Below are 115,343 nucleotides of genomic sequence, written 5' to 3' on the forward strand. Positions count from 1 at the left end.
CTGCTGGCGTTCCAGCGTCACGCCAAGGGTTTGCCCCGTTGCCGGATCGCGAGCACTGTAGGCCGCACGCGGCAGGAGTTGCAGGCAGAGCTTGCCACCCAAGAGGTGCTGAATCAGAGGGCCAGGCATGTGAAATTTCCTGATAGATCGAGCCAAGGCAACACGCAACACTCGCTTGCACAGAAACCAGTCATCAACAGGAGCACAGCATGCGCACCATCGGCCTTATTGGCGGCATGAGCTGGGAGTCCAGCGCCGAATACTACCGCCTCATCAACCAGCAGGTTCGTGACCGTCTCGGGCCTCTGCGTTCGGCGAAGTTACTAATGTACAGCGTCGACTTCGGCCCTGTCGAACAGGCCCAGCATGCCGGGCGCTGGGACGATGCGGCGCTGATTCTGATAGACGCCGCCCGCAGGCTTGAGGCCGGTGGCGCCGAGTGTGTAGTGCTGTGTACCAACACCATGCATAAAGTGGCCGAGCAGATTCAGGCAGCGATTTCAGTGCCGTTTCTGCACATTGCCGACCCGGCAGGTCAAGCCGCGGTGGACGCCGATGCGATGACCGTCGGCTTGCTGGGAACGGCCTTCACCATGGAACAGGACTTCCTCAAGGATCGGCTCAAGGCCATGGGACTGACCGTACTGATCCCCGAGGCTGCTGAACGGCAGGCGTTACACCGGATCATCTACGACGAACTCTGCGTCGGGGTGATCAGCGACGTATCACGCCAGGTGTACCAGCAGGTGATTCAAGCGTTGGCCGCACGCGGCGCCCAGGCGATTATCCTCGGCTGCACGGAAATCACCCTGCTGATCAAACCCGAGCACTGCGAACTGCCGCTGTTCGACACCACTGAGCTGCATGCCCGTGCCGCCGTGGCCTTCGCCCTCGGCGACTGACTCAGGACACCTTGAGCGTACGGCGCAAGCGCGCCATGCTCAGGGTATCCACCAGCACGCCATCGCGCACCGCATACTCGCGAAACAGCCCTTCCGTGTCGAAGCCAAACTTGCGGTACAGCGCAATCGCGGCTTCGTTATCCGCGTACACCGTCAGTTCGACCCGTTGCACATTCATCCAGTTATCAGCGAGGTCGAGCACCGCCGCGAGCAGCCGGGAACCAACGCCCTTGCCTTGCCAGGCGACAGCCACGCCCATACCGATGTTGGCGCAATGGCTACGACGGATTCGCGAAAACTGCTCCAGGCCGATGTTGCCGATGACCTGGCCCTGGTGCAGCGCCACCAGTTGCACCACCCGCTCGTTCTCCGGCGCCAGGCGCTTGCGCCAGACTTCAGTGGACTGAAACGGCATTTGCAGCACCTGGCGAGCGACCGCAGGATCGTTGTACAACGCGGTAATGCCCTCGATATGGGCTTCGCTGAAACGCTCAATGGTGATGATGGGATCGGTGGCATGCATGGTGATTCGTCCTTGACAGTAGCGTGGCCAGTGAGTCTAAACGGATCATCAACCCGGTGACGACAGCATATCGCCCTGGACCGTCTGCGCGACATTTTGCAGCAAGTCTGTTGAGGTCTATCGGTCTGCCTCTTTTACTGCCAATTGGCTGTTGGCCGCTACCAGACACAGGCCTATCCTGCACATGCGTTATCCCAGCACGAGCGAGACCCGTCCGGCTTGATACAGGAGCGTGTGCGATGTCCAACGAAATGATCAATACGGTCCAGGTACAGGCCGCAGCTGGCTGCTCGGACGAACTGGGCAAGCAATTGCAGAAGATCGTCGATACCTTGCGTGAGCTCCCAGGCTGCGACTCCTACATGGTCGATCGCTGTCCGGAGGACGACAATCGATGGACGGTCAGCGCCCACTGGCAGTCCGAAGCCGCTATGCGATCGCACTTCGACTGCCCGCAAGCACAAGGATTCATCAGCTTGATCGACAGCCGACTGGCCAGTAGCGTTGACTTCAACAGTTTTCCATTCGTTTAAAGCGTCAACAAGATGAAATCCTGACGCTATTAAAAAGTTAATACCCGCGCCCCAGCCATAAGTAACAGGGCCTGAGTTTTATATAACGAGATAGTTGCCGACATCAATGAGCAACAGAACATTAAAATTCGCGCCCTGCAAAAATTTGACCAGTCGCTCAGCAACTTACTGACCGAATCGCCAGATAAACAGCTAACTTCACGCTCTCTTCCAGGCCTGAACACACAGCCAAACAGAACTGTCTACTGTCAACTCTGACAGTAGACAGTGATTGATCCTTCCTTCTCTAATCCACCTCGACAGACAGGCAACGGGCCAATGGCCTTTCGTCCGGTCTTTAGTGGTTTCATTGAATGGAGTATCGATGCGATGTCCTCAAAAAGCGAACACTTCTCTGGGAATGATCTGAAGGAAATTGAGAGCAAGAAGGGGGCGCACACCAGGCATGGCAGGATTACTACGCCAAAATCCCGCGCGCAGTTCCTTCTTGATGAAGGCAAGCTGAATCCTGGCCAAGCCAATGAGCTTGAGGGCGGAAAACTGTTTCCTCAGACCCAAGGTGGATTGACTGACCCGGATGCTCCAGACGACGTAGTAAACACTGCGCCCCCCGTTGACGGGATGATTGCCAGCGGAGGGCATGGCGATGAACGCGCCCTGCTCAACGCACCTGGCTCCCACTGGAAAAAACATGACGTTACGTCGAACCAGAACCTGGCGATCATCTGGGAATACTCACAAACCCATAAAACCCGCCGATGGAAATACCTGATCACCAAAGCGGACTGGAACACTGATGAACCGCTGGCAAGGAAGCACTTTGAGGAAGCCCCGATCAAGACATACCTCAACACGTACCGGCCGTATTGGGGACCTGAGGCCGAGAAGGAACTGATCCCTCCTATCATTCAACGACACGAAGTGACATTGCCTTCACGCAAGGGATATCACGTCCTTCTCGCTATCTGGGACGTAGCCGATACGCGAAACGCCTTCTATCAAGTGATTGACCTGAAGTTCCCCGACTGACCGGCAATGCTCACCGGCCACAACGAAAAAAGCCCCGTCTCTCTCGAGACGGGGCTTTTTATTCAGCGCCTGATGATCAGGCAACAGGCTCCAGTTCGGCGCTTGCAGTCGTCGTGACAGGCACCACTGCTTGCCCGCTCAACGCCAGGTCCAGCAGTTCGCGGTTGGCCACTGCGTACATGGCGTAGTCGGTGCCGCTGGCGGCACGGATGTCCACCAGCATGGCGCGCCAGCGCTCGACCATGGTCTGGTACTGGTCCATCCACAAGGCCAGACGCGCTTCCACGTCCTGCTCGCCCTCGCCCATTTGCAGGACCGAGATGGTGATCGCCCGTTGCTGCCAGTCGATGTCATCACGGAACGCTTCACGGGCCAGCGCTTGCCAGTTGTTTTCCACCGGCAGAGCACTGATCTGTTGCAGGTACCAGGTCAGGTCCAGCGCGCTGCCCACGGCGAAGTAGGCCTTGGCCACGTCCGCTGCGTTCTGACCGGTCACGTCCGCCGCTTCGATGATCGGCAGCAAGGTGTACAGGTGACTAGTGCCTGCAACCATGCGCGCCAGCAACTCAGGTACGCCAGCGGCGACGTAAGCCTGATAACGGGTCTGCCAGCCTTCGCGGGTCGGGCCTTCCAGCAGTTCGTCGAGCTTGAGGCCCAGCGCTGCCAGATGTGGACCGAAGTGCGCGACGTCACGGGCAGCATTCTGCTCGTTGCGACGGCTGCGCAGGAACCAGCGAGTGGCACGACGCCCCAGACGCATCAGCTCATCCATCAGCTCCAGCTGTACATCGGCCGAAACCTGGTAATCCAATGCTTCGATCTGACGGAACCAGTGCGGGAGGTGGAAGATGTCACGCACGATCACGTAAGCACCGGCCACGTTCGCCGGGCTCATGCCGGTCGACTCTTTGAGTCGTTGAACGAAGGTGATGCCCATGTGGTTGACCAGGTCGTTGGCGATCTGGGTGCTGACGATCTCACGCTTCAGACGGTGACGACGCATGGCCTCGGAAAACTTGCTCACCAGCATCGGCGGGAAAGCGGTTTCCATGTCGCGGGTCAGGTAGTCGTCGTCCGGTACCAGGGAGTTGAGCAACTGCTCCTTGAGGTCGATCTTGCTGTAGGAGATCAGCACCGAGAGCTCGGCACGGGTCAGGCCATGGCCTGCCGCAACGCGCTCGCTGAGTTGATCTTCCGACGGCAGGAACTCGATGGCACGGTCCAGCTTGCCACGGCCTTCCAGATCGTTCATCAGACGCTTGTACTCGGCAATCCGCACAAAGGCACGGCGGGCTGCCAGGGACAGGGCCTGAGTCTGCTTGTAGTTGTTGCCGAGCACCAGGCCGCCGACTTCGTCAGTCATACTGCCGAGCAACTGGTTACGTTGCTTCTCGGTCATGTCACCGGCGTGCACGACTTCGTTGAGCAGGATCTTGATGTTTACTTCGTGGTCGGAGCAGTCCACGCCACCGGCGTTGTCGATGAAGTCGGTGTTGGAGCCGCCGCCATTGAGGTTGAATTCGACACGACCCAGTTGGGTCATACCGAGGTTACCGCCCTCGCCCACGACTTTGCAGCGCAGTTCGTTACCGTTCACGCGCAGTGCATCGTTGGCCTTGTCGCCGACATCGGCGTGGCTTTCGGTGCTGGCTTTGACATACGTACCGATACCGCCGTTCCACAGCAGATCCACCGGAGCCTTGAGCAAGGCATTCAGCAATTCGGTCGGGGTCAGCTTGTCGGCCTGAATGTCGAAGCGCTCTTTCATCTGCGGGGAAATCGCGATGCTTTTCGCGCTACGGGAGAAGATCCCGCCGCCTTCAGACATGATGCTGGTGTCGTAATCCGACCAAGCCGAACGCGGCAGGTCGAACAGACGCTGACGCTCAGCGAAGCTGTTGGCAGGCTGTGGGTTCGGGTCGATGAAGATGTGCAGGTGGTTGAATGCCGCTACCAGTTGCAGCTTGTCGGACATCAGCAAGCCGTTACCGAACACGTCACCGGCCATGTCGCCGACGCCCACGACAGTGATGCTGTCTTCCTGGACGTTGATCCCGCGCTCGCGGAAGTGACGTTGAACGCCAACCCACGCGCCTTTGGCGGTGATGCCCATTTTCTTGTGGTCGTAACCGGCCGAGCCACCCGACGCGAACGCGTCACCGAGCCAGAAGCCGTAGTCGATCGCAATACCGTTGGCGATGTCGGAGAAGGTCGCAGTGCCCTTGTCCGCCGCCACCACCAGGTACGGGTCATCGTCGTCATGACGCACGACGTTGGCCGGAGGCACCAGGCTGCCCTCTTTCAGGTTGTCGGTGATGTCCAACAGACCGGAAATGAAGATGCGGTAGCAGGCGATGCCTTCTGCTGCGATTTCGTCACGGCTGCCACCCAGCGGCAGACGACGCGGCAGGAAGCCACCTTTGGCGCCTACCGGCACGATGACCGAGTTCTTCACTTGCTGGGCTTTTACCAGGCCCAGGACTTCGGTACGGAAGTCTTCTTCACGGTCGGACCAGCGCAGACCACCGCGAGCAACGTTGTCGAAGCGCAGGTGCACGCCTTCAACGCGTGGCGAGTAAACGAAGATTTCGAACTTCGGTACTGGTTTCGGAAGCTCTGGAATGGCGTGCGGGTTGAACTTGAAGCTGAAGTAGGACTTGTTCTGACCGTTGGCGTCAGTCTGATAGAAGTTGGTCCGCAGGGTTGCCTTGATCAGGTCCAGGTAGCGACGCAGGATGCGGTCTTCGTTCAACACCTGAACGTCGTCCAGAGCGGACAAAATTGCGTGTTCCAGGCGCTGTTGCTTGTCGTCGAGGTCGTCGCTGGTCAGCTTGCGGGCCAGGTAGAAACGGGTCTTGAACAACCGGGTCAACTCGCGAGCGATGTCGGTGTGGTTGTTCAGGGTGCTGGCGATGTAGCCCAGGTCGAAGCCCAGACGAATCTGCTTCAGGTAACGGGCATAAGCACGCAGCAGCGCCACGTCGCGCCATGGCAGGCCGGCGGTCAGTACCAGACGGTTGAATCCATCGTTCTCGGCATCGCCACGCACGATGTGGACGAAAGCGTCCTGCAACGTGTCGTTGAGTTGCTGGATGTCGAGGTTCAGGCCTTCAGCGGCGGTGAACGCGAAGTCGTGAATCCAGAACTCGCGACCATTGTTGTGACGCAGGCGATACGGGAACTCGCCAAGCACGCGCAGGCCGAGGTTTTCCAGGATCGGCAGCACGTCGGACAACGCCAGCGGAGTATCGGCGTGATACAGCTTGCAGTGCAGCAATTGCTGGCCGGTGGACTGGGCCAGTGGCTGATAGAAGCTCATGACCAGTGGATTTTTTTCGCTCAGGCTCAGCAGGTGCTGCATGTCGACCACCGCCGAATGCGCAGCGAAGCGCTCGCGATAGCCGGCCGGGAAGCCTTTCGGGAAGTCTGCCAGCACATTGGTGCCCTGGGCTTCGCCGAAGCTCTCGACCACCAGGCTTGCGTAGTCGTCCTGCCAGCTGCGGCACGCCTGAACCACTTCTTTTTCCAGCAACAGCGGGTCGATGTCCAGACGATTCTTCGGGTCGACCCGCAGAATCAGTTGTACACGGGCCAGCACGGACTCGGAGAAGAAGGTCCAGAACTCGCAATCGGTGGCTTTCAGGCGATCCATCAGCACTTGCTGGATCTTCTGACGCACTTCGGTGGAATAGATGTCGCGTGGCACGTAGGCCAGGCAGTAGCAGAAGCGACCGTACGGATCTTTGCGCAGGAATACGCGAATCTTGTTGCGTTCCTGGATCTGCACAATCGACATCACGGTGCTGAACAGCTCGTCTACCGGGGTCTGGAACAGATCGTCACGCGGCAGTACTTCAAGTACCTGGGCCAGTTCCTTGCCCAGGTGCGCCTTGGCCTGGAAGCCGGAACGCTGTTCGATGACGTCGACCTTGCGACGGATGTACGGAATGACCCGCACGCTTTCGCCATACACCGAAGAGGTGTACAGGCCCATGAAGCGGCATTCCTTGATGACTTTGCCGCTGGCATCGATCTGGCGGATCGACACGTAATCCGGGTAAGCCGGACGGTGCACACGGCTCGGGTGCGCAGCCTTGGCGAACGACAGCGGAGTCGGTTCGCGCAGGTAGTTCACCGCGTAGTCTTCGATACGCAGGTCTTCGGCCGTCAGGCCGGCACGCAGCAATCGGGTCAGGCCCAGGAACGAGTTCTGGTCGTACTCGATATAGCCGCCATCCTTGTCGTCACGAACCACGAACTCTTCGTAACCCAGGAACGTGAAGTGGTTGCCCACCAGCCACTCGAGGAAACCTTTGATCTCGCTCTTTTCTTCGGCATCAACGGCAAATTTGCTTTTGTCGATGCCGTCGATCAGCTCCTGGACCTTGGCTTTCATCGGTTCGAAATCGGCGACCGCAACGCGGACTTCACCGAGAACCTGCTCCAGCTCCTTGCTCAATACATTGAGTTCGGCGGTATGCGCGCAACGGTCGATCTCAAGGTACATCAGCGATTCTTGCTGAATGCCGTCGCCGTGGGTGCCTTTAGGCAGGATTTCCAGCAACTCGCCTTTGGCGCCGCGACGCACGCTCAGCACGGTGGTTTGCAAGGTATGGATGCTGTAACCGCGACGGTTCAGTTCGGTGCGCACCGAGTCCACGAGAAATGGCAGGTCGTGGTGCAGCACTTCGACCGCGGTGTGGGTCGACTGCCAGCCGTGGCGTTCGTAATCGGGGTTGTAAACGCGCACTTGTGGTTGCGCGTGGTCAAAGCGCTCAAGCAGGCGCCAGGCAGAAAGAGTGCAGCCGGCGAGGTCGGACAACCGGCGCTGGGTCAGTTCATCCAGGGAAATAATGCCGAAAAATTGTTCAGCGAACAGCGCCACTTGTGGCAGTGCCTGTTCACTGATGTGCTGCGCCAGTGCCGCTTGCAGTTGGTGCTGGAAGTCGGCTTTGCTGGCTGCGGTGAAGAACGCCATCTGTGGTACTCCGCTTGGGCTTGTTATTGATGGAAGCGTCGCGTGCAAAACCCCTTTCGGGGCGATCCGTCACCCTGTTCCTGAATCTCGGGCAGAGGTTATCAGGGTGACAGATGGGTGAAGCTGGACGAGACACTCAGGTCACATTCACCTTCCATGAATGGGCATCTGCAAAAACGACTGCGCGATCGATTGCGCACTGTCTTTACGGGTATCCATTGGTTGCGCAGCTTATCGGGTGCGACAACCTGCCTGCTTGCGATGCTGCGACATATTCGGTCATCGGTACGTAACTCATCGGCAGCGCATCGAACAACACTAGCAGCCGTGTGAGAAAAAGACGGTTTTATGCCCGCTTTTACGGCACATCCGTACCAGAAATGACCAGCAACACCCGGGATGTTCACGACACATCCTCTGACAGTCAGGCGAGCAGAAATTCCCTCGGGCTGGCAGAATTGCCTTTTGTGGCCTTCACCACGCTCGCCGAGCCAGGAATTTCCCATGCAAATGACCACCGCCCACCTGATCGCCAACCCGTGCGACGACGAAGAAGACAACATGGCCATGCTCTGCTGCCACAGCAATCAGGGCGACATGTTTTTGATGACCCGTTACCCGGACGAGGACGAGCTGGAGATTACCCTCGATGGCGAGCCGTCGACCCTCGATGGTGTGAAAGTCACCCTCAGCCCTACCCGCCTGCTGATCGAAATCGCCGCCGCTGATGCCGATGCGCTGAATGGCGATGATCATCTGGAAATCATTCACAACACCGCAGCGGCCGACCTGGCCGAAGTCGAAGAAACCCTGCAGAACATCCTCAAAGGCACTGGCACTTATGTAAGCCAGCTCGCCTGAGTCACCGTAGGAGCTGCCGCAGGCTGCGATCTTGCAAGCGTCAAGATCAAAGATCGCAGCCTGCGGCAGCTCCTACGTCTGTAACCTTGCGCCCCAAAAACCTGAAAAATCCCCAAACAAGCCCACAAAACCCAAAAAATCCCTGATCGCCGTTAGTCGCCACCCCCTGCGATGGATTAAAGTAACGCCCCCAGCCCTGGCGTTGTTCGAACGCCTTGGCTCACCCTCTCCAGGAACAGTCATCGATGGAACATCGTGAAGCGCTGCTTGCGCTGCGAACCTTTCTCTCAACGCAGATTCTCGGCCAGGAAAAGCTCATCGATCGGTTGCTCATCGCCCTGCTCGCTGACGGCCACATGCTGGTCGAGGGCGCCCCCGGCCTGGCCAAGACCAAGGCCATCAAAGAGCTTGCCGAAGGTATCGAAGCACAGTTCCATCGCATCCAGTTCACCCCCGACCTACTGCCCGCCGACATCACCGGCACCGAGATCTATCGCCCGGAAACCGGCAGTTTCGTGTTCCAGCAGGGACCTATCTTTCACAACCTGGTGCTGGCCGACGAAATCAACCGGGCGCCGGCCAAGGTCCAGTCGGCCTTGCTCGAAGCCATGGGTGAGCGGCAGGTCAGCGTCGGGCGCAGCACTTACGAGCTGTCGCCGCTGTTTCTGGTCATGGCCACCCAGAACCCGATCGAGCAGGAAGGCACCTATCCCCTGCCCGAAGCCCAGCTCGACCGCTTCCTGATGCACGTCAAAATCGGCTTCCCGGATGCGGCCGTCGAGCGGCGCATTCTGCAACAGGCCCGTGGTGAAGCGCTGAACGGCGAGACCAAGCCCGAGCGCCGAGTCAGCCAGCAAGCGATTTTTGCCGCACGCAAGGAAATTCTCGGTTTGTACATGGCCGACGCCGTGGAGGAATACCTGGTGCAGTTGGTCATGGCAAGCCGCACGCCGGGCAAGTTCGACCCGGAAATGGCCGAGTGGATTGCCTACGGCGCCAGCCCGCGTGGCTCCATTGCCCTTGATCGCTGCGCCCGCGCCCACGCCTGGCTGGCCGGACGCGACTTCGTCAGCCCCGAAGACATTCAAGCGGTGCTGTTCGACGTATTGCGCCATCGCATCATTCTTTCCTTCGAAGCCGAAGCCGCGGGCATTGACCAGGATCGCGTGGTCCAGCGGATTCTCGACGTCGTAGCTGTCGCTTGACCCTCATGAGCACACCGCTTGCGCCCGAACCGGGTATCCGCGTCAGTCTCTCCGAGCTGATCAAGATGCGCCATCGCGTGCGCGAAGTGCAGTTGTTTTCCACACCAAGCCAGCGCAGCCCGTTGATTGGTCTGCACCACTCCAAGCTGCGCGGGCGTGGCGTGGACTTTGATCAGGTGCGGGTCTATCAGGCTGGCGACGATGTGCGGACCATCGACTGGCGCGTCACCGCACGCACCCAGGAGCCGCACACCAAGCTGTTTCACGAAGAGCGCGAGCGGCCGATCTTCATCATGGTCGAGCAAAGTCGCCGCTTGTTTTTCGGCTCGGGGCTGATGTTTAAATCTGTGTTGGCTGCGCAAGCCGCGAGCCTGATTGGCTGGGCCGCGCTGGGGCATAACGACCGCGTTGGCGGGCTGGTGTACGGTGACAACGAGCACTACGAAATCAAACCACGGCGCAGCAAACAAAGCCTGCTGCAATTGCTCAACCGTTTGGTCCGCGTCAACCAGACCCTCACCACCGAAAGCGAGCCGGATCGCGATGATTTGGGCATGGCCCTGCGCCGCGCTCGCGAAGTGCTGCGCCCTGGGAGTCTGGTGATCGTGATCTGCGACGAGCGCGCCTTATCCGAGGGCGCCGAGCAGCAACTTAGCCTGCTGTCGCGGCACTGCGACTTGCTGTTGCTACCACTTTCCGACCCCTTGGACCACGCCCTGCCCGCTGCCGGTTTGCTGCGTTTCGCCCAGCGTGGCGCACAACTGGAACTCGATACGCTGAACTTTGATCTGCGCCAAAGCTATCGCGCCCAGGCCGAAGCCCGCATCGCCCGCTGGGAATTGCTGGCGCAGAAACTGCGCATCCTGTTAATGCCCCTGAGCACTCAAAGCGAGATGGTCGAACAATTGCGTGAATACTTGAACCCGCAACGTCCGGGTAAAAGCAAATGAGCAGCCTCGATCAACTGCAACCACTTATGACTCCACCGCCCATCGAGTTCTGGCCGCCGGCACCGGGCTGGTGGTTGCTGCTGGCGCTGTTGCCATTGATCGGTTTCGGTCTGTGGCAGCTGCGTCGCTTTATTCCCGTCAAGCGCTCCACTGTGCGCGCCGAACAGCCGCTGGACCCGGTCCGATTGGCGGCGCTGGCAGAACTGGCGCAAATGCCCAAGCCGTATGACGGCGCACCGGCCGGCGCCTGGTTGCAGCAACTCAACGGGTTGCTCAAGCGCCTGTGCCGCAACCATTACCCCTACAGCCAGAGCCACACACTTAACGGCCGTAAATGGCTGGCGTTTCTCGACAACCGTTGCCCGGCTGCCGGCCTGACCCGCTGGATGATATTGGTTGAAGGTGCCTACAAGCCGGAATGCAAACTCGACGACAAGGCCATCGCAGGTCTGACACAAGCCGTCGACACCTGGATTCGCAAGCATGTTTGAGTTCGCCTGGCCGTGGATCTTCGCCCTGCTGCCGCTGCCTTGGCTGATGCGCATCGTGCTGCCGGTGGCCGACAGCGGCGAGCCGGCGCTCAAGGTCAGTTTCCTGACTGATCTGGAAAGTCTGGCCCGACGTCGAGCCCGCGCCAACCTGCCGGCCTGGCGTCAGCAAGCACCGTTGATTCTGCTCTGGCTGCTGTTGTTGATCGCCGCCGCACGTCCGCAATGGCTCGGCGAACCGCTGCCGATTGCCGCCAGCGGGCGCGATCTGCTGGTGGCCGTCGACGTTTCAGGTTCCATGGACTTCCCTGACATGCAGTGGCAGGACGAGGACGTCAGCCGCCTGACGCTGGTCAAACATTTGCTGGGGGATTTCCTCGAAAAACGCGAGGGTGATCGGGTTGGCCTGATCCTGTTTGGCAGCCAGGCTTATCTGCAAGCCCCGCTGACCTTCGACCGACGTACCGTGCGTATCTGGCTCGATGAAGCGCGGGTCGGCATCGCCGGCGAGAACACCGCGATTGGCGACGCCATCGGCCTGGCCCTCAAGCGGCTGCGCCAACGCCCGGCACAAAGTCGAATACTGATTCTGGTGACCGACGGCGCCAACAATGGCGGTGAAATCGACCCGCTGACCGCCGCGCGACTGGCCGCCGAGGAAGGTGTAAAGATCTATCCGATCGGCATTGGTGCCGATCCGGAGAAAGGCGGTCCTCTGGCTTTTCTGGCCGGCAACCCGACCATGGACCTCGATGAACCTGCCTTGAAAGCCATCGCCGAGGCCACCGGTGGACGTTACTTCCGTGCCCGCGATGGCGCGGAACTGCAAGCAATCAAGGAAACCCTCGATCAACTGGAACCTGTAACCCAGCAACCGACCCAGGCTCGCCCGGCGCAAGCGCTGTACAGTTGGCCGCTGGCTGCCGCGTTGCTGATGAGCCTGTTGCTGGTGATCCGTGCGCGCTGGCCAGACAACCCGCTGCAACGCCTTTTCAGCCAGGCGCATTTCCTGCAACAGCACCCTGACTGGCGCCAGCGACTTAAACGCTTGCGTCTGCGGAGGCGCCGATGATCGCGCTCTGGCCGCATTGGTTCCGCCCCTGGTGGCTGCTGTTGTTGCCGCTATTGGGCTGGTTGCTGTGGCAACTCTGGCACCGGCAAAAACGCGCTGGGCGCTGGCAGATGATCCTGCCGCCGGCCTTCCATGCCGCCCTGCTCAGCGGTGGCAACGGGCGTGAAAGCAAGTTGCCATGGATCGCTCTCGGCCTGGCCTGGATCCTGGCCGTATTGGCCCTGCTCGGTCCCGGCTGGGAACGGGTTGAACAGTCCGCGCAGAAACCCGCTGACCCGTTGGTGGTCCTGCTTGAACTGACCCCGGAAATGCTCGCCACCGACGTGCTGCCGACTCGCCTTGAGCAGGCCCGCCGCAAGCTGCTCGATCTGTTGCAAGCCCGCAGCGATGCGCAAACCGCCATCGTGGTCTATGCCGGCAGCGCGCATACGCTGGTACCGCTCTCGGACGACCTGTCCACCAGCCGTAACCTGCTGGAGGCGCTGAAACCGTCGATCATGCCGCAGGCAGGTCATCGCGCCGATCTGGCCGTGACCAAGGCGCTGACATTGCTCAACCGCGGCGCCCTCGGCCAAGGGCGGATTCTGCTGATCGGCTCGTCCCTCAGTGAACAAGAACGCCAGGGCATTCGTCAGGCTCTGCGCGGTCAGGCACCGGAGTGGTTGATGCTCGGCATCGGCACCCCGCAAGGCGCCCCGGTCCCTGACCAACACGGCAGTTTCCTCAAGGATGCGCAGGGTGCGATTCTCGTCCCGCGTCTCGACGGGCCAAGCCTGAAAGCCTTTGCCAGCGACATGGACGGACGTTACCGACAAGTACGACTGGACGACAGCGACCTGCGCGGCCTCGGGCTACTCGACAGCCCGCATGGTGTGCGTAAGGATGGCCAGACCCTGCGCCTGGATACCTGGGCCGATCAGGGCTACTGGCTGTTGCTGCCGCTGTTGCTGCTGACGGCCTGCGCGGGACGCCGAGGCTGGCTGCTCTGCCTGCCATTGCTGTTCATGCTGCCGCAACCGAGTTACGCCTTCGACTTCAGCGATCTTTGGCTGCGCCCGGACCAACAAGGTCAGCAGTTGCTCAAGCAACAGCAACCCGCCGAAGCCGCGCAGCATTTTCAGGACCGGCAGTGGCAAGGTGTCGCGCTTTATGAGGCCGGTGAGTACGCCGCTGCCGCCGAGCGCTTCGCCGAAGGCAGCGACGCCGGCGCACACTACAATCGTGGCAACGCCCTGGCTAAAAGCGGTGAACTGGAAGCCGCCGTCGACGCCTATGAACAAGCCCTTGAGCTGCAACCTGATTTACGCCCGGCGCTGACCAACAAAGCGCTGGTAGAAGCGCTGATCAAACAGAAGGCCCCCACGCCGCCCAGCGAACCGGAAAAGACCGACGGCGAAGAGAACCCGCAGACTCAGCAAACCTCACCACCGGGTGCGGTGACACAGCCCTCGACCAGCGACGAGCAGAAGACCGACACGCAAACCGCGCAATCGAGCAACGAAGCCAACAGCGAAAGCAATGCCGACAGCCCGCCACAACCGGGCAATAATGAAGTGCCGGGCAGTGAGTTGGGTGACGAACAACGCACCACGCCGCCGCTGCGCAGCGCCGACGCCAACTTCGACGGCGAGCAGCGCCAGGCCCTGGAGCAATGGCTGCGTAAAATCCCGGATGAGCCGGGCGAACTGCTTAGACGCAAGTTCTGGTACGAACAGCAACAACATCAGGATCAGGGAAAAACTCGATGACCCGCTTCACCGCCTTATTGCTCAGCCTTTTTCTCTGGACCGTTGGTGCCCAGGCTGAAGGGTTGGTTGCCAGCGTCGATCGCAGCCGCGTGAACTCCGGCGAGACGGTCGAGCTGACTATCGAATCCAGCGATGTCACACAGTTCGGCAAACCGGACCTGAGCGCACTTGATCCGCTGTTCGAGGTTCGCGGCACCCGCCAGGTCAACCAGCTCACGACCCTGGGCGGCGACAACCGCGCCACCACCCGCTGGATCATCACCCTGCTGCCCCGCCAGAACGGCACGATCGTCATCCCGCCCTTGCAGCTCGGTGATTACAAAAGCCAGCCGATCAGCCTGCAAGTGGTCGAAAGCGCTACTCAAAACAGCCCGAACACATTAGCGCCCGTGTTCATCGAGTCCAGTCTCGATCAGGACACGGTGTACGTACAAGCCCAGGCATTGCTGACCTTGCGCATCTATCACTCGGTGTCGCTGTATGACGACAGCAACGTCTCGCCGCTGCAAATCCCCGATGCGCGCGTCGAACAGCTGGGCGAACCACGCACGTACGAGAAGGTCATCAATGGTCTGCGTCACGGCGTGATCGAGCTGCGATATGCAATCTACCCGCAACACAGCGGCGTGCTGACGATCCCCGCGCAGGTGTTCAGCGCCACGCTGGTAGACACACAACCCACGCCGGCACCCGCGCCCCAAGGCCCGAAACAGGGCAAGCTGATGCGCGTGAGTTCCGTCGAAATGACCCTGACGGTCAATGCCAAACCGGCCGACTACCCGGCCGACATTCCCTGGCTACCCGCGCGCAGCCTGAGCCTCAGTGAAAACTGGAGCCCGGAGCCGGACCGGGTTCAGGTCGGCGACTCTCTGACCCGTAGCCTGACCCTGAAAGCCGAAGGCCTGGCCAGTTCACAACTGCCCCCCCTACCCATCACAGACGCCAACGGCCTGCGCCGTTACCCTGACCAGCCGCAACTGAGCAATCAGCACAGCGAACGCGGGCTGATCGGTATCCGTGAAGACCGTGAGGCACTGGTGCCGACCCGCATCGGGCAAATCGAATTACCCCCCGTGGAAGTGATCTGGTGGAACACCCATGAAGATCATCTGGAACGCAGCAGTCTGCCGGCCAGAACCCTGCACGTGGTCAACAACCCAAGCCTGGTGGTCGACACTCCCGCCGGCAACTCGCCGGCCACGGTAGCGGCCAGCAACGAAGAACTCTGGTACTGGAAACTCAGCACCTTGATCCTGGCCTGCACCACCCTGCTCGGCTTCGGCCTGTGGTGGCGCGCACGTTGGCAGCCAGCACTTCTGCGCGCCGCGCAAACCGGCCCGAGCCCGCGCACCCTGCTTGACGACCTCAAGCGTGCCAGCCAGGCCAACGACCCTCAAGCCACCCGCCAGGCACTCGACGCCTGGGCTCGCCAACAACCGGAAACCCTGGCCGACATGGCCGCCCGCTTCGTGCCGCTGTCCGATGCGCTGGACGGATTGAACGGCGCGCTTTACAGCGAAACCGGGCAGTCCTGGCAAGGCGAAGAACTCTGGCGCGCGATCCGCGCCATCCCGATCGCCGAACGGGTCCACGACCCGGTCGGCGACAGTGGTTTGCCGCCGCTTTATCCCAAGTAACCGCAAAAGATCGCAGCCTTCGGCAGCTCCTACGGGGGAATGGTGTACATCCCGTAGGAGCTGCCGAAGGCTGCGATCTTTTCTGCCTTTCTGCATTCCCGACCTTTTGCCAGTAAACTCTCTGCCCTTTCGCCGCGATCATTTTTCCCGCGGCCATCACCTCATTTTTCGCGGAGTTTGCCTTGCGTCTGTTTCACACCTCCGACTGGCACCTTGGGCAAAACCTGCATGGCCAGGAACGCGACTTCGAACACGGTTGTTTCCTTGAGTGGCTGCTGCAACTTGGGCTGGAAAAGCCCGATGTGCTGCTGATCGCTGGCGATATCTTCGACACGGTCAATCCGCCGGTCAAAGCTCAGGAACGCCTGTATGACTTCATCGTCAGCGCCCATGAGCAGCAGCCGTCGCTGACCATCGTGATGATCGCCGGCAACCACGACTCTGGCTCTCGAATCGAATTGCCCGCACCACTGATGCGTCGTTTGCGCACTCACGCGCTGGGCCGGGTGTTGTGGCTCGACGACGGGCAACTGGACGCAGAACGCTTGCTGATTCCATTGCCCGACGCCTCGGGTGAAATCGCCGGCTGGTGCCTGGCGCTGCCATTTCTACGCCCCGCCGAAGTCACCGGCGCCCATCTGGGCGACAACTACCTGCGCGGTATCGGTCAGGTGCATGAGTGGCTGATTGAAGCGGCCAATGCCAAGCGTCAACCCGGCCAGGCGTTGATTGCCGTCAGCCACGCGCACATGGCCGGTGGTTCGGTGTCCGAGGACTCCGAACGCAGTCTGATTATCGGCAACGCCGAAGCCCTGCCCGCCAGCCTGTTCGGGCCGAGCATCAGCTACGTTGCCCTCGGTCATTTGCACAAGCCGCAGAAGGTCAATGGCGAGGAGCGCATTCGCTACAGCGGCTCGCCGATTCCGCTGTCGTTTTCCGAGATCAATTACCCGCACCAAATCCTCGATATCAAACTCGACGGTGAAACCCTTATCAGTGTCGAGCCGCGCCTTATCCCTCGTTCGGTTCACCTGCAACGCTCAGGGCCAGCGCCTTTGGCCGATATCCTCAGCCAACTGGCGGACCTGCCGAACATCGATCTGCTGGCCGACCTCCAGCGCCAGCCGTGGCTCGAAGTCCGTGTACGCCTCGATGAACCGCAGCCGGACCTGCGTCAGCAGATCGAAACCGTCCTGCAAGGCAAAGCCGTGCGGCTGGTGCGGATCGCAGCTGAATATGCAGGCTCCGGCAGCCGAGACGGCGCTGACGATAACGGCCAGTTGATCGAGCTGGATCAGCTCACACCACAGGAATTGTTCAGCCGCGCCTGGCTGGACAGCTACGGCAGCGCAGTCGACGAACAGACCCTCAAGGACTTTGCGGTGCTGCTGCAGGACGTTCAGCAGGAGAGCGAACAGCCATGAAGATTCTCGCGATCCGCCTGAAAAATCTCGCCTCGCTGGCAGGGCCGTTTGAAATTGACTTTACCGCTGAACCACTGGCCAGCGCCGGTCTGTTCGCGATTACCGGGCCGACCGGCGCCGGTAAAAGTACCTTGCTCGATGCGCTGTGCCTGGCGCTGTTTGGCGCGGTGCCACGCCTCAACAACACCGGGCGTGACGCCAAAGTTCCGGACGCGGATGGCGAGATCGCCACCGGCGACCCGCGCACCCTGCTGCGACGCGGCACCGGTGACGGCTACGCCGAGGTCGACTTCCTCGGCATCGACGGCCGTCGCTACCGGGCGCGCTGGGAAGCCAACCGCGCCCGCGAAAAAGCCAACGGCAAGCTGCAAGCCAGCCGCCAAAGCCTGCGCGACCTCGATACCGATCAACTGCTGGCCAGCCAGAAAGGTGAATACAAGACTCAACTTGAAGCCGTACTGGGCCTGAACTTCGAACAGTTCACCCGCGCTGTGATGCTGGCCCAAAGCGAGTTCAGCGCGTTCCTCAAAGCCGATGACAACGATCGCAGCGAACTGCTGGAAAAACTCACCGACACGGCGCTTTACACGCGCCTGGGCAAGCGTGCCTTTGACAAAAGCAAAGAGACCCGCGAAGCCCACAAGCTGCTGCAAGACCAGGCCAGCGGCGTGACGCCCCTGGAGCCTGAGGCCCGTGCTGAACTCGATCAGCGCTTCAACGACGCCCAGCAACAACTCAAAACCCGGCAAGCACAGCTCAAGCAGCTTGAGTTGCAGAACACCTGGCTCAAGGAACTGCACCAGTTGCAGGACCAGCAACTGGCCGCCGCTGAACAGCTGCAACAGGCTCAACAATCGTGGGACACCGAGGCAGGCGAACGGCTGAACCTGGCGCGCCTGGAACAACTGGCACCGCAACGGCATCAGTTTGCCCGGCAAACCGAGCTGAGCGCGCAACTGAGCCCATTGGCGGCGCTGATTCAGCAACACGGCCAACAGCAAAGCGAGCTGCAAAACCGTCAGGTGCAACTCGAACACAGCCTGGAATCCGCAAAAACCGCACTGAGCCAGGCCCAAAACCAACACAGCAGCAATGCCCCGCTGCTGCGTCAGGCTTTCGAAGAACAGAGCAGCCTCGCTCGCCTGACCCAGGCCATCAGCGCTTGCGCCGAACTCAAGCACAGCGCCGAACAGGCCAGCACCGAAGGCCAGCAAGCCATCGCGCGAATGCTCGATCTACAACAACGGGTCGCCGAACGCCTGGCAACGATTGCTACACAGCTTGAACAAAGCACTCAACTGGCACCGGTCAGTGCTGCCTGGAACGCCTACCGCGAGCGATTGCAGCAACTGATGCTGCTGGGCAATCGTCTGAAAAAAGGCCAGACCGAGCTGCTTGAGCTGGAGCAACGTGCGGCCAGCACCGCCACCCAACTCAGCACACAACGCAAAAATCTGGAGCTGCTCTACAGCGAAGCCGGCGCTGAACCGGCAGCCGTTGCCGAACAGATCCAGATCCTCGCCAGCCTGCTGCAAGACAACCGCAAACAGCAACGCGCCATCGAAGACCTGGCGCGGTTGTGGGCCAGTCAACAGGAGCTGGACAAACGCACGCAGGAACTGCAACAACGCCTGCAAACCGCCCAGGCAGAACGCGAACGCCTGACCGGCGAAGGCGTTCAGGCCAAGGCCGAGTTGACCGTCGCCGAGCAAACCCTGAAGGTCACCCAGGAACTGCTGGAGCGTCAGCGCCTGGCGCGCAGTGCCAGTGTCGAAGAGTTGCGCGGGCAGTTGCAGGACGATCAGCCGTGCCCGGTCTGCGGCAGCGTCGAGCATCCTTATCATCAGCCTGAAGCGTTGCTACAAAGCCTGGGTCGTCACGACGAAGGTGAACAGGCCAGCGCGCAAAAAGCCGTTGATGCACTGAAGGAAAAACTCGCTGACCTGCGCACCGAAGTCGGCGGGCTGATTGCTCAACAAAAGGAATTGCTGCAACAACAGGAACAGCTGGCAACCCAGCAGCAAAACCTGACACCAAGTCTTGAAGCTCATCCGCTGGCCGCCCAGCTACTGGCGCAAGATGCCGGCAAACGCGATGCCTGGCTGACTCAGCAAAGTGTTCAGTTGAATCAGAGCATCGCTCAGGACGAACAGCGACAAAGCGCCCTGCTCACCTTGCAGCAAGACGCTGCACGTCTTCAGCAACAGTTGCAAGCCGCCGACCAGGCCAGCCAACAGGCCACTCAGCAAGTGGCGATCCAGCAGTGCGAATTGAGCAACGATCGCCTGCGCCTGGAAGAAGAGCTCGCGGCGTTCAGCAGCCTTCTACCGGCCACTATCCTCGAAGGCTTGCGCAACGAACCTGCTGCGACCTTCATGCAACTCGATCAGCGCGTTGCCCAGCGCCTGGAACAACTGGAGCGGCAACGCGAAGAACTCAGCGAACAGCAGCAGCGCCAGCAAAACCTGGAGAAAGAACAGGACCGGCAGCTGACACGCGTGCAGCAATTGGAAGCCGCACAGCTGCAATTCAGCTCGCTTGCCGAACAGCAGCACGCCGCCCAACAGAAACTCGCCGAACTACTGGGCGACCAGTCGAGTGCCGAGCAGTGGCAACAGCAACTGGATCAGGCCGTCGAGCAGGCCCGACAGGCTGAAGCAACGGCCAGCCAGCAAGGGCAAGAGGTCCGCAGCCAGCAGATTCAGTTGGCCGCCGAACTCAAGGCCGAGCAACAACGCCAGCAAGCCCTGGAAGCGGAAAGTCATGAGCTGAGCGGCAAGGTTGCCGACTGGCGTGCCCTTCATCCGGAGCTGGACGATGGTGGTCTGGAGCAGTTGCTGGCATTCAGCGACGAACAGGTCAGTCAGTTGCGCCAACAACTTCAGCTCAGCGAAAAAGCCATCGAGCAAGCCAAGGTACTGCTGCATGAGCGCGAACAGCGCTTGCACAGCCATCAGGCGCAACACAACGGTAACCTCGACGCCGAACAACTGGCCAGCGCCCTCAGCGAGCTGCAAAACCAGTTCGGTATCAGCGAACAGCTCTGCGCCGAATTGCGTGCGCAACAAGCCGAAGATCAACGCCGTCAGGACGCCAATCAGGCACTGGCACAACGCATTAGCGATGCCTACAACGAGTGGCAGCGCTGGGCGCGGCTCAATGCCCTGATCGGCTCGGCCACGGGCGACACTTTCCGCAAGATCGCCCAGGCCTACAACCTCGACTTACTGGTGCATCACGCCAACGCCCAGTTGCGTCAACTGGTGCGCCGCTACCGGCTCAAGCGCGGTGGCAGCATGCTCGGTCTGCTGGTGATGGACACGGAAATGGGCGACGAACTGCGTTCGGTGCATTCGCTGTCGGGTGGCGAAACCTTCCTGGTGTCGCTGGCACTGGCGCTGGGCCTGGCCTCGATGGCTTCGAGCACGCTGAAAATCGAATCGCTGTTCATTGATGAAGGCTTCGGCAGCCTCGATCCAGAGTCGCTGCAATTGGCGATGGACGCCCTCGACGGCCTGCAAGCGCAAGGGCGCAAAGTCGGGGTTATCTCCCACGTCCAGGAGATGCACGAGCGAATCCCAGTGCAGATCCAGGTTCGGCGCCAAGGCAACGGCCTGAGCACGCTGGAGGTCAAATGAGCACACCAACGCTTTACTCCTTTCGGCGTTGCCCCTACGCCATGCGCGCACGCATGGCGCTGCGTTACAGCGCGGTGGAGCTGAACATCGTCGAAGTCAGCCTCAAAGCCAAACCGCCAGAAATGCTCGCGCTGTCGGCCAAGGGCACGGTGCCGGTGCTGAGCCTTGAAGGCCGGGTGATCGAGGAAAGCCTGGAGATCATGCAGTGGGCGCTCGAACAGAACGATCCGCAGGACTGGCTGCTCAAGGACGATCCTGCTGCGCAGCAACGTGGCGCGGCGCTGATCGAAGCAAACGATCAGGTGTTCAAATTGCACCTCAATCGCTACAAGTACGCTGAGCGCTACCCGGATAATCCCATGGAGCATTACCGCACAGCGGGCGAAGTATTTTTGCGCGAACTGGACGAATTGCTGCAACAGCGAGCTTATCTGGTAGCCGAACATTTGAGCCTGGCGGACATCGCACTGGCGCCGTTCATACGCCAGTTTGCGCATGTCGACCGCGAGTGGTTTGCGCAGACGCCTTATCGGCATCTTCAGGCGTGGTTACAGGGGATTCTGGAGTCAGCTTTGTTCAGCGCCGTCATGGCAAAAACCTAACCCTCGTAGGAGCTGCCGAAGGCTGCTCGGCTATCAGTCACCGACAATGAAGCGGCGCGCCCTCTCCCACCACTCTATAGGCCGAGCGTTAGCTCGCCTGCCGCTTTTGATCTTGATCCACCCGCCCCTTCGGGAGGCCGAGTGGAGGCGTTCATCTGGGGGTAGGCGCGCAGCGCCGTTCGGCGAAGCCGAATACATCGAGAGGAGGTCGTCGCGAAGCAGACCGTAGGCGATGCCCCCTGATGAATGCCGGAGCGAGGGGACGCCGAGCCTAAGCGAGGTGCCGTACGCTTGGGGCGAAGCGTTTTGGTTACTTTTGGGCGTCTGCAAAAGTGACACGCTGTAAGAGCGGAACCCTAAGTGGCCGTTACCGCAGAAATGGATATGTACATCCGCAAGAAGTTGGTCGGCTATAAGGCCGCCTTCGCGAGCGAGCCCGCTCCCACAGTTTTGATTGATGTACATTTCCGGAAGATTGGTCGGCTATCAGGCCGCCAGGATCAAAAAATCGCAGCCTGCGGCAGCTCGGGGGTCTATCCACATTGTTACGCCAACACGCTGCACATTTTCAGCGCCGAGCAATCAATCTCAAACGGCCCCAGAACCACTGCTTTGGGTTTGGCGGGCGGATTACCCGCCAGCAAGCCCAGTGCCTTGGCGGTCTGGATGTTGTGGGCGATGTTGTGATTGCACTCGATGGCCCGGGCCAGCGAACCCGCCGAGCCCTGGCCGATACCGAGCAGTGAAGATCCGTTGGTCATGAATGCCAGGAAGGCAACCACCCAGAGTTTGCGCCCTTTCATGCTCCCACCGCTCCTGCGATATCTGAGTGTTCAACGCTGATACTCTGTGCGCGATGCTCAAACTGGATGGCGGGATAAGCGACCTGGATCGGCGCTTCAACGACGTGTTGCGATTGCGCCGAGAGGCTGACCACCAGAACCATGGCCACGTACAAACCAATGGCAACGTAAGCGCTGTGTTTGGCATAAGAGAGGATTGCGCTGGCCATGGGATTCTCCGTGGGCATGTTTCAGTGCCCACAGAATCAATCAAACAACCAGCTATGAATAGCAACCTTTATGCATAGTAGCTATCAGTTTAATTGATCGAAAATCCGACGTCTTTCAGTCCTGCAACAAGCTCATCAAGCGCTCGCGCGCGACTTCAGGCTCGCCGTCGACCGGCTGGGCAGCCGAGAGAATTGGAGTGGAATAGAGAAACAGCAGCACCACAGCCAGACGCATCGCCATGTCGTCGATCCTTGGAAAAGGTTGAGTCAATAAATTAGCGTCAAATTTAAACACATGGCCATGTGATATTACACGCGGTATCTGTGCTGATTGGGGTGCGGAGTCGCAAATGCTTTATGCAGGAGCGACATCACTCTGGTCTTTCAGCGAAAGGCTCGCCGATCGGATCAAGTGACTTCGCTCCTGCGTAAAGTCGGCAGGGCTTGAATCTCAGTGTTGGATCTTGTGATCCAGCGCGGCATAGAAATTGGCGCTTTGTTGCAGGTATTTCTGGGTGTAGGCCTGGGTGCCGGATTTTTTCGAGTTGATCTCGACACTGGCACTGGCTGGCAGAGCAACGGTGGCTGAGATGGCGGAAGCAGCGATCACGGAGAAGAGATTGAAGTTCATGGCGGTAACCCTCGTAGATTCAGTTGGCTTGCTTGCCTGTTTAGGCCGTGAAGCAAACTTACGCCCGAGGGTTGACGCTCTTGAAATCTTTTGTAGCAGTAGCGGATATCACTCAGATTAATAGAACCGCGCAGGCCCCGACGTACGGGGCCTGCGGCTTATTGACGCAGGAAGAACCGGATGTCGCTGGGTGCATCGAACGGCAGTTTTTGCACGGTTTTGCCCAGTAAACCAGTCTTCACATCACGCTCGATGATGACGATCTGGTTGCTCTTCTGGTTGGCGATCAGCACGAACTTGCCGCTCGGATCGAGGCTGAACTCACGCGGGTGATTGCCCTCCACCGAGCGCCGTTGAAGCTCCTTGAGCTCACCACTGACCGGATCGATGGCGAACACCAGCAACTCGTTGGCGGTGCCACGGTTGCTGACGTAGAGGAACTTGCCATCCAGCGACGCGTGCAGCGCAGCGGCAGCTTTCTGCGCCTGGGGTTGGCCAGCCGCCAGGTCTACCATCTGGCGCAGGGTCAACTTGCCAGCCTGGTAATCGAAGACTACGACCTGCGCGCTCATTTCCATGGTCAGGTAAGCGTGCTTGCCGTCACCACTGAACAGCAAATGCCTCGGTCCGCTGCCGGGCGGCAACTGGATCGACGCTGGCGTGGCGGCGGTCAGCGGTCGTTCCGGATTAGCCTTGGGGTCATAGCGGTAGACAAAGATCTTGTCCGCCCCCAAGTCATTGCTGAATACAAACTGGCCGTCCGGCGAGGACACCGTCGAATGCACGTGAGCCGACATCTGCCGCTCGGGATTGACCCGGCTCGACGGATGGCTGCTCAGCTGGATCGGAGGCGCCAGCTTGCCATCCGTACTCACCGGCAACACCGCCAGGCTGCCGCCCGGATCTTCGGCCACTGAATAATTACTGACAAACAGGTGCTTGCCGTCAACGCTCAGACTGGAATGGGTCGGCTCGTTGCCCAGGCTCTGCACCTGACTGATCAGGCTCAGCTGGTGGGTTTTCGGCTCGACGTCAAAGCTGCTGACGCGCCCCACCGGATCCGCTTGCCCTGGACCGTTCTCGTTGACCACAAACAGTCGACGCTGGTCGCTGGACAAGGTCAACCACGACGGGTTGGCGCTCTTCACCACCTGCAACGGCGTGGCATCGAGTTGACCGCTTTGGCTGTCAAACTGGAGTCGGTAGATCCCCTGGCTCTGGCCCTGGGTGTAGGTGCCGATCAACAGCTCATGGATGTCGGCGGGAGCGGCCTGCACCCCCATCGCGCCGACGCTGCCGGCCATCAACAGTGGCCAGAAGTTACGCATCCTCAAGCTCGTCGTCCCCTTCGTCACCACCGCCGAAGGCGCTCATGCACACCAGACGGTGCTCGCCGGAATCACCGGTGATGGTCCAGCTCTGCAGGGTTTGATCGAAGGTCGCGGCTTGTACCTGAGCCAGGCTGAACACCCAGTGTTTGGCGGCACGGCCGTCCATGCACTCGATGTGCAATTGATCATCCTCATCCAGCGAGAAATCAAAGGCGTGCAGCCCATCGATTTCCAGCATGTCGCAGGTTTCAAGAGAGGTCAGCAAGGTGTCGGTAACGGCAGTCATGGAGATCAATCATCAGTTGGAAAGCGCTAATGATAGGCCAGTTTGCAGGTCATACCTAAATGGGCCTGCACAGGTGGTAACCCTGTACCGCATAGCGGCCAGGCGGGAAGCGTATTTTTGGCAACCCGGATTGATACCTGCAGCGCCAGCGACCGCGGGTGGCGGGTACTTCTCCTTCATGAATAAGGATGTTCCCAATGCAGACCGACTCACCCTCCTCATCCAGCTACGTCGATATCCAGGCACGCGCCATTCAGGCGCAATTCGCCACTCGACCGACGTTGCGCTCGGTCGTAGCGCAAATGCTGGGGGATCTGATTACCGAGAAAACCGCACCACTGGACACCGATATCGCACTGATCAGTGTCGCTACACCCAATGCCCTGCAAGGCTATGACCTCAATCCGCTGATTGATGTCGCACTCAATTACATGGCCGGCGGCGACGCTGCCGATTTTTCAAAGACAGTGGGCGACCGCGCCAGTCACCTCGTCAGCAAACGCGGGACGCGTGTGCGCTACCTTTCCATCGATGAATATAATCGTGCGCTGACACCCGACATGCAGTTCATCGAAACAATCCTTCTGGCGCTGCCCTCTATTGTTCACATCGGCTTCCAGCAGGCGTTGACCGATTACTGGAACGCTGCCGCCGACACTGGAGTCAGCCACTGGCAGTGGCTGGGAGAAATGCTGCGCAACTCACTGCGTACCGCAAGCCTCCAGCATTCGGAAGATGATCCTGAACGACGTGAAATGCTCACCGGGTTGGTCGACCATCCCCGTGCTGAGGAACGCGCCGGCTTGAACAGCCCTCACGGCGCGATACACACCTACTGCCTTGAAACCATCGTGACAAAAGGCCAACTGTCCGCGACCTTTCAGGCCTCGGCGATACTCGTGGTACGAGGTCAGCGGGTGCTGCTGTGCACTGCCAACGGGGCCATCGAGTCCTACACTTCCATGGACGCTTTCGGCGAGGCCTGGGGAAAAAGCATCGGGCAACGGTTCGACGTCGAGTCCACCACCTGGAAACGCTACGAGCCCGACGGTAACGTTTTCGACATTCAGGCCGCCCTGTTGCTCAACCAGCAACTGGAGGATCTTGCGGCCTTCAGGTTGCCCGCGCGCGTGAGCAAAAGCGAGCTGGAGCATCGCTTCAATTGGCTGACTGATCTCGCCCCGTTGTTTTGCAGTACCGCAACGTCGAGCCCCAGCCCCGGTTCGTTAAGGCTCGTACAAACCGTGCTGCCTGAGTGGTTGAAGCGCGCCTCTGCTGCCGATCAGTTGGCTTACCGCAAACACACCCTGGAACTGGCGAGTCTCAATCAAGCCGCAGAGGGCAAGTCATGGACTGACGACATCGATGACATCCGGGTATTTACCGTCAACGCCCTGCAACAACAGATGCTCAAGGACCAGCCTCTGGCACCGGCCTACAACGCTGACGAACTTGAACTGACGTTTCATGTGCCTGTTGGCGATCTGGGTAGCGGGTATATCCAACCGGTCAAGATGACCTTGACCGATCTGGCACTGAAAAACCTTTCCGGCAGACCCAAAGGCCGAATGACCCTGCGCACGACGGACGGGCCGGCCTTGCAGGACTGGGTCACGTCGCAGTACCTGTTTGACCTGATTACCCAGGTAGACGTCGGCAGAACCTACCCGCAACGGATCAAGGACCTGTTGCTCGGTGACACCGACGATGCCCAAAAACGCCAACGCCTGTATGCCGCCGAACTGCGCGTCGCTTTGCCGATGCAAGCGCTGGAGCATGTCATCAAGGGCGAATATGGTCTCACCCAACGCGGCTATCAGTTCATCACCGCTCTGATGCACACGACTTATGCCGATCGTGTGGTCAATGGCCAAGAAGTGGTGATCCGGCCACTGGCGTTCCTCAGGAAAGCCGGGGCACCCGCCGACGTGGCCATCAACATGTTTGTGATCGAACCCAGAGACAACAGCGTCGGCCCACACATTCTGTATCGCCCCATCTACAAGGATTCACTTCACGAGTACCCGACACGCGAGGCGCTATTCGCCGCTATCGCAGTGGCCGGCGCGATACAAACCAGCGTCCTGGACTGGCTGCCTGAACCGGCGCGGCCGATTTACGATCACGGCGGATTCAACGAGCCGCACATTGTTCATTTCACTCAGCTCGACCCCTTCGGCATGCCTGAAAAACCCAAGGCCGCGACACTGGCCAACGCTGAGGGCGCGGACGAGTTGCTGCTATCACTGCAGCACGGCGCACTGGCGCAGTACTTGTTTGGCTGCGAAGCCCGTGCCTTGGTCGATCAGGGTGACCGCAATTCAGTTTCCAGTGCTGAAAGTCGCTGGGCGATCCTGATGGAGGGTGGCTGGACATTGTTCAACACCCTGCTGGCCCTGCCGATCAGCAGCCCGATCATGATGGCCGGCTGGATGATCTCGATGACCAGCAGCCTGATCGATAACATTGCTGAACTCGACAGCCAAAACCCGACTGCACGGGAAAGCGCCTGGTTCGATCTTCTGATGAACATCGCCCTGCTGCTGTTGCACGGCGCCCAAAAGCCCGAGTCACGAGCCGAGCCCATTACCCTTGAAGGGCTGGAAAAAAACCAGGTAACCCTGCAAAGCATGCGCCGCTCCGTGAACAGGCCGTTCAGCGACACCAGCCTTGTCAGGCAGAGCGCCATCGGACTGCCTTCCGAACCCCCGGGAGGTGGCAAAACACTGCTGGATTTCGATAAGTCAGTGGCACGTGACTCATCGGCCACGCGCCTGCTGGAGAAACTGCGAGCCTATAACGTCCAGTGGCCGAAGGAACTTCCAGAGCCCATCGCGATAGGCCCCTACAAGGGTCTTTATAAAATAGGCCACCAATGGCATGCCTCGATCGCGGGGCTGCTTTTCCGGGCAGCGATCGCTCCCGGTTTCGGTGAAGTCTACGTGATACACCCACGGAAACCCGACCACCCGGGGTTCAAATTAAAAACCGATGGCCGAGGTCATTGGACGCTGGATCGGGGGCTCAAGCTGCTGGGTGGAGGCCCCAAAAAAAGAATTGCCGCCAAACAGGAAGAAAACCTTAGAAAACTTGAAGAGCTGTACCTTGAAAAACAACCTGCACAAGGGGTGCAAATCGACGAGGTCGAAAGGTACCAACAGGCCATGCAACAGTTTGCAATTGCCCGGAATGGCTATGCGCAACACATCAAGACACTGGAACTGATATGGACGCTTCTTGAACGCGCCGACGCGAGGCAAAAACCTGCTCTGCTCTCCCGGCGTGCCACGGAGCTGGAGAAGACTGCAAACGCTTGGTCAACAACGTTGAGCACACTGGAAACGTTGCAGGCCCGCGTCAGCCAACTGGAGCAGACACGACGTCAACTGATTGATTTCAGCCGCAGGGAGAACGAGTTCGACAAGACGAATAGCCCCACCGTAGAGCGAGCAAAGCTCTTTGCTGCGATCGCCTCGACACACCTTATCGTTCAAAACAGTGCGCTCAATCTGAGCATTGAGTATCTGACCGAACTCACGGAAGGCGAGCCTTTCGACGATCTGGCAAAGCGGGTTGAAACGGACCTTGGCGCTGGCGAACTACGGTCCTATCAAACCTACATCCGGGCACTGGAGGCCGATGATGTCTTTGAGGAGCATATTCGCGAATGGTCCCGGCGCTTTGAATCAACCCTCAATGAAATGCAGGCGGACTCGGCTGCCGGAGCAAGAGAGCACCATGACCTGCTGAAAGCTACGAGCAGCTCGCAGGTACTCAACGAGTTCGATCTCAAACTGCAAAACCTGGATTACTTGCGCGAACTGAGTGTCGACCGTAATGTTCCAGTTCCGCTGGCGTTCAAGGAACTTGACTCCACGCAAGCGCCTCTGGAGGCACTGAGGGACACAGCCTCTGCTCATTTTACGTTGCGCACTGACGAGAGCTTCACGTTCCAACAGCGCCAGGCAGTGCTGGAAACCATCATCCATCGCTATCAAAAAGCCGAAGATGCCAGCCTGGTCCTCAAAGAAATCGCCCCCTCCTTCAGCCGCCCCGTCTATTTTCAACGCTTTATCGACGACCTCAGACTGCTACGACAAGGTGCGGAGTCCGATCTGGCCGAGTTGATTCTCAGGCAGGAAGACCTGCCGATAGCCACCCCGCGAACCAGGCAGACCAGACCCCAATCCACCGTCAAACGGGTATTCAAGACTCGCAACCATGGCACCCTCATCGGAGAGCTACAGGCATCACGTCATGAAGGTGAAGGTGAAGTCATGGAGGTACACAACCCGTTCAATAACCAGACAGTTTCGCGTTACCACAAACATGCCGAGGAAGATGTGTATGTCCAGATAATTGAGCAACCACGGCAACCGGTCGCGGTCACTCGCTCAGAGAACGTCATCGTGGAAGCCGGTAACAAGCTGCTGGCTCAACGAATCAAGTTAGAGGCCTTGATTGACCGAGAAATGGCTCAGGCGCTGCGAGACCCAGTGCTGCGCGAAGAAAAGACCCCCGCCGACTGGGAAACGATGCTGGTCCAAAGTGCGGGGGACCTGGAAGGCCTGGTGACCGAACTCCAGAAAACGCCAGGGTCTTCGTCGCAGAAGACCGCGTTGCTCGGCGAGCTTGCAAGCGCGGCCCAGGCCATGCGCACAAAAGGCCGGGATTACCGGATAGCGGGTTACAAATTGCAGTCCCCTACTCCCGAAAAAGTCGATTACCTCTGGACACACCATGCCATCGACATTGAACCAGTCAACTCGCGCAAGCCGACCCAGGCCAAGGACTTTCTGACAGAGTTTGCCATCAAGGACAAACACTCAAGGGAAGTGCTGTGGTACGCGCATTTCCACTACACACGTATCGACGGTCCAACCGATGCCTACACCGCTGGACACTTGAAGAGGCCTGACCAACGCTTTGCCGGCTTCAAGGCGCAATTGAGCCAGGCAAAAAACAACCGCGAAATCACCCGCATCTGGCGAAGCAAAATATCGCCGGCCATGGCTAAAAAGCTGTTCTTCTACGATTGAAGGTCCGCCTGATCAGGGCCAAATGAAAAGCCGCAGCTGGGGCTGCGGCTTTTCATTCGCGGTTCGGCGATCAGTGAGCAAACAACGAATTACCCTTCTGTCCGGCCAGTTTCTCGGGTTTGATCAGGAAGCGTGCCAGCGCCGGCAACAGCCACAACGCGCCGAACATGTTCCAGAGCAGCATGAACGTCAGCATCAGCCCCATGTCAGCCTGGAACTTGATCGCCGAGAAGATCCAGGTGCACACGCCAATGGCCAGGCACAGACCCGTGAACAGCACCGCTTTACCCGTGGACTTGAGCGTCTGGTAGTAGGCCTCTTGCAACGGCAGGCCGGCACGCAGGAAGCTTTCGAGGCGGCTGTAGATGTAGATACCGTAGTCCACGCCAATCCCCACCCCGAGCGCCACTACTGGCAAGGTCGCGACTTTCACGCCGATGCCCATGAACGCCATCAGCGCGTTGCCGAGCACCGAGGTCAGTACCAGCGGCAGCACGATGCACAAGGTTGCCGCCCAGGAACGGAAGGTGATCATGCACATGGTGGCCACGCAGATGTACACCAGAACCAGAATGGTCAGTTCCGATTCCTTGATCACCTCGTTGGTGGCCGCTTCAATCCCGGCGTTACCGGCGGCAAGGATGAACTCCAGGCCGTCCTTGTTGTTTTCCTTGGCGAATTCCTGCACCGCACGCACCGCACGGTCGAGGGTCTCGGCCTTGTGGTCGTTGAGGAACACCAGCACCGGTGCCAGAGAGCAGCTGTTGTTGTACAGGCCATCGGCACGGGCGATGGAGTTGTTCAACACGTCCGGGTTACGCGACAGGGTTTCCCACTTCAGGTTGCCCTCGTTCATGCCCTTGATCATCTGCTTGGAGACAGTCACCAGGGAAATCGCCGATTGCACGCCCTCGGTGTTCTGCATCTTCCACATCAGCTCATCGATCGGCGCCATGGCTTCATAACGCGAGCAGCCTTCCGCCTTGGTCTTGACCATCACCACCAACACATCAGAACTGGTGGAGTAGTTACTGATGATGAAGTTGTTGTCCTGGTTGTAGCGCGAATCCGGGCGCAACTCCGGCGCACCTTGGTCAAGGTCACCGATTTTCAGGTTCTGGCTGTACCAGAGACCGCCACCGAAGGCGACCAGCGCGAGGAGGATCGAGACGGGTGCCACTTTCGAGCTGGCAAAGTTCGACAGCAGGCGCCAGAACCTATGCTCACGGACTGCATCTTTCTTGCTGCGCTCGACCGCACGTTTGCTGATGCCAACGTAGGAAATCGCTACCGGCAGCAGGATCAGGTTGGTGAACACGATCACCGCCACGCCGATGGACGCACCGATGGCCAGCTCACGGATTACCCCGATATCGATGATCAGCAAGGTAATGAAACCCACCGCATCCGCGAGGATCGCAATCATCCCCGGCAGGAACAGCTGACGGAACGTGCGCCGGGCGGCGGTCAAAGCGTTGTCCGCATCGCTGGACTGCAAGGCAATCCCGTTGATCTTCTGCACGCCGTGGGAAATACCGATGGCGAAAATCAGGAACGGTACCAGCATCGAGTACGGGTCCAGACCAAAGCCGAAGGCGTGCATCAACCCGAGCTGCCAGACCACCGCCACCAGGGTGGTACTCAAAACTGCCACGGTGCTGCGCAGGCAGTTGGTGAACCACAACAACAGGATCAGGGTGATGACGAAAGCCACACCGAAGAACATCACCACCATGATCAGACCGTCAATCAGGTCACCGACCTTCTTGGCGAAACCGACAATGTGAATCTGTACGTTGGGGTTCTGCTTTTCGAACTTGTTGCGGATCTTGTCTTCAAGTTCATGGGAGAACTTCTGGTAGTCCAGCGCCAGCAATTTGCCCTGGTCCTGCGGGTCCGGGTAGGACTCCAGCAGCGGAATATCGACGATGCTCGACTTGAAGTCGTTGGACACCAGTCGTCCCACCTGGCCGGACTTGAGCACGTTGTTACGCAGCAGATCGAGGCTGTCGGCCGAGCCGTTGTAGCTCTGGGGAATCACTTCACCGCCGGCAAAACCTTCCTCGGTCACTTCGGTCCAGCGCACGCTCGGACTCCACAGCGACTTGAGGCCGGAACGGTCAACACCAGAGATGTAGAACACCTCGTCGTTGATCTGGCGCAGGGTCTCCATGTACTCCTTGGAGAAGATGTCGCCATTGGTGGCTTCCACGGAAATACGCACGGTATTGCCGAGGTTGGCCAGGTCGTTGCGATGCTCCATCATCTTTTCAATGAAAGGATGCTTGAGCGGGATCATTTTTTCGAAGCTGGTGGACGGGCGAATCAGCGTCGCCTGCCAGAACAGGAAAACGCTGACCAGCAGGCAGATGACGATCACTGCCGGGCGGTTGTTGAAAATCAGGCGCTCGAGAAACGTCGCCTTGTCCTGATGATGACTGCTCATGGATGTCATATCTCCGCCTCTTGTTATTTGCCCAGCTCGGCGCCGATTGGCGAAGTAGCGCGAACGCCGCCCTGTCCTACCAGAATCAAGTTGCCATTGCCTGCCGCGGTGACCGCCGAAACGGAAATGCGGTCGGGACGGTTGAATACGCTGAAAGTCACGCTGTCGTCGCTGCTGCGCACCACGCTGCCGCCATTGCCGACGATCACGATAGTGCCGTCGTCGAGCAAGGTCGCACCGGACAGACCGAACTCCAGCGCGCCGCGGGCAGCCTTGAGCTCGACCGGCTCCCAGGTGCTGCCAAAGTCAGTGGAGCGGAACAGGTTGCCGCGAAGACCGTAGGCCAACAATGTGGCCGGCTTGGCTGTGCCGATCACCCCGAACAACGAACCCTGGTACGGGCCCTTAAGACGTTCCCAGGTCTGGCCCCAGTCGGGGGAACGGAACATGCTGCCCTGCTCGCCGACGATGAACAGCCCGGACTCCTTGACCGCCGCGATGGCGTTGAGGTGGTACTGATCCGGGTTATCGAGACGGTCGCTGGCGTCTTCCCAGTTCTTGCCGCCGTCGGTGGTTTCCAGCAGCGAGCCGTAAGCGCCCACGGCAAAACCTGTGCTGACGTCCTTGAACCAGACAGAGAGCAGCGGTGCTTCGCGCTTCAAGTCTTCGAATTGTTTGGTCCAGGTAACGCCGCCGTCTTCACTGGCGAGGATTTGCGCGTCATGACCGACGGCCCAGCCGTGCTTGTCATCGACGAAATAGACCGAGGTCAGCAATTGCCGGCTCGGCACTTTGGCCTGGGTCCAGGTCTGGCCCTGGTCATCGGAATACAGAATGTGGCCACGATCGCCGACCGCCACCAGTCGCTTGCCTGCATGCGCGACATCAAGCATCAAGCCCTTGGCGGACTTGGCGGATTCAATCGAATAGACCGTATCAGACACTGGCGCATCTGCGGCCAGGACGGGCGCCGACAGCACGGCAGAGCCCAACAGCGAGAGCGCTGTAGCCAGCAACGCGAATCTGCGTAACGCCGGCGGGCGGCAAAAACCCACACCCATGACAGGCTCACTCATAGACCTTCCCCCATTATTATTGTTAGGTCGTTCAACCTTTCAGGGCGCCTTTCAGGGCGTGCGTCTGATGGCGGGTTCAGCGCGTTGTGCTGAAACCTGCAATCTAGAGCCCCTTCGGAAGCTGGCCTATCCTATCCAGCTTTCGAAAGGTCTGACAATCAACGCCACGTTATCTTTTGTTAACTGGAGGGATAACAGTTGCGGCTGAATAGACAGGTATTCGGAGGGATGATGTGAATCAGCAAACCAGCTGAAATTTCCGAGACAAAGGTTGGAGCTTTGGCTTTGGCTTTTGATCTTGATCTTGATTTTGATCCAACCGCCCCTTCGGGAGGCCGAGCGCAGGTGTTCATCAGGGGGTTGGCGCGCAGCGCCGTACGGCGCAGCCGGACACATCGAGAGGAGGTCGTCGCGAAGCAGACCGTAGGCGATGCCCCCTGATGAATGCCGGAGCGAGGGAACGCCGAGCCTTGGCGAGGCGCCGTACGCTTGGGGCGAAGCCTTTTGCTTACTTTTCGGCGTCTGGAAAAGTGAGGCGCCGTAAGGGCGAAACCATAAGCAGCCGTTACCGCAGCAATGGATATGTACATCAACAAGAGACAGGTCGGCTGTCAGGCCGCCTTCGCGAGCAAGCCCGCTCCCACAGGGTCCGAGTGAACACCTGTGGGACGGCGATAGGTTTACGCGAGGCTTTTGCTGACCACTTCAAACACATCGCTGGACAGCTGACCCGAGGCGCGAATGCGCTCCAGCTCAGCCTTCATCAACGCCTGACGGGCGCTGTCGTATTTACGCCAGCGCGTCAGCGGCGCCAGTTGGCGAGAGGCGATCTGCGGGTTGAAACCGTTCAACTCGATCACCAGATCCGCGAGGAAGCGATAACCCGAACCATCGGCCGCATGGAAGTTGATCAGGTTCTGCCCGGCAAACGCACCGACCAACGCCCGCACCTTGTTCGGGTTCTTGATGTTGAACGCCGGGTGCTCCATCAACTGACGAACCCGCTGCAAGCCACCCGGCAAACCACTGCCGGCCTGAACGCTGAACCACTGGTCCATGACCAGCGGATTGTCCTTGAAGTGCTCGGCAAAACTGGCCAGCGCCTTGGCTTTCTCGGCCTCAAATGGTGAATTCACCAGCACCGCCAACGACGTCAGACGCTCCGTCATGTTGTCGCAGGCATCGAACTGCTCAAGGGTCGACGCCAGCACTTGCGGCTTGTCACTGAGCATCAGGTAGGACAGCGCGATGTTTTGCAGGCTACGACGGGCGAAGTGCTCGGCTTCGGCAACGTAAGCGGTTTTCTTCGACAGCTCGCGATTGGCCTGATAACGCAGCCATAGCGCGTCGAACAGGTTGCCCGCTAGTTGCTTGCGGGCGAATTCACGCGCGGCGTGGATCGCGTCGACGTCAGCCACTTCGCTGATTTCGGTCAGGTAAGCCTCGCTTGGCAGCGAGAGCATTTCGGCGACCATCGCCTGATCCAGGGTTTCGTCTGCCAGCACAGTGCGCAACGCTGTGATCAGTCGCTGATCCAGCACCAACGCTTGACCCGCTTGATGCTGAGCGATCAGTTCCTGCAACACCTGCACCGACAATTGCTGGCCGGCTTCCCAACGGTTGAAACCGTCGCTGTCGTGCTGCATCAGGAACATCAACTGATCGCGGTTGTACGGGAAGCTCAGTTTCACTGGCGCCGAGAATCCGCGCAGCAACGATGGCAACGGTTGTTCAGCAATATCGACGAAGGTAAAGGTCTGCTCGGCTTCGGTCACCGACAACACACGAGAGGTCCCGCCAGCGGCGGCTTCACCGGCCAGACGCAGAGCGATTGCCGCGCCTTTGCTATTCAGCAGGCCCAGTTCGAGCGGAATCACGAACGGCAGTTTTTCAACCTTGTCCGGGGTCTCCGGGCAGCTCTGACGGAAGGTCAGGCTGTAGGTTTTGGCCGCTGCATCGTAAGACTCGCTCACCGCCAGACGCGGCGTACCGGCCTGGCTGTACCAGCGTTTGAACTGAGTCAGGTCGACGCCGTTGGCATCTTCCATGGCCTTGATGAAATCGTCGCAGGTGACCGCCTGGCCGTCGTGACGCTCGAAATACAGGTCGCTGCCTTTGCGGAAACCTTCGGCGCCGAGCAAGGTACGGATCATGCGCACCACTTCCGAACCTTTCTCGTAGACGGTCAAGGTGTAGAAGTTGGAAATCTCGATAAACGCATCCGGGCGCACCGCATGGGCCATCGGGCCGGCGTCTTCGGCGAACTGGTGAGTGCGCAGGTACGCCACATCCTCGATACGCTTGACGGTGCGCGAGTGCATGTCGGCGGAGAATTCAGCGTCACGGAACACCGTGAAGCCTTCCTTGAGCGACAGCTGGAACCAGTCGCGGCAGGTCACGCGGTTGCCCGACCAGTTGTGGAAGTATTCGTGGGCAACCACCGCTTCGACCCGCTGGTGTGCGGCATCGGTCGCGGTTTCGGCACGGGCCAGCACGCAGCTGGAGTTGAAGATATTGAGACCCTTGTTCTCCATGGCGCCCATGTTGAAGTCGTTGACGGCAACGATCATGAAGATGTCCAGGTCGTACTCACGGCCATAGACTTCTTCGTCCCAGCGCATGGACTTCTTCAGGCTGCTCATGGCGTGCTGGCACTTGTCGATGTTTTCCGGCTCGACGTAAATGCGCAGCGCCACACTGCGCTGGGTCATGGTGGTGAAGGTGTCTTCGACGCACCACAGGTCACCGGCCACCAGCGCGAACAGGTAGGCCGGTTTCATGAACGGGTCTTCCCAGGTTGCCCAGTGCCGACCGTCTTCACCGGGACCTGAGGCAATCGGGTTGCCGTTGGACAGCAGCACCGGATAGCTGTGCTGCTCGGCGCTGACCGTGGTGGTGAACTTGCTCATCACGTCCGGGCGGTCGAGATAATAGGTGATCTTGCGAAAACCCTCGGCCTCGCACTGGGTGCAGAACATGCCGCCGGATTTGTACAGGCCTTCCAGCGCGGTGTTGGTTTCCGGGTGAATCCTGACGCTGGTGTCGACCGTGAAGCTGGTGCTGGTCGGGTGCAGGGTCAGGTGGTTTTCCGTTAATTGATAATCGCCGTCGCCCAGCTCAGTGTCACCCAAGGCTACCGACAGCAGCTCGAGTTGCTGGCCATCCAATACAAGCGGCGGCAGGCCCGGGCCACGGGCAGGATTGCGGCGCATCACCAGTTGCGCATGGACCAGGCTGTGGTCCTCGAACAACTCGAAGGTCAGGTGCGTCTCGTCGATCAGGTACTCGGGCGCCTGATAGTCCTTCAGGTAGATCATCTTCGGTTGTTCGGTGCGCATGCTGGAGTCCTTTTACTGATACACGGCGAGCTGGTAGGCCGTGTATTTACGAATATTGATGACACCGGTATCGAAGATCAGGTACTGGCCCTTGATCCCCATCAGCGTGCCTTCGGCAATCGGGTTCTTGTCCAGATTGAAACTGACAATCTTGGCCGGGTACTGCTCGACCGGGTAACGGATTTCAATCGGTTCGACATCAAACACCGGTTGAATCGCTTGCAAACCGAAGCGCTCCTGCAGTCCTTGCACGCCCTCGGCACAGCTTGCAAACAGTTGATCACGAATCTGTTTCAGGTCAACCGGTGGCGCATCGCCCTTGAGCAAGGCGCGCCAGTTGGTCTTGTCGGCCACCTGACTGCGGAACAGGTCTTCAACGAAGCCGGATTGCTGACGGGTCGACACACGCATGATCGGCAATGCCTGGCTCGCGCCCTGATCGAGCCAACGGGTCGGCAGCTGAGTGGCGCGGGTGATCCCGACTTTAACGCCCGACGAGTTGGCCAGATACACCACGTGGTCGGTCATGCAGAACTGCTCGCCCCAGGCCGGCTCACGGCAAGTGCCGGCGTCATAATGGCAACGCTCCGGGCTCATGATGCAGACGTCGCACTGCGCCAGTTTGGTCATGCACGGGTAGCAGTAACCCTGGCTGAAACTGGTTTTGGTTTTGCGTCCGCAATGGATGCAGTAGATCGCCCCCAGATATTCCAGGCGAACCGTGCTGCCAATCATCGGATTGACCGGCACCTCGGTATCGCCCAGGCGAAAAGCGTACTGCACAGTCGACGCGTCGAGACGCGCCGACATCTTGCTGATTGCACCACGGCCAACTTCGATCAATGGATGGCATCCGACTTGAACAGGATGTTCGGCACCGTGATCGACTTCGAACTGCATTCCTGCGGGCCCATATAGCCGGTGCGCTGCTCTTCGGGCAGGTTTTGCACTTCCCAGGCAATCATCGCCTGCAACGACAGTTCACGCTGTTCGGCAGTGAGCTTGCCACCGTCGGACCACTTGCCGATCTCTACCGCCAGTTTCAGGCTCTGGTAGATCTCGGGGGTGATGTTTTTGATCATTTCATTAAAAGACGACATCAGGTCTCCGTGCTCGTTATTCACATAGCAATTTAGACGGCGATTTATTGGACAGAGCGTTTACGGCGACTGTACAAGCCACCGAACAAACCGGTGAGGCACCCGACGAGTAACCCGCCGACGTGCGCCGCATTGGCAATTTCGCCGAAGCCGATCATCGAGATCAGCCCCGACATACACAGCAGCAGCCACACCAGCATCATCACCAATACCCCGCGAGGCAGACGATACGCCGGGTTCGGCGACAGCAACTGGTAGATCCAGCAATGCCCGAGCAGGCCGTAAAGCACCCCGGACAGGCCGCCGAACAAAGTCGGTCCGCCGTAATAATATTGGGCGAAGTTCGATACGAGGCTGAACAACAATGTCAGCCCCAGCAGATTGATACTGCCCTGACGCAACTCGATGCGCCGCCCCAGTTCCCAGTACCACATGCCGTTCATGGCCAGGTGGAGAACGCCGAAGTGGATCAACATCGGCGTGACCAGGCGCCACCACTGCCCCGCCGCCAGGCTGTCGGCCAACGGCGTGAAGTGGATGTACTCGCCCACCACGCGAAATTCGAGGAACGTCAGCCAGTGCATCGTATCGAGGTTCTCGCCGAGCAAGGTCACCGCGCCGACGATCATACTCAGCAGCAAAATCAGCGCGGTCACCGGGCTGCTGCGCAATTGCTCGACGAACCCTGGACGCTGGATATTCGCTTGTGTGCCGGGGATATCCAGTTGATGCTCGGGATCGCCCGCCGGGAAGCGTTCGTACAGCGAGCGCACGTCTTCGCTGATCGCGTCAGGCACCCAAAGCACTTGTTCACCCGCTTCTTCGCTGACCCGATGTGGAACCTGCATGCGTTGCAGCAATTTGACGAAACCACTCAGATCCACCGCCAGTGGCAGACGTAATACAGCAACAGCACTCATTGCAGCTCCTCTGGCCGTTCGACATCGACCCAGACAAATTTGCGTGGATCAAGGCGGGTTTCCTGGTCCAGCCGATAGGCAACCAATTTTCCGTACAACACGGCGCTGTAATCCAGGCAGGCCAGGTTCGGACGGATCGGCGCCGGTTTGCCGCTGCGCCAGTAGTGCCCGACGAATAACAACGGCTCGTCGATGCCGTAGCGCAGCAGGGTGTCTTTTTCTACCGGCGACAGCGGCGTCCGGGCCACAGGCTCGGGCAAGGCGTCGGGCTGGAAGACAATGTCGCCGTAGGTTTGCGGGTTGTCTTCCCAGAATTTGGTGCGGAAGAAGGAGCGCGTCAGACCGTCGCCGCTGGTCATGGTCAAACCATGCGGCAGGCGCATGTCGGTGCCGCGCAGCAAACGGTCGAACGCCATACAGGCGAAACTGCCGGAAACCGCCGCCGCCTGAAGGAAATGCTCATCAATGCGACCATCGGGATGTTGCGCACGCAGCACGTCAATCAGGCCTCCATCCCAGCAGGCGTGGACCACCCGGAAGCGCCCGGCATCGACGAACAGCGGCATCTCGTAGAACCACGCGAGAAAGTCGTGCCAGTCCGCCGGGTGATTGGCAAATTGAGTCAGGGTTTCGTCGATCAGGCGTGCATGCCGTGGCGTGTGATCACGCACGTACTGTTTGCCGCTGCCAGGCGGTGCCGGCGTGCTCCAGCCAAGAGCGTTGAATTCATGATTGCCCATGATGCACAGGGCCTGACCGGCCTCGACCATGTCGTGAACGATGTGCAGCGCTTCGCGAATTCGCGGGCCGCGGTCGATGACATCACCGAGAAACACGGCCATGCGTGACGGATGGCGCCAGATGCCAGCTTGTTTGTGATACCCGAGTCGGTCCAGCAGATGCTCAAGGGTATGAGCGCAACCGTGCACGTCACCGATCAGGTCGTAGCTACGCGCGGGATCGAGCATCAATCGCCTCCACCACCCAACCGGCTGCCCCAGCCAAGCTTGGTCCGGCAGACTTCGTAGTAGTTGTGGTCCAGCGGATGAATCAACCGCAGTTTCTGCGCCTTCTTGCTCACGGTGATGGTGTCACCGGGGGCGCAGGTAAAGTGGTTCTGCCCGTCACAGGAGACTTGCGGGTAAATCTGCATATCCTTCGACACGACGATTTTCAGCTCGCTGTTGCCATCGACCACAATCGGCCTTCCTGACAAGGTATGGGGGTACATCGGCACAATCACAATGGCATCGAGCTTGGGATGCATGATCGGGCCACCTGCAGAAAGCGCATAGGCCGTCGAACCCGTGGGCGTGGCGACAATCAGCCCGTCGGCCTTTTGGCTGCAGACGAACTGACCGTCGATGTACAGCTCGAACTCGATCATCCGCGTCGACTTGCCAGGGTGCAGCACCACGTCGTTCAGCGCATCGCCCTGGCCGATGGCCTCGGCGTGACGACGAACTTCGGCCTGCAACAGGAAGCGGTTTTCGACCAGATAGTGCCCATCGAGCACCTCGGCGACTTTGACTTCCAGCTCATCCGGGCGGATGTCGGTCAGAAAGCCCAGGTTGCCGCGGTTGATCCCCAGCACCGGAATGTTGTGCCGTGCCAATGCCCGAGCGGCGCCCAGCAGGCTGCCGTCACCGCCAACGACAATCACCATGTCACAGACTTCACCGAGCATCTTGCGCGATGAGGTTTGCAGGCCATGGCCGGGCAGGACTTCAGCAATGGTGTCTTCGAGAATCACATGCAAGTGCCGGTCAAGCAGGAATCTTTTCAGTCGGCGAACGGTATCCAGCACCTGCGAACTGCCCAGGCGACCGATGATGCCGATATTGCGAAATTGCTCCATGGGGCTCCTAGTCAGGGTCTGTTGACGCTTGGTGGCGGCCACGTTGCGTGCCAACGCGCGCGAGGCTGCGTTGCGGGATTTGCCAAGGGAACAAACATTGGCGGCATCCCGCGCCTTGCCTCGCACACGTTGGCCCAGCAACGCGGCTCGCCACCAAACGTCAACAGACCCTAAGATCAGTGACGGCGAAAAACACGATTATGGGCGAAAGCGGGCCGTAGACAAAATCCTTTCAGCCGCTAACCAAAGCGCTATGCTCGCAAGATGACCCTATTTCCTGGCTTGCTCACCCTGCCCCGCCAGTTGCGCCATCCCGAAGTGCGCGACCTGGCCTGGGTCATCCTCGCGCCACCGATGCTCAGCGAAACACCCTGGCCACAACGCCATCCACTCGCCGGCAGCGACTGGGTACAAGCCCCCGAGCAACTGGAACACTGGCTGCGTCAGCTGGATCAGGACAGCCGTGAATTGCAGCGCTGGCTGGCGCTCGGCGCGACTCGTCGGCTGGGCTTGTATTACGAACGGCTCTGGCAGTTTGCCGTGCAGCACGCGCCGGGAATCGAGCTGATTGCCGCCAACCTGCCGATTCGCCGCGAAGGTCATACCCTCGGCGAGCTGGACATGCTGCTGCGTGACCGCGACGGTGTGCATCATCTGGAACTGGCGATCAAGCTGTATCTGGGACCACAGAACGGCGACGGCCACGACACCGCCCAGTGGCTTGGCCCGGGATGTCACGACCGACTGGACCGCAAACTGGCGCATCTGGCCCACCATCAACTACCAATCTCCGCTCGCCCCGAAAGCCGCGAAGCGCTGGCCGCGCTGGATATCCTGCAGTTCAGCGCACACCTGTGGCTGGGCGGTTATCTGCTGTATCCATGGCCAGGCGAAGCTCAGTCACCGGACGGTGCCCACCCGCACCACCTCAAGGGTTGTTGGTTGCATCAGCGAGACTGGGTGCGCTTCATCGCCCAGAGCTCACCCGGCCGTTGGCAACCGCTGCCACGCCACGCCTGGCTCGCACCTGCCCACTACCTTGCCGAGCACACCTGGGACCGCACGCAACTCGAGACCTGGCTGACAGCGCTCGACGCTCAAGCGCCTGCGCAGTTGCTGGTACGCCTGACCGAAAACGGCGACGGAGACTGGGAAGAAGCCGAGCGGTTGTTTCTGGTGGCTGATTTGTGGCCGAACGTGCCGGGGCAGAGTTGAGCCTTGTAGCGTCTGAACCGGCCTCATCGCGAGCAGGCTCGCTCCCACATTTGGAACGCGTACCCCTGTGGGAGCGAGCCTGCTCGCGATGAGGTCGACACGGTCTAGATGGACAGGCGCAACGCCAACGCCGCGAGGGTCACCAGCAATACCGGCAGCGTCAGCACGATCCCGACCTTGAAGTAATACCCCCAGCCAATCTGAATATTCTTGCGCTCCAGCACATGCAACCAAAGCAACGTCGCCAGACTACCGATCGGGGTGATTTTCGGCCCCAGATCGCTGCCGATCACGTTGGCGTAGATCATGGCTTCTTTCACGACCCCGGTGGCCTGGCTGGCATCGATCGACAACGCACCGATCAGCACTGTCGGCAGGTTGTTCATGATCGACGACAACAGCGCGGTCAGCAGCCCGGTGCCCATGGCGGCGCCCCACACGCCGTAATCCCCGAACACGTCCAGCCAACTGGCCAGATGCGCGGTCAGCCCGGCGTTACGCATGCCGTAGACCACCAGGTACATGCCCAGGGAGAAAATCACGATGTGCCACGGTGCTTCTTTCATCACCTTACGCGTTGATATCTTGTGCCCACGGGCGGCGATGGCCAGCAGCAATGCCGCGCACACCGCCGAAATCGCGCTGATGGGAATCCCCAACGGCTCCAGGGCAAAACAGCCGAGCAGCAAAATCACCAGCACACACCAACCGGCAAAGAAGGTTGCCTTGTCGTGAATCGCAGTCTTCGGGTCTTCGAGTTGTTGCGGATCGTAATCAGCCGGAATGTCCCGCCGGAAGAACCACAACAACACCGCCAGCGTCGCCGCGACGGCCACCAGGTTGACCGGCACCATGACCGCCGCATAGCGGTTGAAACCGATGTGAAAGAAGTCCGCGGAGACGATGTTCACCAGGTTCGACACCACCAGCGGCAGGCTCGCGGTATCAGCGATAAACCCCGCCCCCATCACGAACGCAAGCGTCGCTACCGGAGAAAAACGCAGGGCCAGCAGCATCGAAATCACAATAGGCGTGAGGATCAACGCCGCGCCATCGTTGGCGAACAAGGCCGATACCAGCGCCCCGAGCAGCACCATATAAGCGAATAGCTTGCGCCCGTTACCCTGCCCCCAACGAGCCACATGCAACGCCGCCCAGGCAAAGAAACCCGCCTCGTCCAGCAACAGGCTGATGATGATCAGCGCGACAAACGTCCCGGTGGCGTTCCAGATGATCTCCCACACCAGCGGGATATCGCTAACGTGCACTACGCCAGTGAGTAGCGCCAGCACCGCCCCCAGTACCGCACTCCAGCCTACGCCGAGGCCTTTGGGTTGCCAGATCACCAGGGTAATGGTCTGGAGGAAAATCAACGACGCGATGAGCATGCGAAACAGCCTTGAACAAGGGGTAAAAAAGATGAAGGGAGAGTCAGCAGCAGCGGACCGGACGGTCATCCATCGCCTGCAGACGCGCGATGTCAGCGGCAAGCCAGGCACCGTTGGCAGCCAGCGCGCCTTGCAACAGCGTCACGACCCACGGAGATAATTGCGGGTGCAGGCGATAGAAAACCCATTGCCCCTGACGACGGTCCCCCAGCACTCCATGGCTGCGCAATTGCGCCAGGTGCCGGGAGATTTTCGGCTGGCTCAGGTCCAGCGCAGCAGTCAGCTCGCACACGCACAACTCACCCTCTCGGGCGATCAGTAAAGCGATACGACTGCGGGTGTCATCGGCTAGCGCCTTGAACACATCGACGGGATTGCGGGAATCGGGCATGGAAGTGAGAGCGCCTGAACAAACGAAGCGCAAATATATGGAATTACGAATATATGGTAAAGCGAATAAACGGCATCACAAACAACCCGCAGAGCCTCACAAACGGATCACATGCCCTTCGATTGGTGCGATCTGCCCATGAAATAGCCGCGAAATCACCGTTTGTGCAGCTTCAAGCCCATCACTCTCAACCACCCTCAGTAATGGATTGGCCGGTGCCGTCACCTGTCGATAAAACTGCTGCACCGCCTCGCCGATATACTGGCTGAGCCGCTGCGCGCCCCATTCGGCGTTGCGTTTGCGAATCTGGATCGGGGCAAAGAAAAACGCCGGCTGCGGCCCTGTTTTAGCGCTCAATTGCGCCTCATCAGTGCTTTGGGTAGAACCTACAAAGCAGCTGTAAACCAATCGCTCGGCGAAATGCTGATGCACTTGGTCGCGTAAATCCAGATCACCGGAAAAATCCACGTACAAGGTCTGACGGTCAGTGGGCAACGACGCCAACTCGGCATACCCGAGCGTGCGCTCGTAACACCCGAGATGCTCGACAAACGCCTGGTTCCCGGTCGATGTCAGTGCCACTCGTTCCAGATCCGTCTGGCCCTCCAGGCAAACAGCCGTGCCAAAAGCGGTTTTGCTCGAAGCACTGGAGAACACCAGACGAGTCGCACCAAAGAACTGATTGTCCTGTAGGAAGTCCGCCAACATCAACGATGTCAAAAACAGCGGGGCTAACAGGATTTGCAGGTTTTCATTCTTCGGGCTGTAGTACCGATCCCAGCTGCAACGGGTGTATTGGTTGTAAACCGATATCAGTGTTTGCCGGTGCTGCGCGGCGTCATAAAAACCGCGTTTGGTCACCCGCTCCGGACGCATCCAGAGATGACTGGCCAGTGGAAAGTACCCGTAAAAGCGTTCCCCTACTGTAATGTCATCGACTTCAGAGGCCACCACATCGGCAAAACCCCAAGCCGGTATCTGGCCCCATTCCGATTGCCCTGTCGGAAAGAACTCCCAGTAATGCATCGAGTCGCCATAGGCTGCGTAAGTGATGTTATTGGTGGTCAGGGCGCAGCGATCAATCTTCAGGATCACTTCGCCATCCGCCGGAATCAGGCTGCGCTGTTCACGCTCGACTCGACTCTGGTCGATGGCGTTTTTACGGGTGATCAGCCGTGTGACTATGCTCGGGCCTTGCATTGTTCAGATTCCTTGTCACGTGGCTGTCCAAAATCGAATGATTCGATCAACAGTCGACTGGCCAGCGCTTCCTGAGCGCAAGCGCTGGCCCCCGACCGATCAAGCTTTTTTATGTTGCTCGACCCAATCAGCGTAGGCATTGATGAAGTTCTGCAAAAGCGGCCGAACCGATTCGGACACCTTGCCCGAGTCGTCGAACGCCGAACCGGCGTTGCTCAGGTAGGCTTCTGGCTGCTGCATGCAGGGCACGTTGAGAAACACCATGGATTGGCGCAAATGGTGGTTGGCGCCGAAACCGCCGATCGCGCCGGGTGAAGCACTGATCACCGCCCCCGGTTTACCGCCCCAGGCACTCTTGCCATAAGGGCGGGAACCGACGTCAATCGCATTCTTCAAAGGAGCAGGCACCGAGCGGTTATATTCCGGTGTCACAAACAGCACCGCGTCGGATGAGCTCACCTGATCTCGGAAAGTGCTGTAGGCTGCCGGCGGGGTTACGTCGATGTCTTCGTTATAGAGCGGCAGATCGCCAATCTCGACGATGTTCAGCCTGAGGTTCGCCGGAGCCAGTTCAGCCAGCGCCAGCGCAACTTTGCGGTTGATCGACTGTTTTCTCAAGCTGCCAACCAGGACAGCAATCGTATAGACCTTGCTCATTGGAAACTCCCGACTATCTGGCTAAAGGAGCCTGTAGTTATAGATGATTCGGCCGTACTTCACGTGCTCCGTGTCGCGGAATGGTGGTTAAATACTATTTTTTTCCTGTAGGAAAACTTACCAAGCTTATCGACGGTCTACAGAACCGCAAATTGAGTGACTTATCTCCAGAGGTTCTAAGCAGATGGCAGCAGTACTCGTCGGACAATTCCATGCAAGAGACGCGGAAGGCCGTGTTTATTCAGTGCATGAGTTCCAGGAATCCAACCCGCCGCAGGACGGAATCGCCGGCCCTGCGCCTGTCACCACCTATAAGCTGGCTATTGGCGATCGCGTGAACAAACTCGATGACAACGAATTTGTATTGGTGCAATCGGGCGTAACAATCACCCGCGAGCCTGTATCAAACGTCGTCTCATAAGCCACCGTGATGAGCTGAAGTCATAGGCACGGACTTGGGTTAGGATTCAGTTACTGACCCCTCACCTGCTGAACATGGACTTCACGCATGCGTTTACGTCATATCGAAGTGATCCAGGCGCTCCTGCAAACCGGTCATCTGGGCACCGCTGCCGAGATGCTGCAATTGCCGGTGGCCGGGGTCGAGGGGATTTTGCGCGAAGCCGAGGATCAACTCGGCTTCATGCTGTTTGCCAGCGTACGCGGGCGTTTACAGGCCACCCGCGAGGCGCGGGAGCTGCAGGTCGAGATCGCTCACGTCTATGAAGCGCTTGAACCGATACAGCGGCTGGCCAACAGTCTCAAACAGTACCTGGCGCCCCCGTTGCGGATCATTTGCACACCGCCCTTGGCGCAACAGTTGTTGCCACACGGTATCGCCACCCTGCGTCGACGCTTCCCGGATGCGCCCTGCTCGCTGCTCAGCCAGCCCACACGTGAAATCGTCAAAAGCCTGCTGCTGCGTGAAAGCGATCTCGGCTTGAGCCTGCACGACCCCGACCACCCCGACATTCAGTGCCAGATCATTGCCCAAGGCAAACTCCAGCTCCTGGCGCCTCACGGCTGGCTGCAACCCAGGCAAAAATACATTTCCGTGCAGGACCTGGCCGGCCAATCGATGGTCGGGCTGGAAGGGCATGACCCGCTCAGCGTGATGTTCGAGAGCAAGCTGCACGCCTTGCGCCCGGCACCGGTGGTGCAAACCCGGGTCCAGACCCATCAGATGATGCGCAGCATGGTCGAGGCCGGCGAAGGCCTGGCGATCGTCGATCCGTTTACCGCGATTGGCGCCAAGGCCGGTGGACTGGACGTTTGCCCGCTGTCACCGGCGGTTCCGATCAGTCTTTATGCCTTGACCCTGAACAACGTCGCCCCCTCTCCCGCGATTCAGGCCTTACTGGAGATCATCAAGGAACAAGCCGAGGCGATGCTGGCGGGGTAAGCGGATGTTCCAACGGGTTGTCGAACAACCGATACCAGAACAACGCCACTTCAGCAGTTTGCGGGTCAATACCGCGATAGCGCAGATGATCGATGCCACCGATCACATAACCGCAACGCTCATACAGCCGGCAGGCTCCCAGGTTGTTGTTCTGGGTTTCCAGCATGATGCCCGGCAGTTTTTTCTTGCGACTCCAGAACTGCGCGACATACAGCAGCGCCTTGGCCACCCCGTGGCGACGCGCCGGAGCGTGCACCGCCAGCTCATCGATATGGGCAAAACCGTTCCAGTTGGTACTGACCACGATGTGCCCTACCGGATGGTCGTCGAGGTACGCCATGAAAATCGCACTGTCGGCCGCGTCCCGGTAACTGGCGAACTCTTGCGGGTCGATGCCGTAGCATTTGCGGTAGGGCGTAATGGTTTCCAGCGCCCACTGATCCACCGGTTTATTGATCTCTGCGACAGCGTAAGCCCGGACCTCAAAACTGAAGTCACTGCCCCAGATATACGCAGCAAACCCTTGATCGGCGACACGCACCGCCAGACCCGGATGCTTGGGATTGATGACCGGTTGCATACTCGGAAAGGTCCTCAAAGCTTGATGCAATCGACGGTATAACACCGCCCATTGCCCTCGTCTTCGTGCTGCAGGCCGTGCACATCGGCGACGAAACCCGGGAAGCTGCTGTCGAACGTACGGGCGAATGCCAGGTAATCGATGATCGAGTGAGTCGACCCGGTGAAGCGTTCGCCGGGCATGATCAGCGGAATCCCCGGCGGGTACGGCACCAGCATCACCGCAGCAATACGCCCCTGCAACTGGTCGATGGACACCGCCTCGACCTCGCCCCGGACCAATTGATCATAGGCGTCGGCCGGTTTCATGGCGATCTCCGGAAGCACGGTGTACATGCGTTTGAGGTGCTTGGCCGTGGCGTTGCTGCGGTAGCAGGCGTGCAATTGATCACACAGGTCGCGCAGCCCCATGCCCTGATAACGCGCCACGTCTCGTTGCGCGACACACGGTAGACAGGCCGCCAGACTGATGTTGGCGTCGTAGCTGCGTTTGAATTCAAGCAGCTCGGTGAGCAAGGTGCTCCATTTGCCCTTGGTGATACCCATGGAAAACAGCACCAGGAATGAATACAGACCCGTCTTCTCCACCACCAGCCCACGCTCCCAGAGGAACTTGCTGACCACCGCCGCCGGAATCCCCCGCTCGCTCAGTGCGCCACCGGCCGTCAGCCCCGGCATCACCAGCGTCACTTTGATCGGGTCCAGCAGCACGTAATCTTCCGCGATGTCGCCAAAGCCATGCCAGTCGGCTTCGGGCTGCAACAGCCAGTCCGAGGTCGTCACCCGATCGATCCCCTCCACCAGCGGTGGCTGCCAGATGGAGAACCACCAGTCATCGGCGGCAATGTGTTGGCGCAGGTTGGCCAGCGCTCGGCGAAAGCTCAGGGCTTCATCGAACATCTCCTGCAACAACGATCGTCCGGCCGGGCCTTCCATCATCGCCGACGCCACATCCAGCGACGCGATGATGCTGTACTGCGGCGACGTGGAAATGTGCATCATGAACGCTTCATTGAAGCGGTCACGGTCCAGTTGCCGAGCGCCGCCATCCTGCACGTGAATCATCGACGCCTGACTGAAAGCCGCGAGCAGTTTGTGGGTGGAATGGGTGGTGAACACCAGCGGGCTGTCTTCAGTGCGCGAGGTGCCCATGCCATAACGCCCAGCGAAGAACTCGTGAAACGCCGCATACGCGTACCAGGCTTCGTCGAAGTGCAAGACTTCGACGCTGTTGCCCAACGTTTGCTTGATCAGCTCGGCGTTGTAGCAGAGGCCGTCGTACGTCGAGTTGGTCACCACCGCCAGCTTGACCTTTGGCTCCCGGCCCTTGGTCAGCGGGCTCGCGTCGATCTTGGCCTTGATCGATTCGCGGCTGAATTCGCTCAGCGGAATCGGCCCGATGATCCCCAGCTCATTACGCTCCGGACACAGGTACAAGGGGATCGCCCCGGTCATGATGATCGAGTGCAACACCGACTTGTGGCAGTTGCGATCCACCAGCACCAGATCGTCACGCGCGACCATGGCTTGCCAGACGATCTTGTTGGCGGTCGAGGTGCCATTGATCACGAAAAACGTGTGATCAGCGCCGAAATTACTCGCCGCACGCGCCTCGGCTTCCGCCAGCGGTCCGGTGTGGTCCAGCAGCGAACCGAGTTCCGGCACTGAGACCGACAAATCCGAGCGCAGGGTGTTTTCCCCAAAAAACTGGTGAAACGCCTGCCCTACCGGGCTTTTGTGATAGGCCACGCCACCACCGTGCCCTGGGGTGTGCCAGGAATAGTTGGAATCGGCTGTGTGCTGTACCAATGCCTTGAAAAACGGTGGCAGCAAGCCATTGAGGTAGCTACGCGCCGCCCGGGCGACCTGGCGCGCCAGAAACGGCACGGTGTCTTCGAACAGATAAAGAATGCCGCGTAACTGGTTCAGTTCGCTCATGGCATCGGCCGGGGCGTTTTCCAGGGTCACTTGCTCACCCAGGGCGAAGATCGGCAAATTCGGTGCACGGGCACGGGCCACGCGAATCAGCTCGGCCATGTTCTGTAAAAGATGGGTGTTTTCCCCGGCGCCTTCGGCGGCGATCAACATGCACGCCAGGCCGTGGTGAGTCGAAGCCACCAGTCGCCCTTCGGCGTAATCCACCGCAGAAAGGACACTGAAGCCTTCCTGTTCCAACTCCCGGGCGATGCCACGCACACGATCACCGGCGACCGTGTCGGCCTTGATGTCGCGGTGAACAATAAGGACCGGGAACTTCAAGTCTTTATACATGGGGGCTCGGCATCCTGAGGCGGCAGACCGGGGTTTGCCAATACACTCAGGGTAGAGGGTTGAGGCTCATGTGGCGAGCGAATGCACCAATGCTGAGCAAGCACCGCACTGTGGCGAGGGAGCTTGCTCCCGCTGGGGCGCGAAGCGTCCCTAAAATCAGCCACCGCGAGTATTCAGATGGAACGCGATTGCCGGATTACGACCGCTTCGCGGCCGAGCGGGAGCAAGCTCCCTCGCCACAACAGCCCCTTCATCCCATGGTTAGTGGTTAGCCCTGTGCCTTGGCCTCGGCCAGCTGGGTCCAGAGTGCCGGAGCACCGGCGGACTTGGCGATGACTTCAAGGCGTGAGGCGTGCTCGGCCAGGTCCGCTTCACTGGCGCGAATGATCCGCGTCGGCTTGCGATCGGCTGGCAGACGACGGATCTCGCTCGCCTGATTACCCGAACCCTCTCCCGAACCATTACCGTCAGACGCATTACCGGCCAGCGACAGACTGGTCTGGCCGCCGGTCATGGTCAGGTAAACGTCGGCGAGAATCTCGGAGTCGAGCAAGGCGCCGTGCAGTTCACGGCCGGAGTTGTCGACGCCATAACGTTTGCACAAGGCATCGAGGCTGTTGCGCTGCCCGGGGTGACGCTCGCGCGCCATCATCAGGGTGTCGAGGATCGAGCAATGCTGGGTGATATCCGCCCGGTCCTGCTGGCCCATCAGCGCGAATTCGTTGTTGATGAAGCCAACGTCAAACGCCGCGTTATGGATGATCAGCTGCGCGCCCTTGATGAATTCGAAGAACTCATCGGCCACTTCAGCGAAACGCGGCTTGCCCACCAGAAACTCATTGGTGATGCCGTGGACGCCAATCGCGCCCTCGTCACTTTCCCGATCTGGCTGCAAATAAACGTGAAAATGCCGGCCCGTCAGGCGTCGACCGATCAACTCGACGCAACCGATCTCGATAATCCGGTGGCCGTCGGTCACCGGCATGCCGGTGGTTTCGGTGTCGAGCACCACCATCCTCTGAGCCATCTTCTTTCAACCCCTCTTCGTGCCGTTTTGCATAAGGCGGCGATGTTAACACAGAGCTTGAAAGTGCCGTCGCTACCCGGCAGTTGCCCCGTCGGGTAGCGATCGGTGAGGCTCAGCCCTGGTCACCGCCGCCGACCGGCATCACCAGACCGGTGATGTAGGCCGCATCGTCAGACGCCAGAAACAGAATCGCCCCGACCTGCTCGTCAATGGTGCCGTAGCGCTTCATCAGGCTGCTGTCGACGGTTTGATCGACGACCTGCTGGTACCAGACCTTCTCCTGCGGACTTTGCTCGGCGCTGTTGCGCGGAATCCGCCGTGGCGGTGCTTGCGTGCCGCCCGGCGCCGTGGCGTTGACCCGTACGCCCCGCTCGGCGGTTTCAAACGCCAGGCACGCGGTAAGCGCGTTGACCCCGCCCTTGGCCGCGCCGTAAGGCACGCGATTGACCCCGCGCGTGGCAATGGATGACACGTTGACGATAGCGCCGCTGCCCTGCTCCAGCATGAACGGCAACGCGGCATGGCAGCACCACAGGGTTGGAAACAGCGAACGGCGGACTTCGGCTTCGATCTGTTTTTCTTCGTAATGCTCGAAGGGCTTGGCCCAAATGGTGCCGCCGACGTTGTTGACCAATATATCCAGACGGCCGAAGCGCTCGATGGCCGCCGTCATCACGCGATTGCACTCGGCGTACTGTTCAAGGTCGGCGGTGAGGGTCAGCACTTCGCTGGTTTGCCCCAGTTGCGCTTGCAGCTCGAAGACCAGTTCGGAACGGTCGACCAGAATCAACCGCGCACCTTCGGCCGCCATCCGCTCGGCGACTCGCCGGCCAATCCCTTGGGCCGCACCGGTGATCAGCGCGACTTTTTCATGAAACCTGTTCATTTCAATACCTCAAGTTTGCGTAAGAGCACAGCAATCCTTGTGGGAGCGAGCTTGCTCGCGATAGCGATGGGTCAGTCAACATTAATGCTGAATGTACTGCCGTCATCGCGAGCAAGCTCGCTCCCACAGGTCGTGCGACGCCTAAGCTTTTTTACGCAGCGCTCGCAGCGAATTTTTCGTAGTAGAAGTTTGCAGGTTTGATGCCCTGCTCGCGGATGTACTGGCTGACAGCCTCGACCATCGGCGGTGGGCCGCAGAGGTAGACGTCGACATCGCCGTCGTTCAAGTGCTTGGGTTCGATGTGCTGGGTGACGTAGCCTTTCAGCGGGTGTGCGCTGTGCGGGTTGGCCACACAGGCGCTGAAACTGAAGTTCGGGATTCGTGCGGCCAAGGCTTGCAGCCGGTCCAGCTCCACCAGGTCAAAATCGTTGGTTACGCCGTAGATCAAGTGCAACGGATGCTCGCTGCCCTGATCGGCAATCTTCTCCAGCATCGCGGTGAACGGTGCCAGGCCCGTGCCGCCGGCCAACAACAGCAACGGACGCTGAATGTCGCGCAGATAAAAACTGCCCAACGGCCCGGCCAGGCTCATGCTGTCGCCAGCCTTGGCGATGCCGGTGAGGAAACTGCTCATCAACCCGCCCGGCACATTGCGGATCAGGAAACTGACCTCGCCGTCGCGTTGCAACGAGCTGAACGAATAAGCGCGAGTCTGCTCGCTGCCGGGAATGCCAAGGTTGACGTATTGCCCCGGCAGGAACGCCAGTTTGCTCAGGGCTTCGCCTTTGATCGACAGCGCAATCGTGCTGTCCGAAAGCTGACGCACTTCACTGATCGCTGCGCTGTAGCGGGTTTGCTGGGTACGGCAGACGTCCGAGGACACCGGCACGCGTACCACGCAGTCGCTGAGTGCGCGCATCTGGCAGGTCAGCACAAAACCCTGTTCGGCCTCGTCGCTGCTGAGGGCGTCTTCGATGTACTCCTCGCCCAGATCGTAACGCCCGGCCTCGGCGAAGCATTTGCAGGTGCCGCAGGCGCCGTCGCGACAGTCCAGCGGGATGTTGATGCCCTGGCGATATGCGGCGTCGGCCACGGTTTCGCCGGGGTTGGCATCAACGAAACGGGTGACGCCGTCTTCAAAATTGAGTGCGATGGAATGAGTCATGACGGCCGCCTCACAGGTGGTAGACATCGATGACCTGACGAACGTAGTCGTTCTTCAGGATCACTTTCTTGGCCTTGATCAGCGGGCTGTCGCCACGCACGTCGAGGGTGTAGAAACTGCTGCCGAAATAGCTGTCGACGGTCTTGTAGCGAAAGCTCAGGGTGTGCCAGTTGAAACGCACCTTGCACAGCCCGGCGGCCTGTTCGAGCAACTCGATGTTGCTGATGTTGTGCGAGGTCCGGGTGTCCGGCACGCTGGCGCTGGAGCGCTCGGTCTTGATCCGGAAGATGCGGTCTTCCAGGCCCGTGCGGTTGCCGTACCAGATCAGCGAGATTTCCCGTTGCGGATCTTCGGTCAGCTCGTCGTTATCGTCCCAGGACGGCATCCAGAAGGTTGCGTCGGCGGCGTACAGCTCCAGCCAGTTGTCCCATTCCTTGTCGTCGAGGTAGCGCGCTTCGCGGTAGAGGAAATCGCGCACGGCGTCGTAAGTGATGCTCATGACAACTCCTCCACTTTGATCAATGCCGACTGCTCTTCGCTCAAGGCTTTGAGCATGGTTTCCTGCCAGTACTTGTGTTGCAGCACGAACAGGCCTTCGTCTTCGGTGCGCACACCGCTGAGCAACGGGTGCAGATCAATCTCCTTGGCCGCCTCATCGGCACCTTCTACCCAGTGCTCGGCGCCACGGGACATGTCGTTCCAGGCGGTGGTGCTGCCCTGGTAGCCCATCTGGCAAGAACGGAATTCTTCGAGGTCGTCCGGGGTCGCCATGCCACTGACGTTGAAAAAGTCCTCGTACTGACGAATCCGGCTCGAACGCGCGCTGTCGCTTTCACCTTTGGGGGCGATGCAGTAAATGGTGATTTCGGTACGGTTGACCGAGATCGGCCGGGCGATGCGGATCTGCGAACTGAACTGATCCATCAGGTACACGTTGGGGTACAGGCACAGGTTGCGCGAGTTCTCGATCATCCAGTCGGCGCGGGCCTGACCGAAGTCCTTGGCCAGCTCATCGCGCCGTTCATACAGCGGCCGGTCTTCAGGGTTGGACCAACGGGTCCAGAGCAGCATGTGCCCCTTGTCGAAGGAGTAGAAACCGCCGCCCTGCTTGGCCCAGGTGCCGGCGCTCATGGTCGGGTTCTCGTCACCGCATTCGCGCTGTTTGCGCTGGTTCTGGGTGGCCGCATAGTTCCAGTGCACGGAGCTGACGTGGTAGCCGTCGGCGCCATTTTCGGCGGTGAGTTTCCAGTTGCCTTCATAGATGTAGCTGCTGGAGCCGCGCAACACTTCCAGGCCATCAACGGACTGGTCGACGATCATGTCGATGATTTTCGCCGACTCGCCCAGATGCTCACCCAGCGGCACCACATCGGCCTTCAGGCTACCGAACAGGAAGCCACGATAGGATTCGAAGCGCGCGACTTTGGTCAGGTCGTGGGAGCCTTCGCAGTTGAAGCTCGCCGGGTAGCCGGCCGATGCTGGATCCTTGACCTTGAGCAGCTTGCCGGAGTTGTTGAAAGTCCAGCCATGGAATGGGCAAGTGTAGGAGGATTTGTTGCCGGTCTTGTGTCGGCACAGCATCGCGCCGCGATGGCTGCACGCGTTGATGAACGCGTTGAGTTCACCGTCCTTGTTGCGCGCAATGAAGACCGACTGGCGGCCCATGGTGGTGGTGTAGAAATCGTTTTTGTTCGGAATCTGGCTCTCATGGGCGAGGTACAGCCAGTTGCCTTCGAAGATGTATTGCATCTCGAGATCGAACAAACGCGGGTCGGTAAACATCTCCCGCTTGCAGCGGTAGATGCCCTGGTCTTTGTCTTCTTCAAGCAGGGAGTGAAGGTATTCGGGTCGCAGGGACATGGCCGCCGCCTCCATTGTTTTTATTCAGGCAGGCTCATGCTAGGGCGGGTGATGAAAGGGCAATATCCGCTGGGTGCAGACCTTTATCCGTTTTGTGCAAAGGAAAACTGACGCAAACCCCGTAGCAGCTGGCGAAGCCTGCGTTCGGCGGCGAAGCCGTCGTCAATGGCATACCGCGGTCTCTCTGGATGACCGCGTCGTCAGGATTACGACCGCTGCGCGGCCGAACGCAGGCTTCGCCAGCTGCTACAAGGGTTGCAGCGCTTGTATCAATGCCGGCGTTTGAGGGTGTCCGACGGTAATTCGCCGAACTGCTTGCGGTAGCTTTCGGAGAACCGTCCCAGGTGCAAAAAGCCGTAATCCATGGCCAGCTCGGTCACGTTGCGCACCGTGCAGGTCGGGTCGCTGAGACAGGCGTTGACCCGCTCGAGCTTCTTCTGCCGGATGTAGTTTTTCGGGGTGGTGGCCGCATTACGCTCGAACAACCCATACAGCGAACGCAGGCTCATTTGTGCCTGACGCGCCAGTTCTTCGCTGCAAATGTCCTGCTTGAGGTTGCGTTCGATGTAGTCGGCGATCAACTCGAAGTTCGCTGACTGCGAACCGAGGCTGAGGCGCCTGACGTTGGTTTTCATCAAACTAAGCATCTTGCTCACGACAATCTGCGTGTAATGCTCCTGAACTCGCGGCATGCGCTCGCTTGCTTCAGCCTCCTGGCAGACCATGCCCAGCAAGTTGACGAAGCCTTCAAGTTCGTCCAGTTGGTAGCGGTTTTCCAGAAAACGCACGCCCTGTCCCGGGTGCAACCAGCGCTGCTCCTGGCACACCGATTCCAGCAGGCTGGTGGGCATTTTCACGATAAATTTTTCGCAGTCGTCGGAGTACGTCAGGTCCACCGGATCGTCCGGGTTGATCAGCAGCAACTCACCGGGAGCAAAGTAGTGTTCCTGTCGATGACCGCGCCACAGGCAGTTTCCGCGTAACAGCACTTGCAAGTGGTAGATGGTTTCCAGCGCCGGCGAGGTTACCCGCACGCTGCCGCCATAGCTGATACGGCACAGGTCGAGACTGGCAAATTTGCTGTGATTGAGACTGGCCTGAGGGCTGCCGCTTCTGGGTAAACGGATGCAATGGTTGCCCACGTGCTGATTGACGTAGCCCGACACCGCATAGGGGTCGGCCTGCTCAAACACTCTGCTGCGCTCACTCAATAGATGCGCTTGCATAACCGCTCACTCTAATTGTAATTATCGGCTGCGGTGCTGGTGCTATTGGGCACGCACCCCAGAAAAATCAGGCCTGGCCATTCTATGCAAGTCGCCGCAAAGCGGAAGGCCACGAGATCAACGGTCAGTTATCTCGTGGCCTGGGCCAGCGCTGATCAGTTCTCCAGTGCGCGCACTCGCTCGTGACGATGTTGCTCTTCTGGTTGCGCCGACGACTGCAGAGTGAAATCAAATTCGATCTCGGCAAAACGCCCACTGACGCCATGTTCACGCGCACGCTGCTGATCGTCACTGAAGGTGATCTTGGCGATCAGCTCGTCACGGGTAGCATAGGCAAAATCGTCGTGCAGGTACTTGTCGCCGTCCAGGTTGATCTGGGTGGTCAGGTGGCGATGATCGTCAGCCGAGATGAAGAAATGGATGTGCGCCGGGCGCTGGCCATGGCGACCCAATTGATCAAGTAGCTGCTGGGTCGGACCGTCCGGTGGGCAGCCATAGCCCGACGGCACGATGCTACGGAAGCGATAGCGACCTTCAGCGTCGGTGACGATCCGGCGACGCAGGTTGAACTCCGATTGACTGCCATCGAAGTACGAATAAGTGCCGCCAGTGTTGGCGTGCCAGACATCCACCACGGCGCCGGCCAGCGGCTTGCCGTCGGTGTTCTTGACCTGGCCCTGCATGAACAGCCCCACGCCTGGATCAACGCCGTCGTCCAATCGTGCTTCGCCGTTGGACAACGGTGCGCCAGCCACATACAGCGGGCCTTCGATGGTACGCGGAGTGCCACCGGATTTACCGGCCTGCGCGTCTTCGGCGTCCATCAGCAGGTCCAGGTAGTGTTCCAGGCCCAGACCTGCAACCAGCAGGCCCGCCTCTTGGCGTGCGCCCAGTTCGTTCAGGTAGTTGACGGCTTTCCAGAACTCTTCCGGGGTCACTTCAAGGTCTTCGATGATGTTCACCGAATCGCGCAGGATGCGGTAGATCAACGCTTTGGCGCGTGGATTGCCACCGTCGTTGAGCAGACCACTGGCGTCTTCAAGAAACTTCTGTGCGCTGGCAGTGTGGGAAATCTTGGCATTCATGATTAATCCTCATCTTGTATTTATTAGAGTACAGAACTGGCAAACAACGGCTCAGCGATCATCCTCATGAACAGAGGAAGGATGCCTGCACATCGCGTTCACTTCGATAGCCATGTAGGGATAAAGCGGCAGTTGCATCAGCAGGTCGTGCAATTCCTGCACGCTCTCGACGTCGAACACGCTGTAATTGGCGTAAAGCCCGGCGATGCGCCACAGATGGCGCCACTTGCCCTGTTGTTGCAGACGCTGGGCCAGGGCCTTTTCGTCGAACTTGAGCTGAGCGGCGCGCTCCGGGTCCATGTCGACCGGCAAGTTCACGGTCATCTTTACGTGGAACAACATGCGTATCTCCTCAGACGGAATGAATGGCAGTGGAGGTTTTGTCGCGGCGGAAAAACGCCAGACGCTCTTCGTCCAGGCTCAGGCCAAGGCCGGGTGCCTGCGAAACATGCAAATGGAAATCGCGGTAAACCGGCGGCTCGCTGAGGATGTCTTCGGTGAGCAGCAACGGGCCGAACAGCTCGGTGTCCCAGCTGAGTTTGTTCAATGTGAGGAAGGCATGGGCCGAGGCCAGCGTGCCAATCCCGCCTTCGAGCATGGTGCCGCCGTACAGACCGATGCCTGCCGCTTCGGCGATCGCCGCGGTACGCAGCACCGCCCGAGGACCGCCGTTCTTGGCGATCTTCAGCGCGAACACCGACGCCGCGCCTTCGCGTGCCAGGTTGAACGCATCTTCCACGCACTCGATCGACTCATCGGCCATGATCGGCGCCGGGCTGATGGCGTTGAGGCGCACCATGCCGGAACGGTTGTTGCGCGAAATCGGCTGTTCGATCAGGTCGATGCCATTGCCGCCGAGAATCCGGCAAGCCCGCAGTGCGACCGCTTCGTCCCAGGCCTGATTGACATCGACGCGCACGCTGGCACGGTCGCCCAAGGCTTTTTTGATCGCAATGACATGAGCCAGGTCGCGGTCGACTTCGCCGGCACCGATCTTCAACTTGAAGATCCGGTGGCGACGCAGGTCGAGCATTTGTTCGGCTTCAGCGATGTCCTTGGCGGTATCGCCGCTGGCCAGCGTCCAGGCCACTGGCAACGAGTCGCGCACGCGGCCGCCGAGCAACTCGCTGACCGGCAGGCCAAGGCGCTTGCCCTGGGCGTCGAGCAACGCGGTTTCGATACCGGATTTGGCGAAGGTATTGCCGCGAATACTGCGCTCCAGACGCAGCATCGCCGCGTTGATGTTGCAAGCATCCTGCCCCAGCAACAGCGGCGCAAAGTGTTTGTCGATGTTGGTCTTGATACTGTCCGGGCTTTCATTGCCGTAGGCCAGGCCACCGATGGTGGTCGATTCGCCGATGCCTTCGATGCCGTCTTTGCTGCGCACGCGGATGATCACCAGCGTCTGATTCTGCATGGTGTGCATCGCCAGCTTGTGCGGGCGGATGGTCGGTAGATCGACGATGATCGTCTCGATCGATTCAATGGCAGAAGAAAGCATGTCGATACCCGTCAGGTTCTTGAAGTTCTATGACGGATTCTCGTACGGCTTTTTTCAGGGTTCCAATATAGAATTGGTCTGGTTCGATACCTTAAAGGTATTCACCATCGTCGACTGTGGAGGGCTCATGGAGCTGCGTCATCTGCGTTACTTCCAGGTGCTGGGTCAAACCCTGAACTTCACCCGCGCCGCCGAACGCCTGCACATCGCCCAGCCACCGTTGAGCCGGCAGATTCAGCAACTGGAAGATGAACTCGGGGTGGTGTTGCTGGAACGTGGCAGGCCGTTGCGCCTGACCGAAGCCGGGCGGTTTTTCCTGGAACACTCCACGGCCCTGCTTGAGCAGCTGAACAAGGTCTGCGACAACACTCGACGCATCGGCCTGGGCGAAAAAACCTGGCTGGGCATCGGCTTTGCCCCTTCGACGCTTTATGGCGTGTTGCCGGAACTGATTCGCCGCCTGCGCAGCAATGAACCGCTGGAGCTCGAACTGGGCCTCTCGGAAATGACCACCCTGCAACAGGTGCAAGCGCTCAAGGCTGGACGTATCGACGTCGGCTTCGGGCGAATCCGCATCGATGATCCGGCGATTATCCAGACTGTATTGAACGAAGACAGACTGGTAGCGGCGCTGCCCGCCGGGCACCCATTGCTGAGCAGGCCCATCAGCCTCACCGAGTTGGCCGATGAACCGTTTGTGCTCTACCCCGGCAATCCCCGCCCCAGCTATGCCGACCATGTAATCGCGTTGTTCGAATCCTATGGCGTGAGCATCAAGGTCGCGCAATGGACCAACGAACTGCAAACCGCCATCGGCCTGGTGGGCGCCGGTATCGGCGTCACGCTGGTACCGGCCTCGGTGCAGTTGCTGCACCGCGACGACATCGGGTTCACCCCGGTGCTGGAAACCAACGCCACCTCGCCAATCATTCTGAGTCGACGCGTCGGCGATGTGTCACCGGGGTTGAGTCATTGCTTGAAGATGATCGAAGAGTTGCGCATGCGTAAGCCGGTGTAAAACGGCCCTGCGCAGTTTTTAACAATCATTAGCAAAGCTCATAAAGATGGGTGAGCGGCCCCTTGTTAGCGTGTGCCCTGAGTATTTCCCACAGGAATCGCGCACGTCATGACGACAACCTCCACCCTTATCACGCTGCTGATCATCGGCAGCCTGTTCAGCACTGCGGTGCGGGCCACCAGCTTTGTGATGAGCACCGACATCACCCTGAGCATGACCATGAGCGCCACCAAAGGCACCAGCAGCTCATTCAAGGATGACAAGATCGTACTGGCCGCCAAGTCCGATGCCGCGGCGTTTGTGGCCAGTCACGGCGACATTCGTGGCGTTCAGCTGGAGGCCGCATTTGAACGGATTCGCAGCGTGCTCGCCGGCCAGGTCTACTCGGATGAGCAACTGGCCACGGCGATTGTGGTGTTGTGATTTTCGGGAATTTGAAAATCAAAAGATCGCAGCCTTCGGCAGCTCCTACGTTGGAATGCGTCCCCTGTAGGAGCTGCCGAAGGCTGCGATCTTTTAAGGCAGGTCAGTCCTGCTTGTAACCCCGGACGTCGTCGACGCCACGGTTGGCCAACTGGTCGGCGCGTTCGTTGCCGGGATGCCCGATGTGCCCGCGCACCCATTTCCAGGTCACGTTGTGGCGATTGACCTGTTCGTCGAGCATCTTCCACAGATCAGCGTTTTTCACCGGTTCTTTCGCGGCGGTTTTCCAGCCGCGCTTCTTCCAGTTGTCCATCCACTCATTGATGCCTTTCATCACGTATTGCGAGTCGGTGACCAGCAGTACGTCGCAGGAACGCTTGAGCTCTTCGAGGCCACGAATCGCGCCCATCAGTTCCATGCGATTGTTGGTGGTATTGGCTTCGCCGCCCCAAAGTTCCTTTTCAACGCCCTTGCATACCAACAGTGCGCCCCAGCCGCCGGGGCCAGGGTTGCCCTTGCAGGCGCCGTCGGTGAAAAGTTCTACGCTATCGCTCATGCCAACCTATCCAGAAAATGTCTGTGGCCTGCCGATCAATGACCGACAACGCCCGAGGCCGGGCTAGCCCGGCCGGGAAAATAAATAGTTTATTACGGCTTGCTGTCGCGTCGATTGACCTTGGCCATCGGCAGCGGAATCAGTTTGCCCATCGGCTCGCGGCGCACCTGGCGGACCGGTCGCAAGCCAACGACAATCTTGCGCGCCACCAATAAATAGAAGCCGCCACCGGACAACTGCCAGTCACCGGCCTTGCGCTCCCAACCCGCCAGGCGGGCTTGCCATGCCGGGGACGCAAGCGGCGGACGATAGCACCCGAAGCGGCGTTTCTCCAGCGCAAACCCAAGCAGGTTGAGCCAGTCGGCGACCCGCGACGGCGAAATGCAGCGCGCCTTGCGCAGGGCGTCGTGGGCAAATACATGGCGCAGCCCCCAACTGCTCCAGGGGTTGATGCCGATGATCAGCAAATGCCCGCCGGGACGTACGCTGCTGGCGGCTTCGCGCAGTAAACCATGGGGTGACAGGCAGAAATCCAGCCCATGTTGCATCACCACCACGTCGGCGGCGTGTTCACTGAGCGGCCAGGCCTGTTCTTCGCAAACAATCTCGACGCCCGGCAGCGGTGCCCCGAGGCGCACGTTACGTTGCACTTGCGGTGCCGAGGGTGGCGTTTCGGCCGAAGGACCGTAATGCACCAGGTAACCGCCAAAGAAACGCCCCAACTCGTCTTCGAGCATCCGGCGCTCTTCATCCAGCAAGAATTGCCCGATGGGACCTGACAGCCACTCGCGGGCGGCGCTGATCAATGCCAGCCAGTCAGGATCAGCCTGAGCGAACGCTTTATCGGTCATTGCATTCTCCAACTCGCCAAGAAGTTCTAAGATGCACCATTGTTTTCCGCTTGGCGAATCCTGCGATGATACAGATCAGTGCCCTTCCCGCCTTCACCGACAACTACATCTGGTTGTTGCAGGATCATCGCAGCCAGCGCTGCGCCGTGGTCGATCCGGGCGATGCCGCTCCCGTGCAGGCCTGGTTGGCCATGCATCCGCAATGGCAGCTCAGCGACATTCTGGTCACTCATCACCACCATGATCACGTCGGCGGTGTCGAGCAACTCAAAAAAGCGACGGGCGCCACGGTTTACGGCCCCGCAAACGAAAACATCCCCGGGCGGGACGTGGCCCTGAACGATAATGACCGCGTCAGCGTACTCGGTTGGGAGTTTGACGTGTATGCGGTGCCTGGCCACACCCTGGGTCATATCGCTTACTACCATGATGGCCTGCTGTTCTGTGGCGACACCCTGTTCGCCGCCGGTTGCGGGCGCCTGTTCGAAGGCACGCCTGCGCAAATGCACCACTCCCTCAGCCGTCTGGCCGCGCTGCCCGAAGACACGCTGGTGTACTGCACCCACGAGTACACCCTGAGCAATCTGCGCTTTGCCGCCGCTGTCGAGCCGAATAACCCGGACATTGCCGAACGTCTCGAGAAAGTCTCCCAATTACGCGAGGCCGGACAGATGTCGCTGCCGTCGACCCTGGCACTGGAGAAGCTCACCAATCCTTTTCTGCGTACTGGCGAAACATCTGTTAAACAAAAAGCAGACGAACGGAATGGCCGGAATAACCGGGGTCCGAGTGAGGTTTTTGCAGCCCTGCGGGCTTGGAAAGATACGTTCTAAGCGGGGCCACCATTGGTCCAAAAATTCTGAATGGTTGACCGCACCCCGTGCGCTTTCTAGAATCGCCCGACATTTTCGCCCGGAACTAACTTCCAGCCAATGTCGTCATCTATTCGTAAATCCATCAATTCAGACGCATTGACCCGCCTGGCTCAAGCCATCGCGGTGGCTGTGTCCGCCACTCTGGCGGGCTGCCAAAGCACCAGTCATGTGCCGCAAACCGACGCGACACATACACTTTCCGCCCGGACCAAACAAAAACCTGTCTGGCTCAGCGAAAAGCCATCGCCGCTAGCCGCGCAGGACGTCTGGGAGCGCATGCGCCAAGGCTTCCAGTTGCAGGACGGGCTCGGCGTCAACCCGCGTATCGAGCAACAGCGCCTGTGGTTCGCCAGCAACCCATCGTTTCTTCAAGGCGCCAGCGAACGTGGCAGCCTGTACATCCATTACATCGTCGAACGCCTTGAAGAACGCAACATGCCGCTGGAGCTGGCGCTGCTGCCAGTGATCGAAAGCGCCTACAACCCGATGGCCTACTCGCGCTCCGATGCGGTCGGCCTGTGGCAGTTCATCCCGTCCACCGGGCGTTACTTCAACCTGCGTCAAACCCGCTTCTACGACGGTCGTCGCGACATTACCGCGTCAACGATCGCGGCGATGGATTACCTGACCCGCCTGCACGACATGTTCAACGGTGACTGGCTACTGGCCCTGGCGGCCTACAACGCCGGTGAAGGCACGGTCAGCCGGGCCATCGAGCGTAACCAAAAGCTCGGCCTGCCCACCGACTACTGGAACCTGCCGCTGCCGGCGGAAACCCAGGCGTATGTGCCCAAGCTGCTGGCCTTGTCACAAGTGGTTCTGTCGCCGGAAGCCTATGGCGTGAACCTCAACCCGATCGCCAACCGCCCCTACTTCGAAGTCGTCGAAATCAACCAGCGCATGGACCTGTCCAAGGTTGCCGAAGTGGCCAACATCGACGAAGACGAACTGTTCCAGCTCAACCCGGCCTTCAAGCAACGCACCACCATCGACGGTCCCCAGCATTTGTTGGTGCCAACCTCCAAGGCGCAATTGCTGACTGCCAGCCTGTCGACCATGAAACCTGAAGATCTGATCAGCAAGCGTGCGCTCAAACCGGTTTTCGAAGGTGCTGACGACAGTGAGTTGGCCAAGCTCAAACGCAGCTATCGAGTCAAACGCGGCGATAACCTGACGCAGATCGCCAAGGCCAACAAAGTCGACGTCAAGGACCTGCAACACTGGAACAAACTGACCGGCAAAGACCTCAAGGTTGGCCAGACCCTGGTGATGCGAGACACCAGCAAGCGCGGCACACGCATCAGCACGGTGGTTGCGGCCAACAACAAGAAACAGACTCAGTACAAGGTCAAGCAGGGTGACTCGCTGTACATGGTCGCCAAGCGCTTCAACGTTGAGATGCAACACCTCAAGCGCTGGAATCCACGTGTTGGCCAGGCCCTCAAGCCTGGGCAGATGCTGACAGTTTCTTCCCCGCATTAAGTTGATTTGACGCCGAAAAGATCGCAGCCTTCGGCAGCTCCTACATGGATCGATGTCCGTAGAGCTGCCGCAGGCTGCGATCTTTTTTTGCGCCTCTACGCGGCTTTCAGCCGCTACCTTTTTCCTGTCGATACAAGCTGTTACTGTACGGTCCACAAAGCCCAAGCCGCCTGGATCGGATCTCTGCCTTGATGCGTCCCCTCCTCCTGCTCCTAATCAGTCTGGCCTTGAGCTTCCCCGCAAGCGCAACGATCAGCGAAAGCCATGGTTATGCGCAGTTCGGCACACTCAAGTACCCGACCAGATTCACCCACTTCGACTGGGTAAACCCGCAAGCGCCCAAGGGCGGAACCTTGCGGGTCATGGCGTTTGGCACCTTCGATACGCTCAACCCCTACACCTTCAAGGGCACCAGCCCGGTCGCGACCCCGAACTTTCTGCAGTACGGCATCAACGAGCTGAATGAACCGCTGATGGTCGGCACCGGCCAATACGCGCCATCCGGCGATGAACCCGCGTCCAGTTACGGGTTGATCGCCCAGTCCGTCGAATACAGCGAAGACCGTAGCTGGGTGGTGTTCAATCTGCGCCCGGAAGCACGCTTTCACGATTGCACGCCAATCACGGCCTACGACGTCGCGTTCTCCTACCGCTTGCTGCTCAAGGAAGGTCATCCGCAATACCGTACCAACCTTCAGGAAGTACAGCGGGTCGACATCCTCAACCCACTGCGCATCCGTTTCGTGTTCAAGCGTGCCGGCAATCCGTTGCTGATCCTGCGCCTTGGCGAGTTGCCGGTATTGCCGCAACATTACTGGAAAGATCGAGACTTCAAGGCCACTACCTTCGAACCACCGCTGGGCAGCGGCCCTTATCGCATCACCCAGGTACAACCGGGCCGACAGCTGGTGTTCGAGCGGGTCAAGGATTACTGGGGCAAGGACCTGCCGGTCAATCGCGGCAAGTACAACTTTGATCGCGTTGAAGTCGAGTTTTATCGCGACAGCGACGTCGCTTTCGAGGCCTTCAAGGCTGGTGAGTTCGACATCTATATCGAGCACCAGGCCAAGAATTGGGCCACTGGCTATAGCTTCCCGGCCGTGCGGCGTGGCGAGGTGATCAAGGCGCAGATCGACCACCAGATTCCAACCCAGACCCAAGGCCTGTTCATGAACACCCGACGCGGCACGTTTGCCGACGACAAGGTGCGTGAAGCCCTGGGTTTGATGTTCGACTTTGAGTGGACCAACCGCACGCTGTTCAGCGGTGCCTACAAACGGGCCATGAGCTACTACCCCAACAGCGAATTTTCCGCCGTAGGGCTGCCGGTCGGCCATGAATGGCTGATGCTCTCGCCCTACCGCGATCAGCTCCCCGCCAAGCTGTTTACCGAGCCCTTCAGCCTGCCGCAGACCGACGGCCGCGGCATCCCCCGTGAAAGCCTGCGCCGGGCGCTGGGTTTGCTCGCCGAGGCCGGCTGGAAGCCCAATGGTCAGCGCCTGCAGAATGCTGCCGGACAGCCACTGCGTTTCGAGATCCTGCTGGTCAATCCGAACCTGGAACGCATCCTCCAGCCGTACACCGAGAATCTCGCCAGCATCGGCATCGACGCACATCTGCGCACCGTCGACCGTGCCCAGTACAAGCAGCGTCTGGACCAGTTCGATTTCGATATGATCCTGATGACCCTCGATCAAACCCTCAGCCCCGGACTTGAGCAGTGGCAGTACTTCCACTCGAGCCAGGCCTCGGTCAAGGGCAGCAAGAATTACGCGGGCGTTGCCAGCCCGGTGATCGATCATCTGCTGGAACAACTGCTCGCGGCAAAATCCCGTGACGAGCAACTGGCGGCCGGCAAAGCGCTGGACCGGGTGCTTTTGTGGCAGCACTACAGCATTCCCAACTGGTATATCAATTATCATCGCCTGGCGTACCGCAACCGGTTCGCCTTCGTCACCACGCCGCCCTACACCCTGGGGCTGAATGCCTGGTGGTTGAAGACTTCGGAGAAAGCCCAATGATGCGTTTGCGTACCCTGCTGGGTCTGGTCCTTGCGGGGCTTGCCTGCGCGGCCCACGCCGCCCCGCAGCACGCCTTGACCCTGTACAACGAACCGCCGAAGTACCCGGCCGATTTCAAACACTTCGACTACGTGAACCCGGACGCGCCCAAAGGCGGAATCTTCCGTCAGGCCGGCTTCGGTGGCTTCGACAGCCTCAACCCGTTCATCAGCAAGGGTGTGGCCGCCGATGATATCGGCCTGATCTACGACACCCTGGCCAAACACGGGCTCGACGAACCGTTTACTGAATACGGCTTGATCGCCGGCAAAATCGAAAAGGCGCCGGACAACAGCTGGGTACGCTTCTACCTGCGCCCCGAAGCGCGTTTCCATGACGGCCATCCGGTGCGTGCCGAAGACGTGGTGTTCAGCTTCCAGACCCTGATGAAAAGTGGCTCACCGCTCTATCGCGGTTACTACAGCGACGTCGACGAAGTGATCGCCGAGGACCCGTTGCGGGTGCTGTTCAAGTTCAAGCACGCCAGCAACCGTGAGCTGCCGCTGATCCTCGGACAGCTTGCCGTGTTGCCCAAGCACTGGTGGGAAAACCGCGACTTCAGCAAAGGCAATCTGGAAATCCCGCTGGGCAGTGGCCCGTACAAGGTCAGTGAGGTCAAGGCCGGGCGGTCGATCCGCTATGAGCGGGTCAAGGACTATTGGGGCAAGGACCTGCCGGTCAATCGGGGCTTTTACAACTTCGACACCATGACCACCGATTACTACCGCGACAACACCGTCGCACAGGAAGCACTGAAGGCCGGGCAGTTCGATTACTGGTTGGAGATGAGCGCGAAAAACTGGGCCAACGCCTACAACACTCCGGCCGTCACCGAGGGTCGCCTGATCAAGGAACAGATCCCGAACGGCAACCCCACCGGCATGCAGGGTTTCGTGTTCAACCTGCGTCGCCCGGTGTTCCAGGACGTGCGCGTGCGCCACGCTCTGAGCCTGTTGCTGGACTTCGAATGGACCAACAAGCAGCTGTTCAACGGTGCCTACGCGCGCACCCGAAGTTACTTCGAAAACTCGGAAATGGCCGCCACCGGCCTGCCGGATCAGGATCAACTGGCGATCCTCGATCCGTTCCGAGGCAAAATCCCCGATCAGGTCTTCAGCGAAGCATTCCAGAACTCCGTCTGTGACGGCAGCGGAATGATCCGTGCCCAACAGCGCAAGGCCTATCAACTGCTGCAGGAAGCCGGCTGGCGGATCGTCGACGACAAGATGGTCGACGCCACCGGAAAACCGGTGAGCATCGAATTCCTGCTGGCGCAGACCGAGTTCGAGCGGGTGCTGTTGCCGTTCAAACGCAACATGAGTGACCTGGGGATTGACCTGGTGATTCGTCGGGTCGACGTGTCGCAGTACATCAACCGCGTACGCTCGCGCGACTTCGACATGGTGGTTGGCAGCTTCCCGCAGTCCAGCTCACCGGGTAACGAACAGCGCGAATTCTGGAAGTCCGAAAGCGCCGACAAACCCGGCAGCCGCAACTACATTGGCCTGAAAGACCCGGTCATCGATCAACTGGTCGAAGAGCTGATCAACGCCGACTCGCGCAAAAGTCTGGTAGACCATGCCCGGGCGCTCGACAGGGTTTTGCAATGGGGCTATTACGTGATCCCCAACTGGCACATCAAAACCTGGCGCGTGGCCTACTGGAATCACATTGGCCACCCGAAAGTCTCACCGGCCAATGACGTGGGCATTTCCACCTGGTGGGTCAAGCCCGACGCAAAACCTGCGATCGAAGTGCTGACCAAAGAGCAAGCCGATCCTGCGGGCGTGGAGCAATAAGATGCTGGCATATATTTTTCGGCGACTGTTGCTGATCATTCCGACCCTGTTCGGCATTCTGCTGATCAACTTCGTGATCATCCAGGCGGCTCCCGGTGGCCCGGTGGAACAGATGATCGCCAAACTCGAAGGCTTCGAAGGCGCTACCAGCCGCATCGCTGGCGGCGGTGCCGAAGTCTCGGTGGCCGGTTCCAGCTATCGCGGCGCCCAAGGCCTGGACCCGGCGCTGGTCAAGGAAATCGAGCACATGTACGGCTTCGACAAATCGGCGCCGGAACGCTTGTGGATCATGATCAAGAACTACGCCACCCTGGATTTCGGCGACAGCTTCTTCCGCGACGCCAAGGTCATCGATCTGATCAAGGAAAAGATGCCAGTGTCGATCTCCCTCGGGCTCTGGAGCACGCTGATCATGTACCTGGTGTCGATCCCATTGGGGATCGCCAAGGCCACCCGGCACGGCAGCCACTTCGATGTCTGGACCAGTTCGGCGATCATCGTCGGCTACGCGATCCCGGCGTTCCTGTTCGCGATCCTGCTGATCGTGGTGTTTGCCGGCGGCAGTTACCTGGACTGGTTCCCTCTGCGCGGGCTGACCTCGAACAACTTCGGCGAACTGAGCTGGGCCGGCAAGATCCGCGATTACTTCTGGCACATAGCGCTGCCGGTGACAGCGCTGGTGATCGGTAACTTCGCGACCATGACCCTGCTGACCAAAAACAGCTTCCTCGACGAGATCAACAAACAGTATGTCGTCACCGCGAAAGCCAAGGGCCTGACCCGGCACCGCGTGCTCTACGGCCATGTATTTCGCAACGCCATGCTGCTGGTGATCGCCGGTTTCCCCTCGGCCTTCATCGGGATCTTCTTCACCGGCTCGTTGCTGGTGGAAGTGATCTTCTCCCTCGACGGCATGGGCCTGATGAGTTTCGAGGCGGCGATCAACCGTGACTACCCGGTGGTGTTCGGCACCCTGTTCGTCTTCACCCTGCTGGGGCTGGTGGTGAAACTGATTGGCGATCTCACCTACACCCTGGTCGATCCACGCATCGACTTCGAACACCGGGAGCATTGAGATGAACCTGTCCCCTCTCAATCGCCGACGCTTCGAGCTGTTCAAGGCCAACAAGCGCGGCTGGTGGTCGCTGTGGCTGTTTTTGATCCTGTTTGGCGCAAGCCTCGGCGCCGAGCTGATCGCCAACGACAAGCCGCTGGCGGTGCATTACGACGGCCAGTGGTATTTCCCGGCGCTCAAGCGTTACCCGGAAACCACCTTCGGCGGCGAATTCCCGCTGGAAGCCAACTACAAGAGCCCGTACATCCGCGAACTGCTCAAGGCCAAGGACGCCTGGACCTTGTGGGCACCGATCCCGTTCAGTTACCAGAGCATCAACTACGACCTGAAAGTCCCGGCCCCGGCCCCGCCCTCGGCAGACAACCTGCTGGGCACTGACGATCAGGGCCGCGACGTGCTCGCGCGGGTGATTTACGGCTTCCGGGTATCGGTACTGTTTGCCCTGACGCTGACCATTCTGAGCTCGATCGTCGGCGTGATCGCGGGGGCCTTGCAGGGCTTTTATGGCGGCTGGGTCGATCTGGCCGGGCAGCGTTTCCTGGAGATCTGGTCGGGTTTGCCGGTGTTGTACCTGCTGATCATCCTTGCCAGTTTTGTGCAGCCGAACTTCTGGTGGCTGCTGGGGATCATGCTGCTGTTTTCCTGGATGAGCCTGGTGGACGTGGTCCGCGCCGAGTTCCTGCGTGGTCGTAACCTGGAATACGTACGCGCCGCCAGGGCGCTGGGCATGCAGAACGGCGCGATCATGTTCCGCCACATCCTGCCCAATGCCATGGTCTCGACCATGACCTTCATGCCGTTCATCCTCACCGGTGCCATCGGCACCCTGACCGCGCTGGATTTCCTTGGCTTCGGCCTGCCGGCAGGCAGTGCATCGCTGGGTGAATTGGTGGCTCAGGGCAAATCCAACCTGCAAGCGCCGTGGCTGGGCATGAGCGCCTTTGCGGTGCTGGCGGTGATGTTGAGTTTGCTGGTGTTTATCGGCGAGTCCGCTCGCGATGCCTTCGACCCGAGGAAGTGAAATGAATCAGGATAATCTGATCGAAGTGCGCAACCTCTCTGTCGAGTTTGTGGTCGGCGAGCACGTACAACGGGTGGTTGAAGGCGTCAGTTTCGACATCAAGCGCGGTGAAACCCTGGCGCTGGTCGGTGAAAGCGGTTCGGGCAAATCGGTGACGGCGCACTCGATCCTGCGCCTGCTGCCCTACCCTTTGGCGCGGCACCCCACCGGCACCATCAACTACTCCGGGCATGACCTGCTGTCGCTGAAAGAGAAAACCATCCGGCACATTCGTGGCAACCGGATCGCGATGATCTTTCAGGAGCCGATGACCTCGCTCAACCCGCTGCACTCGATCGAGAAACAGATCAACGAAGTGCTGGGCATCCACAAAGGCCTGACCGGCAAGGTCGCGACCAAACGCACCCTGGAGCTGCTGGAGCTGGTGGGCATTCCCGAACCGCACAAACGGCTCAAGGCCCTGCCCCACGAATTGTCCGGCGGCCAGCGCCAGCGTGTGATGATCGCCATGGCCCTGGCCAACGAACCTGAATTGCTGATCGCCGACGAACCGACCACTGCGCTGGACGTGACTGTTCAGCTGAAAATCCTCGAATTGCTCAAGGAGTTACAGGCCCGCCTGGGCATGGCCTTACTGCTGATCAGTCACGATTTGAACCTGGTCCAAAGAATTGCACATCGTGTATGTGTCATGCAGCGCGGTTGCATCGTCGAACAGGCGTCATGCGAGGAGTTGTTCCGCGCACCACAGCATCCTTACACTCGAGAGCTGCTGGCGGCAGAGCCTCGCGGCAACCCGGCGACCAATGTCATCGGCCCGCCATTGCTGCAAGTCGAAGACCTGAAAGTCTGGTTCCCGATCAAAAAAGGCTTTTTGCGGCACACCGTCGATTACGTCAAAGCGGTGGACGGAATTAACTTCAGCCTGCCTCAGGGCCAGACTCTGGGCATCGTCGGCGAGAGTGGTTCGGGCAAGTCCACGCTGGGTCTGGCGATTTTGCGGTTGATTGCCAGCAAAGGTGCGATCCGTTTTGAAGGCAAGCAGCTAGACTGCCTGTCGCAGCAACAGGTAAGGCCGCTACGGCGGGAAATGCAGGTGGTCTTCCAGGATCCTTACGGCAGCCTGAGCCCGCGGATGTGCGTGAGCGAGATCGTCGGCGAAGGCCTGCGGATACACAAGATCGGCACGCAGGCTGAACAGGAACAAGCGATTATCGCGGCACTCAAGGAAGTAGGTCTGGACCCGGAAACCCGGCACCGCTACCCCCATGAATTTTCCGGCGGGCAACGGCAGAGAATCGCCATTGCCCGAGCCCTGGTGCTAAAACCGGCGTTGATTTTGCTGGACGAGCCGACCTCGGCTCTGGACCGCACCGTGCAACGCCAAGTGGTTGAACTGCTGCGCTCACTGCAAAGCAAGTACAACCTGACGTATCTGTTTATCAGCCATGACCTGGCTGTGGTGAAAGCGCTGAGCCACCAGTTAATGGTGGTCAAGCATGGCCAAGTGGTCGAACAAGGTGATGCGCAAGGTATCTTTGCCGCACCGCAACATCCCTATACACAGCAGTTGCTGGAGGCCGCTTTCCTGGCCCCGGCAACAGCCGAATAACCTGAAAGAGGAGCAACACATGGGTTTTCTCGCCGGTAAGCGCGTACTGATCGTCGGTGTCGCCAGCAAGCTGTCCATCGCATCCGGCATCGCTGCCGCCATGCATCGCGAGGGCGCTGAGCTTGCCTTCACTTATCAGAACGACAAACTCAAGGGTCGTGTCGAAGAGTTCGCACAAGGCTGGGGTTCGAGCCCTGAGCTGTGCTTCCCGTGCGATGTGGCCAGCGATGAAGAAATCGCCAAGGTTTTCGAAGAACTGAGCAAGAAGTGGGATGGCCTGGACGTGATCGTTCACTCCGTCGGCTTCGCTCCTGGCGACCAGCTGGACGGCGACTTCACCGAAGCCACCACCCGTGACGGTTTCCGCATCGCTCACGACATCAGCGCCTACAGCTTCGTGGCCCTGGCCAAAGCTGGCCGCGAGATGATGAAAGGCCGCAACGGCAGCCTGCTGACCTTGTCGTACCTGGGTGCCGAGCGCACCATGCCGAACTACAACGTGATGGGCATGGCCAAGGCTTCCCTGGAAGCTGGCGTACGTTACCTGGCCGGCTCCCTGGGCCCGGAAGGCACCCGCGTCAACGCTGTATCGGCTGGCCCGATCCGCACTTTGGCTGCATCCGGCATCAAGAACTTCCGCAAAATGCTGGCCGCCAACGAAGCGCAAACCCCGCTGCGTCGCAACGTCACCATCGACGAAGTCGGCAACGCTGGCGCCTTCCTGTGCTCGGATCTGGCGTCCGGCATCAGCGGCGAAATCATGTACGTGGACGGCGGCTTCAACACCACCGCCATGGGCAACATCGAAGAGTAATCTTCGCGCTTTAACAAGAAACCCGCCGATTGGCGGGTTTTTTTGCATGCAATTTCAGGGCTGGCGCAATTCAATGTGGGAGCGGGCTTGCTCGCGAAGACGGTGTACGACGCGACGAATATATCGTTCCAGATGACGCTTTCGCGAGCAAGCCCGCTCCCACAGGGATGTGTGTTCAACCTTCGATCTGCGTCAGACATCGGGCAAACAACTGCTGGATCGGTTGTGTACGCTGACTGTAGCGCTGTAGCAGAACGATCTCCCGATAGAACGTCAGTTCGCCTAGCGAGATGATCCTGACTTTCGCCCCATGCTCAAGCCAGAGCCCGGCCTTAGGAAGTAGAGAGACACCCAGCCCACACTCGACCATTTTCACAATCGCCTCCAGCTCATCGAGCTCCAGCGCGACCCGCACCTCAATCTGCTGCTCACGCAGAAAGCGCGTCACCAGACGTCCACCGAACGAGTTGCGGTCATAACGCACATGCGGATGCGTGCTAAGCAATTGCAGCGGGTCTTCGCCCTCAAGCTCCGGCGGCACGATCAACACAAAAGGCTCCTGGCGTATCAGTCGGGCAGACAGCTCTTTGGGCAACTCAAAGGGTGGCTTGATCAGAATCGCCAGATCGAGCTCTCCAGCGTCGACCTGACTCAACAGATTGAGTGACACGCCGGGCACCAGTTTCGGTTCGAGCAGCGGCGCCTGCTGCCGCAAACGCAGCAATGCCTGAGGCAGTAGACCAGTCTGGGCGGTTGCTACTGCGCCAATTCTCAATTCACCGCGAAACTCACTGACGTCGTCGCTGACCGCCATGCGCTGGAAGGTTTCAAGAATCTCCCGTGCCATCGGCAACGCCCGCTGCCCTGCCGCATTGAGAATGGCCTGACGTCCGGTACGGTCGAACAGACGAATACCCAGCGCCTGCTCCAGATTGCGCATTTGCGCGCTGACGGCCGACTGCGTGAGGCCAATGTGCATGCCGGCTGCGGCGAACGTGCCATAGCGAGTCACTGCAATGAAGGTTTTCAGTTCACGCAGCATGAGCGCCTCGATTGATCGATTTTATTTGAGCTGGAGGCAAAAATTATCGTCTTTTAATCAAAAATCACAAGACTAGAATCAGCTCAACTTCCCTGCCTTCGAGGCTTGATCATCATGCGTCTCTCCCCTTTTCATCTGGCCATCCCGGTTTATGACCTCGCCGCAGCGCGGCTTTTCTATGGCCAGGTGTTCGGCCTGGAGGAAGGACGCTCCAGTGAACATTGGGTGGACTTCAACTTTTTCGGCCACCAATTGGTCATTCACGAACACCCGAAAACCGCCACGCAGGAATCCGCCCACACCAATGCCGTGGACGGCCATGACGTGCCGGTTCCACATTTCGGCGTGGTGCTGTCGATGGATGAATGGGAGTCCTTGGCCGAACGACTCACGTCGCTGGGCACGCGCTTTGTGATCGAGCCAGGGATTCGTTTCAAAGGGCTGGTGGGCGAACAGGCGACGATGTTTCTGTTCGACCCGTGTGGTAACGCGCTGGAGTTCAAGGCGTTCAAAGACATCGAGCAGTTGTTCGCCAAGTAACCTTCAGCCCCATACCAGCCTGCGAGTGGATCCCGTCTAGCTCCCCGCCACCGGGCACGGGCCGCCCGCTGCTGCCCACAGCTTGAACTGGGTGACAAAAATATCGTGAGGCACGGGTACCGGCGTCCTGTTGCCGCCGGGACTCCAGCCCCAGAGCACCAGTTTGTCGTCGCTGACATGGCTGATCAGCGCGGCAAAATCACGGTCGCCGTTGCTCGAACGGTCCTTGATCATCTGGCACAGCCGATCAGCCGGCAGACCGATCCAGGCCATTTTGTGTGCAGCCGTTGGCAAGCCCCAATGCGGTGCACCGGGTGGCGCGTGAGGGCCGTAGCTGGCGGGCGGGTTAGTGTCGGCGTGGCAGGTTGCACACGGCAGACCCGCCGAACCCTTACCGTCCGTACCGCGAACCACGTTCATGCCATGCGGTTTGCCGGCATCGAACTGCAAGGGCGAGTCACCGGGGATATGGCAGTTCTGGCAGCGCGGGCTCTGGAACACCTTCTGCACCGTGGCAAACGCCGCCAGTGCGGCTTGATCGTCGGCAAACAGATCCGAAGTGTAGCCGCCACCCTCGAGCAACAGCAGCGCGCCCAGAAACAGGTGTCGCCTCATCTCAAACCCCCGCCAGTTGCAAGGGCAGTTCACGCAAGCGTTGCCCGGTCAGGGCAAACACCGCATTGGCCACCGCCGGAGCCGTCGGTGGCACCCCGGTCTCGCCGATGCCGCCCGGTTTGTCGGTGCTGGGCACAATGTGCACCTCGACCACCGGCATTTCATTCAGACGCAACACCTGAAAGTCGTGGTAATTGGACTGCACTACCTGCCCGTCCTTGAAGGTCAGCTTGCTGTGCAAGGCGAACCCCAGGCCAAAGGTGATGCCCGATTCCATCTGCGCGGCGATGCTCGCCGGGTTCACCGCAATCCCGCAATCGACCGCACAGACCACCCGGTGCACGCGAATCTTCAGGTTGTCCTGAGACACCTCGGCAACCTGTGCAACGTAACTGCCGAAAGACTCATGCACCGCCACGCCCAACGCGTGCCCCGCAGGCAACGGCGCCTTCCAGTTGGCCTTCTCCACCGCCAGGTTCAACACCCCCAGATGTCGCGGATGCTCCTTGAGCAAGGTCCGCCGGTACTCCACCGGATCCTTGCCGGCCGCCGTGGCCAGTTCATCGATCAATGACTCGACGACAAACGCCGTGTGAGTGTGCCCCACCGAGCGCATCCAGAGCACACTGATGCCGGTTTTCGGCGAATGCAGATCGACCAGATGGTTGGCCAGGCGCTTGATGTACGGGCTGTCGGCCACGCCTTCGACCGAGGTGGCATCGACGCCGTTCTTGACCATCGTCGCTTCGAATGAAGTACCCGCCATGATCGATTGCCCGACCAGTACGTGCTGCCAGGCCTGGGGCATGCCTTTGGCGTCCAGGCCAATGCGCGCCTTATGGAGGAACGCCGAGCGGTAGTAACCACCGCGTATATCGTCCTCCCGCGACCAGACGGTTTTCACTGGCGCGCCAGCGGCTTTGGCGACTTGCACCGCTTCACTGACAAAGTCCGAGGTCGGATTGGCTCGACGGCCAAAACCACCCCCGAGGAATTCGGTATGAATCTCGACCTGCTCGGGTTTGAGCCCGGTGATTTTCGCCGCGACCATTTGGTCCAGTGTCTGGAATTGGGTGCCAGTCCAGATCTCGCACTTGTCCGGGGTAATTTTTACCGTGCAGTTGAGCGGCTCCATCGGTGCATGAGCCAGGTAGGGAACGCTGTATTCAACATCAATGGTCTTCACCGCCTTGCTCAACGCAGCACTGATGTCGCCCGCCTGGCTGGCCGGGGTACCGGGGATCGCAGCGAGTTTGCGGAAGGTTTGCAGCAAGGCGTCACTGTCGAGCCCGGCGTTGGGCCCAAGATCCCAGTCGATTTTCAGCGCATCGCGGCCGAGTTTCGCGGCCCAATAGTGATCGGCCACCACCGCTACGCCCGTCGGCACCTGCACGACTTTATGCACGCCCGGCAGTGCCAGTGCCGCCGCGCCGTCGAATGATTTGACGCTGCCACCGAACACCGGCGAGCGCGCGACCATGGCCGTGAGCAGCCCATCGAACTGCACGTCCATGCCAAATTTCGCCTGGCCGGTGATTTTTTCCGGAGTATCCAGGCGTTTGGTCGGTTTGCCGATGATCTTCCAGTCCTTGGCCTCCTTGAGTTTGATCGACGCCGGATCCGGCACCGGCAGCTTGCCGGCGTCATTGGCCAACTCACCGTAAGTGGCCCGCTGATCACCGGCGATCACCACGCCCGGTTCGGTCCGTACTTTAGAGGGCGCGACGTTGAAGCGCTTGGCGGCGGCCTCGATCAACATCAAGCGTGCGGCCGCGCCGGCCTGACGGTAGCGGTCGAACTCCATCCAGGTCGAGGTCGAGCCGCCGGTGATCTGTATTCCACCGAAAGCCGGCAAACCATAATCGGCCGCCGATGCCGGTGCATGCTCGACGCGGATCTTCGTCCAGTCGGCATCCAGTTCTTCGGCAATCAACATGGTCAGGCCGGTCCAGATCCCCTGCCCCATCTCGGAGTGCCCCAAGAGCACGGTCACGCTGCCATCGGGGGCGATGCGCAGAAAAGCGTTGGGTGCGAACACCGCGTCCGGCGTCGACGCAGCCTGCGCGAAGCGATTGCTCCCCGGAATGACGAACGCCACCACCAGACCTGCGCCGAGCACGGCGCTGCTTTTCAGAAAATCACGGCGAGAGGTATCGATCACTGCGCTCATCGTCATGCCTCCTTGATTTCGGCTGCGCGTTTGACCGCCGCACGAATTCGCGGGTAGGTCCCACACCGACAGATATTGCCCGACAGTGCCTGATCGATATCGCTGTCGCTCGGCGACGGGATTTTCGCCAACAAAGCCGCCGCCGACATGATCTGCCCCGACTGACAGTACCCGCATTGCACCACGTCAATCTCAGCCCAGGCGCGTTGCACCGGGTGCGAACCGTCGCTCGACAGGCCTTCGATGGTGAGAATCTTTTGCCCGTTGGCGACAGCCGCCGCCGGAGTAATGCAGGAGCGTAACGGCGCACCGTCGACGTGCACGGTGCAGGCGCCACACTGCGCCATGCCGCAGCCGAACTTGGTGCCGGTCAAATGCGCGACATCGCGCAATACCCACAACAGCGGCATGTCTCCGGGCACTTCCAGGGGTTGGTCTTTGCCATTGATGTTGAACGTCAGCACGGCGATCTCCTCAGGAACTCACGGTGTCCTTTCATGGCGTCACTGTGGCAACGAGTGCCTACGCGCGCCTCGGTTATCCATTCAGCTAAGCGCAATTTTCCCAAGGCCTTGATTTGCGCGACCACCGGTCACAAAAAAGGGCCACTTGCGAGGAAGCAGCCCTGTGTTTCAAACCACCAACCGACCTACACCCTCGGCCCCAGCAAGATCCGGGTGTAGCGCAGCAAAAACAGTGCAAACGCGACGCACCATAACAACGCCGAGATTGCCAACCCATTACTGGTGAACGGCACGACAAAGACCCGACAGATCCCGGCAAGCAGCAACAAGGCAAAGCCCAGCACCGCGGCCTTCGGCGGTTGCAGCAGGCGCCCGGTATGACCGAGACTGACTCGCGCAATCATCGCCAGAACCAACCCGCCAACACCACCGACCGCCAGCGAATGCGTGGCCAGGCTTTGTTGCGGTATCACGCCGAGTTGCCACAACGCCATGGCCAGCGCCGCGATCAGCAGCCAGGCATACGCCAGATACAACGACCAGAGCAGCGGCACGCGCCAGATGCCGCTGTCGTACCAGCGCCACAAGCGAATCAAGTGCAAACCGCTGATCAACAAGTACAACGCCGCCAGCCAAGGCCCTGGAGTGTCGTTGAACCCCGCGCCGATCATCAACGCCGCCAGCAGGCTCGCAATCAACAGCGTTTTGGTTTGCAGTGGTTGCGCCGTTGATCCTTGAGGGCGGCTCAAGCCACGCTGGATGAAGAATGGAATCACCCGCCCACCGATCACGCTCATCAGCGCTGCGACCAGCCATAACGCCGCCAGCACACCGCGACGCTGCAAGGCGATGTCGCCCTGAGCCATGCCCCACAACGTCAGCAACTGACATCCGGCCAACAAGCTGATCATCAGCAGAATCGGGTAGTTCTCGCGTTTACGTGCGGCGATCAGGTCGCGGCCCAGAACCACTACCAACAGCGGCAGAAATGGCACTTGTAACGCCAGTAACCAGGGAGCGGAAAACGGCATCAGCCAGGCCAATCGCGCAACCAGCCACACCAGCAGCAACCCCAGCAGCGGCCAGCCGGACAATCCAGGACGGCCAGTCCAGTTGGACACGGCGGTCAGCAGGAAACCGCCGATGATCGCCGAGGCAAAACCGAACGGCATTTCATGCCTATGCCACGCGAGCATCCCGCCAATCGGTTGCGAGCCGGGCAAATGTCCGTAAAGCCATAAGCCCCAGACCGCCAGCGCGACACAGGCAAAGGCTGCGCCGACAAGGAAGAACGGTCGAAACCCCAGACTCCAGAGTGGTACGTGCTTGATCGATAGCATCTCAGGCCACCGCGCCGACAACACCGACGCCCAGCAAGACAAGCCCGAGGCCAAGCACTTTGCTCGACAGGTGCAGAAGATTTTGAGGGCTGCTGAAAAGCTCGAACATTTTGGCGTACTCCTGAATCGGTTCAGTTGTACGTATTACCTATCAAGTCGCGTGCCAGCTTTTAAAGCCCGATAAAACAGTACCCCGCAGTATTTATAGTCAATATGACTCAAGCACAAATGAGTCTAAATGACACTATTGATTGTCATTATGACTACTTCCGACATCCAGTCTCTTTTGCCTTGTCGATTGACGGTAACTCCAGACGACCATCGGCTGACTACGCTAATAGTCCAGCGTGATCACTCGTAGAGGAAAACCTTCATGTCCCGCATTCAGAAACTTACGCCCTGCCTGTGGTTCGATGATCAGGCCGAAGCTGCCGCGCAGTTCTACTGTTCGGTGTTCGAACACTCGACCATTACCGCTATCACCCACTATGGCAAAGCCGGTTTCGAGTTCCATGGCAGGCCCGAGGGTTCGGTGATGACCGTCAGCTTCGTGCTGGATGGCCAGACGTTTACCGCACTGAATGGCGGCCCGGTGTTTCGCTTCAACGAGGCCATTTCGTTTCAGGTCAACTGTCACACGCAATATGAGGTCGATCACTTCTGGAATGCGCTGTCCGCCGGCGGCGACAAACAGGCCCAGCAATGTGGCTGGCTCAAGGACAAGTTCGGCCTGTCCTGGCAAATCGTGCCCGTCGCGCTGATGGAAATGATGACCGACAGAGACGCCACGAAATCCCAGCGCGCCATGCAGGCGATGTTGCAGATGAAGAAAATCGACATCGCCACACTTGAGCAAGCCTTTAATGGCGAGAGCTAATACACTCCCATACTGGACTGCCAAAGGACGCTTGCAGATGAAACACGCCATTGCCAAAGATGCCGACAAGGCCCCACGCTTCTGGCGCGATGACTCACTGCCCTTCATCGAAGCCCGCTCCATCGCCGACGGCCGCGAAGTCTGCTACGCCCGACATTCCCACGAGCACTTTTCCATCGGCGCGATCACCGCCGGGCGCAGCACCTATATCCATGAACAAGCCACGTTTGAAGTCGGCACCGGCACCGTGGTGCTGATGAACCCCGGCGATGTCCACGCCTGTAACCCGATCGACGATCAGCCGTGGTCTTACCGTATGCTGTATATCGATACGCCGTGGCTGACCGACCTTCAGCATCAACTGGGGTTCAGCGCAGAGCTGGACTTTCGACGTTTCGCCATCACCCACTGCGACGATGCCGGGCTGTTTAGCGGGCTCAATCAGCTGTATGAGGTTCTGCTCGACGAACAACTGGAGACGCTGCAAAAACACAGCGCCGCCGTAGCGTTTTTTACCGAGGTGCAGCTAAAGTTCAATCCGGCGGAACTGACCGTTCGCGAGCCCAACGTCAAGCTGGAACGAGCGGCCGATTACATCCGCGACAACTGCACCCTGTCGCTGAAACTCGAAGACATCTGCGACGCGGCAGATCTGTCGGCGTCGTACCTGATCCGCGCTTTCAAGCAGCATTACGGCATGACGCCCCATGCGTTCCTGGTGAACCGGCGCATCCAGTTCGCCCGCAGCCAACTACGCCGGGGCAAGCTGATTGCTGACGTGGCGCTGGAAGCCGGGTTCTCCGATCAGGCGCATTTTCAGCGAGCGTTCAAACAGCATCTGGCAGCGACGCCAGGGCAGTATCGCGGCTGAAGCCTGACATCTAGGGCAGCAGCAGATAACCCGCGCTGATCGCCAGCAATGACGCCATCAACCGGTTGAACAGCCGCATGCCGCCGGCATTGCTCAGGTGCTGCCGCAGAAAGGTCCCGGCATAGGCCCAGCAGGCTACCGACAGGTAGCAGACCACCAGATACACCGCCGCAAACTGCCAGACCAGCCGCGCCTCGCCGTCGGCGACAAACGCCCCCATCCCCGCGACGCAGGCCAGCCAGGCTTTAGGATTGAGCCACTGCATCAGCGCGCCGTAGAACATCGTCGGCGCCTGCCCTGAATCGCCCGCGCTGAGCCGACCATCGTCAGTGGCGAGTTTCCAGGCCATGAACAGTAGAAACACCACCCCGAACAACTGCACCACCCGAGTCAGCGAAGGCCAGAGCTGCAGTAATTCGTGCAGGCCCAATCCCATCAACACCAACAACAGAACAAAGCCCAGCGTCGCACCCGCTACGTGCCGTTGACTGGCGCGAAAGCCGTACTGCGCGCCCGAACTCAACGCAACGATGTTCACCGGCCCTGGGGTGATCGACGACGCCAACGCAAACGCGGCCATGGAAATGATCAAACTCATTACACACCTTCTTCAATAACTTCGGGACATCCCGGCGCTCAAGGTAGGAGAACGCCGATACGCCTGTATTGAAGAAAAACACCCCGTGCAGCCCTCGACATTTCAGATCGAACGCGTCGGTCACACAGGTGTCATTAATAGTAATGGGATCGCGGCCTCTGACCCTCCACCTCTGAATGGGCAGCGAGTCCAGACAGTGCAGAGTCACCGATATGGATGTGGCAAGTGACCCTCGCGCTACGCCGAAATCATTGCGAAGGAGATCCAACGATGGTGACTCACTATAAGACTGCCGGGCATCTGGCCTGCGGCCGCCATGGCAGCAATCTCACGTCTACGACTGAATTTGCCCGCGTCAAATGCCGTAGCTGCCGTAATACCGATGCGTTCAAGGACGCCCGAAAAGACGCTCGCAACGCTGCACGCCGAGCGGCGCGCAGAGCCAAAGTCGCACATGCTTCGATTGACTGGCGCACGTCCTGGATCAAAAGACTCAGCGACATGCCGGGCCAGCAACGGCTCCCACGGGGATTTAGCGGCCAGCCCTACGTTTAGGGTGGTGAACACACCTTCAGAGGAACGCCGATGGTTGCCATCGGCGTATCCGGTTTGCGAATTACCAAATCAGTCGTGCTGCAACAGCCCCGAACTGTATTCATTGAAGTTGTTGCCGAGCGCGCTGCCACCAAAGCTCATCTTGTTGGTGCCACGGCCGTCGAACTGATGGCAGTCTTCTGAAAAACAGGTGCTGGTGGTCATCACGCCAGAGCAAGCGCTCAACAACAACGTGCCGGCGATCAAAAATGCTTTGACGAGGTTCAACTTCATTTTTCCGTTCCCCTTGGCTGGAAGCGAGACGATGCACGATTCTGGATAACTATCCTACGCCGCCCCACCACCAGAAACATAATGAAACATTACCAGTGAACAGCATGAGTTTAGCTTCTGGAGAAGCGTCATCCATTGACAACCCACCTCCAGTTGGGTAAATCGGTTCACTCTTCCGACTTCAAGAGCTCGCCATGGATATAGCAGCCATCCCGTTCGGCACAACCGACTGGTCGACCATCGAACCCACCGTCCACGCTGGTGAACACGGCAGCGCCTATTGGCGCACCTGCCAATTCGGTGCAATACGCGTGCGAATGGTCGAATATACCGCCGGTTACCTGGCAGACCACTGGTGCTCGAAGGGCCACATCCTGCTGTGCCTTGAAGGCGAACTGCACACCGAACTCGAGGATGGCCGCCAATTTGTGCTTAAACCCGGCATGAGTTATCAGGTGGCGGATAACGCTGAGCCTCACAGGTCCTCGACGGTGACGGGGGCGAAGCTGTTTGTGGTTGATTGACCTCGTCTCGCAGGCTAAAAACAAAAGGGGCGGACTTATTTGAAAAATAAATCCGCCCCCTTCTTTCCTACTCTTGAGACTTAAGCCTGAACCAAATTGGAGATCTTCACGTCCGGATCGACGTCAGCCTCGTAGTCCACCCCTTCGATCCCAAAACCGAACAAACGCAGGAATTCCGCCTTGTAACCGGCAAAATCGGTGAGTTCGTAAAGGTTGTCATTGCTGACCTGATCCCAGAGCTGCTTGACGCGGTCCTGGACTTCAGGCGCCAATTCCTTGTAATCCGCGCGCAGACGCCCTTCTTCATCCATGACGGGAGGATGGCCGAACAAGCTGTCTTTGTAGAGCGCGTAGACCTGCTCGATGCAGCCTTCGTGTGTGCCCTGCTCTTTCATGACCTTGAACAACAAGGACAGATACAGCGGCATGATCGGGATCGCCGAACTGGCCTGGGTCACTACCGCTTTCAATACCGAGACCCGCGCATCGCCGCCCAGATCCGCCAATCGCTCACGAATACTCAGGACTTTCTGATCCAGGTCCTTCTTGGCCGCGCCAATGGAGCCATTCCAGTAAATGTCGTGCGTCAGCTTTTCGCCCAGGTAAGTGAACGCAGTGGTTTTCGCCCCCTCGGCCAGAACGCCCGCTTCGTGCAGGGCGTCGATCCACATCTGCCAGTCTTCGCCACCCATGACTTTGACGGTACCGTCGATTTCTTCCTGGGTCGCTTCGGCCAAGGTGGTCACGTTGACCTCTTCCTTGTCGGTATTCAGGCCGCGCTGGGTAACCGACTTGCCGATCGGCTTGAGCGTCGAGCTGTAGACTTCACCGGTTTTCGGATCGGTACGACGCGGTGCGGCGAGGCTGTAGACCACCAGGTCGATCTTACCCATGTCGCGCTTGATGGTCTCGATGGTCAGGCGCTTGACTTCATCGGAGAACGCATCACCGTTGATGCTCTTGGCGTAGAGGCCTTCTGATTCGGCAAACGAGTGAAAAGCGGCGGTGTTGTACCAACCCGCGGTACCGAGTTTGCCCTCAACACTTTCACGCTCGAAGAACACACCCAGTGTCTTGGCACCGCAACCAAAAGCCGCCGTGATGCGTGCAGCAAGTCCGTAGCCGGTCGATGCACCAAGCACCAGGACATTCTTTGACCCATCGGTGATCTGTCCTTGTGCACGGACATAGTCGATCTGATTCTTGACGTTGGCTTTGCAGCCAGTGGGGTGGGTAGTCACACAAACAAAACCACGAACGCGCGGTTTAACGATCATAAATATCTCCCTCTTCCAAGATGCCGAGAGCCAACACTGGCTATAAAAGTCATAGACGCTGGGAAAACCGAAGCGTCACGGTGGTGGGCCTATTCATCGACCTCACTGCCCGGGCCTATCGCGAATCCAGCGCATACCCTCGATGATTTGAGCAGCTGCTTCCAGTCCGAAATTGGCATTATTCAAAAACAACCTAGCATGGCGCGGTGACATTCTGGACGAACCCGTTTCCATTGCTAGCGTTATCCGTAGAAACACATCAGGTCGTCAGGAGAAGTCCGGTGAGTAAGCCCATGGAAGAGCCTTATGGTAGTAGGCGCAGGACTTATCTGTTCAAAGAGTCGCACCTGAGACCACGGCAACGGGTCCTGCTCCTTGCGCTGATTCTGTTGTTCATCAATGGTGTCGGTCGGTTGTTCATGGTGGAAGTGGTCGGACTTGATGGCGCAATCCTGCAGCTTGTGGTGGTACTCGCCGCTTTCGCCACGGTGATCTGTGGCGCCCCACTCATCATGTTTCTGAGCCTGGGCTGGTTTACCCGCTACAGCGAATTCCAGAACAGCTTGAAGGGTGGCGCTCTGGCTGCCTATCTGCAACGCTTCTGGTCGCCCAGTCTCATCCATTCGCTTCAGGACGAAGGAAAGCTGAGCCAGAACGGTTCAGTGGATGATTGGAGAGCATGCTCCGACAAGAACCCGGAACTGTGCGAGCGTTTGTTTGCGCGGATCTACCATGAGCAATATGGATTGGTGCCGTTTATTGTGCCGTTCATCATTCTGTTGTTGGTGGCTTATGCCGCGGCAGCCTTGGTCGCCTCCAACTATGTCATCCCGAACTGCGACCACACGCTTCAAGTGGCTTGCGTGTATAAGCTTGGGATTCCACTGCTGGTTAGCTCCCTGGCGGGTGCTTTCATGTTTGTCGTCAGCGACTCCGTCCTCAGTATCCGACGCAAGTCACTGAACATTTCCGATGTGTATTGGTACTCCCTGCGCCTGTTTCTATCCATTCCTCTCGCATTGGTGATCGCGAATGCCGGCGGTGGAGATGGCCCACATATCGTCACCGCCTTTGCTTTGGGTACCTTGCCGGTAGATCCACTCATGAAGATCGTGCGAAGAATGGGCTTTCCCCAACTCACCGACCAGGACAAGCGGGACGGCAGTTCAGACAAGTTGCTTGTCCTTGAAGGCGTGACACTACCTGTGGTTGCGACGCTGGAGTCAGAGGGCATTAACTCAATCGAGCAGGTTGCCGCGGCTGATCCGGTATTGCTCTCAATCCGCACCGGATTCCCCTTCAGGTTCACATTGCGTTTGGGCTCTCAGGCCATCGTGCGGCGCCATCTGGGGGAAAACGCGGCCAGGCTACTTCCGGTGGGGCTTGCAGATGTCGTCCCTATTTACCTGCTGGTACGGGCACTCGATACCCCAGCAGTGCCAACCGAAGACTCCGCCGAAAAGTACGACGGACCGTTCCCGCGGATTGAGACACCCGATCTGATCGTCCAGAACGCAGCCATCCGCCTGTTCCCCGATGACAATGACATGCAGCGTCAGGCCATCACCCGAATGAAATTTCGTCAAATTGCAGCCGAAGAATATACGGTGATGCTGGCACGGATAACGCCACCAGATACCGGGTTATAACGGCAGGACGAGCGTCATTTACGCGCCAACTTATACCTGACGCACTCTTCATAGAAGCTCTGCCGGACAGCCTCGGGCTTGAACCGCGATTTGCTGTCGTAGGTTTGCTCGGTAATGCCCAAGGCCATCATTCGCATCCACCCCTTGCTGAACTTGTAAGCCTGTATCTTCTGGCGAGCGGCATACAGTGAGATCCCCGACAGCTTGAGCTCCTGGGCTCTTGCGGCGGTACCCGCCCCCCAGCTGCACATAAACCGATCATTGGGCATCAGCTCTTTGGCCTGGACAGAGACTGCAACGCTCGCCAGTACAAACGAGATCAGCATGATCAATAGATTCCGCATTTGCATTCCGCCTAACCACCTGAAAATAAAGTGATTTTGGCGATAACTTTGAGGTTTCGGGGCCAGCAAAATGCCTTCTATCCGGCTTTGCGGAGATGACTTTTGATGAGGTACGGATTATTGCGGCTGAAATGTCTGAAGGTAGGCCAACAGGTTTTCGATCTTTTCCGGATCGCTGATACCCCAAAAAATCATGCGGGTCCCGGGGACTACTTTTTTTGGAGCTTCGATGTAGGCGGCCAGCGTTTCGCGGGTCCAGACAACGCCTGATGATTTCATCGAGGAAGAGTACTGGTAGTCCGTCGTACTTCCAGCATGGCGTCCAAAAATGGCATTGAGCTGCGGACCAAAAGAACCCCGTGCCGAACCCCCGACTTGATGGCAGCCGCCGCATATTCGGTTAAATAGTTTCTCACCCGCTTCAGCATCGCCGGCCGCTTCTGCTTGCGTACTGAATACTCCTGTATTGAGCATTAAGGCGAAGGTTAGTACTGCGGCTTTCTGCATGTTCTGCTCCAGATCAGGTGTTGCTTACAGCTTTGAAGAACTACAGCTTGCTCTGTGGCCGCTATCACCAGGATTTACGGTCCACGAGGGGGCATGAAACCCTATGAATTGAGGGTTCATTCCTGCGTTCGATCAAGTGCTGAGCGGCACGGCGGCCCATTTCGTAATACGGGAGTTGCACGGTACTCAGCGGTGGGTAGAACAACTCGGCAACGCCGATCATATTGTCGTAGCCAAGTACGGCCACCTCGGCGGGAATGCGCAGACCGCGACTGAGCAGGTATTGATAAGCGACCAACGCAATGCGATCGTTGCCACAAATAAGCAGATCGAAGGTCGGCTTTCCATCCGACTCGCGCAATTGCTGTTCCAGCGCTACAACCGTTTCCTCATAGGCGTCATCGGTCGACAGGTTGTATTGGGGAACACTGTTCAGGGGTACACCGGACTCTGCGAGGGCGCGAACCAATCCTTGCTGGCGCAACTCCCAGGCGAGACTGCTTTGCGGCAGGTTGATGCACAACGGATGCCGGTAGCCACGCTTCAGCGCCTGCCGTACGGCTTGGTACTGACCGTCTTCGTCATCGGGTACGTAACAGGCCACGCCTGGCTCTGAACTCATGCAGTTGCTGAGTACCAGCGGCAGGCTGCGGAGCACCTGGGGAATCTCGACGGTACGAAGCTGCATGGCACTGAAGATGATCCCGTCGGGCTGATGCGACAGCATCAGGTCGATGGTTTGCTGACTCGGCGGAGCCTCGAACACGTTGAGAATAAAGACGTTCCAGCCGTTTTCTCGTGCGGTGCGCTCCATTGAAAGCAGCATTTCTACGGCGAAGGGGGTTGTCGCGGTATCAAGCGCAAAGACTCCAATGGTCTTGCCACTGGAGTGACCGCCACGGATCTTGCGCGCAGAAAGGCTGGGAACGTATCCCAGGGCCTCGACCGCTTGACGAACTTTCGTCAGAGTTTCCTGATTCAGTTTTTCCGGGGTGTTGAGCGCCCTGGAAACGGTCATGAAGGAAACCCCCGCCAGCCGTGCGACATCTTTAACTGAAGCCATTCGCGGGTGCCATTGCTTGTCTGGCCGGGCATCATGTCATGCTTGGTAAAAGCATGACAACACGATGCCGGGCAGCAGGCCGCACGGATGGTATACGGGGGTGCTCAGAGCTTGAGATCGGCCAGGTTCCAGACAGAGGTCTCTGCGAACACCCCCGCTCCGTTGACCGCGAAAGCGCTGACAACAAGGCTGTCGGGCCGTGGATAAATCCGGCTGCTCAGACTATGCGCGCCGTCGTCGACGAAAACCTCAATGGACGAGCGATCGAGAAAAATTCGCAATGCGATCTGCGTTTGTTCTGGTGTCACAGGTACGCTACGGACACCGCTCACGCCAGCTCCCGAGTATTGTCTGTCGAGTACCAGGCGGCGGGCCATGGCATCGAAATACAGCAATGTCCGTTCCTGCTGGTCCTCGCTACAGCGCAGCGCCAAGCCAAAGCGCTCGGCTGTGCTGCCGGCCAGGTCCAGTTCGAGCTCAAACTCCAGCAGAGCACCACGAACTTCAAGTGTACGGCTCTGCGACTCGACCTTCCCTATGTCCAGCGTTTGTCGTGACTGCCGTAGCGCTGTCAGCTCACGTGCCGGACGCATGCGTAGCCGGTCGCCGTCGCGGCTCACTTCTCGCGGCAACGACAGCGCCCCGCACCAGTGCTGTTCTTGACTCGGCATAGGGCTGTCCCACATGTCCATCCATGCCCAGAGCAAGCGGCGTCCGTCCGGAGCCAGCAGGGTCTGTGCGGCATAGAAATCGTGTCCGTGGTCGAGCTCGCGAAGCCTGCTGCTGTCGATGAAGCAACCGGAGTTGTCCAACTGGCCCAATCGATAACTGTTCTGAAATTTGTTCCAGTTGTCGTACCCACTGGGCTTCAGACCTTGCGGCGAGTACAGAAAAACGTCACATCCATCCAGTTCGAATACGTCCGGACACTCCCACATGTAACCGTCAGACTCGCGTTGGCCGTCCAGGGCACAGCCAAGGTAATCCCAATGATGCAGGTCATCGGAGCGATAGAGCAAAAGCTGCGGGTCGTTCCCTTGACGAGCGCCAAGCGCCATCCACCATTGGTCTGCGCGCCTCCAGACCTTCGGGTCGCGGAAATGCATGATGTCCGGATGCGGTGGCGTTTCGATCACAGGCCCATGCTTGGTGAACGTGATGCCATTCGTGCTGCTGGCCAAGCACTGGACCTGGTGAATTTTTTGGTCATTGCCCGGCTCCCCTAACCAGGTGTGCCCAGTGTAGATCAGATAAAGCGTATCGCCGGCAACGACAGCCGACCCTGAAAAACAACCGTCTCGATCGTAGGTGTCGCTGGGAGCCAATGCGATGGGCAGGTGCTCCCAATGCACCAGATCGCTGCTCTTGGCGTGCCCCCAATGCATCGGCCCCCACTGCGCCGAGTAAGGGTGATGCTGGTAGAACACGTGGTATTCGCCTTGAAAAAAGACCAGCCCATTTGGATCATTCATCCATCCGGCCGGGGGCGACAGGTGATAGCCGAGGCGATAGTCGTTGCCGCGTTCGGGCAGTTTTTTTTCGATGGCGCGATGCGCTTCGTCCAGCAGTGCAGCGTGCATGGTTTGATCCTTACTAGGGTTCGTAACGGTTGGCTGATTGAGCGATAGCAGGCAGCTCTATCGAATCAAGAGCTCTTGCCCGGGATGATTGGCGGGCCGGGTCCGCGCGTAACAACGACCATGACAGCAGCAGGCAACTGCCTACCAGGCCAGCCATCAGTACATAAACGCTCGAGAAGCCAACATGGTCGTAGCCGTATCCCACCAGCGGCGACAGCAGCATCGCGGTCAATTGCTGGGCGAACTGGAACCCCACCAGGTAGATCGAGGCCGACAGCCGCGAATCAAAATTGAAGGAAATGTATTTGAATACCGAGACCAGCAGTATCGGGACTTCAAGGGCGTGCAACATCTTGCAGGCGGCGATGGTCCAGGCTTCCGTTGCCAGCCCGGAGCCAAGAATACGGACGAACATGATGCTGCCCGCCAGTATCAATCCATACTTGGCGCCTGTACGACCGACCACCCATGGCGCGAACAACATCAAGACGGCCTCGAGCAGAACCTGGGATGAATTCAGGTAGCCATAGGCTCGGGTGCCCTCCTCCGGGGTTGGGAAAAACGAGGAGAAATACACGGGGAACTGCTGTTCGTAGATCATGTAGATTCCACAAACCCCGGTCAGGTACAGGCTGAATGCCCAAAAGCGCGGCAGTGTCAGCAACTTCCAAAGATCGTTCAGCCGCACCGGCACAGCCGCTTCGCCACCCGCTTGCGCTTCTGGTTTGTTGAACCGCTTCAGATCCAGGCGGAACAGGATCAGCAAGAACACGACCCCAGCGGCGCTGCTCATGTAAAACGCAATGTCCGGGTCAATGTTGAAGACCACCCCGACGACGCCCGTCGCACTTGCCCAACCCAGCGAACCCCACATTCTGGTGGTGCCAAACTCGAAGCCCGCGTGACGCGACAGTCGCTCCGTATAGGACTCGATGACGCCCACTCCCGCGAGCATGGAAAACGCCAGGAAAGCCGCGCCGACCACGGCCCCCAACACCACGTTCTGGGCCAACAGGTTGGCGTATACGTAGATCGCAAATGGGGCCGAGGCGCAGAGCAGTACACCAATCCATACCAGCAGTTTTTTCGACAGGCCGAGCCGATCCTGGAGAGCGCCATAGAACGGTTGAATCAGCAGTGCCGCAATGGCGTTGGCGGCAAAAATAAACCCGGTTTCCGTTCCATTCAGACCGATGACTCGATGAAGCCATATCGAGAACAGCGAGTAGCTGGATGACCACGAAAAAAAGAAAAAAAACAGCAAACCACTGATGAGCCAGTACTCACGTTTGACTGATAGCTGCATGTGACGACCCTCTTGTTTTTATTTAAGTTAACGTTAACATCGCAATGCATTACGCGTCCTCTCCCTGCTCGCTGTCAAGTGGTACCGAGTGACAAGGGTGGGGATAAGGACCTGTTCAAAAGGTCTTTGCAGTACCCGAATACAAAAACAAGAGGGTTACCTATGAGTGCTGTGGTCTGTCGGCCCTTGGCTGGCTTTTCCTTGCTTTTTCTCTCCACTCAACTGCTCGCCGCGCCGGCGCAAAGCATCGAAGAACGTCTTGCCAGACTTGAAGCCAGAACCTCCGTCGCCGAGGCCCGTGTCTTGGTGGCCGAAGCTGACGCAGCCCGATTGCGCAAGGAAGTCGAGCAACTCAATAAGCAAATCGCCATCCCTCCCCCGATAACCGAGTCTTCAGCTTCAGTCAGTTCGACCGAGCCTCTGAGCGATGGCTTCACCTTTGGTGGATATGCCCGATCCGGGATAATGACCAACGGATCAGGTGCCGGTCATGGCGGCCCCTATGTGACCCCCGCCGGCTCCGTAGGTGGGGCCGTTGGCAGGCTTGGCAATGAAGTCGATACCTACGTGGAGGCGAAGTTTTCAAAGACAAACCAGGCCAGCAACGGTACGCGCTCCAAATACACGCTGATGCTCGCCGATGGGGTGGAAACGCCTAACGACTGGACGGCGGCTGAGAGCTCGCTCAATGTGCGGCAGGTTTACGCCGAGCTTGACCATCTGGCTTCCTTTCGCGATAGCCCTCTGTTACGCGATGCAACCCTGTGGGCTGGCAAGCGCTTTGATCGGGATAACTACGACATCCATTGGCTCGACAGAGGGATCGTGTTCCTTGCCGGGACCGGTGGCGGTATCTACGACGTGCGTCTGACCGATGACTGGCGCATCAATGCATCGCTGATGAGCCGTTCCTATGGCGACTTCGGTACTGAGGAAAACAAGGACATCAGGAGCTATGTTGCCACCCTCAATCAATTTTTCGATGAGGGTCGCTGGCAAATCATGCTCAATGGCATTTCCTCGGGCCAGAACGATGCCAGCCTGAACGAGAAGAGCAAACAGGCATTCGCCACAGATACCCGGGTGAACAAGGCAGGGTTCAGCCCTGCCGAAAGCGGTTCGCATGGCATGCTCGCCTACCATCGGCCAGACTTTTTCGGCCGTGAGGGCTACTTCAAAGCTGCGCTGCTGTATGGCAAGGGTTTGGGGGCGGAGGTCAACAGCATCGGTGCCGATGGCGACCTGCTGGACGAGGCTCAGACAGTGCGACTGGCGCTCTATGGCCATACTCGCCTGAATCAGGATTGGCGCATCGCACCCGCGATGATTGCCGAGCACAGCAAGGATCGCTATGTCCCCGGCGACGACTATCGCTATGTGACGCTCAACCTGCGCTTGGCCAACGAACTGACCAGCAACTTCGAAATGCAATATGAGCTGAGCTGGCAGACGATGGACCTGAATGCGCTTGGCTATAAGGGCCGACAAACAGCCAATGGCGACTACTGGAAACTCACGTTCGCGCCCACGTTCAAGATGCAAACCGGAGACTTCTTCACTCGCCCTGAATTGCGCCTGTTTGCCACGTATATGAACTGGTCCAGGGACCTCGATAACTTTAGCGCCACAGACGACTTTGGTCAGAAGGGCTTCAAGTCTGGCGGGGTCTGGCAATTCGGAGTGCAGATGGAGACGTGGTTCTAGGAACCTTGGAAATACTGACCTCTCAGCTGTTGAGGTCTATATCGGCGACGCCGAGACCTCAACAAGACTTGAGCTGAACGCAATACCTCGCCTTTACACCCAGCGTCTGAACAGCACGCTGGCATTTACCCCACCGAAACCGAAACCATTGGAGAGTGCATAGTCCATGGGCAATTGCCTGGCTTGACCGCGAATCAGGTCAAGGCCTTCGGCGGCGGCATCAGGGTGCTCCAGATTGAGCGTCGCGGGAGCCACCTGATCGCGCAGCGCAAGGACAGTGAAGATCGCTTCAATACCTCCCGCAGCGCCCAGCAGGTGGCCCGTCGCGGATTTGGTCGAACTGATGGCCAGCTTACTATCCTTTCCGAACAGAGCCTTGATGGCCGAAAGCTCGCCATGGTCTCCCACCGGGGTTGAAGTGGCATGTGCGTTCAGGTGCTGAACCTGGGATGGCGCCACTCCGGCCTGGCGCAAAGCTTGTTGCATGGCCCGGCGGGCGCCGTCGCCATCTTCCGGGCCGGCGGTCATGTGATAGGCGTCGGCACTGGTGCCATAACCCACCAGTTCGGCGATTGGTTTGGCGCCGCGTGCCAGCGCATGCTCCAGCTCTTCTATAACCAGCAGGCCAGAACCTTCGCCCATGACGAATCCGTCGCGCGCCTGATCGAAGGGCCGGGAGGCGCGCTCTGGAGTGTCGTTGAAGTCGCTCGAGAGCGCCCGCGCCGCGGCGAACCCCGCCAGGCTGACTCTGTGGATGCATGCCTCTGCACCGCCGCAGAGCGCAACGTCGATTTCTCCCGCACGAATCATCCGGGCCGCGTCTCCGATGGCTTGGACGCCAGCGGCGCAGGCAGTCACCGGAGCCCCCAGTGGTCCCTTGAAACCGTACCGAATCGAAACATGGCCGGCGGCCATATTGCTGAGAAATGAGGGGATGGTGAAGGGCGACAGACGCCTGGGTCCCTTACTGTCCGTGGTACGCACGGCTTCAGCAATGGCGGGAAAACCTCCAACACCGGACCCTATGATCGTTGCTGTGCGCTCCTGCGCCTCAAGTGTGCCTGGTGTCCAACCTGCCTGTGCCAGGGCCTCATCAGCGGCCGCCATGGCGAACAGAATGAAACGATCCATTTTGCGCTGCTCTTTGGGGGACAGCAGTTGATCTGGATCAAAGCCGGCTTCCGGGTCTTGCGCGCGGTCCGGGACCTGGCCGCCGATGCTGATCGACAAGTCGCCGATCAACTCCGGCGGCAACTGACGGATCCCTGACTGCCCAGCGAGCAGGCGTTGCCATATCTGCTCGACTCCGCACCCAAGTGGGGTCAGCGCGCCCATGCCTGTGACGACGATGCGTTTATTCATGACGGTCCAGCTCCTTCAGGTTATTGAGTGGTTATTGGCATATGGACGTAACTATCATCATGAAAGTAACATGCCGGACCGACAAATGTATGACCCCATCACAGGAGCCGCTCTATGCAGCGAAAAACACTGACCCATGCTGAATGCCCGGTCGCCCGCAGCCTGGAGCGAGTTGGCGAGTGGTGGAGTATTTTGATCATGCGCGATGCCTTGCATGGCCTGAGACGGTTCGACGAATTTTCCCGCAGCTTGGATATTGCCCCGAACATGCTCACCCGGCGCTTGAATTCCCTGGTGGAAGCCGGCCTGCTCGAACGTGAACCTTACAGCCAGCGTCCGCTGCGCTACCAATATGTGCCGACCGCCAAAGGCGAGGATTTTTGCGTGGTGCTCATGGCATTCGTGGCTTGGGGCAATCGCCATTACGCGCCGGAAGGGGAAAGTGTGCAGATCGTCGAGCGCGAAACCGGGCGACCGTTGCAACTGATGATGGTGGATATCGCTGACGGCCATCTGGTGCCTTTGGATCAATGCACAGTGCAGGCAGGGCCTGCCGCCAGCGTGGGCATGCGTCAGCGGCTGGGAAATAGAGTCTCTATGGCCTGATGTTGCCAGGTCAATTGCCTTCAGCCAGAGCATCCTCCCGTAAATGCTTGATGACCTGCTCGATGAAAACGCTGATCGCGCGCGGCACCTGTCGACGGCTGGGATAGACGATGTACAAGCCGTTGTTGAAGCGCCCGTGATCGGGCAAAACCTGAATCAGCCGCCCGGTATGCAAAGCCTCGCGCAAAATTGCCATCGGCAACAGGCAAATACCCAAGCCAGCAACGGCCGCCTTCAGCTGGGCGTGCGCGGTGTTGGCACTGATCCGGCCCGTCACCTCGACGCTGAGGGGCCCTTGTGGCCCGTCGAGATTCCAGGCGGTACGCGGTGCCTGCCTGGAGGGTCGAATGCATTCGTGCATCGCAAGCGCCTGCACCGTCTCCGGCGTACCGTGAGCCTGTAAGTAACCGGGGCTGGCCGCCAACACCTGGCTTCCGGTGCCGACCCTTCGCGCTACCAGGCTCGAATCTGGTAAATCGCCGCCTCTGATGGCGACATCTATCCCTTTGTCGATCAGGTCATCCCGGCTATCGCTGAGCAGAAAGTCCAACTGCACGCCCGGGTACTGCTGAAGGAACTCGGCTACCCAGTCCATCAGATAGACGTCGAAAAAATCGGCAGGTGCTGCTACCCGCACGGCGCCAGTCGGTTCCTGGCTCTCCCCTGCCAGATGGCGAGCCGCCTCTATCAAGTCATTGACCTGGACGGCACTGCGGTCGTGCAAGGATCGTCCTGCGTCGGTAAGCACCAGTTTACGTGTGGAGCGCTGCAACAAACGCACCCCCAAATGTTCTTCCAGCTGACTTACACGACGACTTAGGGTATTGGCGGGCATGCCCATGCGCCGCGCCGCGCCGCGCTGGCAAAACTGCCTGCCTGTACCACCTGAACAAACATCGCAACTTCATTGAGATCCAGCACCGCATTACTTCCATAAATGGACGGGTTCAAGCCAACTATAGCCGCTTATCAACGTATAACCGGCTGGATACGCTTGCCTTAACTTCGTAAAACTATTCAGCAAGGGTGCTATATGACACTTTCAACAACGACATCGAGTCCCCTCACCTCGCCTCGAAACCCTACCTCGCGCGAAATCAACCTGCGCACCCGAGGTCATGGGCACGGGCCCATTATTCGGCTCATGAGTCCCTCGGACCTGGGCCAGTTACTCAAGCCGTTTGTGTTTCTCGATCTGTTCGAAGCGGATGCCTCGTTCACTGGCAACATGCCGCTGCATCCTCATTCGGGGATCGCGACCATTACCGTGATCACTGAAGGCAACCTGCACTTTGACGATCCGGACGCAGGTTCCGGATTCATTGGCTACGGCGGAGTCGAATGGATGCGCGCAGGCGCGGGTGTCTGGCATGGCAAAGAAATGTCTGCCGGCACCTCGGCGCGGATCCAGGGGTTTCAGCTTTGGATTGCTCTGCCCGCTGACCTGGAAAGCGCACCGGTCGAGAGCCAGTACCTGGAAGCGCATGCCATCCCACAGGCTGGGCCGGCCCGCGTAATCCTCGGCGACTATCAGGGCATTCGCAGTCCTGTACGTGCGCCCTCAGGTGTGAATTATCTACTGGTCACACTGGCTGCAGGCCAAAGCTGGGAGTACCAGCCACCGTCTGGGCACGAGGTGCTTTGGCTCAGTGTCAGTCGGGGAGCGGTTCATTCGCCGGAGCTTATCCGGGCGGGAGAACTTGTCGCCTTCACGCCGGGTAACGGTACATTGAAACTCGAGGCCGGGGATCAGGAAGGCGCGGTGTTTGTGCTGGGGTCGGCGATTCCTCACCCGCACGACCTGAAGATGGGTAACTACTCCGTGCATACCAGCCTGGAAGCGTTGAAAGCCGGAGAGGCAAAGATTGCGGAGTTGGGCAAACGTCTGCAAGCAGAGTCCGTGCAGCGGTCCGGATCGGTTTCAGTTCCGATCTACAAATGACGCCACCTGGAGCGTGATACACCCGCTCTGCACGCTGTCGCGAAAACAGGTCAGTCGTATTCCGCTTCCTGATGTTCTCCCAACAGGCGCCGTTGACGTGGCGTCGCGGCAGCCAGCACGTTGGGGTTGAAGCGCCAGTGCAGGTAAGGCGAGAACTTCTGCGCCACCATGCGCCGGCCGTAGTGCACCTGCAACAGGTAGCGCACGCGGTCGAGCGTTAGATTGTCGCTACCGGCGTGCCACAGCTCACTCCGTAATATCAAAACGTCCCCGGCCCGACACAGCACTGGCGTCGCGGTACAGCCATGCCACTGGTTTTCGCCGCGAGCAGGCGGCCGCCCTGCTCGGTGGCTACCGGGGATCACCCGAGTGGGACAGAGGTCAGCGTCGATATCGTCAAGGTAGAGATGCGCGGTGCATATCTGCATCGGCAACTCGAAGGCGGGGTCGGCCAGCAGGCTTTGCGGCAACTCCATCACCAGGTAATCCAGATGCAATTGGGCCCCAACGAAGCCGGGATGGCAGCGCCAGGCGGTCTGGCCAATGATGTGACAATCGTCTCCCAAGGCAGCCTCGGCCAGTTCGATGATCCCGCTCAGGTCGAGAAACGGCAGCCAAAACGGGTCGCGGTTGAACACGCACTTGTAATGATCAAGCAGGCCGCTGTAGTCCCAGTGCTCGGGTTCAAGGCCATCGATGGCATTGCGCAGCGTGGTAATTTGGGCGTCATCCAGCACACCGGGCAGCACCACGAAACCTTCTCGGTGCAAGGCCCGCAGACGGCTGGCGGTCAGTGATGAAAAACGCTCGGTGGTGTCCATATTGTGCACCCGGCAAATGCGCAAACTCCCACTCATACTGGCACTGTGCGGGGTGCTTCGCCACGTTTGCGTCCTGACGAAGTCTGAACGAACGCGCCTATCGTGCAGTGTCGTCATGAGGCTTATAGAAGAGAAATTTTTTGGTCTCGGCGGTCTTGATGTATTTCCTGGCCCAGTCGGGCTTCACATGCCTGGCGTGGAAATACATAGCGCCATGGGTTCGGTCCGTGAGTTGGTGGTTGAGCGCTTTTCGCGCTATTTCCGTGGCAATCACGTAGGGAGTGTCTTCGTCGGCATGTTCCGAACGCCGATCACACCACCATGAAAACTGACAGGCATGCTTTTCCGAGCCTTGTTTGACCACCTCGCACACCGTACCTGGAAAGCCTTCATGGCCGAGCCGGTTCAAAACAACATTGGCGACGGCTTCCATGTCGGCCGATTCCCCACCTTTTGCCTCCCAGAAAATCGTGCGTGAAAGACAGGTGATTGCATCGTTCAAAGGTGCTTTGCCTGCCGGATCGACCGCCTGCGCTTCAGTAGGCGTGATCGTCTCGGCTTTAGACACAGGTGCCACGCTGCCCTTTTCTGCAGTCTTCTGCTCCAGGACCTGCGCCTTGTCCACCGCCACTTCCTTGTTTTGCTCTTGGTCAGCCGCGCTCGCCTGGCCCCCGAGAAGGGCTATTGCGAGGCAGGTTGCTATCCAGATCAGGCGCATGGTCGAACCTTCTGACTGAGTCAGGTTGGCGACTCCGCATATTGCGGTCGACACCGTACCAGTCCAATCATTCCAACAGACTGACAGCTGGCAACAATTGCCGCTGCGCATCAACCCGACCGTCCGCTCATTCCTCTGCTTTGTGCGCGGATATGCCGACGACGGGGAACTCCTGACTGCCGCGACACCTCCAAAATTATGTAACACATCCGTTGCTTCACCCTTTCGGAGGACGCCGTCATGCGTCGTACACTTGTCATCTCTTCGCTAATACTTTGTTGTCTGCCCTTTGGTTCGGCCTTGGCCCGAGTGGATGCGGGCGATGTCGCCACCTCGGCAGGGGTTTCCGCATCGCTGTACTCAACGTTCAAGGACCACAAAATGGTCGTTTCCGCACGCGATGACGCCTCTAGCTTCGTGGCGAGTGGAGGCGCAATTCGCGGCGCCTATCTGGAGTCAGAGTTGAAACAGATTCGACTCGAACATCCAGACCTCAAGGCCAGCGACGCAGATCTGGCCCAAGCGATCCTCATTCAAGCCGAGGCACCTGCTGGGCGCTAAAGGTGTACGCACCTCAGTGGTGGCCTTGGGTGTTCACCGGGATGTCGGCAGCTTGCCCGAATGGCCCGTCGATACGTCAGGCTACTCCCATAAGTTGCAACACCACCCTGAACTGGCTGCGTTTGCACCGATGACCCGCGAAGCGCAAGCCAAGGTCCGCGAAGCCGAAGCAGTAAAGCAATCGGACTGGAACTGGGAACTCGATTACCAGCATCGAGGTCGTCAGTTCGGCGATATGGTCAGCGTGCAGTTTTCATGGGACCTGCCACTGTTTCCTGACTCCCGGCAAAACCCGAAGATTGCGGCCAGGCACGCTGAACTCAACCAGATCGAGGCCGAGCGCGAGGCTCTTTCACGAGAGCATACCCAGCAACTGGAGGACGAACTGGCCGACTATGAACGTCTGAATCGTGCTGTGCGCCGAAACCAGGAAAGCCTGTTGCCGCTGGCCAAGGAAAAGGTCGAACTCAGCATGGCCAGCTACCTTGCCGGCAAGGGCGATGTGAGCTCAGTTGTTACCGCCTGCCGTGAACTCATCGAAGCCCGCCTCATGCAGATTGACGTTGAAGAGCAACGTGCTCTCAAGAGTGAATGTGTAACGGGACGAGGCAGGGTCGATAACACCCGAATCGGGGAGAAATCCGACTGCGTGTACCGCCCCCTGCCAGGGGGCGGCTTGCGGACAGTCCTCGCTCAATACTGCGAAGCCAATTGAACACATTTGATCGCTAGAATAGTGGTCGGGTCCACCAGCGCGACAGTGTGTTCACGTATTTTGAAATCGTCGCAATGGCTCAAGACCAGCGGCAGTTCCGTGCATCCCAGAATCAGCACATCCGCCCCCAATTCGCACAGATGTTCTGCGGCAAGCAGTAGCTGATCCTTGCAAAGCCCGTCGACAAAACCTGCCTTGATCCCACGTTCTCCGTAAATCGCATTCATCACCAGCCCCTGATAATCGAAGCCCGGAGTGATCAGTTGCAAACCGGCGAGCCGTGCAGCGTCATGATAGACCCGGCTCTGGATCGTGCCGGAGGTGGCCAGGAGTCCAATTGTTTTGCCTGAACCATATCGCTCAGCGATAGCGTCTATGGTTTCGCTGAGCATATTGATAATAGGAACCCGCAGGTAAGACTGGATACGTTCGACGAACGCGTGCGCGGTATTGCACGGGATCGCAATGGCGTTTGCACCAAAACTCTCAAGCCGTTTGCAGGCGGCATACATGGCCATGGTTGGATCAGTTTCATTGAACAACAGGTTCGCGGTTCGGTCCGGAATCTGGGGGTTCTGTTCGACTACCATCTTGATGTGTTCTTGATCCCGGCCAGCAGGTGTATGCCTGACCACCTTGGCCATGAAGTCCACGGTCGCCGCAGGGCCCACGCCTCCCACGATGCCAAGCTTGAACGGTGGACGAGCAGTTTGATTCTCTAGACGCGTCGCCACCGCAGCGTATATTTCATTCACATCGAGCAGCTTCACCCCCCGACGTTGCAGGTCGGCACACACCAGCGAGAGCTCTGTCATCCCCGGTACGATCAGGCTCGCACCCTGGTTTTGCAGCGACAGGCAGGCCTGATACACACACTCCAACGGGACACCCTCCAGCTGTCCGTCCTTGATCCCGTCGACACCGTACATCGCCTCCATCATCGCCGACTGATCCTGCTCAGCGGGATAGACCAGTTGGAAGTCAGCCCCAAGGTATCGCTCAAATAACCCTGAGTGACGAACGTAGTCCGAGGCCAGGACCCCTAGCGTGCTGCCCGGATCTGCAACATGGCGGATGTTCTCGCTCAGGGCCGCCATCATGTCCAGGATGGGAACGCCCAACTCCTCCTGGATCTCCTCCCGGAAGGTGTGGCTCGCGAAGCACGGCAGCATAATCGCGTCCACCCCGCTCGCCTCAAACGATTGGCAGACTTGAAAGACATAGAACTTTCTGGAGGTCATGCTCGCGACCCTGTCCAGCGGTAACAGAATGTCCTTGAAGGGATGTTGCTCGAAGAGGAAGTGGTATCGACCTTGATCAGCCAGCACAGCTCTCGACTTGACCAGTTTGAAGAAAAGGTCGCCTCCAGCCAGGGAGCCAAGCCCGCCGACGATACCCAGTTTTCGGGTCAGGGATGGAGTGTTTGTTCGTTGGGATTGGGCTTTCATCATCATGACTCTCACACTGCAACCGAGGAAGCTCTTGATGCTGCTGACGCCTGGATAGCCGGCGCTTCTTCATCAACCTCCTCGGCAGGTTCCGATTTCGCGACGACAGCAGTGGCGATGCTGTTACCGACGACATTGGTCGCGGTCCTGGCCATATCAAGGAATTGGTCGATACCGAGAATCAGCAAAATGCCCGCTTCAGGAAGGTTGAACATCGGCAGCGTTGCCGCCACCACCACAACCGAAGCTCTCGCGACACCGGCCATGCCTTTGCTCGTCACCATCAATGTCAGCAATATCAGCAGTTGTTGGGTAAAGCTCAGCTCAACGTTATAGGCCTGGGCGATGAACATGATTGCAAACGCCTGGTACATCATCGAACCGTCGAGGTTGAACGAATACCCCAATGGCAGCACAAAGCTGGACACCCGTTTCGGAGCGCCGAACGTCTCCAGGGCTTCCATGGTTTTCGGGTAGGCCGATTCGCTACTTGCCGTGGAAAACGCCAACAGGATCGGTTCCTTTATCAGCTTCCCCAAGGTAAAAACCGAACGACCGAGAAACAGATAACCTGCGCCGAACAGCACCGCCCAGAGGATAGCGATGCCCAGGTAGAACTCGGCGATCAGCTTGCTGTAGTCCAGCAACAAGCCAAGCCCTTCAGTGGTGATCGCGGACGCAATAGCGGCGAACACTCCGATGGGCGCAAAGGCCATGACATAGTCGGTGATCTTGAACATTACCTTGGCCAGCTCATCCACCCCCTTGGTGATCTGCGTGAAACCCGCTTTTTTCACTGCGGCCAGTGCAAAACCGAAAAACAGTGAAAACACGACGATCTGCAAGATCTCGTTGTTGGCCATCGCCTCGGCAATGCTGCGCGGGAAGACGTGACTGATAAACACCTTGAGACTGAAGTCACCAGTGTTCACCGCCAACGGCGTGGTGCCCACCTGACTGACTTGCAGATCAAGCCCGGCACCCGGCTGGAACACGTTCACCAGTAGCATGCCAATGAAAAGTGAAACCACCGACGCGGTGATGAACCAGGCCATCGCTCTCGTGCCGATGCGCCCCACGGATCTCGAACTGCCCATGCTGGCGATACCGCCAACCAGTGTCGCAAACACCAGTGGTGCGATGATCATTTTGATCATGCGAAGAAAGATGTCGGTGACCATCGAAAAGTAGCTAGCGATTTCTTTCGCAGACTTGGCGTCTGCTGCGAAATGGTGGCAAAGCCAGCCAACGAGCACGCCCAATGCGATGCCGTAGGCGATTTGCCGAGGGAGTCTATTGTTCTTCACGGTGTTTTCCTCAAGTCGTGTTATTGGTTTTTTGCTTGGCAGGAGACAGAATCGAAATGCCCGGGTGCTCTGCGGCGGCGGGCTGCATGATCGATTCTATGAAGAGCGCGATAGGGAGATGATGAGTAATCGCCATATCCCGATGCGGTTTTGGAATAGTTTGTGAAATGTCGCGAAGACCAGGTATCAGAGGCGTAGAATTTTGCGCAGCACAGCTGGAGGCGGCGTCATGCAAATCAAGTGGTTAGACGATCTATTGGCAATCGCTGAGTGCAAGAATTTCTCCCGGGCAGCCGAGATTCGATGCGTAACCCAATCGGCATTGTCGAGACGGATTCGCTCTTTGGAGGATTGGGTGGGTGTCGAACTGGTCGATCGGGGCACCCACCCGATTCAATTGACGCTGGCAGGTCGAACCTTTTGCGAACAAGGACGCGAAGCCCTGGCCGCATTGCTTGAATTGCGTTCAGCGCTCAGGCAAGAGGAACGAATGCCAGGGCGTTCTATTCAGGTCACTGCCGGGCACAGCCTTTCGATGACCTTCCTGCCCAAATGGCTGAGCCGCTTTCAACAGCACAATGCGCATTTCAATGCACGTGTCGTGGCGGCCAATATCCATGACGCGGTCATCGCATTGGCCGAGGGAAACTGCGATCTGATGATCGTCTACCATCACCCTCAAGCGCCTATCCTGCTTGATGTCGAGAAGTTCGTAAGCCTGACCTTGGGGCACGACTCGTTCATCCCCCTGTGCGCCCCGAATCGTCGGGGTGAACCGTTGCATCGGCTGCCCGGAAAGGCCGGAAAACCCGTCCCGCATCTTGCTTATACCACCACGACTTTTTTAGGGCGCGTTGCCGATATCGTTATCAAGAACGCCCCTGTTCCCTGCGTGCTTTCCCGTTGCTATGAAGCCGATATGGCGATGCTGCTCATGCGGATGGCAATCGAGGGCTACGGCGTGGCGTGGTTGCCCGAAAGTGCTGTGACGGAAGAACTGGAACGCGGGCAACTCGTCAGAGCCGGTGGCAACGAGTGGAGCGCTGAGCTCGAAATCCGCTCGTATTGTTCGAAAGCCAATCGGAATCCGACCATGCTGGAACTGTGGAAAACGCTGGAGAAAGCTTCACACAGTGTCTCTGTCTAGCATCGACGGGCTGTGACGACGTTCATTCGAGCTCATGCCGCCAAGCGCAGGCCAGCCCGCCCGCCGCGCATTGCCACCTATACTCAAATCCACCTCCCCTCTCGGGGCCTGCACTGCCAACAATAAAAAGCAGAGGTGGCACATGGTCTGGCAGCAAGTCTACGATCCTTTCGGTAACCCGGTGGTCTCGACGCTCATGGCGGCGTTACCGGTGGTAGTGATGCTCACGTCCCTGGCGTTTTTCCATGTGAAGGCGCATCTGGCGGCATTGCTGGCGCTGAGCACGGCCTTGCTGATTGCGATCTTTGCCTTTGGCATGCCGGCGAACATGGCCGGTTCCGCCGCGCTGTTAGGCGCCGCCACGGGTCTGCTGCCGATTGGCTGGATCGTGCTCAACATCATCTTTTTGCATCGGCTGACCACTGAGAACGGTTCGTCCAAAGTCCTGCAAGACTCCCTCGCGCGCATCACCGACGATCGCCGTCTGCAATTACTGCTGATCGCCTTTTGCTTCGGTGCGTTCTTCGAAGGAGCCGCCGGGTTCGGTACGCCGGTGGCGGTGACCGGGGCCATTCTGATCGGGCTGGGTTTCTCGCCCCTGGCTGCGTCTGGCCTGGCGTTGATCGCCAACACCGCGCCGGTGGCGTTCGGTGCCTTGGGCACGCCGATCATCACCTTGGCCAAGGTCACCGGGCTGGATGAAATGGAACTGTCGATGATGGTCGGCCGGCAACTGCCATTCTTCTCGGTGCTCGTGCCGTTCTGGTTGATCTGGGCCTTCGCCGGCTGGCGCAAGATGCTGGAAATCTGGCCAGCAATTCTGGTGGCTGGGGTCAGCTTCGCGGTGCCGCAATTTGTCGTCTCCAACTACCACGGACCGATGCTGGTAGACGTGATCGCCGCGCTGATTTCCATGGCCTGCCTGGCCGGTTTCCTCAAGGTCTGGAAACCCGCCCACGTGCACACCTCGGCCGCCTTGTCAGGGCGAGTCGACAACTCAAAAATAGATGAGTCCCAGGACGAAAAACCGCTGGCCAGCGCGACCTTTGCCAGCGATACCCGGTCCGCCGTCATGCGCGCCTGGATGCCCTGGATTATCCTCACGGTCTTCGTCTTCGCCTGGGGCACCCAGGGCTTTAAAAACATGTTCGACACCCGTCCCGCTATAGACCTGCAAACCCACTCGGCCAAGCTCGATCCCCAGGGCAAGCCAATGCGCGAGGCGAACCCGATCTTCGCACCGGCCCTGACCTTCACCACTCTGCACTTGCAGGTCGAGAAGGTTCCGCCCGTGGTGCCGCAGCCGAAAGCTGAGGAAGCGATCTACAAATTCACCTGGTTCACCAGCACTGGCAGCGGCATCTTGCTGGCGGCAATCCTCGGCGGGCTGCTGATGGGTTATTCCATCCCGCAACTGGTGAGCCAATACCTGCGAACGCTGTGGGTGGTGCGCTATTCACTCATCACCATCGCAGCGATGCTCGCCCTCGGTTTCATCACCCGCTATGCCGGCCTGGACGCAACCATGGGCCTGGCGTTCGCCGCCACCGGGATCTTCTACCCCATGTTCGGCACCCTGCTCGGCTGGCTCGGCGTTGCCTTGACCGGCTCGGACACGGCGTCCAACGTGCTGTTCGGCGGCTTGCAACGGGTGACCTCCGAGCAACTGGGCATCAGCCCGATATTGATGGCCGCCGCCAACAGTTCCGGCGGGGTCATGGGCAAGATGGTCGACGCCCAATCCATCGTGGTCGCCTCCACCGCCACCCGCTGGTACGGGCATGAAGGGGAAATCCTGCGCTATGTGTTTTTCCACTCCATCGTGCTGGCGATTCTGGTCGGTGGGCTGGTCACGTTGCAGGCGTATGTCGTGCCGTTCAGCCATTTGGTGGTGGGCGGGCATTGATCGACGCGGGGCTGGTTTTCTGCCTGTAGGCCCATGCCCGGGTTCTTCGTCCGGGCATGGATCTTGGCGCTCACCATCGCCCCGTCTTACACCAACCGCTCGATCTTCTGATGCTGCCAGACCATTTTGTAATACGCCGTCTGCAACATCAGCATCCCCAGATACGCCACCGGAAACGCCATCCACACCCCTTGCAATCCGAACCGCGCATCCAATAAATACGCCACCGGCAACTGCACCCCGACCACGCAAACGATCGCAATCGCCACCGGCACCATCACCGTGCCGCTGGCGCGCATGATGCCGCCGATGATCGCCTGGAAGCCGAACACCAGCAGGCTCCAGAGCATGATGTGCAACAGGTGTTCAGCCGTGGCCTGGGTGGATGGATCAGTGAGGAACAACCCCAGCAACCAGTGCGACAGCAGGTAACCGAGCACAATCAGGCCACCGGTCAGCCACACGTTGATCAACAGCCCCGTGCGCAGAATCGGCCCGATGCGTTCGATGCGCCCTGCGCCGATGGCCTGGGCGCCGAGGATCGACGCCGTGATCGCAATCGACAGCGCCGGGAATTGCACGTAATTGACGATCTGCGTCACCGCCCCATACGCCGCCGTCGCCTGGGAACCGTGCTGGTTCACCAGCGCCAGAATCACCAACTCCGACAACGACAGCACCACCATCTGCAACCCCGTGGGCAGACCGATGCGCAGCACCTTGCCGAGGATCTCCATGTCCAGCCGCATCGCCGCAAAAAACGCCCGATCCGGCGCCAACGGATGGCCCTTGCGAATCAACCGCCACGCCAGCCAGCCCATCGCCGACAGGTTACCCGCCAACCCGGCAAACGCCGCACTCTGAATTCCCATCGGCGGCAGCCCCAGCCACCCGAGAATCAACGCCGGCGTCAGCGCCAGTCCGACACACGTCGACACCACCAGCGCCAACAACGGCGACAGCGTATCGCTCACCCCTCGCAGCAATTGCGTGAACAACACAAACACCAACAGCGACGGCATGATCCACATCATCACCTGCGCATACGCCACCGCATCGTCCAGCACATCCACCGGCATCCCCAACCCCTGCAACGCCGGCCGCGCAAACACACTCCCCACCACCGCCGCCACCAACCCGATCATCGCCCCCAACAGCAACGTCGTCCCGGCAATGGCCTTCACCAACTGCGGCTCCCGCGCGCCCCACGCCTGGCCGATCAACACCCCGGCACCTGCGCCGAGGCCGATGACCAGAGCGATGAAGAAAAACACGATCGGGAACATACCGGACACGGCGGCCAGCGCCTGGGTGCCGAGCATTTGGCCGATGTAGATGCTGTTGACTGTGCCTGACATGGATTGGAGGAAGTTCGACAGGACCATGGGGGCCAGGAATAGGAGGTAGGTTTGCCAGAGGGGGCGCTGGGGGGTGGGGTTTTGCATGGAGGTTCCGTCTCGGGTGGGGATGCCGTGACGGGATTCTACGGGAGGGTGGAATGAGTAATGAACACAAATAATTGGGACCGACCTTGTACTCAGAATCGGTGGATCGTCGAGTCGATGACTCGCCATTCACGGGAGCCTGCATACGTTGACCGATGCCCATGCTCAACCCTTCGCCGGCACACAACACATCGCGCAACAGCGCGGGGTCGTTAGCTGCCTGTCACGAATGGGAGGTAACGACTGTGGATTCAACCAATCTGTTGCATCGACCGGTTGAATCCACAGCCGAAAACAGCCTGTCGTGAAGACCCTAAACATCGGAAGCGCTTGTCTCATACACTGTGGTCAGATTCCTCGGCCCGTTCTGGAGATTGCATGAAAGTTGGCGTGATTTCTGATACCCATGGTTTGCTCCGCCCCCAAGCCCTTGCTGCCCTGGAAGGATGCGAGCAGCTCATTCACGCTGGCGACATTGGTAGCCCCGAGATTCTTGATCGACTGGCATCTATCGCTCCATTGCACGTAGTACGGGGGAACAATGATAAAGGCGAACCATGGGCAGACAATCTCCCCGACCTTCTCCGATTCGACCTCAACGGATGGCGGACACTGTTGGTGCATGACATTGCCGATGTCCCAGTCGAACTAGATACAGACATAAAGCTGGTGATCACCGGTCACTCCCACAAGCCACGCATAGAATGGCGTGGGGAACAGCTATTTCTCAATCCTGGTAGCGCGGGACGACAACGTTTCAAGTTGCCAGTGACTCTGGCTCTGCTTGAGATAATTCCAACCTCAATTGAGCCTCTGCTGATCCACTTATTGGAGTGAATGTGCTGAGAGCTGCAGAGCGAGGGGCTGCAATCGACCCAGAGCAGCCCTTCGTGAAGGGCTGATATCGGCCATGACTTACCCATCCAACGCCGAACCATCCCCCTTGCCCACCGGCAGCAATCCAACCTCTCGGAACGCATATTTCGGGCGATACGCATTCGGTCCATTTTCCAAAAGGTTTGCCTTGATCAAGGCGGCATCCACACCGATTTCGTGTAACAACACAGCGTGATAAAGATACGCGAGAGCCTCGGATTTCTTCATGAGGTCGATCATGAATTCCCGGTAATCGCTCCCCTCCCGCTGACCGCCGAAATGCGACATGTCGTTCCGACGGTCGGCGCAAGATTTGCAAAAGACTTCCATCCGCTTGCGCTCGAAGCCGAGTGGCAATGCGGAAAGGACGTCCATCAATCGTTCTTTCAACGACGGTTCGCCCGCGTGTTTCAGTTGACCTTCGAGCCATCGCTTGTCATTGCTGCCACTGATTTGATCCAGTATCCGCTGGATCTTGGCATCGAGCTTGGTTTCCTTCGCCTTGTCTTTGTTCTTCCGGCGGTGCAATGACTCAAGCCCCCAGATCAGGTTCACAAATCGGTGCTCGACATACATCTTCATGCCGCGCCGGATGCCCAGATAGAGATAGAACCCCGGCCCGAACTCCTCCCGCTTACGGCGCAGCGCCGTCACGATCGAACCGAAGTTGCTCTTCACCTGAATGTAATTGACCCAGCATTCGTCCCACGTCGGAGTCTTGGTTGATCGCTCGAACCCTTCGTAATAATAATGGTAGGCCATCTTCCCGATGATCAACCGCGGCCATTCCAACGAAAATGTCGTTCCGGTTAGCAGGATAAATAGCTCCTGCAACCGCGCATATTCCTCTCGCATTTCGAGCAGCGTGCGCACCCGCTTCGGCTTGACCCGAAGGTTCACGCTTTCCACGAGATTGAGCTTGTCCATGCGATGCACGAACTTTCCAGGCCACGGACCAGTGATGTCGTAACGCATCGTCAAAGTGCCGTCGTCCAACTCATGGATATCGGCCTTGGGCACCCGATGTTTGGCCGAGATACTTTGCCGGGTTCGTTTGACCTCGATATTCCCCAGCCGCAACCACTCTTCCAGGCCAGTTAGCTCGACGTCAAGCGCGCTAAATCGGAGCGGGCGTGTGGCCGGTGGAAACGATCTATCCGTCACAAGGCAATGCGAGGCGGCGAACCCCTCGTGTGAAATGCCGTTGGAGCTAAACCGCCCGCCACGTCGTCGCAGACCTAGCAACAAAACGTTTCGGCCACTAGCCTTGAGCTTTCCTTGGATGGCTTTCTCCAACGGGAATTGCTGTCCCTGCGCCCCGATGCCCGCCATCGGACCGCCTTCGCTGCTTGCGAAATAGCCATCCAGTTCAAGATATGCCGCACCGTTCTCTTCAATGGTCAGAGTGCCAACAACGCAACTGTCCGGGGCAAATTGATTCGCCGGCAGAGGATCATCGTGCCACCAGAACAATCCCCGCTCTTCGAGTATTTTTTTTGTCATGCGTATCCCCGAATAATGCCCAGAAAACGGGCAGGTATTTATTGCGAGCTTACGACGAGTTCTCTTCTTCCTTCATTTTTTCAGAAGTTACGAACGTCTGCTTCGCATCACGGTGAATGGCTCTTCTGGGTTTTGGAAGTGACCGAAAGCGAGGGGAAATCTTGCCCTGCCGGTTCAGCACAAGGCTGAGTTGGCAAGGCCCGCTTTTGGCCGATTACTGCCAGTCGTGAAGGGCTGAAACCGGCCAAGGAGCGGCCGGTGGACACAGTGATAACAAATGGACAGCGTCACCGGTGATGCTTTCGAATCTAGAAGGTCGCAGGACTGCCGTCATCCGTGTCGTGATTCTCTCTGGACGATGTTGCATTTGCCGCGATCACCTCTACGCTAGTCAAGGATTTACACAACGACAAGGAGAGCTTTATGCGGAATTTACTCAGTATTATTGGGTGTGCTGTCGCGGCGTTTTTCATTCTTACACCTGTGCAAGCACAAAATTATGTACCTATAGATCCAGCCGCAAAAAGCGAAACTGGAAAAGCCAATGCTTCCACGAAAAATCTAGTTACAGAGCGCTTAGGACTAGATTTATTTCGTACAGACATTAAATCACTCGCAGCTCTCCCCGCAGATAAAGCGGCGGCGTTTCCGGAATGTTCCCCCGTGCCTAGCATAAATGATGTCTCAGGCTCACTCGACTACAGACGAACGCTTCTATCCAGCTCAGCAGCAATCAAGCTTGGGATACCAGTAGTCAACGTGTCAACTACTGGCAATCAAATGGTATTGGTTCAAGATTATTCAAGAACCAAGGAGTGCCTAGCGAGCGATAATCAAACAAGATTGCTATATGGTCAAACGATACGAACGATAATTACGATCGCTAATTTTGACGCACAAGCAAATCTAACGCTGCCCGCAATCGCAGCCAGTGCCACAATAGGCGGGAAAAGCAACTCGCTTCAAATTCAGATTCTTGGTTTTTCTAACCCGCAAATTCCAATTATAGTTTCAGGGATCTCAGGGAAAGAACTGAACGTTGAAACATATGGTGAGTTTGCGAAAATCCACAGTGAACTTATTAGACTAACAGCTGATGCAGCAACCACGCCTTCCATGACACGCTTAGGTATAGTCACAGTCGAAGAGCCAGACAATCTAAAGAGTAATGTTGTGGCCGCTTTTGCATTACAGCAAATCAAAGATGGAAAAAGCTGCAACGATGCAAAGGCAAATTACAGGCAGCCTAGCGAGCCGTCCGCCAACGCGATAGATCAAACGTATGGTTTTGTTATGAGTACCTGTTCGTCCGTTGCCCCCAATGCTGAGCATAAGGCAAAGGCATTAGATTACTTGCAAGGGCTCAAGATAAAATACTCAATTTTGTAGAGATGCCCAACCCTAAGTTCGAGTGGGACGACGCAAAAAAACGCACGGCCCCTCGACGTCATGTTATGCGCCTTCCGATGTTAGACACCCTCCCATTGATTCGAACCCGCAGCCGATGCTGTCCGACTGCGAAGCCGAGTCAAGGTAAGCGAACGAGGGACCGCGCATAGCGCAGTTTATGGTAAATCCCAGGTTCCCAGACACGGACAAGATCCAGCACAGAGCGCTATCTCTAAGGCGAAAACAGCTTCTATCCATTAAGCTCGGTTTTTTTGAATTCAGCGAGAGCAAGGCCGTGAGCAAGTCAATCATAAAGCGCTATGCACGCTCGTTCTTCGTTGCGCTTGGCTTATTACAGCCGGCCAGCTATGCCTGTGCCTCGCAGTATCTGATAGAGGTTCGGAGAATGGCCGAACAGGGCGATGCCGAGGCCCAGAACAACCTCGGAGTCAGCTATAGCCAGGGCCAGGGCGTTGAGCAGGACTATCAGCAGGCGGTGGCCTGGTACCGCAAAGCCGCTGAGCAGGGCCATGCCGAGGCCCAGAACAACCTCGGAATCAGCTATAGCCAGGGCCAGGGCGTTGCGCAGGATGCCCAGCAGGCGGTGGCCTGGCACCGCAAAGCCGCTGAACAGGGCATGGCCCTGGCCCAGGCCATCCTTGGAATCAGATACGCCAGTGGCCTGGGCGTTCCGCAGGACTATCAGCAGGCGGTGGCCTGGTACCGCAAAGCCGCTGAACAAGGCGTTGCCGCATCCCAAAACGACCTCGGAGTCAGCTATAGCCAGGGCCTGGGCGTTGCGCAGGACTATCAGCAGGCGGTGGCCTGGTACCGCAAAGCCGCTGAACAAAGCGTTGCCAATGCCCAGTACAACCTTGGAGTCAGCTATTACCTGGGCTATGGGGTCACACAGGACTATCAGCAGGCGGTGGCCTGGTACCGCAAAGCCGCTGAACAAAGCGTTGCCAATGCCCAGTACAACCTTGGACTCAGCTATAGCCAGGGCCAGGGCGTTGCGCAGGATACCCAGCAGGCAGTGGCCTGGTATCGCAAAGCCGCTGAACAGGGCTATGCCGAGGCCCAGAACAACCTCGGAGTCAGCTATAGCCAGGGCCAGGGCGTTGCGCAGGATGCCCAGCAGGCAGTGGCCTGGTATCGCAAAGCCGCTGAACAGGGCCATGCCGAGGCCCAGGCAAACCTCGGAGCCAGCTACATCAATGGCCAGGGAGTCGCGCAGGATAATGGCCAAGCGTATGTTTGGTTTTCTGTTTCGGCTGCCAATGGCAAATCAAGAGCCGCAAACGGTCGAAATCATGCTGCTGAAAAACTATCCCAATCCCAACTGGCAGCAGCGCAAAAATTAGCAGGTCAGTATTTTGAACAATACCAACCACGTCGCTGATTTTTTGCAGGCATATCTTTTTTTATAAAAGCTGATGCTGCAAAAGCTGAGTGGTGAATTTCTGTTATGTAGTCGCGTAATTGCTGAGCCATGCGACAACCAAGCAGGAGTCGGCCGTAATGGGATTGCGATGTCGGGTAAATATGTCGCAGACACTCAATCATCCGCGACATCAACCGCGATAGAAATGGCGTTTAAAAAGAGAGTGTCAGAATCCAATACGCATGGGTTCCGACTCAGCGCCAAGGCCTGAAGCGACAGAGAGTTGTGCCGCCGGCTCCCCCCCACGACTGACCGGAAATGGCCGATTTCTGCCCGTCACCTCTGGCTACTTTGGGCCCAGGATGTGTAAAAACGCAGGCACTGTTTTGAACTCTGCGTCGCTACGTAAAATCTGCCAGTAATTGGTTGATCAACGGACCTGAAATTTGCGTAGGAAGGTGTTTTTCGTTCTGGTCCAAGGCGATCAATACAGATCCTACAGTAACCTGAGAATCCCTCACCTTGCCCCCCCTATGGGATGAAGCTTATAGTCCGCCCCGTCGCCCAAATGGCGACCAGGTTTGGCGACCTGTCGATCGGGTGCAAAAGCTCTGTGCTTTTTTGCAGACGCTGTTGCACGCTCGCAAAGCTGTCTTTATGGCAGCTGTGCGCGGGAGACCTTCGGGTCTGCCGGTATTCCGATCCCGGTTCGCCAACCTGCGTACAGCTGTCACCCAATCGTTTGGCGACGATTGGGGGCGGTCAACCTTTGCATTGATCGGAGTTTCAAACATGGATAGATACATGCCCCTCACCGGAATCGACCTGATCCCGGCCTCCCTGCTCATCGACACCCAAGCCCCACTCGACGTACTGCAAGCCACCGCCGACTACCGCATTCGCACCGTCACTCAGGTGCTGGAAAATATCGCTTTTCGTGCCGACATCGAGAGCGACACGGTGGTGCTGGCCGACTTCGCCAAGCTGCTGGCCATTCCGTTGCGCGATGGCTGTGACGTGATGGATGTGATCGGTAGACGCTTGCGGGCGCAGGCGTCGAAGTAAATGAAAACGGGCGCCTTGAAGGCGCCCGTTTTGTTTGTCGCGGGCAGCGCCCATCTACTTGCCTTCCGGGTTTTCGAGCTAATTCACGAACGGCCCGTCGATGGGGCTGTAAACTGACCGCGCAAAAGGCGTTGCCTTATTGAATGCCCCAACTGGCTTGGCTGACCGAGCCCGCTGACGATGTCGGACCGGCCACCCCCTACACGACCGCCCCTTTACCACCTCAAACAAGAGATCCCCATGGCAAACCACGACCTCACCTTCCTCCCCGACCCCGACCCGGAATCCATCTCCTCCGACGTCGCAGGTTTCGGCGGCCTGCTGGTCTCCACTCAGATTCCCACCCGCGCCGACGGCAGCCTGGAACTGGGCGGCATTGTCGAGCAGAGCGAGTGCACCCTGCAGGCGCTTAAGGTAGCGCTGGAGCGTGCCGGCAGTTCCATGGACCGGGTCCTGCATCTGACCATCTACCTCACCGACATGGCCGACCGCGCCGCTTTCAACGAGGTCTACCAGCGCTTCTTCGCCAAGCCCTGGCCGGTTCGCGCCGCTGTTGGCGTGGCCGCCCTGGCAGTCGAAGGCATGCGCGTGGAAGTCACCGCGATGGCGGCCAAGGGCTGAGTCCGTGGACTTATCCGGCGGTCCTTCTCAGCGAGCGGCCGCCGGGCAGCACACGGGGGCCGGTCATGCGTTACGCCGCTACAATGCACGCCGATGGAGGCCAGCCTGGCCCGGGCGTTCCAGCTCCCACTGGAAAGCTCAAAAAAACCCGTGAGGATTGTGCCCAACCTCGATCAATAGTAAGTGGCTGTTTTCAAACTAATTTGTGTATTTTTAGTCTTCCCAAGCGAAGCGAAAGTTGATAAATTTCCGCGCATTCTTGCAGAGGCCCTTACAGGGCTTGTCGCGCAAGAAAGCAACATCTCGATCTCGATGTTGCTCGCAAGCTGAAAAATCAGAAAGAAAGAGAGTGCCCGGCACTCATCGCAACAGATACAGGGGCGTCGCCAAGCGGTAAGGCAGCAGGTTTTGATCCTGCCATGCGTTGGTTCGAATCCAGCCGCCCCTGCCATTTTCCTTATATTCAGCCAGATATGACGAGGATTGCCCTCTGTCAGTTTCTGCGCCCAGATCAAGCGTTCTTATGTCCCCCGTTTCGCGCAAGGCCTGAGTCCGCGGACTTATCCAGCGTCCTGCTCCACCCAAACTTCTTACCTGTGACTCTGTGGGGCGATGCCGTCGCGTGAGGCAGCCGTCGCGTCAGCATGTCTTGATGCGTCTCCTATACTGACTCGCGTTGACAAGCTCAACGCAGACACCGAATGCCGTCGGACCCACCGTCAGGGTTCTGACAACTTCCCTACCAGTCACTGTAAGGAGATCGAACATGGCAATCCGCATTGGTGATGAAGCACCGGATTTCACCGCCGAAAGTACCGAGGGCCCGCTCCACTTCCACGAGTGGATTGGCGACAAGTGGGCCATTCTGTTCTCGCATCCGAAGGACTTCACCCCTGTATGTACCACTGAACTTGGTTATATGGCCGGACTTAAGCCGGAGTTCGACAAGCGCAACACCAAGATCGTCGGACTCAGCGTCGACCCGGTCAGTGACCACCGGGCCTGGCTCGGTGATATCGAAGAAACCCAGGGCCATGCGGTCAACTATCCCATGATCGGCGACGAGAACCTGGTCGTGGCGAAGCTCTACGACATGATTCACCCGAATGCCTCTGGCGGCACACGCACCGCCGTGGACAACGCCACGGTGCGTTCTGTGTTCATCGTCAGCCCGGACAAGAAAGTCAAGGCGATGCTTATCTACCCAATGAGTGCCGGGCGCAACTTCGATGAAGTGTTGCGCCTGCTCGACTCTCTGCAATTAAACGCCAAGCACACCGTTGCCACCCCGGTGAACTGGCGTCCGGGTGAGGACGTCATCATTCCCACTTCGGTGTCCGACGAGGAGGCCAGGAAGAAGTACCCACAAGGCTTCAAGACGTTGAAGCCCTATTTGCGCACCGTGGCGCAACCGAAGTAACAACAACCAGCAAGGGCTCAGTCACGATTGGGGAAAGGATTATGTATCCGGGAGCGACTCTACACCGGACGATATCGGTTGGAGTGTTGACTGGGCTCACCCACCTGACTGCCGGCGCCGCGACGACGATCACCTTGAAGTTTTCTGCCGGCCGTCAGGCGATATGACTCAACCTTCATCTGCAACACTCCTTCTGCTTACACAGAATTTAGTTGTGTTGCATCGACCGGTTGAATCCACAACCAAAAGCGGTGATTCGAAGGCTTCCAGGAAACCTGGGGCGATTCACCGCCTATTTCCAACGTTATGCACTAAGTGCGCACCACAGGGATCTGGCCTGATATTTTAAGCTGGTATCATTCAAGAGCTTACAAACCGAGTAGAAAAATATGAATCGTCGTAAAAAAATAAAGCAGTTATTAAAGACTCACGCCAAAAAGGCCAGTGCCAAATTGGCACCGCCAAGCAAGTCTAAATACATTAGTAAAGCTGACCGATTGAAGCTGGCTGCTGAATCCAGTCACGACTCAATCATTTCCTCTGAGAGCTGATCTATGCAGCCTAAGCACCACCGGAATTTACACATTTGATTGGGCTATTCATTCCGATGGCACGTACCGCGAGGAGGCGGCCTAACAATTCATTCAAGCCGAAGCCGATTTGCGGCTCTGAATCCAGATTCCCTAGCCACACTCCTACAGAAACCCCGGAATCCCCCACCTATCGCAGGCTGCGATCCTGGCTATCTTGTACGTGCCGAAAGTCTCCGGTTCACGTCGAATATCCATGCTCCACAGCCGGGAACGCACCGCCCTTCACCGCCGCCACATACGCTTGAAGCGCAGACTGGATGCTGTCTTGCCCCGTCAGAAAATTGCGCACGAATTTGGGTGTGCGACCCGTCAGGGATAGGCCGAGCATGTCATGCAGGACCAGCACCTGGCCGTCAGTCCCCGCCCCCGCGCCGATGCCAATGACGGGGATGCGCACGGCCTGGCTGATTTGTTCTGCCAAAGGGCTGGGCAGGCATTCCACCAACAACATCGCGGCACCGGCCTCCTCCAGGGTTATGGCAGCCTCGACCAGTTGACGCGCACGCACCGGGTCGCGCCCCTGAACCTTGAAGCCGCCGAGGACATTGACCGATTGCGGCGTCAAACCCAGGTGTGCGCACACCGGCACTCCGTTCTCGGTCAACCGGCGAATGGACTCGGCCAACCACAGGTCACCTTCCAGCTTGACCATATGCGCGCCAGCCTTCATCAGGCGGCCGGTGCTCTGCAAGGCTTGCTCAGTGGTGGCGTAACTCATGAACGGCAGGTCGGCGACGATGAAGGCGCCGGTGTTGCCGCGCTTCACACAGGCGGTGTGGTAGGCCACGTCGTCCACCTCCACCGGCAGGGTGCTGTCGTGACCGTGCAACACCATGCCCAAGGTGTCGCCCACCAGCAGCATTTCCACGCCAGCAGCGCTTGCCGCCTGGGCGAAGGTGGCGTCATAGCAAGTCAACATGACGATTTTCTCGCCGAGCTGTTTGAGTCCCTGCAAGGTGGTCAGGGTGATGTTGGGCATGATGAAGCTCCTCGCTTTGGCTGAGTGTCTGGGTGATCAGGTTTGGCCAACGACCGGGCACAGGCCCGCGACGAAACCTGTGTGAACACAAGCTTCGGGACGTATCGGGTTGATCAGTGGTCGAGCGCTTTCGAGGGGTTACACCAACGTGAAGGCGAAAGGCCGAAGGT

General features: G+C 58.8%; 102 protein-coding genes, 1 tRNA gene and 2 pseudogenes (2 of these 105 cut by a window edge). 48 read left to right on the forward strand and 57 right to left on the reverse strand.

The window, feature by feature from the left end; genetic code table 11:
- Nucleotides 1-129, reverse strand: partial view of a helix-turn-helix domain-containing protein gene (locus ACIPIN_RS02500; RefSeq protein ID WP_401114820.1) — the 5' end (the start) only. It extends 642 nt beyond the left edge of the window; 129 of the gene's 771 nt are visible here — the first part of the coding sequence; its start codon is at nt 127-129; its stop codon lies beyond the left edge, outside the window.
- A gap of 80 nt (nt 130-209) precedes the next feature.
- On the opposite strand from ACIPIN_RS02500, the gene ACIPIN_RS02505 reads away from it, so the two are divergent.
- The gene (locus tag ACIPIN_RS02505; protein WP_401114823.1) at nt 210-902 is read left to right on the forward strand and encodes an aspartate/glutamate racemase family protein; all 693 of its coding nucleotides are present in this window, start codon (nt 210-212) and stop codon (nt 900-902) included.
- A gap of 1 nt (nt 903) precedes the next feature.
- Here the strand turns inward: ACIPIN_RS02505 and ACIPIN_RS02510 are convergent, their stop codons facing one another.
- A complete protein-coding gene (locus tag ACIPIN_RS02510) occupies nt 904-1,425 on the reverse strand; it encodes a GNAT family N-acetyltransferase (RefSeq protein ID WP_401114825.1) in 522 nt (173 codons plus the stop codon).
- A 239-nt stretch (nt 1,426-1,664) separates the two neighbouring features.
- Between ACIPIN_RS02510 and ACIPIN_RS02515 the strand changes: the two genes are divergently transcribed.
- Entirely contained in the window at nt 1,665-1,958 is a 294-nt protein-coding gene (locus ACIPIN_RS02515) for a putative quinol monooxygenase (protein WP_401114828.1), read from the forward strand.
- Nucleotides 1,959-2,276: 318 nt separating this feature from the next.
- Nucleotides 2,277-2,987, forward strand: a complete 711-nt coding sequence (locus ACIPIN_RS02520) for a lytic polysaccharide monooxygenase auxiliary activity family 9 protein (RefSeq protein ID WP_401114830.1) — start codon at nt 2,277-2,279, stop codon at nt 2,985-2,987.
- 76 nt (nt 2,988-3,063) lie between these two features.
- Here ACIPIN_RS02520 and ACIPIN_RS02525 read toward each other — a convergent pair whose 3' ends face one another.
- Complete coding sequence (locus ACIPIN_RS02525; RefSeq protein ID WP_401114832.1) at nt 3,064-7,965, reverse strand: NAD-glutamate dehydrogenase; 4,902 nt, start codon at nt 7,963-7,965, stop codon at nt 3,064-3,066.
- Between the two features lie 504 nt (nt 7,966-8,469).
- Between ACIPIN_RS02525 and ACIPIN_RS02530 the strand changes: the two genes are divergently transcribed.
- The 10 genes from ACIPIN_RS02530 to ACIPIN_RS02575 all read left to right on the forward strand — a co-directional run bounded on the left by ACIPIN_RS02530 (nt 8,470) and on the right by ACIPIN_RS02575 (nt 21,590).
- On the forward strand, nt 8,470-8,826 hold the full coding sequence (locus tag ACIPIN_RS02530) for a hypothetical protein (RefSeq protein ID WP_401114835.1): 357 nt from the start codon (nt 8,470-8,472) through the stop codon (nt 8,824-8,826).
- A gap of 245 nt (nt 8,827-9,071) precedes the next feature.
- On the forward strand, nt 9,072-10,031 hold the full coding sequence (locus tag ACIPIN_RS02535) for a MoxR family ATPase (protein WP_123424425.1): 960 nt from the start codon (nt 9,072-9,074) through the stop codon (nt 10,029-10,031).
- A gap of 5 nt (nt 10,032-10,036) precedes the next feature.
- Nucleotides 10,037-10,981: a DUF58 domain-containing protein gene (locus ACIPIN_RS02540; protein ID WP_401114838.1), complete on the forward strand. Its 945-nt coding sequence runs from the start codon at nt 10,037-10,039 to the stop codon at nt 10,979-10,981.
- On the forward strand, nt 10,978-11,472 hold the full coding sequence (locus tag ACIPIN_RS02545; RefSeq protein WP_401114841.1) for a DUF4381 domain-containing protein: 495 nt from the start codon (nt 10,978-10,980) through the stop codon (nt 11,470-11,472). The genes ACIPIN_RS02540 and ACIPIN_RS02545 overlap by 4 nt, the downstream gene beginning before the upstream one ends.
- Nucleotides 11,465-12,541 carry a vWA domain-containing protein gene (locus ACIPIN_RS02550; protein ID WP_401114844.1) on the forward strand — a complete coding sequence of 359 codons (1,077 nt, stop codon included), beginning with the start codon at nt 11,465-11,467 and terminating at the stop codon, nt 12,539-12,541. Before ACIPIN_RS02545 ends, ACIPIN_RS02550 begins: the two co-directional genes overlap by 8 nt.
- Entirely contained in the window at nt 12,538-14,289 is a 1,752-nt protein-coding gene (locus ACIPIN_RS02555; protein ID WP_401114847.1) for a tetratricopeptide repeat protein, read from the forward strand. The genes ACIPIN_RS02550 and ACIPIN_RS02555 overlap by 4 nt, the downstream gene beginning before the upstream one ends.
- The gene (locus ACIPIN_RS02560; protein ID WP_401114849.1) at nt 14,286-15,926 is read left to right on the forward strand and encodes a BatD family protein; all 1,641 of its coding nucleotides are present in this window, start codon (nt 14,286-14,288) and stop codon (nt 15,924-15,926) included. The genes ACIPIN_RS02555 and ACIPIN_RS02560 overlap by 4 nt, the downstream gene beginning before the upstream one ends.
- A gap of 182 nt (nt 15,927-16,108) precedes the next feature.
- Nucleotides 16,109-17,350 carry an exonuclease SbcCD subunit D C-terminal domain-containing protein gene (locus tag ACIPIN_RS02565; RefSeq protein WP_401114852.1) on the forward strand — a complete coding sequence of 414 codons (1,242 nt, stop codon included), beginning with the start codon at nt 16,109-16,111 and terminating at the stop codon, nt 17,348-17,350.
- Complete coding sequence (locus tag ACIPIN_RS02570; protein WP_401114855.1) at nt 17,347-20,988, forward strand: AAA family ATPase; 3,642 nt, start codon at nt 17,347-17,349, stop codon at nt 20,986-20,988. Before ACIPIN_RS02565 ends, ACIPIN_RS02570 begins: the two co-directional genes overlap by 4 nt.
- The gene (locus tag ACIPIN_RS02575) at nt 20,985-21,590 is read left to right on the forward strand and encodes a glutathione S-transferase (RefSeq protein WP_401114858.1); all 606 of its coding nucleotides are present in this window, start codon (nt 20,985-20,987) and stop codon (nt 21,588-21,590) included. The genes ACIPIN_RS02570 and ACIPIN_RS02575 overlap by 4 nt, the downstream gene beginning before the upstream one ends.
- Before the next feature lie 545 nt (nt 21,591-22,135).
- Here ACIPIN_RS02575 and ACIPIN_RS02580 read toward each other — a convergent pair.
- From ACIPIN_RS02580 to ACIPIN_RS02605, 6 genes are all read right to left on the reverse strand, one after another.
- A complete protein-coding gene (locus tag ACIPIN_RS02580; protein WP_401114861.1) occupies nt 22,136-22,393 on the reverse strand; it encodes a hypothetical protein in 258 nt (85 codons plus the stop codon).
- A complete protein-coding gene (locus ACIPIN_RS02585) occupies nt 22,390-22,602 on the reverse strand; it encodes a hypothetical protein (RefSeq protein ID WP_401114863.1) in 213 nt (70 codons plus the stop codon). The genes ACIPIN_RS02580 and ACIPIN_RS02585 overlap by 4 nt, the downstream gene beginning before the upstream one ends.
- A 115-nt stretch (nt 22,603-22,717) precedes the next feature.
- Complete coding sequence (locus ACIPIN_RS02590; protein ID WP_401114866.1) at nt 22,718-22,843, reverse strand: hypothetical protein; 126 nt, start codon at nt 22,841-22,843, stop codon at nt 22,718-22,720.
- A 210-nt stretch (nt 22,844-23,053) separates the two neighbouring features.
- Nucleotides 23,054-23,233, reverse strand: a complete 180-nt coding sequence (locus ACIPIN_RS02595) for a hypothetical protein (RefSeq protein WP_401114868.1) — start codon at nt 23,231-23,233, stop codon at nt 23,054-23,056.
- A 158-nt stretch (nt 23,234-23,391) separates the two neighbouring features.
- On the reverse strand, nt 23,392-24,561 hold the full coding sequence (locus ACIPIN_RS02600; protein WP_401114871.1) for a lactonase family protein: 1,170 nt from the start codon (nt 24,559-24,561) through the stop codon (nt 23,392-23,394).
- The gene (locus ACIPIN_RS02605; protein ID WP_401114874.1) at nt 24,554-24,850 is read right to left on the reverse strand and encodes a DUF5629 family protein; all 297 of its coding nucleotides are present in this window, start codon (nt 24,848-24,850) and stop codon (nt 24,554-24,556) included. Before ACIPIN_RS02605 ends, ACIPIN_RS02600 begins: the two co-directional genes overlap by 8 nt.
- A gap of 197 nt (nt 24,851-25,047) precedes the next feature.
- Between ACIPIN_RS02605 and ACIPIN_RS02610 the strand changes: the two genes are divergently transcribed.
- Nucleotides 25,048-29,889 (forward strand): dermonecrotic toxin domain-containing protein, encoded by a 4,842-nt coding sequence (locus tag ACIPIN_RS02610; protein ID WP_401114877.1) that lies wholly within the window; start codon nt 25,048-25,050, stop codon nt 29,887-29,889.
- A gap of 70 nt (nt 29,890-29,959) precedes the next feature.
- Here the strand turns inward: ACIPIN_RS02610 and ACIPIN_RS02615 are convergent, their stop codons facing one another.
- The 8 genes from ACIPIN_RS02615 to ACIPIN_RS02650 form a co-directional block, all read right to left on the reverse strand.
- Nucleotides 29,960-32,335 carry an RND family transporter gene (locus tag ACIPIN_RS02615; RefSeq protein ID WP_401114880.1) on the reverse strand — a complete coding sequence of 792 codons (2,376 nt, stop codon included), beginning with the start codon at nt 32,333-32,335 and terminating at the stop codon, nt 29,960-29,962.
- Between the two features lie 23 nt (nt 32,336-32,358).
- Entirely contained in the window at nt 32,359-33,411 is a 1,053-nt protein-coding gene (locus ACIPIN_RS02620) for a WD40/YVTN/BNR-like repeat-containing protein (protein ID WP_401114883.1), read from the reverse strand.
- Between the two features lie 680 nt (nt 33,412-34,091).
- Entirely contained in the window at nt 34,092-36,749 is a 2,658-nt protein-coding gene (pepN, locus tag ACIPIN_RS02625) for an aminopeptidase N (protein ID WP_401114886.1), read from the reverse strand.
- 12 nt (nt 36,750-36,761) lie between these two features.
- Nucleotides 36,762-37,592, reverse strand: a complete 831-nt coding sequence (locus tag ACIPIN_RS02630) for a DUF2797 domain-containing protein (RefSeq protein ID WP_401115253.1) — start codon at nt 37,590-37,592, stop codon at nt 36,762-36,764.
- Complete coding sequence (locus ACIPIN_RS02635) at nt 37,589-37,849, reverse strand: YeaC family protein (protein WP_019690610.1); 261 nt, start codon at nt 37,847-37,849, stop codon at nt 37,589-37,591. Before ACIPIN_RS02635 ends, ACIPIN_RS02630 begins: the two co-directional genes overlap by 4 nt.
- Before the next feature lie 44 nt (nt 37,850-37,893).
- Nucleotides 37,894-38,769 (reverse strand): rhomboid family intramembrane serine protease, encoded by an 876-nt coding sequence (locus ACIPIN_RS02640; RefSeq protein WP_401114889.1) that lies wholly within the window; start codon nt 38,767-38,769, stop codon nt 37,894-37,896.
- Complete coding sequence (locus tag ACIPIN_RS02645; protein WP_401114892.1) at nt 38,766-39,740, reverse strand: metallophosphoesterase; 975 nt, start codon at nt 39,738-39,740, stop codon at nt 38,766-38,768. Before ACIPIN_RS02645 ends, ACIPIN_RS02640 begins: the two co-directional genes overlap by 4 nt.
- On the reverse strand, nt 39,737-40,627 hold the full coding sequence (locus ACIPIN_RS02650) for an NAD(+) kinase (protein ID WP_019690613.1): 891 nt from the start codon (nt 40,625-40,627) through the stop codon (nt 39,737-39,739). Before ACIPIN_RS02650 ends, ACIPIN_RS02645 begins: the two co-directional genes overlap by 4 nt.
- Before the next feature lie 264 nt (nt 40,628-40,891).
- Here ACIPIN_RS02650 and ACIPIN_RS02655 point away from each other — a divergent pair, with 264 nt between their 5' ends.
- Nucleotides 40,892-41,842, forward strand: a complete 951-nt coding sequence (locus ACIPIN_RS02655) for a DUF1853 family protein (RefSeq protein ID WP_401114895.1) — start codon at nt 40,892-40,894, stop codon at nt 41,840-41,842.
- Between the two features lie 104 nt (nt 41,843-41,946).
- On the opposite strand, the gene ACIPIN_RS02660 is transcribed toward ACIPIN_RS02655, so the two are convergent.
- The 4 genes from ACIPIN_RS02660 to ACIPIN_RS02675 form a co-directional block, all read right to left on the reverse strand.
- The gene (locus ACIPIN_RS02660; RefSeq protein WP_401114898.1) at nt 41,947-43,230 is read right to left on the reverse strand and encodes an arsenic transporter; all 1,284 of its coding nucleotides are present in this window, start codon (nt 43,228-43,230) and stop codon (nt 41,947-41,949) included.
- Between the two features lie 43 nt (nt 43,231-43,273).
- Nucleotides 43,274-43,621: a metalloregulator ArsR/SmtB family transcription factor gene (locus tag ACIPIN_RS02665; protein ID WP_401114901.1), complete on the reverse strand. Its 348-nt coding sequence runs from the start codon at nt 43,619-43,621 to the stop codon at nt 43,274-43,276.
- A gap of 96 nt (nt 43,622-43,717) precedes the next feature.
- Nucleotides 43,718-44,821, reverse strand: coding sequence for a DUF2855 family protein (locus ACIPIN_RS02670; RefSeq protein ID WP_401114904.1), 1,104 nt, complete (start codon nt 44,819-44,821; stop codon nt 43,718-43,720).
- A gap of 99 nt (nt 44,822-44,920) precedes the next feature.
- Complete coding sequence (locus tag ACIPIN_RS02675) at nt 44,921-45,478, reverse strand: NADPH-dependent FMN reductase (protein ID WP_401114907.1); 558 nt, start codon at nt 45,476-45,478, stop codon at nt 44,921-44,923.
- Nucleotides 45,479-45,662: 184 nt separating this feature from the next.
- Here ACIPIN_RS02675 and ACIPIN_RS02680 point away from each other — a divergent pair, with 184 nt between their 5' ends.
- Both ACIPIN_RS02680 and ACIPIN_RS02685 read left to right on the forward strand, forming a co-directional pair.
- Nucleotides 45,663-45,899: a hypothetical protein gene (locus tag ACIPIN_RS02680; RefSeq protein WP_401114910.1), complete on the forward strand. Its 237-nt coding sequence runs from the start codon at nt 45,663-45,665 to the stop codon at nt 45,897-45,899.
- An 87-nt stretch (nt 45,900-45,986) separates the two neighbouring features.
- The gene (locus tag ACIPIN_RS02685; protein WP_401114913.1) at nt 45,987-46,880 is read left to right on the forward strand and encodes a LysR substrate-binding domain-containing protein; all 894 of its coding nucleotides are present in this window, start codon (nt 45,987-45,989) and stop codon (nt 46,878-46,880) included.
- On the opposite strand, the gene ACIPIN_RS02690 is transcribed toward ACIPIN_RS02685, so the two are convergent.
- The 11 genes from ACIPIN_RS02690 to ACIPIN_RS02740 form a co-directional block, all read right to left on the reverse strand.
- Nucleotides 46,846-47,460 (reverse strand): GNAT family N-acetyltransferase, encoded by a 615-nt coding sequence (locus ACIPIN_RS02690; RefSeq protein WP_401114916.1) that lies wholly within the window; start codon nt 47,458-47,460, stop codon nt 46,846-46,848. The two genes, ACIPIN_RS02685 and ACIPIN_RS02690, sit on opposite strands and share 35 nt — an antisense overlap.
- A gap of 14 nt (nt 47,461-47,474) precedes the next feature.
- Nucleotides 47,475-49,730 (reverse strand): Orn/Lys/Arg decarboxylase N-terminal domain-containing protein, encoded by a 2,256-nt coding sequence (locus ACIPIN_RS02695; protein ID WP_401114919.1) that lies wholly within the window; start codon nt 49,728-49,730, stop codon nt 47,475-47,477.
- Nucleotides 49,731-49,998: 268 nt separating this feature from the next.
- Complete coding sequence (gene dnaQ / locus ACIPIN_RS02700; RefSeq protein WP_401114922.1) at nt 49,999-50,757, reverse strand: DNA polymerase III subunit epsilon; 759 nt, start codon at nt 50,755-50,757, stop codon at nt 49,999-50,001.
- 112 nt (nt 50,758-50,869) lie between these two features.
- Nucleotides 50,870-51,643, reverse strand: coding sequence for a 1,6-dihydroxycyclohexa-2,4-diene-1-carboxylate dehydrogenase (locus ACIPIN_RS02705; protein ID WP_401114925.1), 774 nt, complete (start codon nt 51,641-51,643; stop codon nt 50,870-50,872).
- A 151-nt stretch (nt 51,644-51,794) separates the two neighbouring features.
- A complete protein-coding gene (gene benC, locus ACIPIN_RS02710; protein ID WP_401114928.1) occupies nt 51,795-52,808 on the reverse strand; it encodes a benzoate 1,2-dioxygenase electron transfer component BenC in 1,014 nt (337 codons plus the stop codon).
- A 10-nt stretch (nt 52,809-52,818) separates the two neighbouring features.
- Nucleotides 52,819-53,307, reverse strand: coding sequence for a benzoate 1,2-dioxygenase small subunit (gene benB, locus ACIPIN_RS02715; protein WP_401114931.1), 489 nt, complete (start codon nt 53,305-53,307; stop codon nt 52,819-52,821).
- Entirely contained in the window at nt 53,304-54,668 is a 1,365-nt protein-coding gene (gene benA / locus ACIPIN_RS02720; RefSeq protein WP_401114934.1) for a benzoate 1,2-dioxygenase large subunit, read from the reverse strand. Before benA ends, benB begins: the two co-directional genes overlap by 4 nt.
- 269 nt (nt 54,669-54,937) lie before the next feature.
- Nucleotides 54,938-55,894 (reverse strand): AraC family transcriptional regulator, encoded by a 957-nt coding sequence (locus tag ACIPIN_RS02725; RefSeq protein WP_401114937.1) that lies wholly within the window; start codon nt 55,892-55,894, stop codon nt 54,938-54,940.
- Nucleotides 55,895-56,049: 155 nt separating this feature from the next.
- Nucleotides 56,050-56,979 (reverse strand): catechol 1,2-dioxygenase, encoded by a 930-nt coding sequence (gene catA, locus ACIPIN_RS02730; protein WP_401114940.1) that lies wholly within the window; start codon nt 56,977-56,979, stop codon nt 56,050-56,052.
- Between the two features lie 51 nt (nt 56,980-57,030).
- Entirely contained in the window at nt 57,031-57,321 is a 291-nt protein-coding gene (gene catC, locus ACIPIN_RS02735) for a muconolactone Delta-isomerase (protein ID WP_401114943.1), read from the reverse strand.
- A 10-nt stretch (nt 57,322-57,331) separates the two neighbouring features.
- Nucleotides 57,332-58,480: a muconate cycloisomerase family protein gene (locus ACIPIN_RS02740; RefSeq protein WP_401114945.1), complete on the reverse strand. Its 1,149-nt coding sequence runs from the start codon at nt 58,478-58,480 to the stop codon at nt 57,332-57,334.
- Nucleotides 58,481-58,607: 127 nt separating this feature from the next.
- On the opposite strand from ACIPIN_RS02740, the gene ACIPIN_RS02745 reads away from it, so the two are divergent.
- Nucleotides 58,608-59,498: a LysR family transcriptional regulator gene (locus tag ACIPIN_RS02745; RefSeq protein ID WP_401114948.1), complete on the forward strand. Its 891-nt coding sequence runs from the start codon at nt 58,608-58,610 to the stop codon at nt 59,496-59,498.
- 108 nt (nt 59,499-59,606) lie between these two features.
- A complete protein-coding gene (locus tag ACIPIN_RS02750) occupies nt 59,607-59,921 on the forward strand; it encodes a DUF2388 domain-containing protein (protein WP_401114951.1) in 315 nt (104 codons plus the stop codon).
- 103 nt (nt 59,922-60,024) lie between these two features.
- Here ACIPIN_RS02750 and rnhA read toward each other — a convergent pair whose 3' ends face one another.
- Nucleotides 60,025-60,477: a ribonuclease HI gene (rnhA, locus tag ACIPIN_RS02755; protein ID WP_401114954.1), complete on the reverse strand. Its 453-nt coding sequence runs from the start codon at nt 60,475-60,477 to the stop codon at nt 60,025-60,027.
- Nucleotides 60,478-60,569: 92 nt separating this feature from the next.
- Nucleotides 60,570-61,328, reverse strand: coding sequence for a class I SAM-dependent methyltransferase (locus ACIPIN_RS02760; RefSeq protein ID WP_401114957.1), 759 nt, complete (start codon nt 61,326-61,328; stop codon nt 60,570-60,572).
- A gap of 65 nt (nt 61,329-61,393) precedes the next feature.
- Here ACIPIN_RS02760 and gloB point away from each other — a divergent pair, with 65 nt between their 5' ends.
- The 8 genes from gloB to fabI all read left to right on the forward strand — a co-directional run bounded on the left by gloB (nt 61,394) and on the right by fabI (nt 72,066).
- On the forward strand, nt 61,394-62,161 hold the full coding sequence (gene gloB, locus ACIPIN_RS02765) for a hydroxyacylglutathione hydrolase (RefSeq protein WP_401114960.1): 768 nt from the start codon (nt 61,394-61,396) through the stop codon (nt 62,159-62,161).
- Nucleotides 62,162-62,260: 99 nt separating this feature from the next.
- The gene (locus tag ACIPIN_RS02770; RefSeq protein WP_401114963.1) at nt 62,261-63,685 is read left to right on the forward strand and encodes a transglycosylase SLT domain-containing protein; all 1,425 of its coding nucleotides are present in this window, start codon (nt 62,261-62,263) and stop codon (nt 63,683-63,685) included.
- A 191-nt stretch (nt 63,686-63,876) separates the two neighbouring features.
- Entirely contained in the window at nt 63,877-65,706 is a 1,830-nt protein-coding gene (locus ACIPIN_RS02775) for an extracellular solute-binding protein (RefSeq protein ID WP_401114966.1), read from the forward strand.
- A complete protein-coding gene (locus tag ACIPIN_RS02780; protein ID WP_401114969.1) occupies nt 65,703-67,544 on the forward strand; it encodes an extracellular solute-binding protein in 1,842 nt (613 codons plus the stop codon). Before ACIPIN_RS02775 ends, ACIPIN_RS02780 begins: the two co-directional genes overlap by 4 nt.
- A 1-nt stretch (nt 67,545) precedes the next feature.
- Nucleotides 67,546-68,619, forward strand: coding sequence for a microcin C ABC transporter permease YejB (locus ACIPIN_RS02785; RefSeq protein WP_401114972.1), 1,074 nt, complete (start codon nt 67,546-67,548; stop codon nt 68,617-68,619).
- 1 nt (nt 68,620) lies between these two features.
- Nucleotides 68,621-69,640 carry an ABC transporter permease gene (locus ACIPIN_RS02790; RefSeq protein ID WP_401114975.1) on the forward strand — a complete coding sequence of 340 codons (1,020 nt, stop codon included), beginning with the start codon at nt 68,621-68,623 and terminating at the stop codon, nt 69,638-69,640.
- Between the two features lies 1 nt (nt 69,641).
- The gene (locus ACIPIN_RS02795) at nt 69,642-71,252 is read left to right on the forward strand and encodes an ABC transporter ATP-binding protein (RefSeq protein ID WP_401114978.1); all 1,611 of its coding nucleotides are present in this window, start codon (nt 69,642-69,644) and stop codon (nt 71,250-71,252) included.
- A 19-nt stretch (nt 71,253-71,271) separates the two neighbouring features.
- The gene (gene fabI / locus ACIPIN_RS02800; protein ID WP_262116463.1) at nt 71,272-72,066 is read left to right on the forward strand and encodes an enoyl-ACP reductase FabI; all 795 of its coding nucleotides are present in this window, start codon (nt 71,272-71,274) and stop codon (nt 72,064-72,066) included.
- A 175-nt stretch (nt 72,067-72,241) separates the two neighbouring features.
- Here fabI and ACIPIN_RS02805 read toward each other — a convergent pair whose 3' ends face one another.
- Nucleotides 72,242-73,108: a LysR family transcriptional regulator gene (locus ACIPIN_RS02805; RefSeq protein WP_401114982.1), complete on the reverse strand. Its 867-nt coding sequence runs from the start codon at nt 73,106-73,108 to the stop codon at nt 72,242-72,244.
- 114 nt (nt 73,109-73,222) lie between these two features.
- Between ACIPIN_RS02805 and ACIPIN_RS02810 the strand changes: the two genes are divergently transcribed.
- Nucleotides 73,223-73,648, forward strand: a complete 426-nt coding sequence (locus tag ACIPIN_RS02810) for a VOC family protein (RefSeq protein ID WP_401114985.1) — start codon at nt 73,223-73,225, stop codon at nt 73,646-73,648.
- A 36-nt stretch (nt 73,649-73,684) separates the two neighbouring features.
- On the opposite strand, the gene ACIPIN_RS02815 is transcribed toward ACIPIN_RS02810, so the two are convergent.
- From ACIPIN_RS02815 to ACIPIN_RS02830, 4 genes are all read right to left on the reverse strand, one after another.
- Nucleotides 73,685-74,263 carry a hypothetical protein gene (locus ACIPIN_RS02815; protein ID WP_401114988.1) on the reverse strand — a complete coding sequence of 193 codons (579 nt, stop codon included), beginning with the start codon at nt 74,261-74,263 and terminating at the stop codon, nt 73,685-73,687.
- Nucleotide 74,264: 1 nt separating this feature from the next.
- The gene (locus ACIPIN_RS02820; RefSeq protein WP_401114991.1) at nt 74,265-76,433 is read right to left on the reverse strand and encodes a molybdopterin cofactor-binding domain-containing protein; all 2,169 of its coding nucleotides are present in this window, start codon (nt 76,431-76,433) and stop codon (nt 74,265-74,267) included.
- Between the two features lie 2 nt (nt 76,434-76,435).
- Nucleotides 76,436-76,897: a (2Fe-2S)-binding protein gene (locus ACIPIN_RS02825; protein WP_401114994.1), complete on the reverse strand. Its 462-nt coding sequence runs from the start codon at nt 76,895-76,897 to the stop codon at nt 76,436-76,438.
- Between the two features lie 185 nt (nt 76,898-77,082).
- Entirely contained in the window at nt 77,083-78,237 is a 1,155-nt protein-coding gene (locus ACIPIN_RS02830) for an NnrS family protein (RefSeq protein WP_401114997.1), read from the reverse strand.
- A 373-nt stretch (nt 78,238-78,610) separates the two neighbouring features.
- On the opposite strand from ACIPIN_RS02830, the gene ACIPIN_RS02835 reads away from it, so the two are divergent.
- A complete protein-coding gene (locus tag ACIPIN_RS02835) occupies nt 78,611-79,114 on the forward strand; it encodes a VOC family protein (protein ID WP_401115000.1) in 504 nt (167 codons plus the stop codon).
- 37 nt (nt 79,115-79,151) lie between these two features.
- Nucleotides 79,152-79,985 carry an AraC family transcriptional regulator gene (locus tag ACIPIN_RS02840; protein ID WP_401115003.1) on the forward strand — a complete coding sequence of 278 codons (834 nt, stop codon included), beginning with the start codon at nt 79,152-79,154 and terminating at the stop codon, nt 79,983-79,985.
- 10 nt (nt 79,986-79,995) lie between these two features.
- Here ACIPIN_RS02840 and ACIPIN_RS02845 read toward each other — a convergent pair whose 3' ends face one another.
- The gene (locus tag ACIPIN_RS02845) at nt 79,996-80,583 is read right to left on the reverse strand and encodes a LysE family translocator (RefSeq protein WP_401115006.1); all 588 of its coding nucleotides are present in this window, start codon (nt 80,581-80,583) and stop codon (nt 79,996-79,998) included.
- A 270-nt stretch (nt 80,584-80,853) separates the two neighbouring features.
- On the opposite strand from ACIPIN_RS02845, the gene ACIPIN_RS02850 reads away from it, so the two are divergent.
- A complete protein-coding gene (locus ACIPIN_RS02850; RefSeq protein WP_071550403.1) occupies nt 80,854-81,138 on the forward strand; it encodes a hypothetical protein in 285 nt (94 codons plus the stop codon).
- A gap of 69 nt (nt 81,139-81,207) precedes the next feature.
- On the opposite strand, the gene ACIPIN_RS02855 is transcribed toward ACIPIN_RS02850, so the two are convergent.
- Nucleotides 81,208-81,411, reverse strand: a complete 204-nt coding sequence (locus tag ACIPIN_RS02855; protein WP_401115009.1) for a hypothetical protein — start codon at nt 81,409-81,411, stop codon at nt 81,208-81,210.
- A gap of 194 nt (nt 81,412-81,605) precedes the next feature.
- Here ACIPIN_RS02855 and ACIPIN_RS02860 point away from each other — a divergent pair, with 194 nt between their 5' ends.
- Nucleotides 81,606-81,935: a DHCW motif cupin fold protein gene (locus tag ACIPIN_RS02860; protein ID WP_401115012.1), complete on the forward strand. Its 330-nt coding sequence runs from the start codon at nt 81,606-81,608 to the stop codon at nt 81,933-81,935.
- An 80-nt stretch (nt 81,936-82,015) separates the two neighbouring features.
- Here ACIPIN_RS02860 and fabV read toward each other — a convergent pair whose 3' ends face one another.
- Complete coding sequence (fabV, locus tag ACIPIN_RS02865; protein ID WP_401115015.1) at nt 82,016-83,212, reverse strand: enoyl-ACP reductase FabV; 1,197 nt, start codon at nt 83,210-83,212, stop codon at nt 82,016-82,018.
- Between the two features lie 293 nt (nt 83,213-83,505).
- Between fabV and ACIPIN_RS02870 the strand changes: the two genes are divergently transcribed.
- The gene (locus ACIPIN_RS02870; RefSeq protein WP_401115018.1) at nt 83,506-84,861 is read left to right on the forward strand and encodes a hypothetical protein; all 1,356 of its coding nucleotides are present in this window, start codon (nt 83,506-83,508) and stop codon (nt 84,859-84,861) included.
- A gap of 14 nt (nt 84,862-84,875) precedes the next feature.
- Here ACIPIN_RS02870 and ACIPIN_RS02875 read toward each other — a convergent pair whose 3' ends face one another.
- From ACIPIN_RS02875 to ACIPIN_RS02895, 5 genes are all read right to left on the reverse strand, one after another.
- Nucleotides 84,876-85,205 (reverse strand): hypothetical protein, encoded by a 330-nt coding sequence (locus ACIPIN_RS02875; RefSeq protein WP_401115021.1) that lies wholly within the window; start codon nt 85,203-85,205, stop codon nt 84,876-84,878.
- Nucleotides 85,206-85,322: 117 nt separating this feature from the next.
- Nucleotides 85,323-85,712 (reverse strand): c-type cytochrome, encoded by a 390-nt coding sequence (locus tag ACIPIN_RS02880; RefSeq protein WP_401115024.1) that lies wholly within the window; start codon nt 85,710-85,712, stop codon nt 85,323-85,325.
- A 64-nt stretch (nt 85,713-85,776) separates the two neighbouring features.
- Nucleotides 85,777-86,775: a LacI family DNA-binding transcriptional regulator gene (locus ACIPIN_RS02885; RefSeq protein ID WP_401115027.1), complete on the reverse strand. Its 999-nt coding sequence runs from the start codon at nt 86,773-86,775 to the stop codon at nt 85,777-85,779.
- Between the two features lie 104 nt (nt 86,776-86,879).
- On the reverse strand, nt 86,880-88,355 hold the full coding sequence (locus tag ACIPIN_RS02890) for a glycoside hydrolase family 32 protein (protein WP_401115030.1): 1,476 nt from the start codon (nt 88,353-88,355) through the stop codon (nt 86,880-86,882).
- Between the two features lie 13 nt (nt 88,356-88,368).
- Nucleotides 88,369-89,661 carry an MFS transporter gene (locus tag ACIPIN_RS02895; protein WP_401115033.1) on the reverse strand — a complete coding sequence of 431 codons (1,293 nt, stop codon included), beginning with the start codon at nt 89,659-89,661 and terminating at the stop codon, nt 88,369-88,371.
- 162 nt (nt 89,662-89,823) lie between these two features.
- Between ACIPIN_RS02895 and ACIPIN_RS02900 the strand changes: the two genes are divergently transcribed.
- Entirely contained in the window at nt 89,824-91,365 is a 1,542-nt protein-coding gene (locus ACIPIN_RS02900; RefSeq protein ID WP_401115256.1) for a carbohydrate porin, read from the forward strand.
- 93 nt (nt 91,366-91,458) lie between these two features.
- Here ACIPIN_RS02900 and fabF read toward each other — a convergent pair whose 3' ends face one another.
- Complete coding sequence (gene fabF / locus ACIPIN_RS02905; RefSeq protein WP_401115036.1) at nt 91,459-92,727, reverse strand: beta-ketoacyl-ACP synthase II; 1,269 nt, start codon at nt 92,725-92,727, stop codon at nt 91,459-91,461.
- Between the two features lie 114 nt (nt 92,728-92,841).
- On the opposite strand from fabF, the gene ACIPIN_RS02910 reads away from it, so the two are divergent.
- The gene (locus ACIPIN_RS02910; RefSeq protein ID WP_401115039.1) at nt 92,842-93,333 is read left to right on the forward strand and encodes a winged helix-turn-helix transcriptional regulator; all 492 of its coding nucleotides are present in this window, start codon (nt 92,842-92,844) and stop codon (nt 93,331-93,333) included.
- Between the two features lie 10 nt (nt 93,334-93,343).
- Here ACIPIN_RS02910 and ACIPIN_RS02915 read toward each other — a convergent pair.
- Nucleotides 93,344-94,254, reverse strand: a pseudogene (locus ACIPIN_RS02915) (LysR family transcriptional regulator).
- 223 nt (nt 94,255-94,477) lie between these two features.
- Between ACIPIN_RS02915 and ACIPIN_RS02920 the strand changes: the two are divergent.
- Entirely contained in the window at nt 94,478-95,275 is a 798-nt protein-coding gene (locus tag ACIPIN_RS02920; RefSeq protein WP_401115042.1) for a pirin family protein, read from the forward strand.
- A gap of 50 nt (nt 95,276-95,325) precedes the next feature.
- Here the strand turns inward: ACIPIN_RS02920 and ACIPIN_RS02925 are convergent, their stop codons facing one another.
- Together ACIPIN_RS02925 and ACIPIN_RS02930 are read right to left on the reverse strand one after the other, a co-directional pair.
- The gene (locus ACIPIN_RS02925; protein WP_401115045.1) at nt 95,326-96,096 is read right to left on the reverse strand and encodes a phytanoyl-CoA dioxygenase family protein; all 771 of its coding nucleotides are present in this window, start codon (nt 96,094-96,096) and stop codon (nt 95,326-95,328) included.
- A gap of 97 nt (nt 96,097-96,193) precedes the next feature.
- The gene (locus ACIPIN_RS02930) at nt 96,194-96,814 is read right to left on the reverse strand and encodes a cell wall hydrolase (protein ID WP_401115048.1); all 621 of its coding nucleotides are present in this window, start codon (nt 96,812-96,814) and stop codon (nt 96,194-96,196) included.
- A gap of 240 nt (nt 96,815-97,054) precedes the next feature.
- Here ACIPIN_RS02930 and ACIPIN_RS02935 point away from each other — a divergent pair, with 240 nt between their 5' ends.
- Both ACIPIN_RS02935 and ACIPIN_RS02940 read left to right on the forward strand, forming a co-directional pair.
- Nucleotides 97,055-97,375 carry a DUF2388 domain-containing protein gene (locus ACIPIN_RS02935; RefSeq protein ID WP_401115051.1) on the forward strand — a complete coding sequence of 107 codons (321 nt, stop codon included), beginning with the start codon at nt 97,055-97,057 and terminating at the stop codon, nt 97,373-97,375.
- A gap of 37 nt (nt 97,376-97,412) precedes the next feature.
- Nucleotides 97,413-97,964 (forward strand): annotated as a pseudogene (locus tag ACIPIN_RS02940) (TolC family protein); the annotation flags it as partial.
- Between the two features lie 104 nt (nt 97,965-98,068).
- On the opposite strand, the gene ACIPIN_RS02945 reads toward ACIPIN_RS02940, so the two are convergent.
- Both ACIPIN_RS02945 and ACIPIN_RS02950 read right to left on the reverse strand, forming a co-directional pair.
- The gene (locus ACIPIN_RS02945; RefSeq protein WP_401115259.1) at nt 98,069-99,538 is read right to left on the reverse strand and encodes an aspartate/glutamate racemase family protein; all 1,470 of its coding nucleotides are present in this window, start codon (nt 99,536-99,538) and stop codon (nt 98,069-98,071) included.
- An 11-nt stretch (nt 99,539-99,549) separates the two neighbouring features.
- Nucleotides 99,550-100,845 carry a dicarboxylate/amino acid:cation symporter gene (locus ACIPIN_RS02950; RefSeq protein WP_401115054.1) on the reverse strand — a complete coding sequence of 432 codons (1,296 nt, stop codon included), beginning with the start codon at nt 100,843-100,845 and terminating at the stop codon, nt 99,550-99,552.
- A 229-nt stretch (nt 100,846-101,074) separates the two neighbouring features.
- Between ACIPIN_RS02950 and ACIPIN_RS02955 the strand changes: the two genes are divergently transcribed.
- Both ACIPIN_RS02955 and ACIPIN_RS02960 read left to right on the forward strand, forming a co-directional pair.
- Entirely contained in the window at nt 101,075-101,992 is a 918-nt protein-coding gene (locus tag ACIPIN_RS02955; protein ID WP_401115057.1) for a LysR substrate-binding domain-containing protein, read from the forward strand.
- Between the two features lie 142 nt (nt 101,993-102,134).
- Nucleotides 102,135-103,898, forward strand: a complete 1,764-nt coding sequence (locus ACIPIN_RS02960; protein WP_401115060.1) for an L-lactate permease — start codon at nt 102,135-102,137, stop codon at nt 103,896-103,898.
- 86 nt (nt 103,899-103,984) lie between these two features.
- Here the strand turns inward: ACIPIN_RS02960 and ACIPIN_RS02965 are convergent, their stop codons facing one another.
- Nucleotides 103,985-105,343, reverse strand: a complete 1,359-nt coding sequence (locus ACIPIN_RS02965) for an MATE family efflux transporter (RefSeq protein ID WP_401115063.1) — start codon at nt 105,341-105,343, stop codon at nt 103,985-103,987.
- Nucleotides 105,344-105,721: 378 nt separating this feature from the next.
- Between ACIPIN_RS02965 and ACIPIN_RS02970 the strand changes: the two genes are divergently transcribed.
- Nucleotides 105,722-106,180: a metallophosphoesterase family protein gene (locus ACIPIN_RS02970; RefSeq protein WP_401115066.1), complete on the forward strand. Its 459-nt coding sequence runs from the start codon at nt 105,722-105,724 to the stop codon at nt 106,178-106,180.
- Between the two features lie 78 nt (nt 106,181-106,258).
- Here the strand turns inward: ACIPIN_RS02970 and ACIPIN_RS02975 are convergent, their stop codons facing one another.
- A complete protein-coding gene (locus ACIPIN_RS02975) occupies nt 106,259-107,722 on the reverse strand; it encodes a HEPN domain-containing protein (protein ID WP_401115069.1) in 1,464 nt (487 codons plus the stop codon).
- Nucleotides 107,723-108,145: 423 nt separating this feature from the next.
- Between ACIPIN_RS02975 and ACIPIN_RS02980 the strand changes: the two genes are divergently transcribed.
- From ACIPIN_RS02980 to ACIPIN_RS03010, 7 genes are all read left to right on the forward strand, one after another.
- A complete protein-coding gene (locus ACIPIN_RS02980; protein ID WP_401115072.1) occupies nt 108,146-109,111 on the forward strand; it encodes a hypothetical protein in 966 nt (321 codons plus the stop codon).
- A gap of 295 nt (nt 109,112-109,406) precedes the next feature.
- Nucleotides 109,407-110,513, forward strand: a complete 1,107-nt coding sequence (locus tag ACIPIN_RS02985) for a tetratricopeptide repeat protein (RefSeq protein WP_401115075.1) — start codon at nt 109,407-109,409, stop codon at nt 110,511-110,513.
- Between the two features lie 774 nt (nt 110,514-111,287).
- The gene (locus ACIPIN_RS02990; RefSeq protein WP_401115078.1) at nt 111,288-111,560 is read left to right on the forward strand and encodes a hypothetical protein; all 273 of its coding nucleotides are present in this window, start codon (nt 111,288-111,290) and stop codon (nt 111,558-111,560) included.
- Between the two features lie 240 nt (nt 111,561-111,800).
- A complete protein-coding gene (locus ACIPIN_RS02995; RefSeq protein ID WP_401115081.1) occupies nt 111,801-112,181 on the forward strand; it encodes a RidA family protein in 381 nt (126 codons plus the stop codon).
- Nucleotides 112,182-112,557: 376 nt separating this feature from the next.
- A tRNA-Gln gene (locus tag ACIPIN_RS03000) sits at nt 112,558-112,632 on the forward strand.
- A gap of 315 nt (nt 112,633-112,947) precedes the next feature.
- On the forward strand, nt 112,948-113,601 hold the full coding sequence (locus tag ACIPIN_RS03005; protein WP_401115084.1) for a peroxiredoxin: 654 nt from the start codon (nt 112,948-112,950) through the stop codon (nt 113,599-113,601).
- A 389-nt stretch (nt 113,602-113,990) separates the two neighbouring features.
- Nucleotides 113,991-114,152, forward strand: coding sequence for a DUF2986 domain-containing protein (locus ACIPIN_RS03010; protein WP_401115087.1), 162 nt, complete (start codon nt 113,991-113,993; stop codon nt 114,150-114,152).
- 220 nt (nt 114,153-114,372) lie between these two features.
- Here ACIPIN_RS03010 and panB read toward each other — a convergent pair whose 3' ends face one another.
- Nucleotides 114,373-115,173 (reverse strand): 3-methyl-2-oxobutanoate hydroxymethyltransferase, encoded by an 801-nt coding sequence (gene panB / locus ACIPIN_RS03015; RefSeq protein WP_401115090.1) that lies wholly within the window; start codon nt 115,171-115,173, stop codon nt 114,373-114,375.
- A gap of 113 nt (nt 115,174-115,286) precedes the next feature.
- Nucleotides 115,287-115,343, reverse strand: the 3' end of a protein-coding gene (locus ACIPIN_RS03020; RefSeq protein WP_401115093.1) for a helix-turn-helix domain-containing protein. The gene runs 768 nt beyond the window's last position; the window shows 57 of its 825 coding nt (coding positions 769-825); its start codon lies off the right edge, out of view; its stop codon occupies nt 115,287-115,289.

Origin of the sequence: Pseudomonas sp. NPDC087697, from assembly GCF_044743155.1 — a bacterium.
Classification (GTDB): domain Bacteria; phylum Pseudomonadota; class Gammaproteobacteria; order Pseudomonadales; family Pseudomonadaceae; genus Aquipseudomonas.

Bases quoted from the DNA above. Each gene is read 5' to 3' on its own strand.
- ACIPIN_RS02745 (WP_401114948.1), top strand. From the start codon at position 58,608: ATGGAGCTGCGTCATCTGCGTTACTTCCAGGTGCTGGGTCAAACCCTG.
- ACIPIN_RS02920 (WP_401115042.1), top strand. From the start codon at position 94,478: ATGAGTCCCTCGGACCTGGGCCAGTTACTCAAGCCGTTTGTGTTTCTC.
- ACIPIN_RS02650 (WP_019690613.1), bottom strand. From the start codon at position 40,627: ATGGAGCAATTTCGCAATATCGGCATCATCGGTCGCCTGGGCAGTTCG.
- ACIPIN_RS02635 (WP_019690610.1), bottom strand. From the start codon at position 37,849: ATGTCGTCTTTTAATGAAATGATCAAAAACATCACCCCCGAGATCTAC.
- ACIPIN_RS02740 (WP_401114945.1), bottom strand. From the start codon at position 58,480: ATGCTTTCTTCTGCCATTGAATCGATCGAGACGATCATCGTCGATCTA.
- ACIPIN_RS02545 (WP_401114841.1), top strand. From the start codon at position 10,978: ATGAGCAGCCTCGATCAACTGCAACCACTTATGACTCCACCGCCCATC.
- ACIPIN_RS02945 (WP_401115259.1), bottom strand. From the start codon at position 99,538: ATGAAAGCCCAATCCCAACGAACAAACACTCCATCCCTGACCCGAAAA.
- ACIPIN_RS02515 (WP_401114828.1), top strand. From the start codon at position 1,665: ATGTCCAACGAAATGATCAATACGGTCCAGGTACAGGCCGCAGCTGGC.
- ACIPIN_RS02975 (WP_401115069.1), bottom strand. From the start codon at position 107,722: ATGACAAAAAAAATACTCGAAGAGCGGGGATTGTTCTGGTGGCACGAT.
- ACIPIN_RS02890 (WP_401115030.1), bottom strand. From the start codon at position 88,355: ATGCACGCTGCACTGCTGGACGAAGCGCATCGCGCCATCGAAAAAAAA.
- fabF (WP_401115036.1), bottom strand. From the start codon at position 92,727: ATGAATAAACGCATCGTCGTCACAGGCATGGGCGCGCTGACCCCACTT.
- ACIPIN_RS02955 (WP_401115057.1), top strand. From the start codon at position 101,075: ATGCAAATCAAGTGGTTAGACGATCTATTGGCAATCGCTGAGTGCAAG.
- ACIPIN_RS02930 (WP_401115048.1), bottom strand. From the start codon at position 96,814: ATGCGCCTGATCTGGATAGCAACCTGCCTCGCAATAGCCCTTCTCGGG.
- ACIPIN_RS02560 (WP_401114849.1), top strand. From the start codon at position 14,286: ATGACCCGCTTCACCGCCTTATTGCTCAGCCTTTTTCTCTGGACCGTT.
- ACIPIN_RS02590 (WP_401114866.1), bottom strand. From the start codon at position 22,843: ATGGCGATGCGTCTGGCTGTGGTGCTGCTGTTTCTCTATTCCACTCCA.
- ACIPIN_RS02530 (WP_401114835.1), top strand. From the start codon at position 8,470: ATGCAAATGACCACCGCCCACCTGATCGCCAACCCGTGCGACGACGAA.
- ACIPIN_RS02815 (WP_401114988.1), bottom strand. From the start codon at position 74,263: ATGAGGCGACACCTGTTTCTGGGCGCGCTGCTGTTGCTCGAGGGTGGC.
- ACIPIN_RS02795 (WP_401114978.1), top strand. From the start codon at position 69,642: ATGAATCAGGATAATCTGATCGAAGTGCGCAACCTCTCTGTCGAGTTT.
- ACIPIN_RS02665 (WP_401114901.1), bottom strand. From the start codon at position 43,621: ATGCCCGATTCCCGCAATCCCGTCGATGTGTTCAAGGCGCTAGCCGAT.
- ACIPIN_RS02570 (WP_401114855.1), top strand. From the start codon at position 17,347: ATGAAGATTCTCGCGATCCGCCTGAAAAATCTCGCCTCGCTGGCAGGG.
- ACIPIN_RS02870 (WP_401115018.1), top strand. From the start codon at position 83,506: ATGGAAGAGCCTTATGGTAGTAGGCGCAGGACTTATCTGTTCAAAGAG.
- ACIPIN_RS02525 (WP_401114832.1), bottom strand. From the start codon at position 7,965: ATGGCGTTCTTCACCGCAGCCAGCAAAGCCGACTTCCAGCACCAACTG.
- ACIPIN_RS02575 (WP_401114858.1), top strand. From the start codon at position 20,985: ATGAGCACACCAACGCTTTACTCCTTTCGGCGTTGCCCCTACGCCATG.
- ACIPIN_RS02775 (WP_401114966.1), top strand. From the start codon at position 63,877: ATGCGTCCCCTCCTCCTGCTCCTAATCAGTCTGGCCTTGAGCTTCCCC.
- ACIPIN_RS02965 (WP_401115063.1), bottom strand. From the start codon at position 105,343: ATGCAAAACCCCACCCCCCAGCGCCCCCTCTGGCAAACCTACCTCCTA.
- ACIPIN_RS02835 (WP_401115000.1), top strand. From the start codon at position 78,611: ATGTCCCGCATTCAGAAACTTACGCCCTGCCTGTGGTTCGATGATCAG.
- ACIPIN_RS02520 (WP_401114830.1), top strand. From the start codon at position 2,277: ATGGCCTTTCGTCCGGTCTTTAGTGGTTTCATTGAATGGAGTATCGAT.
- ACIPIN_RS02615 (WP_401114880.1), bottom strand. From the start codon at position 32,335: ATGAGCAGTCATCATCAGGACAAGGCGACGTTTCTCGAGCGCCTGATT.
- ACIPIN_RS02895 (WP_401115033.1), bottom strand. From the start codon at position 89,661: ATGCAGCTATCAGTCAAACGTGAGTACTGGCTCATCAGTGGTTTGCTG.
- rnhA (WP_401114954.1), bottom strand. From the start codon at position 60,477: ATGAGCGATAGCGTAGAACTTTTCACCGACGGCGCCTGCAAGGGCAAC.
- ACIPIN_RS02925 (WP_401115045.1), bottom strand. From the start codon at position 96,096: ATGGACACCACCGAGCGTTTTTCATCACTGACCGCCAGCCGTCTGCGG.
- ACIPIN_RS02690 (WP_401114916.1), bottom strand. From the start codon at position 47,460: ATGCAACCGGTCATCAATCCCAAGCATCCGGGTCTGGCGGTGCGTGTC.
- ACIPIN_RS02600 (WP_401114871.1), bottom strand. From the start codon at position 24,561: ATGCGTAACTTCTGGCCACTGTTGATGGCCGGCAGCGTCGGCGCGATG.
- ACIPIN_RS02830 (WP_401114997.1), bottom strand. From the start codon at position 78,237: ATGCTATCGATCAAGCACGTACCACTCTGGAGTCTGGGGTTTCGACCG.
- ACIPIN_RS02760 (WP_401114957.1), bottom strand. From the start codon at position 61,328: ATGACCGATAAAGCGTTCGCTCAGGCTGATCCTGACTGGCTGGCATTG.
- ACIPIN_RS02790 (WP_401114975.1), top strand. From the start codon at position 68,621: ATGAACCTGTCCCCTCTCAATCGCCGACGCTTCGAGCTGTTCAAGGCC.
- ACIPIN_RS02555 (WP_401114847.1), top strand. From the start codon at position 12,538: ATGATCGCGCTCTGGCCGCATTGGTTCCGCCCCTGGTGGCTGCTGTTG.
- ACIPIN_RS02660 (WP_401114898.1), bottom strand. From the start codon at position 43,230: ATGCTCATCGCGTCGTTGATTTTCCTCCAGACCATTACCCTGGTGATC.
- ACIPIN_RS02675 (WP_401114907.1), bottom strand. From the start codon at position 45,478: ATGAGCAAGGTCTATACGATTGCTGTCCTGGTTGGCAGCTTGAGAAAA.
- fabI (WP_262116463.1), top strand. From the start codon at position 71,272: ATGGGTTTTCTCGCCGGTAAGCGCGTACTGATCGTCGGTGTCGCCAGC.
- ACIPIN_RS02860 (WP_401115012.1), top strand. From the start codon at position 81,606: ATGGATATAGCAGCCATCCCGTTCGGCACAACCGACTGGTCGACCATC.
- ACIPIN_RS03005 (WP_401115084.1), top strand. From the start codon at position 112,948: ATGGCAATCCGCATTGGTGATGAAGCACCGGATTTCACCGCCGAAAGT.
- catC (WP_401114943.1), bottom strand. From the start codon at position 57,321: ATGTTGTTCCACGTAAAGATGACCGTGAACTTGCCGGTCGACATGGAC.
- ACIPIN_RS02885 (WP_401115027.1), bottom strand. From the start codon at position 86,775: ATGGCTTCAGTTAAAGATGTCGCACGGCTGGCGGGGGTTTCCTTCATG.
- ACIPIN_RS02550 (WP_401114844.1), top strand. From the start codon at position 11,465: ATGTTTGAGTTCGCCTGGCCGTGGATCTTCGCCCTGCTGCCGCTGCCT.
- ACIPIN_RS02705 (WP_401114925.1), bottom strand. From the start codon at position 51,643: ATGAACAGGTTTCATGAAAAAGTCGCGCTGATCACCGGTGCGGCCCAA.
- ACIPIN_RS02585 (WP_401114863.1), bottom strand. From the start codon at position 22,602: ATGGCCAGCGCAATCCTCTCTTATGCCAAACACAGCGCTTACGTTGCC.
- ACIPIN_RS02685 (WP_401114913.1), top strand. From the start codon at position 45,987: ATGCGTTTACGTCATATCGAAGTGATCCAGGCGCTCCTGCAAACCGGT.
- ACIPIN_RS02995 (WP_401115081.1), top strand. From the start codon at position 111,801: ATGGCAAACCACGACCTCACCTTCCTCCCCGACCCCGACCCGGAATCC.
- ACIPIN_RS02680 (WP_401114910.1), top strand. From the start codon at position 45,663: ATGGCAGCAGTACTCGTCGGACAATTCCATGCAAGAGACGCGGAAGGC.
- catA (WP_401114940.1), bottom strand. From the start codon at position 56,979: ATGAATGCCAAGATTTCCCACACTGCCAGCGCACAGAAGTTTCTTGAA.
- ACIPIN_RS02980 (WP_401115072.1), top strand. From the start codon at position 108,146: ATGCGGAATTTACTCAGTATTATTGGGTGTGCTGTCGCGGCGTTTTTC.
- benC (WP_401114928.1), bottom strand. From the start codon at position 52,808: ATGACTCATTCCATCGCACTCAATTTTGAAGACGGCGTCACCCGTTTC.
- ACIPIN_RS02580 (WP_401114861.1), bottom strand. From the start codon at position 22,393: ATGAAAGGGCGCAAACTCTGGGTGGTTGCCTTCCTGGCATTCATGACC.
- ACIPIN_RS02695 (WP_401114919.1), bottom strand. From the start codon at position 49,730: ATGTATAAAGACTTGAAGTTCCCGGTCCTTATTGTTCACCGCGACATC.
- ACIPIN_RS02605 (WP_401114874.1), bottom strand. From the start codon at position 24,850: ATGACTGCCGTTACCGACACCTTGCTGACCTCTCTTGAAACCTGCGAC.
- ACIPIN_RS02535 (WP_123424425.1), top strand. From the start codon at position 9,072: ATGGAACATCGTGAAGCGCTGCTTGCGCTGCGAACCTTTCTCTCAACG.
- ACIPIN_RS02900 (WP_401115256.1), top strand. From the start codon at position 89,824: ATGAGTGCTGTGGTCTGTCGGCCCTTGGCTGGCTTTTCCTTGCTTTTT.
- ACIPIN_RS02655 (WP_401114895.1), top strand. From the start codon at position 40,892: ATGACCCTATTTCCTGGCTTGCTCACCCTGCCCCGCCAGTTGCGCCAT.
- ACIPIN_RS02510 (WP_401114825.1), bottom strand. From the start codon at position 1,425: ATGCATGCCACCGATCCCATCATCACCATTGAGCGTTTCAGCGAAGCC.
- ACIPIN_RS03010 (WP_401115087.1), top strand. From the start codon at position 113,991: ATGAATCGTCGTAAAAAAATAAAGCAGTTATTAAAGACTCACGCCAAA.
- ACIPIN_RS02805 (WP_401114982.1), bottom strand. From the start codon at position 73,108: ATGCTGCGTGAACTGAAAACCTTCATTGCAGTGACTCGCTATGGCACG.
- ACIPIN_RS02845 (WP_401115006.1), bottom strand. From the start codon at position 80,583: ATGAGTTTGATCATTTCCATGGCCGCGTTTGCGTTGGCGTCGTCGATC.
- ACIPIN_RS02620 (WP_401114883.1), bottom strand. From the start codon at position 33,411: ATGAGTGAGCCTGTCATGGGTGTGGGTTTTTGCCGCCCGCCGGCGTTA.
- ACIPIN_RS02750 (WP_401114951.1), top strand. From the start codon at position 59,607: ATGACGACAACCTCCACCCTTATCACGCTGCTGATCATCGGCAGCCTG.
- panB (WP_401115090.1), bottom strand. From the start codon at position 115,173: ATGCCCAACATCACCCTGACCACCTTGCAGGGACTCAAACAGCTCGGC.
- ACIPIN_RS02725 (WP_401114937.1), bottom strand. From the start codon at position 55,894: ATGCAAGCGCATCTATTGAGTGAGCGCAGCAGAGTGTTTGAGCAGGCC.
- ACIPIN_RS02970 (WP_401115066.1), top strand. From the start codon at position 105,722: ATGAAAGTTGGCGTGATTTCTGATACCCATGGTTTGCTCCGCCCCCAA.
- ACIPIN_RS02770 (WP_401114963.1), top strand. From the start codon at position 62,261: ATGTCGTCATCTATTCGTAAATCCATCAATTCAGACGCATTGACCCGC.
- ACIPIN_RS02540 (WP_401114838.1), top strand. From the start codon at position 10,037: ATGAGCACACCGCTTGCGCCCGAACCGGGTATCCGCGTCAGTCTCTCC.
- ACIPIN_RS02785 (WP_401114972.1), top strand. From the start codon at position 67,546: ATGCTGGCATATATTTTTCGGCGACTGTTGCTGATCATTCCGACCCTG.
- ACIPIN_RS02505 (WP_401114823.1), top strand. From the start codon at position 210: ATGCGCACCATCGGCCTTATTGGCGGCATGAGCTGGGAGTCCAGCGCC.
- ACIPIN_RS02820 (WP_401114991.1), bottom strand. From the start codon at position 76,433: ATGAGCGCAGTGATCGATACCTCTCGCCGTGATTTTCTGAAAAGCAGC.
- ACIPIN_RS02595 (WP_401114868.1), bottom strand. From the start codon at position 23,233: ATGAACTTCAATCTCTTCTCCGTGATCGCTGCTTCCGCCATCTCAGCC.
- ACIPIN_RS02910 (WP_401115039.1), top strand. From the start codon at position 92,842: ATGCAGCGAAAAACACTGACCCATGCTGAATGCCCGGTCGCCCGCAGC.
- ACIPIN_RS02610 (WP_401114877.1), top strand. From the start codon at position 25,048: ATGCAGACCGACTCACCCTCCTCATCCAGCTACGTCGATATCCAGGCA.
- ACIPIN_RS02850 (WP_071550403.1), top strand. From the start codon at position 80,854: ATGGTGACTCACTATAAGACTGCCGGGCATCTGGCCTGCGGCCGCCAT.
- ACIPIN_RS02855 (WP_401115009.1), bottom strand. From the start codon at position 81,411: ATGAAGTTGAACCTCGTCAAAGCATTTTTGATCGCCGGCACGTTGTTG.
- benA (WP_401114934.1), bottom strand. From the start codon at position 54,668: ATGTCCCTGCGACCCGAATACCTTCACTCCCTGCTTGAAGAAGACAAA.
- gloB (WP_401114960.1), top strand. From the start codon at position 61,394: ATGATACAGATCAGTGCCCTTCCCGCCTTCACCGACAACTACATCTGG.
- ACIPIN_RS02880 (WP_401115024.1), bottom strand. From the start codon at position 85,712: ATGCAGAAAGCCGCAGTACTAACCTTCGCCTTAATGCTCAATACAGGA.
- ACIPIN_RS02840 (WP_401115003.1), top strand. From the start codon at position 79,152: ATGAAACACGCCATTGCCAAAGATGCCGACAAGGCCCCACGCTTCTGG.
- ACIPIN_RS02670 (WP_401114904.1), bottom strand. From the start codon at position 44,821: ATGCAAGGCCCGAGCATAGTCACACGGCTGATCACCCGTAAAAACGCC.
- fabV (WP_401115015.1), bottom strand. From the start codon at position 83,212: ATGATCGTTAAACCGCGCGTTCGTGGTTTTGTTTGTGTGACTACCCAC.
- ACIPIN_RS02810 (WP_401114985.1), top strand. From the start codon at position 73,223: ATGCGTCTCTCCCCTTTTCATCTGGCCATCCCGGTTTATGACCTCGCC.
- ACIPIN_RS02960 (WP_401115060.1), top strand. From the start codon at position 102,135: ATGGTCTGGCAGCAAGTCTACGATCCTTTCGGTAACCCGGTGGTCTCG.
- benB (WP_401114931.1), bottom strand. From the start codon at position 53,307: ATGAGCATCACTTACGACGCCGTGCGCGATTTCCTCTACCGCGAAGCG.
- ACIPIN_RS02875 (WP_401115021.1), bottom strand. From the start codon at position 85,205: ATGCGGAATCTATTGATCATGCTGATCTCGTTTGTACTGGCGAGCGTT.
- pepN (WP_401114886.1), bottom strand. From the start codon at position 36,749: ATGCGCACCGAACAACCGAAGATGATCTACCTGAAGGACTATCAGGCG.
- ACIPIN_RS02640 (WP_401114889.1), bottom strand. From the start codon at position 38,769: ATGAGTGCTGTTGCTGTATTACGTCTGCCACTGGCGGTGGATCTGAGT.
- ACIPIN_RS02990 (WP_401115078.1), top strand. From the start codon at position 111,288: ATGGATAGATACATGCCCCTCACCGGAATCGACCTGATCCCGGCCTCC.
- ACIPIN_RS02780 (WP_401114969.1), top strand. From the start codon at position 65,703: ATGATGCGTTTGCGTACCCTGCTGGGTCTGGTCCTTGCGGGGCTTGCC.
- dnaQ (WP_401114922.1), bottom strand. From the start codon at position 50,757: ATGGCTCAGAGGATGGTGGTGCTCGACACCGAAACCACCGGCATGCCG.
- ACIPIN_RS02935 (WP_401115051.1), top strand. From the start codon at position 97,055: ATGCGTCGTACACTTGTCATCTCTTCGCTAATACTTTGTTGTCTGCCC.